The sequence below is a fragment of the Caballeronia sp. EK genome, from assembly GCF_014384845.1.
Classification (GTDB): Bacteria; Pseudomonadota; Gammaproteobacteria; order Burkholderiales; family Burkholderiaceae; genus Caballeronia; species Caballeronia jiangsuensis.
In genome coordinates this window covers 112062-222511 of sequence record NZ_JACSUE010000004.1, presented here as the reverse complement: position 1 = coordinate 222511, position 110450 = coordinate 112062, and the positions used below count along the sequence as shown (strand labels likewise).

Sequence of the window (110450 nt, the reverse complement as noted above, 5' to 3'; positions counted from 1 at the left end):
CGACGCTCAACAAGGCGGGCCGGCGCACGCTCGAACTCGCCGACGAACTCATCGCGCTGTACGCGCGTCTCGCCGAACCGGAAGGCGAGGACGGGCGCGGCGGCTCGCTTTCGGTGGGCGCGATCGCGTCGGCGCATGGGGCGCTCCTGCCTGACGCGATCGGCGCGTTCCGGCGCATGCTGCCCGCGTGGCGCATCCGGCTCGTGCCGGGCGTGTCGCTCAATCTGCTGGCGAGCGTCGATGCGGGCGAGATGGACATGGCCGTCATCATCCGCCCGCCGTTCTCGCTGCCGGCGGAACTGCGATGGCGCGCGCTCGTCGCGGAGCCGTTCGTGCTGCTCGCGCCCGCCGCGAAGAAGGGCGTTCACTGGCGTGAGCTGATCGAGTCGGAGCCGTTCATCCGATACGACCGGCGTTCCTTCGGCGGCCGGCAAGTGGACACGTTTTTGACGAAGCGCCGCATCGTGGTGCGCGACTCGATCGAAGTCGATGAACTGCCGGGCATCGCGCAACTGGTGGCGCGGGGCCTGGGCGTGGCGCTCGTGCCGGTGTCCGATGGCACCGGCGCATGGCCGCGCGGCGCGGTCGCGCTCGATCTCGGCGATGCCACGTTCCATCGCGAGATCGGTCTGGTCGAGCGCGCGCGGCGCGTGCGTGCGGACGAGCCGGATGCGGCGGCGCGGCTTGCCGGCTGCATCGTCGAGGCGGCGGAGCGGGGCGGGGCGAAGACGCCCGTCAAACGCGCACGCGGGCGCAATCCGGCGCGCGGCATCGCCTAGAATGCGTTGCAGACGCTTTTCCTTCGGTGGCCTCCCATGGATGACGAGCGAAATATCGGCGACACGAGAACCCGCCTCGCGGATACGGCGCTGACGTTCGCGCAATCGGGCGCGCGTCGCGGGCAGGCGGCGCTCGCATGGCTCGATCGCGTCGATCCGGGCACGCATCGGCGCATCAAGGGCTTGCGGCTCGTCACGGCGTACGGGCTCGCGGCGTCGCTCGGCGCGTTGCAGGACGTGACGCAGAGCGTGCCCCCGGGCGTGTCCGTCGGCGCGCTCGCGGGCGGCTTTGCGCTGTGGGCGAGCGTGTCGGAGGCGCGCACGACGCGCTTCGAGTCGAGCCGCGATCTGGCCGTTCTGTGCATCGCCGCTGCGTTCGGCGCGCTGACCTTTGCCCTGTTCGGTTCGACGTTTCGCGAGTTCGGGCGCGGCGGCGCCGAGCTGATTCTCGTGACGGGCGCATTCTTCGCGGGCTATCTGAAGCGTTTCGGGCTCGCGGGCGCGGGCATCGGCTCGCAGCTTTATATCGGGCAGCTTCTCGCCTACGGGATGGATCTCAGACCCGGCGATTCATCGGCGATCCTGATCGCGCTGCTGATCGGGATGCTCGCTGCCATCGTGCCGCGCGTATTGAGCGGGCCGGCGGAGCATCCGGCCTTGCTGCCGGCGCTCGCGTCCGAACCGGCTTACGGGCGTCAGGTGATATCGCCCGCGACCGCGATGGGCTTGCAGGCGGCGTGCGGCGCGCTCGTCGTCGTGGTGCTGAATCGCGCGTTCGGGCTGGCGGAATCGGCGTGGGCGATCACGGCTTGCGTGTACGTCGTCGCGACATCGGCGGTCGGGACGGCGGAGCGCGTGCGGCGGCGCATCTACGGGACGCTCGTCGGGGTACCGATCGGGATCGTGTGTCTGCCGCTCGCGGAGCATTGGCCGCTCGTGGTGTGGGAGCTGTCCGCGTTCGCGATGATCGTCTATGCGATGGCGTTGCCGGAGCGGTATGACATCGCGTGCGGGGCGTTCGCTTTCGTGCTCATCGTGACGATGGCCGCGAGTGGCGTGCATTCGGTGGAGCTGCTGACGGCGCGGGCGTGGGAGACGCTTCTTGGCGGGGCGCTGGGGCTGGTTGCGTCGAGGGTTATCTTTCCGTTGCGGGTGGTGAGGGAGTGAGGGGTAGGCGTTGTCCCTATACGGGGCAGCAGTCACTTTCTATCAGCTGATTGCCGAGATGCCCACCTTGGAACTTGACCTCGGCTATCTGATCGCCTTGATAACCGGCTTGACGCGAGGATCGTTGCAGAGTCGATCGCAACCGCCTTCGCATATCGGATACAGAGTTACTCCAAGCTGATGAATGTCCAGATTCCCGCTCGAATCGTGAGCTTCCTCTTCACTTAGAACGTGCGGCTCGATCCAGAAATTCTCTTCTCGTATGCCAAGCTGAGACAGATAGGTTTTGAGACTCTCTCTTCGTTTTTTCACAAGTTCTTCCGGATTTCTCTCGTGAACGTATGCCGCAGGTTGCACGACGCCTCGAATTTGTGTGTCCGGCCATTTACGGGCCTCGATTACCATCTCGGCGATTTTCACACGGTCCGAATTTGGGATTTCTACCGAATTGAGGGGAATCCTGCTTTCCATGAATTCCAGAACCTGGCAACTTATCGCGCTGCCCGAAAACAGCAAAAGAGCAAGAAAGAGACTGGCTGATTTAGCGGTTAGTATTCTCATGAGACTTGGCTCATGCCCAGCGCCCAACGTGAACATCATCCCCTTGTAATCGCAAATTTCCCCGTCGTTGCTGAGCTTGTCACCGACAACCGCAATTCGACGCATCATGATCTGCCTCTGCGACATGCTTCCTTATGCTTTGTTATTAGCATGTATCTCAACTTCGCCATATTGATATGGATAACGAACTTAGCGGATTTGAAAGCAGGGCGGAACAGGTAGACGTTACTTTTTGTCGGCGAAATTGCGCAAAGTTGACGCTTCCTGGATTCAAGCGGCGTGCGAGCAGGTGCCGCCCCTCAACGTTCCGCCACCTTCTCCAGCAACCGATCCAGCACCTCGAAATCCACCGGCTTCACCAGATGCGCATCGAACCCCGCCTGCGCGGAGCGCTCCTTGTCGCCCTCCTGCCCGAACCCCGTCATCGCGACCACCGTCGCACGCCCGACGAGCCGTTGCGAGCGCAGCGTCCGCAGCACCGCATACCCATCCATATCCGGCAACGCCAGATCGAGCAAAACCAGCTCCGGCGGAAAATGCCGGACGACATCGATCCCTTCCTTGCCGTGATACGCGATGCGCACGTCATGCCCCTTCATCTGCAGCAGCATCGCGAGGCTGTCGGCTGAATCGCGGTTGTCGTCGATGACCACGATGCGCAGACCATCGCCCACGGCCTGCGTCGCATTCTGCGCGAGCACGCGATGCGGGCGCGGCGCATCGTCGTCGGAAGCGTAGGGCAGGCGCACCGTGAACGTGCTGCCCTGATTCGGCCCGCCGCTCGCCGCGCTGATCGAGCCGCCATGCATCTCGACGATAGACCGGCACAGCGTAAGCCCGATACCGAGCCCCGCCTCGCCGGGATTCAGATAGTGATCTTCCTGCACGAAGAGATCGAAGATGGACGTGAGCCCCTTCTGCGAAATGCCGCGCCCCTTGTCGATCACCTTCAGCAAGAGCGCGCTCGTCTCGCACTCGATTTCAACGATGATCGTGCTCGCTCGCGGCGAGAACTTCGACGCGTTGTTCAACAGGTTCTGCACCACCTGCACGAGCCGCGTGCTGTCGCCCACGACATGCACCGGCGTCTGCGGCAGCTTCGTGACGACGCGCTGCGCGCGCTCGTCGGTGAAAGGATGCACGAGCTCGATGCTGCGCGCGACGATATCGCTCACATCCACGCGCGCCATGCGCAGATCGATCTTGCCCGTAGTGATGCGGCCCATGTCGAGCAGATCGTCGACGAGCCGGCCGAGATGCGATGTCTGCCTGTCGATGATGTCGCGGCACGCGGCGACGCGCTGCGGCATGTCCGCTTCCATCTGCATCACGCCGATGGCATTGCGCACCGGCGCGAGCGGATTACGCAACTCGTGCGCGAGCGTCGCGAGAAACTCGCTGATGCGCCGCGACGACACTTCGAGCTGTTCGAGGCGCTTGCGCTCGCTCATGTCGCGCGTGACCTTCGCGAAGCCGCGCAGCACGCGATGCTCGTCGTACACCGCCGTGATGATCACGTTCGCCCAGAAGAGCGAGCCGTCCTTGCGCACGCGCCAGCCTTCGTTTTCCACGCGTCCCGTGCGAATCGCGGTCTGCAGTTCGATCTCGGGGATGTTGGCCGCGAGATCCTCGGGGCAATAGAACGTCGAGAAGTGCTTGCCGAGAATCTCCGACGGCTGATAGCCCTTGATGCGCATCGCGCCCGTGTTCCAGCTCGCGATATGGCCGCCCGGATCGAGCATGAAGATCGCATAGTCGCTCACGCTTTCCACGAGCAGGCGAAAGCGCTCCTCCGACAGACGCAGCTTATCCTCCTCGGCACGCTTCGCAGTGAGATCGCGCGTGCACTTCGCGTAACCGATGATCTCGCCCTTCGTATTGCGCGCCGCAGTAATCACGACGTTCGCCCAGAACAGCGTGCCGTCCTTGCGCACGCGCCAGCCTTCATCCTCGAAGCGGCCGGTCGCGTACGCCTGCTTCAGCTCGTAATCGGGCCAGCCGCGCGCCACCGCTTCCGCCGGATAGAAGCGCGACAGATGCTGGCCGACGATCTCGTGCGCCTCATAACCCTTGATCTTGCGCGCGCCCTTGTTCCAGCTCGTGATGCGGCCGCTCAGGTCGAGCATGAAAATCGCGCAGTCTTCGATCGCATCGACGAGCGCGTGATACTGCGAGTCGCTCAGCGCGTGCTCGATCGAAGCCGGGCCTGCGACGCCGAGCTCCGGGACGGCTGATCTCGATCTGGTCATGGTTAGGGTCGTCAGCGCAGCGGTGAAGTGATGGATCGCGGTTCGGCCTGTCTGACGCACGAGGGTGGACGTCTGCTGGACAAAGCCGTCCACACAGTTTACCCGCTGATGGCATCGCGTACCGATACCTTTGTAACAAGCGGTCGCCAGCGGCGCCGTCACGGAAACGTCCCTTGACAGTGCGCGGCGTGGTTTATAGCTTTAATCATTTCATATCCGAAAGAGAGCCTCGCTCATCCGTCGGATTGCCCGTTCGACGCATCCAGCGAACTCCCGTCTGTCGTGCACCGCATCGACGTCTGCAAACGGAGGCTCTCATGGACCGTCGCCGCTTCCTCTCGCTATCCACGTTTTATACCGTCGCGGCCGCCACCGGCACGCTCGCGGCCTGCCATTCCGGCGATCACGACGACGGCGGCAATCCCGGAAGCGGCGGTTCCACGCCGCCGCCGGCGGGCGCATTCGCGTTCCCGCAAGGCGTCGCGAGCGGCGATCCGCGTGACGTCTCGGCGGTATTCTGGACCCGTTGCGTCGCGAACGGGAGCAACGCGGCGGCATCGCCGTCGCCCGTCGCGCTGACGCTGCAGGTGTCCGCGCAGCAGAACTTCGCGCAGCTCGTCGCCAGCGTGCCCTTGAGCGCCGTCCCGGATTACGACTTCACGGTGCGAACCAAGGTCACGGGCCTCGCCGCGAAGACGACGTACTACTACCGTTTCGTCGCGGGCAGCGACGTCAGCGTAACGGGCACGACGCGCACCGCGCCCGCCGCGAACGAAGCGATTCCGCAACTGCGCTTCGCATGGTTCGTGTGCCAGAACTGGAGCGCGAATCACTGGCAGGCGATGTCGCTCCTGGCCGCGGAAACCGATCTCGACTTCGTCGTACATCTCGGCGATTACATCTACGAGGCGGGCTTTGCCGCGCAACCCGGCACCGTGGAGCCCGCGCATCCGGCGATCACGCTGCCGAGCGGCGGCACCTACGCGAATACGCTCGACGACTATCGCACGCTGTATCGCACGTATCGGGGCGACGCGCGCCTGCAGAACGTGCATGCGCGTTTTCCGGTGATCGCGATCTGGGACGATCACGAGTTCTCCGACGACTGCTGGCAGGATCATCAGACCTACACGAACGCGAACCTGCAACAGACCGCGCGCCGCCGCAACGCGAATCAGGCGTGGGCGGAATACCTGCCCGTCGACTGGGGCGACGTGTCGTTCGATCTCAACAACGCGGCCTACGACAATATCCGCATCTATCGCGATTTCCACTTCGGCTCGCTGATGCATCTCGTGATGACCGACGAGCGGCTTTATCGCGACGATCACGTCGTCAGCGAAGCGGCGATCGCGCAGGCGCTCGGGCACGATCCGGTCAACGGCAACGATCTCGTCGGCTCGCGCTATTTCGTGCCGCAGCCAGTGCTCGCGCAGTTCGAGGCAGCCGATACGCAGCGGCTCGGACGCGTGCCGTCGATCTTCGGTCCCGCGCAGACGCAATGGTGGAAGGACACGCTGAAGGCATCCACGTCCATATGGAAAGTGTGGGGCAACGAAGTGATGATGAACCGCCTGTGGCTCGATCTCACGTCGATCGCGCCGGTGCCCGACAACGTCGTGTTCGTGCTCGACTGCGATGCGTGGGACGGCTATCCGTCGCACAAGGCGGACCTGATGTCGTTCGTGAAGGCTCAGAACATCACGAACCTCGTCGCGATCACGGGCGATCTGCACGCGTTCCAGGCGGGCATCGTGCGCGATGTGCCCGATCCCGCGAAGGGCACGCCGGTGATGATCGATCTGATGTCGGCGGGCATCAGCAGCCAGCCCTTCTTCGAGGACGTGAAGACGTATTCGGCGGGCATGCCGCTCGCCTCGCTGATCAGTTCTTCCGCGCTGTTCGACAGCTTCATCCGCCAGAACAATCCGGACATGCTGTACGCGGATCACGATGGCATCGGCTATGCGTCCGCGACGGTCACGCCTACGCAATTCATCGCGATCTTCAACAAGGTGAAGTTTCTCAACGCCGACGGCACCGCGCCGCAAAGTCCGCTGCAAAAGCGCACGCGACTGACGATCAATGCGGGTGCGGTATCCGTCGCCGTCGAGGACAACATCTGAATACGCAACGCGCTCCATACATAAGGCATCGATCCATCCATTCCTATCCTTGCTTTTGAGGGGATTTCAACGCCTGTCCGCGCACGTAGACTGCGTGGACATTTCAGAAGGTCGTTTGCTGGCAGGCAGTGCAATGAGGCCGATTGAAGTGACCATGTGAAACCCTCAGGAGCACTATCATGACCGGCAATCTCAAAGGCATCATCTTCGTCGCGGCGCTCGCGGCCGCTTCCTATGCAATGGCGAGCGGCTATGGACCCGCGCCGTACTACTCGCCGATGGACGGCGCGCCCATGTCGCAGCAAGGCATGAACATGCAGACCATCGCGCAGGACGCGCAGCAGAGCAACGATGCGAGCGTCGATAAATCGAAGCAGGACACCCCCCTAATGCAAGCGCAGGACTGAGTGTGGTTGCATGACTTCGCGTCCTGCCGGTCACTCCGGCGGGACGCGCTCGTGGGTCGAGCCTGTGGCAGGCGGTGCGAATGGGCCCATGAAGTGAATCTTGGAAACCCTCAGGAGCACTACCATGACAGGAAGACTCATCGGCATCGTCCTCGTTGCGGCGCTGATCGCCGGATGCTATGCGCTCGCGCGCGGCCACGGCCCCATGACGTACTACATGGACGACAACGCGCTGTTGTCGCGCTATCTCGCCGATACGGAAACGCTGGCGAGCGACAGCCAGCCCGCCAGCGCGAGCGTCGCAACGGTGAAGCACGAAAGCCCGCTGCTTCAGTCGCAGGATTGAAGACGCTCAGCGCTCGCCGAGCAGCGTGCGCAACATGCGTTCGGGATTCGCGAGAAACGCGCGCGTCACCTTGAAGTGCTCGGTGTCTTCATAGGCGACGCGCTCGATGCCGTTCGCGGTGAACTGATAGATCCACGCGTCGGGGTAGGCCATGAGGATCGGCGAATGCGTGGCGATGATGAACTGCGAATCGTCGTTGACGAGATCGTGAATGCGCGCGAGTGCGGCGAGCTGGCGTTGCGGCGACAGCGCGGCCTCGGGTTCGTCGAGCAGATAAAGCCCTTGTCCGCCGAAGCGCTCCATCAACAGCGTGAGAAACGACTCGCCGTGCGATTGCTCGTGCAGCGACTTGCCGCCGTATGACGAGATGATAGGCGGGCCGAAGCCGGGTTCGTCGTCGAGCTGTTCGATTTCCGTCGCCACGTTGAAGAAGCTTTCCGCGCGCAGAAAGAAGCCGTCGCGCGGACGTTTGAATCCCTTAGCGATGCGCAGATATTCATGCAGCGGCGAATGCGACACGCGCGTGCCGAAGCGAAAGTTCTTCGTGCCGCCCTCGGGATTGAAGCCCATCGAGACAGCGATCGCCTCCAGCAGCGTCGATTTGCCCGAGCCGTTTTCGCCAACGAGAAACGTGACCTTCCGATGCGGCTCCAGTGTATCGAGCGCGCGCACGGCGGGCAGCGAAAACGGATAGGCGTCGAACGAAGGCGCCTTGTCGCGCAGCAGCGTGATGCGGCTGATGAACTGGGTCGAGAGCATCGCCGCGCGTCTAGTGGAAGGCCTGATTCGCGGCGTTTTTCGCGACATTCGACGCGCCGTCCGCGCCGACTTTCTCGACCGTTTCCTTCGCGCGTCCGATCTCGATCTTCGGCATGAACAGCATCGCGACGACGGTGCCGAGCGCGGTCACGAACATCGCCGTGAAGGTCAGATGCAGCGAGTGATGCAGCACGAGACGGATCTCGTTGTTGGCCGCGAAGTCGCCGGGCACCGACGAAAGCAGTTGCTTCAACTGATCCGCGTGCACGGGCGGCAGGCCGTCCGTGTGGATGAGGCCGTAGTTCTGCACCGCGCCGAACACGGCCGCGCCAAGCGTGTTGCCGAGATTGCGCGAGAACAGGTTCGATGCGGTCGCGCTGCCGCGTTCGTGCGGCTGCACGATTTCCTGAATCAGGATGAGACACGACACGCTCGTGATGCCCATGCCGAAGCCCAGCACCGCCGAGCCGACGCCCGCCCAGACCGGGCTCGATTGCGGACCGAGCAGCACGAACGGCAGCGCGCCGAGCGGAATGAACACCGGGCCGATCATCAGGAGACGCCGCAACCCGATGCGGCTGAACGAGCGCGACGTGAAGGTCGCGCCGCTCGGCCAGCCGATCATCATCATCGTGAGCGCGAGGCCCGCTTCCACCGGCGTGCGATGCATCACGCCCTGCACGTACATCGGCAGGAACGTGGTGAGGCCCATCATCGCCATGCCGGCGAGCAGGGTCGCGACGTTGCTCGCCGCGATCGGCCGGTGCGACCACAGGCCGAACGAGATCATCGGATCGGCGGCGCGGCGCTCCTGAACCACGAAGCACACGCTGGCGAGCACCAGCACGGCGATCTCGGTGGCCACGCGTGCATTGCCCGCGTGGCCGGCGTCGGTGAGCGTCATCATCAGCGCGGCGACGGCCGTGGTGAAGAAGAACGCGCCCGCGAAGTCGATCGCCGGGCGGCCGTGGCGCTTTTCCTCGTGAAGGAACAGGATGAAGAGCAGGGCGGCCAGAATGCCGATCGGCACGTTGATCCAGAAAATCCACGCCCACGAGAACTGGCGGATCAGAAGGCCGCCGACCATCGGGCCGAGCACGGCGGACACGGCCCAGACGCTCGCGAGATAGCCCTGCACCTTGCCGCGCTCGCGCGCCGGATAGAGATCGCCGACCACCGTCAGCGCGACCGGCAGGATTGCCCCCGCGCCGACGCCCTGGATCAGCCGGAACACGATCATCGCGGGCATCGACCAGGCGAAACCCGCGAGCACCGAACCGATCAGAAAGATCGCGATGCCCGCGAGGATCGCCGGCTTGCGGCCGTACAGGTCCGCGAGCTTGCCGAACACCACCGTGAGCGCCGTCTGCGTGAGCAGGAACGACGAGAACACCCAGCTGTAGAGATTGAGGCCGCCGAGCTGCGTCGCGATTTGCGGCATCGCGGTCGAGACGATGGTGGCTTCGATTGCGACCATGGCCATCGAGGCCATGACCGCTGCAATGACGAGGGGACGAACGGTTTTTCTGGTCTGTGACATGCGGTGATGGAATGGCATATCGCGCGCCGCGCCGCTCGAAGAACGATGCGCGCAAGCGGGCCATGCTCGAAAGATGGAGATGCGGCGGCGACGCTCAGGCTTGCGGAATCCTTGCAGCCGAAGCAATGTCGCCGATGAATAAGCGCCGGATGCAATGTTATCCCGCTACGGGAATCGCTGCTCGACGAAGCGCGCGGCGCGCTCATTCAACGCTAATTCTTCGCGCCTACGCTTCTTTACGTGGACGGGCGGCGCGCTTCCCCGGCACTTCGCGGCCCGCTCCACGTTTCTCGACTCTCCTCAGCCCCTGGCGTCGGCCGTCATCGGACCGACGCCTTTTTTCTTCCGCGCGCTCAAGACGCAACGGTCACGCACATGTCGTCTTTCAGACCGAAATCTCCGGCAATGTCGCCTAAAATCGAACGGACTGTTGAATCGCCCCGTTCCTTTCCGAAGCGGCGGACCCGAATGATCAAATCACTGAAGAATCAACTCGTCGTCGCGCTCGGGCTGCTCGTGAGCGTGATCGGCGTCGTGCAGGGCGTGAGTTCGTATCAGTTGAGCCAGACTGGCATGAGCGCGCTGCTCGACATGCGGCTCGAACAGGTGGCGGCCCGTCTGCGCGAGGGACTCGCCGAAAGCCTGCCGAAGAATCCCTCACGCGGCACGCAGGACGAGCGCGACGTGGTCGCCGTCGTGTGGAAGCCCGGCGAGGATGTGCCGTTCCGCACCACCGACCCGTCGCTGCATTTTCCGCGTGACGCGCAGCCGGGCTTTTCCGGCGTCGACGTCAACGACGAGCACTGGCGCATCTTCACGCGCCAGGAGCCGACCATGACGATTCAGGTCGCGCAACGGTCGTCCGTGCGCCGCGAGATCACGCAGGAAGCCGCGACGCAAACGCTCTGGCCGATCGCCGTCCTGCTGCCGCTCGTATGGATCGCGGTTGCGCTCGTCGTGCGGCGCTCGCTGCGTCAGCTGAACGAGCTCGGCGCGGAGGTGCAGGCCATCGACATGGGTCATCTGCAGCCGCTGCCGACGGTCGGCGTGCCCACGGAGATCGAGCCCTTCATCCATTCGATCAACACGATGATCGAGCGCCTCGCGACATCGATCGAAAAGGAGCGCAAGTTCATCGCCGATGCGGCGCACGAACTGCGCACGCCGCTCACCGCGCTACAGCTTCAGGCCGACAATCTCGCGCCGCATATCGTCGCCGGCAATCAGGAGCGCTTTCAGGAACTGCGCAAGGGCATCGCGCGCAGCGGCAAGCTCATCGCGCAACTGTTGCGGCTCGCGCGCGCCGATGCGCCGGTGAACGGCGCGCCGCTTGCGCGCGTGGAGCTGTCGGAAGTGGTGACGGACGCCGTCGCCGACGTGCTGCCGATCGCCATCGCGCGCGGTATGGACATCGGCGCGGAGGAAATGGTGAATGCGCACGTGCGCGCGGTGGAGACGGACGTCGGCATGGCGGTGAAGAATCTCGTGTCGAACGCGGTGCGCTATACGCCGGACGGCGGCACCATCGACCTGCGCATGCGGCGTGACGGCGACATGGTGTGGATCGATGTGGTCGATGACGGCCCGGGCATCGACGAAGCACTGCTGCCGCGCGTGTTCGACCGCTTCTTCCGTGCGAATCCGGACGTGGAGGGCAGCGGCCTCGGCTTGTCCATCGTGAAGGCGATCGCCGCGCGCTACGGCGGCGACGTCACGCTCAGAAATCGCGCCGACGGGCACTCGGGCATCGTCGCTTCGATCGGCTTTCCCGTCGAGGAAGTCAGCGAGAACGCCGCCGTGCCGGCATTAAACACATAAGGATTTGCGCGCGCTTTTGCGCCGATTACAATGCATTCGCTGCGTGGCGCGAAGTGATCCTCGTCGATCGGAAAAGAATCGAAAAGACCGGTCGTGCGTTTCATATCCTTCGGCCGCATTCCGGGCGCGTGGCGCGCGCCATTCTCGCGACGCGCGAGGTGGAACATGCGAATTCTCCTGATCGAAGACGACGTGCAGATCGGCACGAGCCTCATGCGTGCGCTCAAGGACGCGGACTACGCCGTCGACTGGGTCCGCGATGGCAACGCGGGCCGCGAGGCGCTCGACGCCGCCGAATACACCGTGGTGCTGCTCGATCTCGGCCTGCCGGGCATGACGGGCATCGAGTTGTTGCGGCAGGCGCGCACGGCCGGCAATGCGACGCCGGTACTGATCCTCACCGCGCGCGACGATGTCGACACACGCGTTCAGGGCCTCGATCTCGGCGCCGACGACTATCTGCTCAAGCCCTTCAACATGCCCGAACTGCTCGCGCGCATCCGCGCGGTGCTGCGGCGCAAGGCGGGCTACGCGGTCTCGCGCCTCGGCGACGATTCCATCTGCCTCAATCTCGATCAGCGCACGCTCACCTGCGGCGAGACTTCGGGCGTGCTCTCCGCGCGTGAATTCGCGCTGATGCACGCGCTGCTCGAACGCCCGGGCACGATCTTCTCGCGCGATCAATTGGAGGACCGCCTTTACGGCTGGGGCAAGGAAGTGGAGAGCAACGCGGTCGACGTGCTGATCCATTCGGTGCGCAAGAAGTTCGGCGCGGGCGTGATCCGCAACGTGCGCGGCCTCGGCTGGACCGTGATGCTCGGGCAGGCGGGCCGTGAGGAAGCCAAGTAGCGCACGTTGCATGAGCGGCGCGGCTCATGGCTGATCGTGATGTCGCCCGAGCGCGCCGCAGAAGTACATGCTGTAGTCGTGATCCTGCGTTTCGACCTGGCGCATGCGGCGTTCGAGATCGGCGAGATCGTTCGACGACGCGAGATAGGCGTCGCGGAGATCGTCCGTCGTGCGGATGGAGAAGAGGTTGTCGATGGACTGCGAAAGACGTTCAAACATGATGTGCTCCCGTCGTTGAAAGAAGGCCGGTAAGAGTGGGGCCGACGGAAAGCAGGTTATGCCCCGCGAATTAGAAAGGAATGAGAGCTCGGTCGAGCGTCTTCTCATGCGCGAATCCGCTCTTCGCATGACGAAGCGTTCGCCAACGCACCGTGAATCGGATCGCACTGCGGGCAGGCACTGCCGCGCCGCACCATCCCGTGCTATCGTGCTTTTATAGGGGTGACGTGCGGGTTTCCATGCGAAACGCCGTGCGTGATTCGCGTTCGTCGATCGTCTCTCGTGAAGGCCGCCATGAACGATGTGTCTCGTATCCTCAGTGCCCGCGACCGCGTCGAGTTGCTCTGCTGGCTCACGTGCGGCAGTCTCGGCGCGTATTACCTGAACGGCGACTGGCCGGCCGCCTCGTTTCACGTGCAGGCCGCGCACAAATGGCTCGACCGGCATCAGCGGCTCGCCGACTGGCTCACGGTCGCGAAGCTCGCCGCCATCGCACGCGAGATCGCCACGCAGCATTGCGCGATGCTCGAAGCGGACTGGGCGCGCGAAGCCGTCGAGGAAATCCTCGACAGTGAAGACCTCAACTATCAATCGGATGTCGTGCGGCAGGTGTTCGACGATTGCCGCCGCGCCCTGGCAGAAAAGCGCACCCCGGAATGAACCGGCAATCGCACGCACCGGCAGGCTCTAGCGCGAATTACTGTATGGATGTACAGTAAGCCATTTTTATTGCCTGGCGGCACTGCCTCAGCATGTTCGGTGCGTTCGTTCCTGTCGATTTCGCTTTGAGCGCGTCTCGTCGCGCGGCGACACTCTGATCGCCGCAATGGACACGCCGTCTCCCGCAAACGCACCCGCACCGCGCCGCATCGCGCATCTCGACATGGATGCGTTCTTCGCATCGGTCGAGCTCCTGCGCTATCCGGAACTGCGCGGCATGCCGGTCGTGGTCGGCGGCGGGCGCAGCGCCACGCCCGAAACGCTGGCCGACGGCTCGCGCCGATTCAGGCGTCTGCGCGACTACGCGGGGCGCGGCGTCGTGACCACGTCCACCTACGAGGCGCGCAAGTTCGGCGTCTTTTCCGCGATGGGCATGATGAAGGCCGCCCAGCTCGCGCCCGACGCGATCCTTCTGCCGACCGATTTCGAGTCGTATCGCCATTACTCGCGGCTGTTCAAGGCGGCCGTCGCGACGTTCACGACGCAGATCGAGAATCGCGGCATCGACGAGATTTATATCGACGTCAGCGATCTTCCCGGTGAGCCGGCCGATATCGGCCAGCGGATGAAGGACGCCGTGCACGACGCGACCGGGCTTACGTGCTCGATCTGCATCGCGCCGAACAAGCTGCTCGCGAAGATCGGCTCCGAGCTCGACAAGCCGGACGGCCTCACCATCCTCACCATGGACGACCTGCCCACGCGCATCTGGCCGCTCGCCGCGCGCAAGGTGAACGGCATCGGCCCAAAGGCGAGCGAGAAACTCGCGGCGCTCGGCATCGTGACGGTGGGCGATATCGCCGCCGCCGATCCCGGATTCCTGCAAACGCACTTCGGCGCCACGTATGCCGCGTGGCTCGCGCGCATCGCGCAGGGCCAGGACGAGCGGCCCGTCGTCGTGAGCTCGACGCCCAAGTCGATGAGCCGCGAGACCACGTTCGAGCGCGACTTCCATCCGAAGCAGGATCGCGCGACGCTCTCGGCGGAGTTCACGGGTCTGTGCACGCGTGTCGCCGAAGACTTGCAGCGCAAAGGCTATGTCGGGCGCACGGTGGGCATCAAGCTGCGCTTCGACGATTTCCGCACCGTGACGCGCGATCTGACCGTGCCTGTCGCGACCGCGGATCCCGTCGAGATTCGCCGCGCCGCGACCGAGTGCCTGAAGCGCATCGTGCTCGATCGCCGGATCAGGCTGCTCGGCGTGCGCGTCAGTGCGCTCGCCGGGCGCGATGAAAGCGGTTTCGTCGAGCCGGTGCAGGTCGAGTTGCCGTTCGACGCCGGCAGCGACTGAGCAGATCGGCGTGTCGTATCGCTTCCGACAAGGCTTTATCGCACCGGCGCATAACGAAAGCTCGCATCCTTCGTTGCCGGCTGAATCGCCGCGCGTTAGATTGATAGCTTCCCCGAAGTTATCGATTCGACCGTGACGATTCAGACTGCTCCCGCTTCACTTGCCACATCCGGCGAAGCCGCCGATCAATCCATCGAGATTCGCAAATTCGACGCGCCCCTCGGCGCCGAAGTGATCGGGCTCGATCTGTCGAAGCCCTTATCGAATGCCGATTTCGCGCGCATTCACCGCGCGCATCTGGATCATCACGTACTCGTGTTTCGCGATCAGCGCATCACGCCCGACGAGCAGGTCGCGTTCAGCAAGCGCTTCGGCCCCTTGCAGATTCACGTGCTGCATCAGTTCGGGCTCGCGGGGCATCCGGAAGTGCTGATCGTGTCGAACATCGTCGAGAACGGCAAGCCGATCGGCCTCGGCGATGCGGGCCATTTCTGGCATTCGGATCTCTCGTACAAAGAGAAGCCCAGTCTCGGCTCGCTGCTGCATGCGCAGGAATTGCCCGCGCTCGGCGGCGACACGCTCTTTGCGAATCAGCATCTCGCGTGGGACGCGCTGCCTGCGCATCTGCGCGATGCGATCGAAGGCCGTTCGGCCGAGCACACGTATCTCGCCAAATACGCCGAGCTGCAACAGCGCAGCCCGTGGCGGCCCAATCTTTCGGCGGAGCAGATCGCGCAGGTCAAGCCGGTCACGCATCCGATTGTGCGCACACATCCGGAAACCGGACGCCGCGCGCTCTTCGTCAGCGAGCATTTCACGACGCGCGTGATCGGCCTGCCCGAAGACGAAAGCCGCGCTTTGCTCGCGGAACTGTTCGCGCACAGCACGCAGCCCGGGTTCATCTATCGCCATCAATGGCGCGAGCGTGACATGGTGTTCTGGGATAACCGCTCGGTCATGCATCTCGCGGCGGGCACGCCGGACGATCAGCGCCGCAAGCTGTATCGCACGACCATCGAAGGCGACGCGCCTTTCTAAACACAATATCGCTTGATTTACGGGGTTTTCGATGCATTCTCGATCAGGGAAGGGCGCGCTGCGCGCCTTCGTTGCCGCACTCGCGGTGTCGCTCGGCATCACGTCGGCGAACGTTCATGCCGAAGGCACCTTGCGCATCGCCGAGCAATTCGGCGTCGTGTATCTGCTGCTCAATGTCGCGCGCGATCAGAAGTTCATCGAGCAGGAAGGCAAGAAGGAAGGTCTCGATATCAAGGTCGACTGGGCGAAGCTGTCGGGCGGATCGAGCGTGAACGACGCGCTCTTGTCCGGCTCGGTCGATATCGCGGCGGCGGGCGTCGGTCCCTTGCTGACGATCTGGGATCGCACGCACGGAAGGCAGAACGTGAAGGGCGTCGCGTCGCTCGGCAATTTTCCGTACTACCTCGTATCGAACGATCCGCGCGTGAAGACCATGGCCGATTTCACCGACAAGGACCGCATCGCGGTGCCGGCGGTTGGCGTGTCGGTGCAGTCGCGCATCCTGCAATACGCGGCGGCGAAGCAATGGGGCGACAAGCAATTCGATCGCCTCGACAAGCTCACGCAGGCCGTGCCGCATCCCGATGCGACCGCGGCGGTCATCGCGGGCGGCACGGAGATCAACGCGCACTTCGGCAATCCGCCGTTTCAGCAGCAGGAACTCGCGGGCAATCCGAAAGCGCATATCGTGCTCAATTCATACGATGTGCTCGGCGGCCCGAGTTCCGCGACCGTGCTCTACGCGACCGAAAAATTCCGCAACGAGAATCCGAAGACGTATCGCGCGTTCGTCGCCGGTCTCGCCGATGCCGCGCGCTACATCACGCAGCATCCCGACGAGGCCGCCGATATCTATCTGCGCGTGAACAACGCGAAGATCGACCGCGATCTGCTCATCAAGGTGATCAAGGACCCGTCGGTGCAATTCAAGGTCGCGCCGCAAAACACGTTTGCGCTCGCGCAGTTCATGCATCGCGTCGGCGCGATCAGGAACGAACCGAAGTCGTGGCAGGACTACTTCTTCAGCGATCCGGCGACGAAGGACGGAAGCTGAACGAACGCGCTTATCGGCGAGCGCGAATTCGATATGCGCATTGATTGGTTCGCGTGAGAGGCGCGCGCCGGTATCGTGGTCGTTTGCAATCCAGCAGACAGATCATGGCCGCCAATCCCCAGGCGCTTTACTCACACGAAGCCGATCCTCAGGCTTCCACGAGCGGCAAACTTCTCAGCGCGAAGAACGTGACGCTCGAATACCGCACGCCCGAACGGCTCGTGCGCGCGACGCACGATGTCAGCTTCGACGTGTACGGCGCCGATCGCTTCGTGCTGCTCGGGCCGTCGGGCTGCGGTAAATCGACCTTGCTCAAGGCCGTCGCCGGTTTCATCGAGCCGGTCGCGGGCAGCATCGAAATCGGCGGCGAGCGCGTGCGCGGACCGGGCGCGGATCGTATCGTCGTGTTCCAGGAATTCGATCAGTTGCCGCCGTGGAAGACGGTCCTGCAAAACGTGGCCTTTCCGTTGCGTGTCGCGCGCAAGCTCGGACGCGCCGAAGCACGTGAGCGCGCGCTCCATTATCTCGACAAGGTCGGCCTCGCCAAATTCGCCGATGCCTATCCGCACACGCTTTCGGGCGGCATGAAGCAGCGCGTCGCGATTGCGCGCGCGCTCGCGATGCAGCCGCGCGTGCTCCTGATGGACGAACCCTTCGCCGCGCTCGACGCACTCACGCGCCGACGCATGCAGGAAGAACTTTTGCGCCTGTGGAGCGACGAGCGCTTCACCTTGTTGTTCGTCACGCATTCGATCGAGGAAGCGCTCATCGTCGGCAATCGCATTCTGCTGTTGACGCCGCATCCTGGCCGCGTGCGCGCCGAACTGAACAGTCATCAATACACGCAGGAAAGCATGGGCCGCGGAGAGTTTCAACAGAGCGTCGCGCGCATTCATCGTCTGCTGTTCGAAGAGGAGGCAGCGCTTTGAGTACGCCGCATCTGATCGCGCCGCCCGTTCGGCCCGAATACGAAGTCACGCCAGCCGCGCCCGCCGGTATCGAACATGAAACGCCGCTGCCGCTTTCGAAGCGGCTCGCGGATCGCACGTGGCTGCGCAAGTCGATCATCGCGCTCGTGTTGATCGCGCTATGGGAAATCGCCGCGCGCGCCGTCGATAACGATCTCCTGCTGCCGACCTTCAGCGCGACCTTCGTCGCGTTCGTGCAAGGCATCGCATCGGGCGAGCTGATCGAGAAGGTCGGCATTTCGATGTCGGTCTTGCTGCGCGGCTATGCGCTCGGCGCGGCGCTCGCGTTTCTGCTGACGTCGCTTGCGGTATCGACGCGCATCGGCCGCGACAGCCTTTCGATGCTCACCGCGATGTTCAATCCGCTGCCGTCCATCGCGCTGTTGCCGCTCGCGTTGCTGTGGTTTGGCCTCGGGACGGGAAGCCTGCTCTTCGTGCTCGTGCATTCGGTGTTGTGGCCGCTCGCGCTCAACACCTATGCCGGCTTCCAGGCGGTGCCTTCGACCTTGCGCATGACGGGCCGCAACTATGGCCTCACCGGCATGCGTCATGTAATGCTGATTCTCGTGCCCGCCGCGATGCCGTCGATTCTCGCGGGACTGCGCGTGGGTTGGGCATTCGCGTGGCGCACGCTGATCGCGGCGGAACTCGTGTTCGGCGCGAGCTCGGGCAAGGGCGGCCTCGGCTGGTACATCTTCCAGAATCGCAACGAGCTTTATACGGATCGCGTGTTCGCCGGGCTCGCCGCGGTCATCGTGATCGGGCTCGCGGTCGAGCATCTCGTGTTCGATACCGTCGAGCGCGTGACGGTGCGTCGCTGGGGCGTGCAGCAATAAGCTTCGATCAATCTTCGTCGCGAATGAAGTCGATGAACGCGCGCAGCGGCCCCGGCATGTGCGCGCGGCTCGGATAGTAAAGGCGCGGGCCGGTGAAGCTCTGCCACCACGGCTTGAGCACCGGCACGAGTGCGCCGCTGTCGATGGCCTCGCGCACGAACTCGTCGAACGTATAGACGAGACCCAGCCCGGCGATGGCCGCGCTTCTACTGATCTCGATCGACGACGTGACGAGCGGACCCTCCGGCGCGATGCGTATCACTTCCTTGCCGCGCACGAATTCCCATACCGCAAGCACGCCGCTGTCGAAGCGATGCCCGATGCACGCGTGATTCACCAGATCGCGCGGATGCTTCGGCTCGCCATGCGCCGCGAGATAGGACGGCGCGGCAACCGCGACGAAGCGCTGCGTGCGCGGCCCGATAGGCACCGCGATCATGTCGCGCTCGATACGCTCGTCATAGCGAATGCCCGCATCGAAACCGGCGGCGAGCACGTCGATGAACATATCGATTGCGCTGATTTCCAGCTTGATGCCCGGATGCGCCGTCAGAAAGCGCGCGACGATCGGCGGCAGGATTTCGCGCGAGACGATCCTCGGCACGTTCAGGCGCAGCGTGCCGGTCGGGCTGTCGCGAAAGCCGTTGACGGCATCGAGCGCGCCCGCGATTTCCGCGAAGGCGGGCGCGAGGCGCTCGATCAGCCGCTCGCCCGCTTCGGTCGGCGTGACGCTGCGCGTGGTGCGATTCAAAAGGCGCACGCCCAGCCGCGTTTCGAGCCTGCGGATCGCCTCACTCAGCGACGACGCCGACACGCCGCGCAATAGCGCCGCCTGTCTGAAGCCGCGCGAGCGGGCGACAGCCAGAAACGCGTGAAGGTCCGACAGATCGGGTTCGCTCATGATTCGCTCATTGTTCGCCAGGGCGCACAGCCCATTCGCATTGAGACGGATTATCGCACGGGTGATTTGCTCCCATAATCCTCTCCATCGCCCGCATTCGCGGCGCACGTCCTTCAGGAGAGAACGAACATGGAACAACGCAGACTCGGCAAGACCGGACCGCAATCGTCGGCCATCGGGCTCGGATGCATGGGCATGTCGGGCATGTACGGGCCATCGGATCGCGCGGAGAGCATCGCGACGATTCACGCGGCGCTCGAAGCGGGCGTGACGCTGCTCGATACCGGCGATTTCTACGGCATGGGCCACAACGAGATGCTGATCGGAGAGGCGCTGAAGAGCGCGCCGCCTTCGCGCCGCGATTCGGCGATTCTCAGCGTCAAGTTCGGCGGCATGCGCGACCCGGCGGGCAATTTCATCGCGTTCGACGGACGTCCCGTCGCCGTGAAGAATTCACTTGCCTACACGTTGCAGCGGCTCAACGTCGACCATATCGACATCTACCGACCCGCGCGGCTCGATGCGAACGTGCCGGTCGAAGATACAGTGGGCGCCATCGCCGACATGATCGGGGCGGGCTATGTGCGTCACGTCGGGCTCTCGGAAGTGGGCGCGGAGACGATCCGCAAGGCGGCGGCCGTGCATCCGGTGTGCGATCTGCAGATCGAATATTCGCTGATCTCGCGAAGCGTCGAAGACGCGATTCTTCCGGCGTGCAGGGAACTCGGCATCGCCGTCACGGCATATGGCGTGCTGTCGCGCGGACTCATCAGCGGGCACTGGAACAAGGACGCCGCGCAATCGGGCGACTGGCGCGCGAACAGTCCGCGCTTTCAGCAAGGCAATGTCGAACGCAATCTCGCGCTCGTCGATGCATTGCGCACGATCGCCGATGCGAAGGGCGTGAGCGTCGCGCAGATCGCGATTGCGTGGGTGCTGGCGCAGGGCGATGACATCGTGCCCGTGATCGGCGCGCGCCGCCGCGATCGTCTGACGGAATCGCTCGGTGCGCTCGACGTGACGCTCACGAAGGACGAATTCGCCGCGATCGAGGCGGCGGTGCCGAAGGGCGCGGCGGCAGGCGATCGTTACGAGGCCGTGCAGATGGCGCATCTCGACAGCGAGAAGAAATAGGCGTCATCGCGCGCTGCGTGCGACACGATGGTCGATTCGTCTTTGGCTGGTGCGCGACGAAAGCGGAGTGCGGTCGCTGGTGAAGTTTTCTAGTCGCACCGACCGCTTCAACAATCCCGATCGTTTCCATTTTCGCATTCGAAACGCACCTTTAGTTCGAGAGTCGCAATGTCATTTTTCAACGAAGAGAATTATTTTAAATCTCCATTGACTACTTCATGAACCGATGATATTTTCCTTCATCGTTAAAGAAGAACGAAAGATCGATACGCAGGAGATAATAAAAGAGAGGACTGCGACCATCGTCGCCTGGTGTTTTCGCATATTCGAAGAACGCAAGGCTCCATATGTTCGCGTGACTGGCCCTTGGTCTCGCAGAAGCGTTCGTAGAAAAATTCATTGTGCCTGTACCGAGTGCCTCGCGGTTAATCTATTAGTAAGCTCATCGATCCGGTTGACAGCATCATCTTCAATCACATGGAATCGGTTTCCTACCCTATGCGGGCAATAGCGCAGCAAATAAGTTGTGATGTCAGGCACGCCCGGGCCGCGAGCCATGCAATGCGATGCAATGAAGGCGTTGAGATGAAACAGCCGTGCGCGACCGATATAGCTCTTCCTCGAAGACTGGAATTAAGACTTATCGGATTGCCAAGACTTAGGCTGATAGTGCTCGGATTGCTGATGCTTTTCGTTGCGACACTGCCGGCGGCCGTGGCGCTTTCATTTACGCCTGATTATGAGGTGGGAGGTGCTGGTTTTAGTAAACAAAATATTTTCAGAATGATTATCTGGGGATGCTTATTGGCGCCATTGCTCGAGACAGCGATACATCAGTGGGCTTGTCTACGCCTTTTGGAGAGATTTCGTGTCGCCGCTCCGAATGCAATTCTCGTTTCATCGCTCGTTTTCGGAGCTGCGCATTACTATAGTTACTTGTACGTGATGACTGCTTTCTTCTGTGGCGTTGTTCTCGCTACTGTTTTCATGGTCGAGCGCAAGAAGAACGGTGCCCCTTTTTGACCACACTGGCCGTACACGCGTTGAAAAACTCTATTGCTTCGGCGTACCTGTTGCTGAGCTGACTGCCCTCCAGGTTGTTCGCGAGATAAGCTAAAGCGGTGAGAGTTCGCGTTCGCTTCCATAGAACGAGTCGGCCCATCGCGTGAATCTCGCGCGGTGCGCGACATATCGAATGGCAACACACACATTACAATAGGAGACGTTCATGGAGACGAACTGGAAATTGATTCGCGATGCAATCAACACAGCCATCGATAGCTGCGAGCATCTTGAGCGGACGGGATACGAAGAAAAGCATCGCGGCAACACTGTGATGGTCGGCAATCAAGCGGTGAGTGTGTACGAATTCCTCGAGAGCGCTCGGACAATCGCCGAGAACACGCGGTATGAGGTCATCCGGGCTCGCTACGATAAAGGTGACGACCTCCCGTACATTCCGGAGACGTCACGGATTCTCGTTGCGGTTGCTCAAATGTGCGCCGAGTTGGTCGCCGGAGGTCAAACTCCGCAGGAGCACGAAACGTACAGAGCGTGACCGAATGGTTCCGGGATCACTTCGACAAGAATATTAAAGAGGCTGTCGGCACACCCGGGACCGCCGCTTGACATTCCGTGGGTATGTGCGTCGGAAGCCCTATCTAAACCCAGACTAGACAAAAGCAAGAAGAGCAAGACGCTCTATCACGTCAAGGACGTGGCGGCGATTCATTCGCAAAAGATCGGCAATGCGTCGCGAACGATCGATACGTGGTATGAAGGCGCGGAGGAGTTCGGTCCGATCGCGGTCGAGCCTTACGGCTCCGTCACCACGCAGGAAAAGGCATATCGTCCGCCCAGGAAGCGGGACTTCTATACGCTGCTGGATGACTGGATGCTCAGGAACAAACCGTCGACGGAGCAGCAACATTTTTTGATAGCCGTGCTGATCCGCGGCGGCGTATGCGGCGCTGCGAGTTGACGCCCCGACGACTCACTGTATCGATATCACGTTGCTGCCCGACCCGGAGTTCAGTCATGCGCATCTGCTCGGTGCGCTCGTGGCCAAACTTCATCGCGCATTGGTGGGGCTGGAGGCCGAGGACATCGGAATCAGCTTTCCGCAATATAGTTCGCGTCCGCGTTCGCTGGGCGGTGTGCTGCGGCTTCACAGCGATGAAGCGGGTCTTGGGTCGTTGATGGCGTGGGCGTGGCTGCAGGGGATACGGGACCACGTGAAGGTCACCGAGGTTATGCCGGTCCCGACGGAGACGACGCACCGCCTCGTGCAACGGCGGCCGAAGCGGCAGCGGCGATTCCGGACAGCGTGAAGTGTCGCCCCGATCTGCCTTATGTGCACGTGCGTAGCGCGAGTACGGGGGAACCGTTTTGCTTGTTCGTCGAGCAAGTGGAAACGTCAAGCAAGGTGCGGGGGACGTTCAATCGCTATGGATTGAGTCAGGGCGTAACTATGCCGTGGTTTTAAACCCTGTTTGGGACCGGCTCTTGGAGGCTTTGTAGATCAAGGGCTTAGGAGCGGGTCGAGAATTTAGGTAGTTGAACGCAGACGGAGTTGTCTTAGCTAAGAATCAAGGTGATGCGGCTTGTCGGGCCTAGTTCGCTGTTGCTTAGGCAGCTGACAAGCCGGTGCTTCTACGCACGACGGGCGAAGAAGCGTTTGCTGCCGCGTAGGCAGCTGAAAAAACCATTCATTTCTTCGCGAGCTGAAACGGTTAGTGGTCTTTGCCTCCATGACGAGTGCCTTTCAGAGACGCTCTTGGGTCACAGCACCCACTCGGTTTCGCGAATGTCCGCCTTGCTCAGCCAGCGGTTGCGCGGCATCACTACCCATTAATCTTCCAGTTCGTGCGACGCTTTTTGCTCGGACACTTCGTTATCCGAAAATCAAAGCGAACTCACAACAAAGCCGCGGTGTCATGCATCGGCATCGGTCGCAAACAGCGCGAGATAGTCATCGGGGTTGACTGCTTGGCCGCCCACGCGCACTTCGAAATGCAAATGCGGACCTGTCGAGCGGCCCGTCGAGCCGACCTCGGCGATCAGCTCACGCGGCTGCACCCGCTGCCCCACCCGCACCTCTATCTTCGAGGCGTGTGCGTAACGCGTGATAAAGCCGTTGCCGTGATCGATCTCCACCGTGTTGCCATAGCCGGGCATGCGTCCGGCATGGATCACGCGACCGCCGGCCGCCGCGAGGATCGAGGTGCCTGTCGGCGCGACCAGATCCATGCCTGGGTGGAAACTCAGGTGGCGCGTGAACGGATCGAGGCGGTTGCCAAAGGGTGAGCCGGTCCGCCCGAGCGCGAGCGGACGGCGGCCCGGGAAGGCCTCCAATGCCGCTTCGTGCTGCGCGGCGCCCTGTTCGACGGCGGCAAGCGTCGCTGCCAGGCAGTCAAGATTGTCACAGGTGATTTGCGGATCTGGATGCGCGTCGGTTGCTTGACAAGGCCGGGGCGGCAGTTCGGGACCACCCGCCGCGTTGCTGTAGCGAGTGCGCGCCGATGCCACCGCGTTGGTGGGAATTGCCCGCAGTGACTGCGCGCGCAGGCGTTGGTCAAATGCGCTGAGAGTGTCGAGCTGCGCGGCGAGTCGCTCCACGCGCGCGTCCAGCGAGGCGTTCGCGGCCTGCAAACGAGCGACCTCGCCGCTCGTGTAAGGGGAGGCGGCGGACGTCCTCGCGGACTCGTAATGGACACGCGGCGTCTGAACGCCGTAACGCGCCAGTGCAAGGCCGACAGCCAGCGCGAGCACGGCCACCGAGCACGCGGTGCCGACAATGGCGCGCAGCGCGCTACGCCGCATCACGACGTACAGATCGTTTTTCGAGCGCGAGACGACTGAAGCCACCCTTACCTCCCAGCAACCAGTGAGAATTTTGAGATGGTAAGAGCGCGTCGGATATCCCTCTATCGGACAAATCAGATAATTTTGGGATGGGCGCGTATAGAACCGCAATTGCGCGGCGACAAAGAGACCAGTCCAAGCCGAGCTTCGATTACCGCACCAGGGCCCCCTCGTGAGGAGCTTGTTTCCCGATGACGCGCTCGGTCGGCTCGGGGGCTCGTCAGCGCATTCTCTAGCCGCGCCATATCGAGATCGTTCTGGCTACCGTCGATCCACTTCGCGTCTCAATGAGCCGCCGCCAAAATTGCCAGCATCCACTGAAGCGGCGATGGTTCAGCCCAGCAGACGCAGATCGCGCTGCAAAGGGGCGATCCGCGCGTGCGCCTCGTCATAGTCGATCAAGTCGTGGCGATTGGCATGAAGTAGCGCGTGGGCCGAGTCAGGACCACGCGCAGCGGCAACTCGATGCGAATTTCCGACGCACCCCTCGCGGCGATCCAGACTGCGGAGCCGTTTCCCTATCGCGGTGCAGGGACTTTCAGTTTGATAGCAGCGAGATACGGAATATCGCTGCCCGGTTCGTGAAAGAACACCCGCTGTTCGAGCGACGCGACGGTATGAAAAGCGGCGGGATTGTCGATGCGCAATTGTGCGACGACGGCATCGATAGCGGCGATTCGCTCACGGTCGTCTTGCTCTCGCGCGATGGCTTTCATCAGAGCGCTGCGCTGGCTGGATGTCAGATACACGTTATCTCCTTCTCATTGTTTGAGCCGCGAGGCGCAGCGACGGCGATCAAACCATCGGCAGTGGTCGCTAGAAACCGGAAGCGCATCGCAGTGGAGCAAAAATTCTGCTGATGGGAGCATTGGCGTCCCATCGGATAACACTGAAACATTCGTCACGATGTTTCTTGCTCAGCAGCTTGAGCCATGTCGTGGCTTCACGTTCGGCGGCGTCATAAGGTGCTCGCTGCCGAAACTCATCGATCTGATTTGGAAGACGCAGACAAGCCGAGCGCCGCCCGCCATATCCGCAACGGGGCGTTCGATGTTCAGGGTGCTAATCGCGTGCGATTCCGCGAGCGAGGGGAATTGCCACTTGGCTTGAAGGGAACGGGCGACGATGACAAGAACGAGCAGATCGCGGCGATCAGGACGAGCCGCGCATCGTCGGATCGAAGCGCAGCAGGAGGCCCTGTTCACCGCGCCGCTGTCGCGCCTGTCGAACGTGATTCAGTTGTCGCTGATCGGCGCGATCGGTCCGGATATCGGCTTCAGCTACATGCCGCTCGCCTTTTGATCCAATGAGATCATGACCGAAGGAGCGCGAACACGACCCATTAAGGGCCGACCTGTGGGGCAGGACGCTTGAGCGGATCGTGTCCCGGTATCGCGCCGACACGGACCTATCGCGCAGCCGCAGCCGAAGCGCCTCCCGTATCGACACCATTCGACGCCGCATCAATCCCGCCGCCGAGCGCCAGATACAGATTCGCGAGTTGCATGCGCTCTTCGCTCTGCACGCGCACCAGCCCGGACCGTGATGACGCGTAGGCGAGCTCCTGTTGAGTCACCGCGACGAGATCCCCCGAGCCGATCCTGTAACGCACCTGCTGCAAATCGAAGAGCTTTGCGTTGTCCGAAACCGCGCGCGCGAGGATGGTCTCCCGCTCGCGCAGCGCACTCTCGGCGGCAAGCGCATTTTCCACTTCGCCGAAGGCCTGCAACGCAACCTGTCCATAGCCGGCGAGCGCCTGATCCTGTTCCGCGGTTCGATATTCCGCCTGAGCCTTCAAAGCGCCGCCACGGAAAAGCGGCAACAGGATGCCTGCGCCGACACTCCAGCTCGGGTTGTCACGATCGGCGAGCAGAAACAGCTCGCTCGACACACTCAGAAGACCCGCGCTCAGTGTGACGCGTGGCAGCCGCGCGGCATCGGCCTGGCGCGCGAGATCGAATGCGGCCGATATCCTCCGCTGCGCAGCCACTATGTCCGGTCGACGCTCGAGCAAATCGGCGGGAACCCCCGTGGGCAGCACCGGCGGCAGCGGACCGAGGCTGGCAGGGACCGCAACTTCGGCCGCCGGATAACGTCCGAGCAGCAACTCAAGCGCGCGCAGCGACTGCTCGCGTGCGAGCTTCAACTGCCGCGCGGTATCGCGATACGACTGCACCGCCGCTTGCGCGCTCGTCACCTCGATCTGCGAGCCTTTGCCGATGCGCAGGCGATGTCCCGCCAGGTCCCGCAATGCATCGGCGTGGCGGACCATGTCATTGGCGATGGCGTATTGCATCTGCGCTTCGATTGCACCGAACCATGCCTTCACGACCAACGCGGCGATCGACTGGCGAGCGTAATCGGCATCGGCTTGTGCAGAGGCATATTGATCCTCGGCTGCGCGCGCGCCGTAGCGTACGCGTCCCCATAGATCGATTTCCCACGAAGCCGATACGAGCCAGCCCTTGAGTCCCGAGCCGTCACCGCCGAGCTTGCCGCCCGGCCGGGCGAGAAAGCTGGCGGCCGGATAGAGCTCACCGCCTGCCACCTTGACGAGGGCCGCCGCCTGCGCAACGCGCGCGGCCGCAACCCGCAGGTTCGCGTTATACGCGATCGCCTCGTCCACGAGCGAGTTCAAGGCAGGATCGCCGAAAGTGTCGATCCAGTCGGCGCGCACGAGACCAGACGTGGCGCCCTGCGCGGTCCACGCCGCGGGGACGTGCGCGTTGCTCAGGCTGTCGCGCCGGATGTCCGCGGCATCCGGCGGGTTCTTCAGCGAGCAGCCGCCGCCAGCACCGAGCAGCAACGCGATCAGGAGAAAGCAGCGCGTGCGCACCGTCACACCTTCAGCACGAGGTAGTTGATATACGCGCCGACCCGGATGATCACCTTGCGCAGAATCTGGATCTCCTCGATATGGTCAATGTAGATTGCCGCATGTCCACGCGCACCGGCGGCGAGGAAGACCTCACGCTCCCTGTCGTCGAGTTTCAGCCGCACCGCGAAACGCGCGGCCGGCGTCGGTTCAGTGCCGGTAATCGGAAGCGTGCCGCTCGGTGTGAGCTGACCCTGGCCCTGCGCCCACACGACCGATACCACGTGCGCTTTCAGCACCTTCCCCGGTATCGTCTGAAGCGCGATCTCGGCTTCGTCGCCAGGGACAACCATCCGCAATTCGTTCTGTGCGAACAGAGCGATCACCTGATAATCGTCCTCGACAAAGCTCAACGCCGGGTTTTGAAGAAGCGGCGTCACGATCGAGCCCGGCCGCAACTGCAGATTGATCGCGACGCCGTTGGCCGGTGCGACGACCGTCGTCTGCGAGAGATCCCATCGCGCGGATTCGAGCTGCGCGCGAATCTGCGCGACTTCGGCCTGATCGTTGTCGACGGTCGCGTTCAGTAGCGCGCGCACCTGCGCTTCCTGTGCGCGTGCGGCGGCGAGGTCGGCTTGCAGCGACTTCAGATTTGCCTCCGCTTGCTCGAGAGCGAAACGATCGCCGGCGCCATGATCGACAAGCTGACGGTTCTCCGATACGCGCCGCTTCGCGAGATCGATTTGCGCGCGCACGGCATCGCTCTTCGCGGTGGCGGCCGAGAGGTCTTCGTTGAGCTTCTTCGCCGAGCCTTGTGCGTTCACGAGCTGCGCTTCGAGCGCCTTCACTTGCAGGTTAAAGGGCGTCGGATCGATCTTGAAGAGCACATCGCCTTTTTTAATCGGCGTGTTGCCCGTGATCGGCACCTCGACGACACGGCCGCGCACCTGCGGAACGATTTGCACTACGTAGCGGATGACGCGCACGTCTTCCGATGCAGGTGCGACAACGTTGAGCGTCAGAATCAGGATGGTGAGCGCGATGATCGGCAGAACGATCGTGATCGAACCGGTAACGATATTCCAGGGCAGCCACCTGAACTTTCCGAAAATGAGCCACGCGATCGTCGCGTAGATGGCAAGAAGTAGGATTTCCATCAGGCTTCTCCTGCTCCCTTGGCGTTGTGTGCAGGCGGTGGAGCATTAGACTGAAGCGCCTCTAGTTCGTCGCGGGCGCGCCGCAGTTCCGGCGGCAGAATGCGTCGAGCTGCGATGCTGTCGAGTTCGCCGAGGATATAGCCCAGCTCATCGCTGGGTAGTGTGCCGAGCCTTGCCCGGTGGACGGCTTCGAAGAAGAAGTCATCATGCTTATCGGTGCCGTAAGCCATGCGATAGCCAAGCGGTTTGAAATACGTCCAGAGCCATGCAATCGGCCAAAGGAGACCGCCGAATACCAGTGAGAGAAAGCACAACATCTGGATTGCTTCTTTCTGCGGATGATGACGCCTCTCCGCAATCTTTTCGGGCAGCACGTGAATGAGTAAAAGGATCACTACACACGCCACTGGCACAACGCTAATAACGAAGATGGCTAGCCAGTCTGCGATTTTGTCCACCGTTTCGCTGGACGCATGGGCAAAGCCAGAAGAAGGAATGCATGACAGAAGAACGCCAAGAAGCGTGAGATTGGCCTTCATCGCGGTCGAAACCCCCAAGGATCGCTCGTTGACTACCGTCAGTAATCGGTGTCTCTGAGCGTTTATGTTCATTCTTGCTACACGCCACAAACGAATACGCTGGTGGTGACCTGAAGCTTTGTTCATCAATATCACAGTCAATGCACGACGAAAAGGAGCCGGGCGGGGGCGGCCACAAAAAGGCTTGGCTGCGATGAAACGGACAAAGGGAAAGTTCCATTCGACGTATGCCAACCAAAGCGTCGATCTGAGAAACCACCTCGATCATTTACTAGGACATTCAAAAAAACGTCGATGAAACGAAAACAGTAAAAATCGACGTAACCTCGTCGTGGCGTTTATTGCGAGTCGCGAATAGCCTTTGGTGCAAAAGTGAAATGAAGTACTATCGTTGTCACTATGCGCCAAGCTAATACCAAGTCGTTGGACCTGAATCTGCTTGCAGTCTTCATGATGCTTTGGGACACCCGAAGCGTGACGCGAGCAAGCGATCGGCTGGCATTGACACAGCCTGCGGTCAGCCATGCGTTGCGTCGCTTGCGTGACGCAACCGGCGACGAACTGTTCGTGAACGCGAAAGGTGGTCTGGTGCCCACGTCACGAAGCGAGGCACTGGTAGGCCCCGTCAGAGAAGCACTCGAAAAGATCTATGGCGCCCTTCGAGATGAGGAAACATTTGTTCCCTCGCTGGCCCGAAGAGAATTCAATATCGCGGCGGGCGATCTGGTGGAGTTTTCGTTCATTCCCGAGTTGGTCGAACATATCCGGCAGCAGGCGCCCGGCATCGTCGTTCGGCTGGGACCTGTCCCGGAAGAAGGGCTCGCGTACCAGCGTCTGGAGTCAGGCGATCTCGATGCGGTCATCAGTGGTCAGCCCGTCAAGGAGATGGGAATTCATGACGAGACCCTCGCGCAGATCGACCTGCTCACCCTCGTCTGGAAGCGCGAAAACCTGAGCAAGCCGCGGTTTCCTCTTGCCTTGTATCTGAAGCGGCCCCACGTGGTGATCCGGTTACCGGATCGACAGGGATCGATCGTCGATCAGACGCTTGCGCAACGCGGTTTGCAGCGGCAAATCGGTGCGGTGGTGCAGAACTTCATGGCAATGCCGATGGTCGCCGCCAGAACGGGATTCATCTGCAATGTCCCTAGTCGCATGGCCGGCACATTCGCAGAACTGTTCGAACTGAGTGTGCACGAGCCTCCCATCGCCTTCGACACATCTCCGCTGTTCATGTCGTGGCATAGACGATTCGACGCGGATCCCGCGCACGCGTGGTTCCTGGATCAGATCCGGTTCGTCGTTTCCGTAGCGTGAGGCGGACGACACTCACGCAGGGCGAACGTGCTCGACTTCGACAGCTCGAGCCGTTTCCCCTTCGCGCGTCACTCACCACTTCAGCTAAGGGATAACGCGACCTCGACGGGCCTTGCGCCTGCGCTCGAGCTCATTCCCGACATCAGTGATTTCCCTTGCTCCCACGCGGCTCATCGTGCGCATTTCCATGCGGGCAATCGGGTATTAATCGTGTGCATGTGACAAATTAGAACACTTCATTTTACTTATGTTTGTGTCGCTGATGTTATGTAGGCATTGAGCAAACACAACAAGGAGACACACATGAGTCACACAGTCCCTCTCTCGATGGGCTGGTTCTGCCCCACGCTCGGCGACACGAGCGCATTCGGCGATCCGTCCAAGGCCTTCCCTCAGTCGATGGAGCACTTCGAGCGCGTCACGCGTGCCGCCGAAAATGCGGGTTTCGACTACATGCTGGTGCCGGTCACCCCGTACTGCTGGGATGCGTGGGTAGCGGCGTCGTTCGTCGTCAGCCGCACTTCGAAGATCAAGGCTCTCATCGCGGTCAAGCCCGGCTTCATTCATCCGGTCGCTCAGGCGAAGATGATCTCGTCCTTCGATCAGATGTCGAACGGGCGCATCTACATCAACCTGATTGCCGGCTTGAGCGAAAAAGACGCCATTGCCGAAGGGCAACTCGGTTCTAAAGAGGCGCGTTACGAGCAGCTCGAAGAAGAGGTCGTCATCATCAAGAAGCTGCTGTCGGAAGAGCAGGTCGAGTATTCCGGCAAGTACTACAAGGTCGACAAGCCGCTGATCATTCCGAAGCCCGTGCAGCACCCGCATCCGCCGATCTTCCTCGGCGGCGGCTCGGAACAGGCAGCCGAGATCTCTGCCCGCCATTCGGCCGTGCATCTTTTCTGGGGCGACTATCCGGAGCGCATCGCCGAGCAGGTCAAGGAGATGCGCGCCCGTGCCGCGAAGTACGGCCGTGAAGACGAGTTGCGTTTCGCCATGCGCTTGCAGGTCGTTTGCCGCGAAACCGAAGACGAAGCATGGGAAGCGGCGAATCGGTTGATCGAAGGCGCGCAGGGCTGGAAGGACCAGGCCACGAATCTGAGCGCGAACATGAATTCGGTCGCCAACCAGCGTCAACGTGAACTGGCGCAGACGGTCGGCAGCAAGATGACGCCTCATCTGTGGACCGGCATCACCGAAGTGCGTCCCGGTGCGGGCGTCGCTGTAGTTGGCAATCCGCAGCAGGTGGCCGCGCAGCTCCTGGAGTTCGTCGACGCGGGTTGCAGCGGATTCTGCCTCTCGGGTTATCCGCACCACGAAGAAGCCGAGCGCTTCGGACGTTTGGTCATGCCGCTGCTGACGCGGTAACGAAAGCACATCGAAGCAAGACATTACAGTCCCGGTCGGCACGATCAAAACAACTAATCGGCCGGGACATAGAGACGGAGACAGATATGACTACGGCAGTCGATGCCAAGCAATTTCGTAAAGCCCTCGGTTCATTTACCACGGGCGTTACGATCGTCACCACGAAAGGTGAGGACGGAAAAGACTACGGATTGACGGCGAACAGCTTCAACTCCGTTTCGATGGACCCGCCCATGGTTCTCTGGAGCCTCGGAAAGAAATCTTCCAGCTTGCCGGTCTTTGCGGCCACCGCGCATTTCGCGGTGCATATCCTGGCGGCTGATCAGGAACGCTTGTCGAATCAGTTCGCGAAGAGCGGAACCGACAAATTCGCGGGCTGCAAGCTCGCACGCGGCGATGGCGACGTCCCGTTGCTCGAAGGCTGCTCGGCACGGTTCGAATGCCGCGTGGTTCACCAATACGAAGGAGGCGACCACGTCATCTTCGTCGGAGAAGTCACGAACTTCGACAGCTTCGAGCAGCCGCCACTGGTTTTTCACGGAGGGAACTACGGTTTGGTGATGAAGAAGGCTGAGGACGCCGCCGACGCGAATTCGAGCTTCGGTAACGGCTGGCTCGGCTTTTTGCTGGCTCGCGCCTATTATCAATTACTGATGCCGGTCAGGCAGAACCTGCGCGGCAATGGCCTGCGCGATATCGACTACGACATCCTGACCGTGCTGAGCATGGGCGATGGAAGAACGATTGCGGAACTCGATCGACTCGTGTCGATTTCCGGCTCGCGTGTGTCGGACGGCGATATTCACAAGCTCGTGGAGCGCGGTCTCCTTACGCTCGGAGTGAACGGGGACGGCGAGAGCGTGGTGTGCTTCACCGAAACGGGCCGCACCTACGTTTTCGAGTTGCTGGCTATCGCCAAGGCGGCGCAGAGCGATGCGGAACGTGACCTCGACTACCGCGAGGCGCAAGTCATGACGCTGTTGCTGAAGCGCGTGATCCGTTCGACGGCAGCGACACTGCCTGATCATTGGCAGAAAGATCATTTCTGGCGGGCGAACAATCTTTGGAACGATCCCGTAGCGTCCGACACGGCATGACTTGCTGGCGTCCCAGCAAGGATTCAAATCCACCGAAAGTCGCGTTCATCCACGCGTCGTGATAATCGCCAGACTGATACTTAATTAACGCCCGACTGATCGCCAATAACAAAATCAGGCGATCCAGTGAAGGGGAGACAAGCATGAGAGCAGAGACAATTGAACCGGGCCAGGACAAGTATGCTGGTTGCCGGGAAGTTTCAAGTACTAGTGCGGGCCGTTCCTGGTATGCGGTCAGCGTCTTGCTGGTCGCCTACATTTTTTCCATCATGGATCGGCAGATCCTCACGCTGCTGGTAGGCCCGATTCAGCAGACATTGCATGTCAATGACACGCTGATAGGCACGCTGCACGGCTTCACGTTCGCAGTGTTTTATGCACTGATGGGACTGCCGATTGCCCGCATCATCGATCGCGGCGACCGGCGTTTGATCATTGCGATCGGCATCGCCCTGTGGAGTCTCGCGACCGCCGCCGGCGGCATCGCGACCGAGTACTGGCATCTGCTGCTCGCCCGCGTCGGTGTAGCGGTCGGCGAAGCTGTCCTGATTCCGGGCGCCATATCCCTCATCGCCGATCTGTTCCCGGCCGGCCGGCGTGGTCGTCCCATGAGCCTGTTCGGTGCGAGCGGATCGTTCGGCTCCGGCGCCGGGCTGATCGTCGGCGGGTTGATTCTCGGCGTGTTCACCGCTGCGCCTCCTGTGCTGCCCTGGCTAGGTGCGCTCCATCCGTGGCAGGCTACCCTCATGGTCCTGGGTCTGCCCGGTCTGATCGTTGCCCTGATGATGCTGGCTGTGCCCGAACCCAGAAATGCACGCCGCGATTCCGGAATTCGCTCTTCCGCCGATGACACGAATGCGCAACTGCGCGAGGCCGTACCAGTCGCCCTGGTCAAGCGCTACATTGCCGGGAACTTGAGGACGCTGGTGTCGCTCATGATCGGCGCAGGCTTTTTTTATGCCTGTGTGTACGGTTGGGCCGCCTGGGTGCCGACGTACTTCGTGCGTGAATTTGGCTGGAAGTACCCGCAAATCGGCGCGGTGCTGGGCGTGCTCCTGGCTGTGATCGGTCCGCTAAGCGCCATGTTCGGTGGCTGGCTCGGCGGCTTCTGGACGCGTCGCGGCGTGCCTCACGGCTACCTTCGCGTTGCCCTGACGGGCAGTCTCGGCATTGCTGTGTCGGCTGCCGGCATGGTGAGCATGCCAAGCGCAAATCTGGCGCTCGTCTTCATGGCATTGACGACATGCTTCACGGGCTTCATGTTTGCCGCCGGGCCGCTGGCAGTTCAGGAAGTTGCCCCAAGCCCCATGCGCGGCCAGTTCGCAGCGCTTTATACGGGCTTCGTGAACTTGCTGGGCGCGGGCTGCGGCCCGGTCGCCATAGGTATGCTGACTGATCACTTGTTCCGCGATCCGGGCGCGGTCGGGCGTTCGATCGGAATCCTCTGCTTCTCATGCGGCATGATCGCTGCGCTCATCTTCCGATTCGGCTTCGCGTCGTATCGCAACACGCTGAAGAACGCGGCCGACTGGCAGCCCGAGTCCGTTGCCTCCATCGGGCAAGCGGCCTCGAAAGCCGGCGCGCCGGGCCGTTGAAGCTACGCGGTCGGTAGCGAAACAAACAACACTGTCTATGTCACGAAGCATGCGCACGGCGAAAGCCGGGCGGGGCTTCGTGCGCTCTAAAAAATCGATATCTCGATAACCAGGTTAATTGAGGAGTAGGAACCGTGAAAATTTTCGATCGGGTTTATATCAACGGCAAATGGATCGACCCGCACGGTAGCGAATATGCCGATGTGACCAATGCCTCCACGGAAGACGTCATCGGACGCGTGCGCCTCGGCGACGAAACCGATGCCCACCACGCCGTGTGCGCCGCGCGCGCCGCGTTCGACCATTGGTCGCAAACCACGCCGGGGCAGCGTGCCGAATGGATCGCCAAAATCGCGCAGGGCCTCGAAGCCCGCGCCGCGGAAGTGGCGCAACTCGTCAGCGACGAAGTCGGCACGCCGATCGGCTGGTCGCAGTTTGCGCAGACCGGCGCGGCGATCGGACATTTCGCGGTGGCCGCGCAATTGCTCGGCGGCTTCGAGTTTGCCGAAACCGTGGGCAACTCCGAAGTGCTGCGCGAGCCCATCGGTGTGGTGGCCTGCATCACGCCGTGGAATTACCCGCTCACCCTGATCGCGGCCAAGGTCGCGCCGGCGCTGGCCGCGGGCTGCACCGTCGTGCTCAAGCCGTCGGAAGTGGCGCCGCTCACGGCCTATCTTCTCGCCGAGGTGATCCACGAGGCAGGCTTGCCGGCGGGCGTATTCAACATGGTGCCGGGTTTCGGTCCGGTCGTCGGTGAGGCGTTGGTATCGCATCCCGAGGTCGACATGGTGTCGTTCACGGGTTCGACGGGCGCGGGCCGTCGGGTCACCGAACTCGCGGCGCAGACCGTCAAACGGGTTGCGCTCGAACTGGGAGGCAAGTCCGCCGCGATCATCCTCGACGATGCCGATTTCGCCACTGCGGTTCCCGGCGCGATCAACGCGTGCTTTCTCAACAACGGCCAGACCTGCTTCGCTCATACACGCATGCTGGTGCCGAAAGCGCGCATGGAAGAGGTTAAGAAGATCGCCGCTCAAGTGGTCGGCGGCATGAAAGTAGGCAGTCCTCTGAACGAACAGACCCAGATCGGCCCGGTCATCTCGGCGCTGCAGCGGCAGCGCGTGCGGGACTATATCCGCAAGGGCCTGGAAGAGGGCGCCGAGCTCGTGAGCGGCGGCCCGGACGCACCCGCAGGGCTGGAGCGAGGCTTCTTCGTCAAGCCGACGGTGTTCGCGAATGTCACGTCGAAGATGACGATTGCCCGTGAAGAAATCTTCGGCCCGGTGCTGAGCATCCTTGCGTATGAAGACGAGGACGATGCCGTGCGCATCGCCAACGATTCGGTCTACGGGTTGAGCGGCGCGGTGTGGTCGGCCGGTGTCGAGCGCGCGAAGCGCGTGGCGCGACGCCTTCGCACGGGTCAGGTGGATATCAACGGTGCGCCGTTCAACCTGCTTGCGCCGTTCGGCGGTTACAAGCAGTCGGGCAATGGCCGCGAGTTCGGCAAGTACGGCCTCGAGGAATACCTCGAATACAAAGCCGTGCAGTTACCGGTTCAGTGAAATGGATGAGCTCATGTTTGGATCGATGATGGACCGACCGCTGCTGGTTTCGTCCCTGCTCGAGCACGCCGAGCGCCAGTTCGGGGATAGCGAAATCGTATCGCGCGAAACGAGCGGCGCGTTGCACAGGTACACGTTTCGCGATGCCGCCAAACGCGCGCGACAACTGGCTCGCGCGCTCGCGCAGCTAGGGGTGAAGAATGGAAGCCGTGTCGCATCGCTGGCATGGAACGACCATCGGCACCTGGAAGCGTACTTCGGCGTGTCGGGCAGCGGTGCGGTGCTGCACACCTGCAATCCGCGCCTGCATCCGGAGCAGCTCGTCTATATCGTCAATCACGCGGAAGATGAAGTGCTGCTCTTCGACAGCGCCTTCCTGCCGCTGGTGGAGGCGATTGCGGCGCATTGCCCGACGATCCGCCATTACGTGTTGTTGGCGGGTCCGCAGGAGATGCCGAAAGACGATCGTTTTCCGAATCTCGTTTGCTACGAGGACCTGCTGGCGTCATGTGAAGATGACTTCGTCTGGCCCGAACTCGACGAGCGCATGGCGAGTTCGCTTTGCTATACGTCGGGCACGACGGGCAATCCGAAGGGCGTGCTCTACTCGCACCGCTCGACGATACTCCACACGTTCGCGGTCAGCTTGCCCGACACGCTTTCGCTCTCCGCGCATGACTGTCTCCTGCCCGTGGTGCCGATGTTTCACGTCAACGCATGGGGCATTCCCTACGCGGCCGCGATGAACGGTTGCAAGCTGGTGCTGCCGGGTCCGAAGCTCGACGGCGCGAGCCTGTATGAGCTGATCGAGGGCGAAGGGGTGACGTGTAGCGCCGGCGTGCCGACCATCTGGCTCGGCCTTACGCAACACATGGAGCAGCACGATCTCTCGCTCTCGACGATGAAGCGCACCGTGGTCGGCGGCTCGGCGATGCCGGAAGCACTGATTCGCACATGGACACAAAAGTTCGGTGTCGAGGTGCGGCACGCGTGGGGCATGACGGAAACGAGCCCCCTCGGCACGCAGGGAAGCCTGCTGCCCAAGCATGCGAACCTGACTATCGAGCAGCAATGCGCGCAGCGCGCGAAGCAGGGGCGTGCGGTGTTCGGCGTCGAAATGCGGATCGTCGATGCAAGCGGCAACGAGCAACCGCGCGACGGCAAGGCCGCCGGCGAACTGGAGGTTCGCGGACCGTGGATTGCCGCGGCGTATTTCAAGGGCGAGAAGCCTGCGTTGCGTGACGGCTGGTTTCCGACCGGCGACATCGCCACCATCGATGCCGACGGCTACATGCAGATCACCGATCGTGTGAAAGACGTCATCAAATCCGGCGGCGAGTGGATCAGTTCGATCGACCTGGAGAACGCGGCCGTCGGACATCCGGCGGTGTTGATGGCGGCGGTGATCGGCGTCAAGCATCCGAAGTGGGATGAGCGGCCAGTGATGTTGGTCGTGACGAAGCCTGGGCAGACCGTGAACAAGGCGGAGATTCTCGCCTATCTCGAGGACAAGGTCGCGAAGTGGTGGCTACCGGACGAAGTGATTTTCCTCGACGCACTGCCGCTTGGCGCGACGGGCAAGGTGCAAAAAATGACCTTGCGTGAGCAATACGCGAACGTACTGGCGTGATCGGCTTAATTGGGTTGCCTGCACGTTTTCGTGCGATCAGGCGGCTTCTACAACGGGCTGACGGACCATTGGCCGTCAGCTTCCATCAGGAAAAAACATGAACGGGATCAAGGGCGGCTGCCTGTGCGGCAGCGTTCGCTATGAAACGGCGCGGGCGCCTCTGATGAGCGCGGTATGCCATTGCATCCATTGCCAGAAGCAGTCCGGGAGTGCGTTCTCGACCAATGTGGTCGTGCCTTCTGCGGGCTTCGAGATTGCGTCATCGACCCTCGGCACGTTCAATGATGTCGGCGAAAGCGGCGCAGGCGTCAAACGCCACTTCTGCCGGAAATGCGGTTCGCCGGTGTACACCGAGCTGGACGCCAATCCGGATGTCGTCGCGATCAAGGCGGGCACGCTCGATGACCCTTCGTGGGTGCAGCCGCAAGTGCATATGTGGCGTTGTTCGGCGAAATCCTGGGGACAGGTTTCGGAAGGCGCCGTTTGCTTCGATCGCAATCCCCCGGCCTGAATCCACAGCGCCGCGTAGACGCCAATCAAATTAATCAGGGATGCAAGAGATGGAAATTGAAGAACTAATATCGATCGATCGAATCGAGGATGCGCTGTCCGCCATCCGGCGTGGCTCGCTCGTCGTGGTGGTCGACGATGAAGATCGCGAAAACGAGGGCGATCTCATCATGGCCGCGGAGCTCGCGACGCCGGAGGCGATCGCCTTCATGGTGCGCTGGACCAGCGGCGTGCTGTGCGTGGCGCTGCCAGGCGAGCGGCTCGATGCGCTGCAAATTCCGATGATGGTCGCGCGCGGCAACGATTCGATGCAAACCGCGTTCACGGTGACGGTCGATTACCGGCACGGCACGACGACCGGCATTTCGGCGGCCGACCGTGCAACGACCATTCGCGCGCTGGTCGACCCGCAGGCCCGCGCCAGCGATTTTAACCGGCCCGGCCACCTGTTCCCGTTGCGTTCGGTGCCGGGCGGCGTGCTGCGTCGCCCGGGGCACACCGAGGCGACGGTGGACTTGTGCCGTCTGGCAGGTCTGCGCGAAGGCGGCGTGCTCGCGGAAATCGTCAACGATGACGGCAGCATGGCACGTTTGCCGCAACTGATTCGATTCGCACGCCTGCATGGTTTGCCGATCGTTTCGATTCGCGACCTGATCGATTACCGCGAGCGTTCGTATGCGGTGGCGATGAGCGAATGCGAAGCCGTGGCCTCCTGATAGCGCGGCATGCCGTTAATGAAGTTTGATTCAAATACAAAGAGATAGGGAGACGAGATGAAATTGAAATGGGTGGCAGCCGTCGCAGGCGCTGCAATCGGCAGCGCGGCACAGGCACAATCATCGGTGACGCTGTATGGCGTGCTCGATGCGGGGCTGATGTATCAAAGCACATCGGCGGCATCGTTCAATCCGGCATCGAAGAATCTGGGCAAGCTGTATCGCTTCAAGGACGCCGGCATTTACTCGAGCAATTTCGGCCTGACCGGCACCGAAGATCTCGGTGGCGGCTATCGCGCGAATTTCAAGCTGCAGGGGACCTTCGATACGGGCACCGGCAAGGCCGGCATTACCGATACCCCGGGCGTCACGGGACTATTCAACCAGATCGCGAGCGTCGGCATATCGGGGCCGTTTGGTTCGTTCAATGCCGGACGCCAGATCGCGCCGCTCGCCTTCGCGATGAGCGAGACCGACGTCCGCGGCGGCCGGTGGTTCGGAAGCATCCTCACGTCGTGGCTCGGCATGAATCAGGCGGCGGGCTGGACCGGCACGAGCACCAACGGACCGATCGGCGCACTCTACGACAGCAACGCACTCATCTACGAGACGCCGAGCTTCGGCGGCGTGAAGGCTTCGTTCGAATACGCTCCTGGCGGCGTCGCGGGGAGCTTTCAGGGCAACACGCGCGAGTCTGCCGTGCTGAAGTACTCGAACTATGGCGTGCGACTCGCGGCTGCCTATTACAACGGCCACGACACCAACCCTGGCCCGAACGCGGTGCCGACCGGTCTAGCCAACAATCGGCTCTTCTATCTCGGTGCGTTCTACACGCTGCATGACTTTTCGGTATCGGCGTCGTACACCAACGGCAAGAACCCGGCACGCTCGAATCAGGTGAGCATCGACATGTACACCTTCGGCCTCGGCTACCTGTTCACGCCCGCGTTCAGGGTGACGAGCGGCGTCTACTACCTCAGGGACCGCAACAACTCGGCGAACAAATCCATCGAAGTCGCGGCGGGCGGCGAGTACAGCCTGTCGAAAGCCACGATGGTGTATGGAGAAGTCGGGCACGTGAACAACCGGGGAACGATGACCCAGACGATCGCTTACGGTCAGCCGGTCGCGCCTGGCATGGCGACAACGGCTGTCATGGTTGGTTTGCGTCAGAAGTTCTAGGCACGCAGTACGGTCTCGGGAATGATGATGTGGGTCGACGTGACCCACGAGCCCCGCTTCAAAAATGCCCGCTCACCGCACCACATCATCGATCCTCACCTCGACAACCTTCGCCCCCTCCAACGACACAACCCCGCTCGACCCCGTCATGTCGCCCGACGCCGGCCGCGCCTGTCCCGACGCCGACACCCGTGCATCGATACTGATGCGCGAGAAATCGGACAGCCGACGCCCTGGCGTCATCGACATTGAATCGTCGAGACGCACGGTCGCGGGCAACTGACTCACGCTCAGGCGCTGCACCGCGAGCGGCATGCGCGAGCCATCGTCGGCGAGCGCATAGACGAAAACAGTGTCGGTCGGCCTGACGCGCTTTTCGAGTTCTTCGCTCAGACTCACACGCACATTCACCGACGCTCCCTTCGCGGCAAGCGCGCGCGTTTCGTCGATATTCTTTCGTGCCTGCTCCGCAATCTCCGGCGTGAGATCCGGCACATTCATCAATCTCTCCCAGTACCGGATCGCACCCGCGAAATCGCGCCGGTCGAACGCAGCCGACGCCGCCAGCGCCAGCGCTTTCGGCTGATTCGCATCGATGGCGAGCGCGGATTCTATGACCTTCGATGTCGCGCCGTCGAGATTGCCGTCGTTCGCGCTCGCGATGGCGTCGGCGTAATCGGCGCGCAGTTCCGCGTCGCGCGGATTCAGAGCGACCGCGCGGCGGTACGCCTCGGTCGCGTCGCCCGGACGGTCGAGCACCATGTACGAGCGCGCAAGCATCGACCAGCCTTGCGCGTCGTTCGGATCGCGCTGCAATCGCGCGGCCAGAAGACTGACCGCCGCTTCCATCGATGCCGGCGTGTCCGCATGTTCGCGCGTCGGTGCGCTCGCCGCCTCCTGGATCGCGAGCGCCGCAGGATCGCCGATACGCATGTACAGCGTCAACGCCGACGCCGGCACGAGCGCGATCAGCAAGCCCGCGAGCGCCGCGTGCGAAGTCCCGCGCCCCGAAGCCTGCCCGTGCAGCAGCGGCGGCACCACGCACGCGAGCGCGCCCGTCAACATCGCGGCGACGATCAGCCAGAACGCCATCATGGAGACAGACTCCTCTCGCGCCGGGCATCTCGCGCGCGTCGAATATGTCGCGCCATCGCGACCGCGCCCGCCGCAAGCAACGCGAACGGTCCGAACCACAACGCCCATGTGACCGGCTTCACCGGCGGCCGGTAGAGAACGAAATCGCCATAGCGGCGCACCATGTAGGACTCGATCTGTTCGTCGCTCGCGCCGTGCTCCACCTGCTCGCGAATGCGCGCGCGAAGATCGGCGGCGAGGCTTGCGTTCGAATCGGCGAGACTCTGGTTCTGACACACGACGCAGCGAAAATGCTCGGCGAGACGGCGCGCGCGCTCGTCGACCGGCGACTCTTGCGCTTGAGCGCACGCCACGAGCGTGAGGAGCAGCAACGCGATCCGCCTAATCACGAGCGTTCTCCTTCTGCAACGCGCCGACGAGCGGCAGAATCACGCGCTCCAGCGACGCGCGGGTAATCGGCCCGGCCTGCCGGTATCGCACGACGCCCGCCCGGTCGATCACGAACGTTTCCGGCACGCCATACACGCCATAGTCGATGCCCGTGCTGCCGTCGCGATCGACCAGCGTAGCGACATACGGATTGCCGGCCGTGTCCAGCCACTGCAACGCGGGCGCGCGCTCGTCCTTGTAGTTCAGGCCATACACCGGCACGGCGCCGTTCGCCGCGACGTTCATGAGAACGGGATGCTCGTCGCGGCACGCGTCGCACCACGACGCCCACACGTTCAGAATCCACACTTGTCCGCGCAGCGCTTCCGACGACATCTTCTGCCCGGACGCATCGAGGCGCGGCAGATCGAACGCTGGCGCGGGCTTGCCGATCAGCGCCGAAGGCAGCCGGCGCGGATCGTGTCTCAGGCCCGCCGCCAGCACCGCGACCAGGAGACCCAGCACGGCGAGCGGGATCAGGAAGCGTTTCATCGTCCGGTCTCGCCGAGGGCTTGCGGCGTTTCGGCAGGCGTCGCCGGGGCGCGCCGGGACTGCGTCGCACGCTGCCGCATATAGCGCCGGTCAGCGGCCGCGAGCAGGCCGCCGAGCGCCATCAGAATGCAGCCGCCCCAGATCCAGCGCACGAACGGCTTGATCTGGATGCGCACGGTCCACGCGTTGCCGCCCGCCGGCTGATCGAGCGCGACATAGAGATCGCGCAGCACGCCCTGATCGATGGCCGCTTCGGTCGTCGGCGTGTTCGAGACGATGAACTCGCGCTTCTCCGGATGCAGCGTGGCGATGGCGCGGCCATCGCGCGTCACGCCGATGGTCGCGCGCGTCGCGCGGTAGTTCGGGCCGTCGCTCGCGCGGACATCGTCGAGACGGAAGCGATAGCCGCCGACATCGACATGTTCGCCGGGCGCGAGCCGCGCATCGTGTTCGATGGAAAAGCCCTTGACCGTCGTCACGCCGACGATGAACACGCCGACGCCCGCATGCGCAAGCCACATGCCGATGGTCGCGAGCCGCACGCGCCGCGCGCCGCCGGCGAATCGCTGGTACATGCCTGTTGCGATGGTCGCGAAAGTCCACGCGGCCAGCAGGAAGCCGAGGCTCACGAGCGGGCGCGACACGCCCGGCAGAAACGCCGACAAGACGCTCACGAGCGCCGCCCAGCGCAGGCGCACCGCGATCTCCGGCAGGCGCGCCGCCTTCCAGCGCGCGAGCGGCGCGACGCCCATCAGGAACACGGCGGGCGCCATCAGCGGGACGAACACGCTGTCGAAGTACGGCGCGCCGACGGAAATCTTGTCGAGGCCGAGCGCGTCGAGGATCATCGGATAGAGCGTGCCGAGCATCACCGAAGCGGCGGCCGCGAGCATCAGCAGATTGTTCGACAACAACAGCGCTTCGCGCGACACCGGCTCGAATCCCGCTGGCGACGATGCAGCGCGCGGCGCGCGCCAGGCGAAGAGGGCGAGGCCGCCGCCCGAAAAAAGCGCGAGCAGCACGAGGATGAAGACACCGCGCGCGGGATCGGACGCGAACCCGTGCACCGATGTCACGACGCCCGAGCGCACGAGAAATGTGCCGAGCAGCGAAAGCGAGAACGCGCAGATCGCGAGCAGCGCGCTCCACGCGCGGAATGCGCCGCGCTTCGCGGTGGCGGCGAGCGAATGAACCAGCGCGGTGCCGACGAGCCACGGCATGAACGACGCGTTCTCGACCGGGTCCCAGAACCACCATCCGCCCCAGCCGAGTTCGTAGTACGCCCAGCCGCTGCCGAGCATGATGCCGAGCGTGAGAAACATCCATGCGGCGAGCGTCCAGGCACGCGATGCGCGCGCCCACGCGGCATCGAGCCTGCCGTCGAGGAGCGCCGCGATCGCGAACGCGAAAGCCACCGAGAAGCCGACATAGCCCATGTACAGCAACGGCGGATGGAACACCATGCCCGGGTCCTGCAGCAGCGGATTGAGATCGCGGCCGTTCATCGCGGGCGGCATGAGGCGCGTGAACGGATTCGACGTCAGCAGCATGAACAGCAGGAAGCCCGCATCGATCCAGCTCATCACGCCGAGCACGCGCGCGGCGAACGGCCGCGGCAGCCGGCGGCCGAACGCGGCGACGGCGATCATCCAGAGCGTAAGCAGCAGCACCCAGAGCAGCAGCGAGCCTTCGTGGCCGCCCCAAACGGCGGTGAAGCGGTAGATCGCCGGAAGCGCCGAATTGGAATTCTCGACGACGTAGATCACCGAGAAATCGTCGTGCAGAAACGACGCTGCGAGACAGGCGAACGCGATCGCGACGAAGCCGAACTGCCCGCACGCGGCGGGCGCGGCGACGCGCATCCATCGTTCGATACCGAAGCGCACGCCGAGCATCGGCACGATGCCCGCGACGAGCGCGAGCAGCATCGCCAGAATCAGCGCGAAGTGGCCGAGCTCGGGAATCATCGGCGCGCGCCCGGGCTCGTGTCCGCCGCCGCGCGCACTTCGCGCAGCGCGCGTTCCAGTTGCGGCGGCGTGTACTTCTCGTCGTGCTTCGCGAGGACTTCATCGGCGTGAAAGCGGCCATCGGCGCCGAGCGTGCCTTGCGCGACGACGCCGCTGCCTTCGCGGAAGAGATCGGGCAGCGCGCCCGTGTACGTGACCTCCACCGATGCGCGCGCATCCGTGACGATGAAGCGCACAGCACGTCCATCGCGATCGCGCACGAGCGAGCCGCGTTCGACGAGTCCGCCGAGCCGGAAGCGCTGTGTGCGCGCCGCTTCGTGCGAGGCGATCTGGCTCGGGCTCACGAAGAACATGACGTTGGCGCGAAACGCATCGAGCACGAACGCGCACGCGAGCGCGACGCTCGCGACGCCGAGCGCGATGAACGCGAAGCGGCGATGCCGCGCTCTCATCGGCGCAACTCCGGTTCGCGTAGCGCGTGGAAGACGAGCCAGGCTTCCGCGCCCATCAGCAGAAAAGTGATCGCGAGCGCGGCGCAGAGAATCGGATTCGCGGCGAGCATCGCGATGACGGATTCGAACGTGCTCATGCGGCATGCTCCTCGATTCGCGACGGACGTTCATCGCCCGCAGACACGCGATCCGCCGCGCGCATGACGACGCGCACGCGCGCGAGCGATATCGCGATCGCGTACGACCAGAATCCGGCGCTCATTACGGCGATGCCCCATGCCATCGACGCGGTCATCGACACGCCGCTGCCGAAGCCGAGCGACGGCCCCTGATGCAGCGTGTACCACCACTGCACGGAAAAATAGATGATCGGGATATTCACGACGCCGATCAGCGCGAGCACCGAGCACGCGCGATCCGCGCGACGCGCGCCGTCGATCGCGGCATGCAGCGCGAGAAAGCCCACGTACAGGAAGAACAGGATCAGCTCCGACGTGAGACGCGCGTCCCAGACCCACCACGTGCCCCACGTCGGCTTGCCCCACAGCGCGCCGGAAATCAGCGCGATCGCGGTGAAGAGCGCGCCGGTGGGCGCGAGCGCGCGCGCCATCATCGCGGAGAGGCGCGTGTTCATCGCGAGATGCAGCGCACTGTACGCGGCCATCACGAGATAGATGAACATCGACATCCACGCGGCGGGAACGTGCACGAACATGATGCGGTAGATGTCGCGTTGCAGCGCATCGGCGGGCGCGATGGCGAGGCCGATGACGAGCCCCGTCGCGATCAACACAATGGACGCGATGCCGAACCACGGCGTCGCGCGCGCGGCGAAGCGTTCGAAGTTGCGCGGAGACGCATAGCGGAACCAGTTCATGGCGCTATTCCATCGATATGCGCAGCGCCGCGGCGCTCGCCCACGGACATAGCCACAGCGCAAGACAGAGGGCCGCCGCGAGCAGCGAGAAATTCGCGTTGGACCATTCGATGCTCGCCGCCGGATCGGCCACGCCGACGCCGAACACGAGCACCGGCACGTAAAGCGGCAGGATCAACAGAGCGAGCACGACGCTGCCGCCGCGCACGCCGAGCGTGAGCGCCGCGCCCATCGAACCGATCAGCGACAGCAGCGGCGTGCCGATCAGGAGCGAGGCCATCAGCATGAGAATCGTGCGCGCATCGAGCCCGTATTCGAGCGCGACGACCGGCGCGAGCACGACGAGCGCGAGACCCGTCGTGAGCCAGTGCGCGGCGATCTTGCCGAACACGATGCCCGCGAGCGGCTGCGGCGAAAGCAGCATCTGCTCGAGCGCACCGCTCGCGAAATCGTTGCTGAAGAGCTGGCCCGCCGAAAGCAACGCCGCGAACAATGCCGTGACCCACAGCACGCCCGGCGCGATCGCGTGCAGGAGCTTCGGCTCGGGACCGATGCCGAGCGGAAACAGGCTCGACGCCAATACGAAGAACAGCAGTACCGACAGCGTCAGCGTGCGGGAGCGCCAGTTCAGAAGGAGTTCGCGGCGAATCACCTGAAGCGTCAGCCCGATCATGCCGCGCCTCGCGCGAGATGCAGATGCCGTGTGCGCGCGGCATCGACGGGCAACGGGCGATGCGTCGTCGCGACGAGCGTGCCGCCTGCTCGCAGATGATCGTCGATGCATGCGGCGAACCAGAGCGCGCCGCTGTCGTCGATGGCGTCGGTGGGTTCGTCGAGCAGCCAGAGCGGTTTGCCTGACAGCACGAGACGCGCGAGCGCGACGCGCCTTCGCTGCCCTTGCGAGAGACGGTTGAGACGCGTGTGCATGAGCGGCAGCACGGCGGCGCGGTCGAGCACATCGCGCTCGTTCCGGTGCGCCGCGCTCGCGCCGAGCAACGCGGCGAAACGCAGATTCTCCGCGACGGTCAGTTCTCCGTTGAAGCCGTCGGCATGGCCGAGCCAGGCTAGGTCGCGGCGAAAGCGAAGAGGATCGTCGCGCACGTCCATGCCGCGCCACGACACGCTTCCTGCCGCGAGCGGCAGCAGGCCCGCGAGCGCGGCGATCAGCGAGCTCTTGCCGCTCCCGTTCGCGCCGTGGATGACGAGCGCCGCGCCGCTATCGACACGCAAATCCGCGCCGGCCACGATGGTGCGGCTGCCGCGCATCACGTCGAGTTGCCGGGCGCTGAGCATCGATGTTTCCTCTCTCCTCGAAGGCGTGGCCGAGCGTCGCTTACTTCTTCTTTCTGTCCTCGATCTCCTGAGCCTTCACCATGTTCGGCAATTCATGCGCGATGCCCTTGTGGCAATCGATGCACGTCTTTTCGCCCGTCTCCAGGAAGCGCTGATGCGCCTCCTGCGCGCGCGGGCTCTGACGCGTGAAGTCCATGTACTGGAACGAATGGCAATTGCGGCATTCGAGCGAATCGTTGGCCTTGAAGCGCTCCCATTCGTGCTCGGCGAGTTCGAGCCGCTTGTCGAGAAACTTCTCGCGCGTGTTCACCGTGCCGAATACCTTGGCCCACACTTCCTTCGACGCCTGCATCTTGCGCGCGATCTTGTCGGTCCAGTTGTGCGGCACGTGGCAGTCCGAGCACTTGGCGTGCACGCCGGTGCGATTGCTGAAGTGGATCGTGTTCTTGAGTTCCGCATAGGTGTTGTCGCGCATTTCGTGACAGCCGGTGCAGAAGACTTCGGTGTTGGTGAGTTCCATCGCGGTATTGAAGGCGCCCCAGAAGATCACGCCCGCGACGAAGCCGCCCAAAGTCAGAAAACCGAGGCTGTAATACAGGCTCGGCCTTCGGATGGTGATCCAGTAGCGCTTGATCAGTGCCCACATGGCGATCGCTCATCGTTTCTGGTTCTTGGATGCCGGCTGCCGCTTGATGTCTTCGACAGCGACGAACGTATTGCCGACGAGCGGCTTCGTATCCGCCTGCGGAACGTGGCACTGCGTGCAGAAATAGCGGCGTGGCGACAGATGCCCGGACACCATGCCTTCGCGGTCCATGTAATGCGATACGGCAACGGGCACGGCGCCGCTCTCTTCGACACGGCTGCGCGCATGACACGCGAGGCAGCGGTTCGCGTTCTTGTCGAGCTGATAGTTATCGATCTTGTGCGGGATCGTCGGCGGTTGCTGCGCGTAGTTGAGGCCGCGTATCACGTCCTTGTTTTCGGTGGGCGCGAGGAGCGGCGCGCGGGTCTCTTCGCCGATCGGCGTCGTGCCGCGCAGCGAGTCGTGGAACGGCAGATTGGGGACGGTGGGCTGCGCGATCGCGATGGCGGCAAGCGCGAGCAGCGATGCGATGACGAGAGCGATCAGCGTGCGCATGACATGTGCTCCTAGACCCGCACGATCCTGACCGCGCACTTCTTGTAGTCGGTCTGGAACGAGATCGGATCGGTGGCGTCGAGCGTCACCTTGTTGATGAGCTGGCTCGCATCGAACCACGGCACGAACACGAGTCCGCGCGGCGGCTTGTCGCGGCCGCGCGTCTCCACGCGCGTGCGCATCTCGCCGCGCCGTGATATCACGCGCACTTCCACGCCGCGCCGGATGCCGAGCGCCTTCGCGTCATCGGGATGCATGAAGCATACGGCGTTCGGAAACGCGCGATAGAGCTCGGGCACGCGGCGCGTCATCGACCCGGAATGCCAGTGTTCGAGCACGCGGCCGGTCGCGAGCCAGAACGGATATTCCTTGTCCGGCGATTCGGGCGGCGGCTCGTAGGGCAGCGCATAGATCACGGCGCGGCCATCCGGATTGCCATAGAACTGCCAGTCGGCGCCGGCCTTCACGTAGGGATCGGAACCTTCCTTGTAGCGCCAGAGCGTCTCCTTGCCGTTGACGACCGGCCAGCGGATGCCGCGCGCCTGGTGATACATGTCGAACGGCGCGAGATCGTGACCGTGGCCGCGCCCGAAACTCGCATACTCCTCGAACAGACCCTTCTGCACGTAGAAGCCGAACGCCGCGGCTTCGTTGTTGCGATACTTCGCGTCTATTTGCGATGCGGGAAACTTGTCGACCTGGCCGTTCCGATAAAGGATGTCGTAGAGCGTCTTGCCCTTGTATTCCGGCTTCTTCGCGATCAGTTCGGCGGGCCAGACCTCCTCGACCTTGAAGCGCTTCGAGAACTCGACGAGCTGCCAGAGATCCGAACGCGCGCCGGCGGGCGCCTGCACCAGTTGATGCCAGAACTGCGTGCGCCGCTCCGCGTTGCCGTACGCGCCTTCTTTCTCGACCCACATCGCGGACGGCAGGATCAGGTCGGCGGCGACGGCCGTGACCGTCGGATAGACATCCGACACGACGACGAAATTCGATTCCTTGCGATACCCCGGCAATGCCTCGTTGTTGATGTTCGCGGCGGCCTGCATGTTGTTGTTGACCATCACCCAATAGGCGTTGAGCTTGCCGTCGCGCAGCATGCGGTTTTGCAGGACGGCATGAAAGCCCGGCTTGTCGGGAATCGTTCCCTCGGGCAGCTTCCAGATGTGCTCCGCTTCCTCGCGATGCTTCGGGTTGGTCACGACCATGTCGGCGGGTAGCCGATGCGAGAACGTGCCGACTTCGCGCGCCGTGCCGCATGCCGAAGGCTGTCCCGTGAGCGAGAACGGGCTGTTGCCCGGCGTGGAGATCTTGCCCGTCAGCAAGTGCAGGTTGTAGACCATGTTGTTGGCCCACGTGCCGCGCGTGTGCTGATTGAAGCCCATCGTCCAGAAGGACACGACCTTGGTCTTCGGATCGGCGTACAGCTTCGCGAGCTGATCGAGCTTGTTCTTCGGCACGCCCGAGAGCTTCGTCACATAGGCCGCGTCGTAGCGCGAGACGAACTGCGCGAATTCGTCGAAGCTGATCGGCTGTGAGCCGTTCGGATCGCCGGCGTTCTTCGCCGCCTTTTGCAGCGGATTGTCGGGACGCAGCCCATAGCCGATATCCGCGTTTCCCTTCCTGAAATTCGTGTGCTTGTCGACGAACGCCCGGTTCACCTTGCCGTTCTTGATGATGTAGTTCGCGATGTAATTCATGATCGCGAGATCGGACTGCGGCGTGAAGACGATGGTCTCGTCGGCGAGATCGAATGAACGATGCTCGAACGTCGAGAGAACGACGACGCGCACGTTCTGGTTCGACAGCCGCCGCGCCGTCACGCGCGTCCACAGCACCGGATGCATCTCCGCCATGTTAGAGCCCCACAGCACGAAGGCATCGGTTGCCTCGATGTCGTCGTAGCAGCCCATCGGCTCGTCCATGCCGAAGGTGCGCATGAAGCCCGTCACGGCCGAGGCCATGCAGTGCCGCGCGTTCGGGTCGAGATTGTTGCTGCGAAAGCCCGCTTTCATCAGCTTGACGGCCGCGTAGCCTTCCCACACGGTCCATTGCCCCGAGCCGAACATGCCGACGGCGGTCGGGCCTTTTTCCTTCAGCGCCCGCTTGAACTGGTCGGCCATCGTATCGAACGCGACGTCCCACGAGACGGGCTGGAACTCGCCGCTCTTGTCGAACTTGCCGTTCTTCATGCGCATGAGCGGCGTGGTCAGGCGATCCTGGCCGTACATGATCTTCGAGAGGAAGTAGCCCTTCACGCAGTTGAGCCCGCGATTGACTTCGGCTTGCGGGTCCGCCTGCGTCGCGACCACCTGATTGCCCTTCACGCCGACGAGCACGCCGCATCCCGTGCCGCAGAAGCGGCAGGGCGCCTTGGACCACGCGATGTCGTCGCTCTGGGCGACGGCCTCCATGCCGGGCAGCGTGATGCCCGCGGACGCGGCGGCCGTGGTGGCGGCGGTCTGCTTAATGAACGCGCGACGAGTCAGTTTCATCGGGGATTTCCTCGTTCAGCGAATCGGCGTGTTCGTGATGCTGATAAACGAGCGCGATGCTCACGACATCGGGTATCGACTGCGCCGCGTGCAATTGATCGGCAACATGAGATGAGCGGTCCGCTTCGAGCGTGAGCACGATCCTGCCTTCGGCGCTCGATCCGTGAACCTGTGCGCCAGGCAATTCGGCGAGCGCCTGCTTGACGCGTGCCAGGGCTTCTATCCGCGCGTATACAACGACGCCGGCGATGTGATACTCGCAAGACTGGTCAGTCTTATCGTCGAAACGACTACTGCTATCGACGAGCTTGAGCTTCATTTAATTGAAATAATCGCGACGCTCGTTAATGATGTGGCGGGCCGCCAACCAGCATCTGATAGAACCAGACCACGAATCCGTAAGCGGCAATGATCATGACCGTGAGCACGGGAACCATGACGACGGTCAGAAACAGAAAGCTGCGCAACTCTTCGGACTGGCGTATTTCGTTTTTCTCATCCATGGGGCACGTCTGATCTCGTTTGGCATTGTGGGAAAGGCCAGCACGAAAGATGACTTCAATGTTGGTATAGGGAATACATCTTTTCAAGGCGAAAATGCGTTATTCGCGTTGCGGCTCGTGTAACGGTTAATTAAGTCTGATCGGGCGAGACGTATCCGATTGCGGTGCGACAGGCCTTTATCGTTTCGGCTCATTGAACATTCGCTTCGTTGGATGACTGCGTATCGCAACGCTGCATTGCATGTCTTTGCCATAACTTTCGCCGTAGTCCGAAAGCCGCTTGGCGGTCGAGTTCATAGAATTCGGGCACCTCAAACCACGCAATTTGGATCATGCCGACCAAGCTCGAATTCCAGACCCCCGAAGGACGTCTCTCGCTTTCCATCTTCGACGCTCAATTCATGGCCTATGATGCGGGCGAGCTCGCTTATCGATCGACGCGGGATTTCGTCGCGCGAATGCAATCGATGGGCCTCGGCGAGCTGGCAGAAGCTTATGCGCGTCTTCTCGCACAGAACAAGGTTTCGGTGATGGAACTGCACGAAGCCCGCGAGGATGCGCAAGCGTGTATTGGTAGAGATGCTGAGTGCGCGGTGATTGCGGAGGGCATCATGCCGCGTGTTGAGAGAATTCGCGAGACGATCGCGCAAACGCAAGTCGACATGCGCGCGAATGTGGAGCGGCTAGCCGCGCTATCGGCGGCTTGCGATCATGCGTTGCGGCAGATTCCGGGGTATCGGCCGCCGGTGTGTGGGTCGTGAGGAATGTGGCTCCTGATTCGCAAGATCGAATTATATAAGGATCCCTACACAACTCGCCGCGTATAGGCTTCCTTGGAACGTAGACTACGTTAAGCCTTTTTGACGAATTCCGTCTTGAGACTCATGGCTCCAAAGCCATCGATCTTGCAGTCGATGTCATGATCGGCATCGACGAGCCGAATATTTTTGACTTTCGTGCCCATCTTGACCACTCCGCCGCCGCCTTTGAGCTTCAGATCCTTGATGACAGTAACTGTGTCGCCATCGTGAAGAACGTTCCCAGCAGAATCACGATAGACCCTGGCGGCGGGTTCCGATGCGCTGTCCGTCTGCGCGGACCACTCGTGCGCGCATTCGGGGCAGATATACATGCCCGCATCTTCGTAAGTGAATGCCGATTGGCACTGAGGGCAGGGAGGTAGTGGGTTCATACGTATCGCTCGATGACTTGCGGAAAATTGAAGGCCCGCAGTATAACGCCGTCCGATGGTCAAGGTCATGACGCCGCACCAGACCCAACCTCACCCCTCGCCGCTATATCCGTTCATACATTCCGTCCTATATAAACGATAAGAATGTTTTGCTTTCGTGAATGGTGGTTCTGCGCCAACATGAGGTGATTCTGAAAATCACATGGAGCGAGACATGGACAACAACACGGACCTCAAGCGCTACGAATTGCTGATCAACGGCGAATTCGTTCCTCCGAGCGGAGGTGAATATTCGACGAACCTCGATCCCGCCACAGAGAACCCCATATCCCGCGTGGCACAAGGTACGTCCGCCGATGTCGACCGCGCAGTGCAGGCCGCGCGCGCCGCGCTCAAACCGTGGAACGCGATCCGTGCAGCCGAGCGCGGCCGCATCCTGATGAAGCTCGCCGAGTTGCTCCGCGAAAATCAGGAAGAACTCGCGGCGCTCGAAAGTCTCGACGCAGGCAAGCCGATCGCGGGCGTGCAACGCCAGGACGTGCCCGCCGCCATCGACACACTCGCGTACTACGCCGGCTGGTGCGACAAGATCAACGGCCAGGTCGTGCCCGCGCGCCCCGACGCGCTGACCTACACCGTGCGCGAACCCGTCGGCGTCGTCGCGGCGATCGTGCCGTGGAATTTCCCGCTGATGATCGGCATGTGGAAGATCGCGCCCGCGCTCGCATGCGGCTGCACGCTGATCGTGAAACCCGCCGAAATCACGCCGCTCTCCGCGCTGATGGTCGGACGCCTCGCGCTCGAAGCCGGCGTGCCGCCGGGCGTGCTCAATATCGTGACCGGCAAGGGCTCGGTCGTCGGCGACGCGCTCGTCGCGCATCCTGGTGTCGACAAGGTCACGTTCACCGGGTCGCCGTCGGTCGGACGCGGCATCCTGCAGGGCGCGGCGGGCAACTTCAAGCGCGTCACGCTCGAACTCGGCGGCAAGTCCGCCAACGTGATTTTCGCGGACGCAAATCTCGATGGCGCCGTGCGCGCGGCGGCCTCCGGCATCTTCTTCAACGCGGGCCAGGTCTGCTCGGCGGGCTCGCGGATTCTCGCGCAACGCGCCGTCTACGATGAAGTCGTCGAACGCCTTGCCCAACGCGCGCGGACGATCAAGCTCGGCGATCCGTCGAGCCGTGAAACCAATATGGGCCCGCTCATCTCCGCCAAGCAGATGAAGAGCGTGCTGGACTATGTGGATGTCGGCAAGGAAGAGGGCGCGTCGCTCGTGACGGGCGGCAGGCGCTCAGGCGAGCGCGGCTTTTTCGTCGAGCCGACGGTGTTCGCGAACGTCGAACACGAGATGCGCATCTCGCAGGAGGAGATCTTCGGGCCGGTCGCGAGCGTCATTCCCTTCGACGATGAAGCCGACGCATTGCGCATCGCCAACGGCACCGCCTACAGTCTCGCCGCGGCTGTGTGGAGCGCGGATATCGGCCGCGTGCATCGCATGGCTGCCGAACTCAAGGCGGGCACGGTCTGGGTGAATACCTACGGCTTCACCGATGTGCGTCTGCCGTGGGGTGGCTCAGGCGATTCCGGCTTCGGCCGCGAACATGGCGATGTCGCCATCGAGAACTTCACCGAGCCGAAGGCAGTCTGGGTCGCACTGACACCTTAAGGTGAAGACACCTTAAGGGAAACGCCGCCGCGGGCAACCGCGGCGAATCATGCAAACACGAGAAGACGCAAAAGGGCGGTCCGGAATTTCCCGGACCGCCCTTATCGAGAGTGAAGAGCCTTAAGCGCGCGCCGTTTCCTGGTTGCGCGCTCGCCAAAGCCGCGCCCGCTGCGTGCTGTCTTCATATTGAACCGTGTTTTGCCGGCATGCTTCGACAGTCGAATTCTTGCGCTCGACGATCGCCTGGCAGAGAAACTCCGCGCTGTACGCCTTCAGGAGATGCGGAGAGTGCGTCTCGATGTACTGCGCGATCTTCCCGTAGTCGCTGTCCGCCGACGCAAGCGCGAGGTAGGTCTGCACATCCCAGCGGAACATCAGATCGAGTTCTTCAAAAGCGGTATTGAATGCGCAGACTTGCGCCTGAACTTCGCGGTCATCGCTGTACATTGCATGGATCATGATCGTCTCCTGTATGGCCGGGGGGCATGAATGCAGGATAGGTAACACGATCCATATACGATAGTTAAAGTTTTTTCGCTTATATATTCAGTAAGCGTTATGAATTGGGCTTACCGGTCTTCGCGACGATTTGCGTGATCGCTTCGATCTGTGCGGCGCCTTCTTCGACGAGAAACTGCTTGAACGCGAGCGCCACCGGCGGCAGACGCTTGTTGTTCCGATGCACGACGAACCAGTTGAGCATCACGGGAAAACCCTCGATATCGAGCACCGCCAGTTTGCCGACCTGCAACTCCATGCTGATCGTGTGCGCGGACAGAAAGCTCACGCCCATGCCGGCGATCACCGCCTGCTTGATCGTCTCCGTGCTGGTGATTTCCATCGCGACGTTCAGGTTTGAGAGCCGGCCCGCGAAACCTTCTTCCATCGAATTCCAGGTATCCGAACCGCGCTCGCGGACGATGAACGGCTCGTCGGCCAGTGCTTCCAGCGGCACGTTTTTGCGTCCGACGAGCGGATGATCCGGCGGCGCGACGATCACATACGGATGCGGTGCAAAGGAAACGTTGACCGTATCCATGTCGCGCGGCGGACGCACCATCACGGCGAGGTCGGTGAGATTGTCGGAAAGCTGATGCAGCAGTTCTTCGCGGTTATGTACCGCAAGGTTGAGCCTGACATCGGTATTACGCTGCGTGAACGCCGCAAGCAGTCGCGGAAAAAAATAATCGCCCGCGCTGATCACCGCGACACTCAGCGTGCCGCCCGAAATGCCCTTGAGCCGTGCCATCGCGTCGTCGGCTTCGCGGAATTGCTCCAGGATCGCACGGCTGTAATGGAGCATTTCATTGCCGGCCGGCGTGAGGTAGATTTTCTTGCCCAACTGCTCGAAGAGCGGCAAGCCAGCGTGCTCCTCCAGTTGCTTGACCTGCGTCGAGACGGCGGGCTGAGTGAGATAGAGTTCCTCGGCGGCGCGAGAAAAACTCAGTCGACGGGCAACGGTCTCGAAGATCTTCAACTGACGCAGGGTAGCGTTGCGGAGCACGGCGATCCTTCATCCATTAACGATAGCTAATTTATACAATAATTTTTTCTAACTTTCCTTAATCGTTTTTCTCCCCCACGATGCTTTCACGTCCCCAAAAGTTGTAAGGAGGACGGTCGCGGCTAGCACGAACGGTTATGCTTAACCCCGAGCATCGGCCACGCGCTTTTCGCCATGTATCACGGCACGACTCAGCAAAAACCCGAAGCCTGCAAAGGCGCATCAACCATCCGGACTTTATTGGGAATCGCTTGAAATGATTCGTCGATCGCCTGACGCGGATGTTTGCCTGACGTGCGAATCGATCGCCCACTTCAGTATGTGCAGCACGCGCGACATGCGCGACAGGCGGCCTCACGCCCACGCCGCCTGGACCGAGCACTTCCCCTGACCGACCGCTCGCCGCCGGCGCACCGCGCCGGTTTCTCGCAGCACATCAAGCGCCGTACGAGCGCTAGAAAACATAACGGAGACAGACATGGCAAGCGCAGACACGGTTGTGTCCGGGCAATCGCACGGGCGTCATCACAACAGATGGTTCCAGCTAGTGATCGGCATCATATGCATGGGGCTGGTCGCCAACCTGCAGTACGCATGGACCCTGTTCGTCGTCCCAATGGATGCGAAGCATCACTGGGGTCAGGCGGCGATTCAGACCGCCTTCACCATCTTCATCGTTACCGAAACCTGGCTCGTGCCCGTCGAGGGCTGGCTCGTCGATAAATTCGGCCCGCGGCCGGTCGTCATCGGCGGTTCGATCTGCGCGGCGCTCGGCTGGATCATCGACGCGAACGCGACGAGTCTCATCCATCTCTACATCGGGGCGGTGGTCGCGGGCATCGGCGCGGGCTGCGTGTACGGCACGTGCGTCGGCACGGCGCTCAAGTGGTTTCCGGACAAGCGCGGTCTCGCTGCGGGCATGACGGCGGCGGGCTTCGGCGCGGGCGCGGCCGTCACCGTGATTCCGATCTCCAACATGATCCAGAGCTCGGGCTACGAGCACGCGTTCATGTTCTTCGGCATCCTGCAGGGCGCATGCATTTTCGTGCTCGCGCTGATGCTCGTGCGACCCAATCCGCCGAAGGGCATCGTGCCGGCCAAGCGCATCGTGTCGACGAAAATCGACTACACGACAGGACAGATGGTGCGCTCGCCGCTCTTCTGGGTGCTGTACCTGATGTTCGTGTTCGTCGCGGCGGGCGGCGTGATCGCGACCGCGCAGTTCGGGCCGATTGCGAAGGAATACGGCTTCGCGAAGATGCCGGTGAACCTGCTGGGCGTGACGCTGCCATTGCTCGCGATGACGCTGTCCATCGATAACCTGTGCAACGGTTTCACGCGTCCGCTGTGCGGTTTCATCTCGGACAAGATCGGCCGCGAGAACACGATGTTCATCATCTTCCTGGGCGAAGGCGTCGCGCTGCTCGGGCTGATGGAGTTCGGACACGATCCGTATCTCTTCATGCTGTTCGCGGCGATGACGTTCCTGTGCTGGGGCGAAATCTTCTCGATCTTCCCCGCGACCTGCGCCGATACCTTCGGCAGCAAGTACGCCGCCGCTAACGCGGGCACGTTGTACACGGCGAAGGGCACGGCATCGATGCTGGTGCCGCTTGCATCGGTGCTCGCGTCGGTCGGTTCGTGGAACGCGGTGTTCATCGCGGCGGCCGTCACGTCGATCGCGGCGGGACTGTGCGCAAAGTTCGTCCTCGCACCGATGCGCAAGCGCTGGATCGAGAACACGCTGACGGAAACGTCGGCGGAATCATCGGTCAACGCGTCGTTCCAGACGGGCTGGGACGCATCGCGCAACACGGTTCAGTAAGGCAGTCGAGAGATGCCGCGCGAACCGTCTCCATCGCTCAGCGTATCGCTGCATCAGTTGAGATTGTTCGTCACGCTCGCGCGGCATCGCAGCTTCACGCGCGCGGGCGATGAATTCGGCATCACGCAATCGGCAGTCAGCCGCAGCATCAGAGAACTCGAAGACGAAGTCGCGCTGCGGCTCTTCGATCGCACCACGCGCCAGGTCGCACTCACCGACACTGGACGCCGCCTGCTCGCGCGCATCGCGCCGCTTGTCGAGGAACTGGAAGCGACGCTGCGGCCGCGCGCGCACGAGGGTGGCGAGCCGGGCGTCGTGAATCTCGCGAGCAGTTCTGGTCTCACCGCGAGCGTCTTGCCCGGCATGCTCGCGTCCTGCCGCGAGCACTTGCCGGATATCACGATCGTGATGATGGATCGGCCGCAGAACGCCGTGCTGCAACTCGTTCGTTCCGGCGAGGCGGAACTGGGCGTCGTGATCGCGCCGGAGAATCTCGACGAACTCGCCGCCGAACCGCTTTTCGCCGATGGACTCGCGGCGGTCGTGAGCGCGTCGCATCGGCTCAGCGAGGCGGCGCGCATCGACTGGCAGCAGTTGCGCGGCACGCCGCTTCTCCTTCTCGATGATGACACCGGCAGTCTCGGCGCCATCGAAGCCGCGCTCGCGCTGCACGGCGTAACCGGCGCGGTTCGCCAGAAACTCACGCAGTCGGCGGCGGTCGCGCGCATGGCCGAAGCGGGACTCGGCGTCGGAATTCTGCCGATGCACGCGCGCACCGCGTGCGACAGCGCGCAGGCGCGCTTCATCCCGCTCGTGCCGGACACGTCGCGCACGATCATGCTCGTGCGGCGCAAGAGCCGCGCATTGCGCGCGAGCGCGGCAAGTGTGTGGTCGCACATCGTGGCGGCCTCGTCGCATACTGTGATCTCGGGTCAGCCTGTCGACGCCTGACCGGCGCTTTTCCCTGTATTCATTCCAACCCGCGGCGCGCCTCGCGCATGCGGGTTTCCGCTCGTCCGCGAGAACACGATTCGCCTTGTTCTCGGTCGATACGGAATGTAGTATCTTGTATATCAGAGAGCTAGAAGGCTACAACCCTCAGGAGACGAACCATGAAAATCTGCGTGTACGGCGCCGGCGCGATCGGCGGATATATGGGTGCGCAACTGGCGCGCGCCGGGGCGGAGGTTAGTTTCGTCGCGCGCGGCCCGCATCTCGCGGCCATGCAGGCGAACGGCGTGAAGCTGCGCATCGATGGTCAGGAGCACGTCGTCAAGGTGCGCTGCACGAACAATCCCGCCGAACTCGGTCCGCAGGATTACGTGATCATCGCGCTCAAGGCGCATTCGATTCCCGGTGTCGTCGATCTGATTCCGCCGCTGCTTGGGCCGGAGACGGCGATCGTCACGGCCGTCAACGGTTTGCCGTACTGGTACTTCTACAAGCACGGCGGCGAGCTCGAAGGCACGAAGTTGCAGAGCGTCGATCCTGGCGGCCGGCAGTGGGACGTGTTCGGGCCGGAACGCGCGATCGGCTGCGTGCTGCTGCCGGCGGCGGAGATCGCGGAGCCGGGCGTCATCGAGCATCACTACGGCAAGAAGTTTCCGATCGGCGAGCCGAGCGGCGAAATCACGCCGCGACTGCAGGCGCTGCACGACATGATGGCCAAGGCGGACATGGAAGCGCCGATGCGCGACAACATCCGCGACGAAATCTGGCTGAAGCTCTGGGGCAACCTGTGCTTCAACCCGATCAGCGCGCTGACCGGCGCGACGCTCGACGTCCTGACCAGCGATCCCGGCACGCGCGCGCTCTCGAAGGCGATGATGCTGGAAGCGAAAGCCATCGGCGACAAGATCGGCGTGAACTTCCGCGTCGACGTGGAGCGGCGCATCAACGGCGCGGGCGCGGTCGGCGCGCACAAGACGTCGATGCTAATGGACTGCGAGGCCAATCGCCCGATGGAAATCGATCCGCTGATGACCGTCGTGCAGGAAATCGGCCGTCTCGTTCACGTGGACACGCCGATGCTCGATGCGGTGCTCGCATTGATCAAGCTGCGCGAGGGCGTGAATCAGGGCACGGCGAAGCCGCTGCCGCTCCCGCAATCGCAAAAAGCCGCCTAAACTGCAGACGAAGGCACCAGCGTTGTTTCTGATATACAAGATGCAAAATATGTTGATCTCTGTTGCGATGCAGCATATACTGAGGGCTCTTGAGTGATTTGACTGGAGCCTGAAATGAGCATCGCCCTGTTGGTGGTTGTCGGATTCGCGCTGGTTGCCGTGGGTACGGGTGTTACGTTTATGATTGCGTCGGCGGTGCCGCAGAGCATGCTGCAGCGCGCACAGAATCACGGTCGCTTCGCCGGTCTTGCGGCGGATGACCAGAACGGCGGTTCGGGCAAGCGTGTCGACGCTCGCCGTCCGCACATGGGAAATCAAGCCATCAATGCCATCTGATACTCAATCCGTAGACAGGCCGGAAGTTCGCCCCGACGTTCGTCCGTCCGGGCTCACGCTTTCGCTGGAGCCGATCAATGCCACGGTTTCGCTGCGCGATCAGGCGTACGCGAAGCTGCGGCAGGCGATCGCCGAGGCGGACATCTACCGCTCGCGGGAAGAAATCCGTCTGGACGAGAAAGAGCTGACCGAAGCGCTCGGCGTCTCGCGCACACCCATCCGCGAGGCCATGACACTGCTCGAGCAGGAAGGCTTCCTGCGCACGGTGCCGCGCCGGGGTGTCTATATCTTGCGCAAGACCAAGCGCGAGATCGTCGAGATGATCCACATGTGGGCGGCGCTGGAAAGCATGGCGGCGCGGCTCGCGACGCAGCGCGCGACGGACGAGGAAATCGCCCACTTGCGCCACATGTTCGACAACTTCCGCGACTCGACGCCCGCCGAGCACATCGACGAATATTCGGATGCGAATATCGCGTTCCATTCGGCGATCGTGCGTCTGTCGAAGTCGGAAATCATCTTCGAGACGATCAAGAACATCTTCGTGCACGTGCGCGCGATCCGTAAGATGACGATCTCGCAGAGCGACCGGGCGTCGCGCTCGATCGTCGATCACATGCGCATCATCGAGGCGCTGGAGAAGCGGGACACCGAACTGGTCGAGCGGCTCGTGAAGCAGCATTCGCTGGATCTGGCGGCGTTCGTCGAGGCGAATTGCGACTTTCTGGACTGATGCCGGATTGAAGTTCGAGTCATGAAAAAGGCTGCGTGGCGTTTGCCGCGCAGCCTTTTTTGCGTTCAGGATCGTTGAACCGATACGACTAGCGTATCGCGTGGACCATCGTTTCGCCGAGCGCGGCAGGCGAATCCGCGACATGGATGCCCGCCGACTTCATCGCGTCGATTTTCGCGCTCGCCGTGCCCGATCCGCCCGAGATGATCGCGCCGGCGTGGCCCATGCGGCGTCCCGGCGGCGCGGTCGTCCCGGCGATGAAGCCGACCACCGGCTTCCTGGTCTTTGATTCCTTGAGAAATTGCGCGGCTTCCTCTTCGGCCGATCCACCGATCTCCCCGATCATAATGATGCCTTCGGTGGCGTCGTCTTCGAGAAAGAGCGCGAGGCAGTCGATGAAATTCGTGCCGTTCACCGGATCGCCGCCGATGCCGATGCAGGTCGTTTGCCCGAGCCCGGCGGCCGTCGTCTGCGCGACGGCCTCATACGTGAGCGTGCCCGAACGCGACACGATGCCGATTTTCCCCGGCTGGTGAATATGCCCCGGCATGATGCCGATCTTGCATTGCCCCGGCGTGATGACGCCCGGACAGTTCGGCCCGACGAGCCGGCTGTTCGAGCCGGCGAGCGCGCGCTTGACGCGCAGCATGTCGAGCACCGGAATGCCTTCCGTGATGCAGACGATGAACGGCACCTGCGCGTCGATGGCTTCGAGGATCGCATCGGCGGCGAAGGGCGGCGGCACGTAGATGACGGACGCGTCGGCGCCGGTTTTCGCGACCGCATCGGTGACGGTGTCGAACACGGGCAACTCCAGATGCGTCGTGCCGCCTTTGCCGGGCGTCACGCCGCCGACCATGCGCGTGCCGTACGCGATCGCCTGTTCCGAGTGAAACGTGCCCTGCGCGCCGGTGAAGCCCTGGCAAATCACTTTCGTATCTTTATTGATCAAGACGCTCATGCTGGTGTCCTCTCAGTGAGCGACGGCGCCGACGATCTTGTCGGCGGCATCGGCGAGGTTTTCGGCGGGGATGATCGTGAGGCCGGAGGTGCGCAGGATTTCGCGGCCCGCATCGACGTTCGTTCCGGCGAGGCGCACGACGAGCGGCACGCGCAGATCGACTTCGCGCGCGGCCGCGACGACGCCTTGCGCGATGACGTCGCAACGCATGATGCCGCCGAAGATGTTGACCAGAATGCCGCGCACTTTCGGGTCGCGCAGAATCAGCTTGAATGCGGTGGCGACGCGTTCCTGCGTCGCGCCGCCGCCGACATCGAGAAAGTTGGCCGGCTCGCCGCCGTATAGCTTGATGATGTCCATCGTGGCCATCGCGAGGCCGGCGCCGTTCACCATGCAGCCGATGTTGCCGTCGAGCGTCACGTAGTTCAGGCCGTGTTTCGCCGCTTCGATTTCGGCGGGATCTTCCTCGTCCTCGTCGCGCAGCTTTTCGATGTCGGGATGGCGATAGAGCGCGTTGTCGTCGAAATTGAGCTTGGCATCGAGCGCCATCACGTCGCCGGAACCGGTCACGACGAGCGGATTCACTTCGACGATGGACGCGTCGAGATCGACGAACGCCTGATACAACGCCGTGATGAATTTCGACGCCGCGCCGACCTGCTTGCCGCTCAGACCGAGGCCGAACGCGATCTGACGCGTGTGAAACGGTTGCAGCCCGGTCGCCGGATCGATCGCGACCTTGAGGATCTTTTCCGGCGTGCGGTGCGCCACTTCCTCGATTTCCATGCCGCCTTCGGTCGATGCCATGATCGTGATGCGCGACGTGGCCCGATCGACCAGCATGCCGAGATACAACTCGCGCGCGATATCGCAGCCTTCCTCGACATAGAGACGCTTCACTTCCTTGCCCGCCGGCCCGGTCTGCTTCGTCACGAGCACCGATGCCAGCATCTGCTGCGCGTTCTCGCGCACCGCGTCCACGGACTTCACGACGCGCACGCCGCCTTTGCCGTCCGGATCATTGGAAAAGCGTCCCGCGCCGCGGCCGCCGGCGTGAATCTGCGACTTCACGACCCAGACCGGTCCGCCGATCGCGCGCGCCGCGTCGGCGGCTTCCTGCGCGGAAAAGGCGACGCGGCCTTCCGGAACCGCGACGCCGTACTTTCGCAGCAGCGTCTTCGCCTGATATTCGTGGATGTTCATTGCGTCTCCTGATGTCCTCTAATGAGAGTGGCGCGGCAAAAAACGTATCCTTCGTCGCGCTGAAATACTGTATATCAGATTTCACGGCGAGCAAAAGGTTTTAGCGGGTATGGTGGAGTGACGCGGGTAATGGACGAAACTTCGGAGGAATACAGTGATTGCTGCGATGCAATATCGATGATGGCGAAAGCACCATCGGTAAAGCCTTTTAGACAATCGTGCAGTGCATCACAGGGTTTGTTCCGACCGATCTACAGTTGACTAATATTGTGTCTGGAATATTGTATATCACGGGAGCCGAGATGCTCGGCAGCTGCCGCGAGGATGCGCGCAAGGCTGGCACGATGGCGCAAAGGATGTACAAATGAATCTGAATCCATAAACGTCGAACTAAAGAATTGGGAGACAAGCCATGACGGTGAACAACTCTGGCAAGGCGCTGGACGGCGTGCGCATCCTGGATTTCACGCACGTTCAGTCGGGACCGACCTGCACGCAGCTGCTCGCGTGGTTCGGCGCGGACGTCATCAAGGTGGAACGCGCGGGCGCAGGCGACATCACGCGGGAACAACTCCGCGACATTCCCGACGCCGACAGCCTCTACTTCACGATGCTCAACCACAACAAGCGCTCGATCACCATCGACACCAAGAATCCTGAAGGGAAGAAGGTGCTAGAGACGCTCGTGAAGAAATGCGACGTGCTCGTCGAGAACTTCGCGCCGGGCGCGCTCGATCGCATGGGCTTTACGTGGGAGCGCATCCAGGAGTTGAATCCGCGGATGATCGTCGCTTCGGTCAAAGGCTTCGGCCCCGGACCCTATGAGGACTGCAAGGTCTACGAAAACGTCGCGCAATGCGCGGGCGGCGCGGCTTCGACGACCGGTTTCGACGACGGCCCGCCCGTGGTCAGCGGCGCGCAGATCGGCGATTCCGGCACGGGCCTGCATCTCGCGCTCGGCATCGTCACGGCGCTGTACCAGCGCAACACGAGCGGACGCGGCCAGAAAGTGCTCGCCGCGATGCAGGACGGCGTGCTCAACCTCTGTCGCGTGAAGCTGCGCGATCAGCAACGGCTGGAACGCACCGGCGTGATGAAGGAATATCCGCAATACCCGAACGGCTCGTTCGGCGAAGCGGTGCCGCGCGCGGGCAATGCATCGGGCGGCGGTCAGCCTGGCTGGATTCTCAAGTGCAAGGGCTGGGAAACCGATCCGAACGCGTATATCTACTTCATCACGCAGGCGCCGGTGTGGGGTGAAATCTGCAAGGTGATCGGCAAAGAGGAATGGATCGACCATCCGGACTACAAGACGCCGAACGCGCGCCTGCCGCATCTGAAGGACATCTTCGCAGAGATCGAGCGCTGGACGATGTCGAAGACCAAATTCCAGGCGATGGAAATCCTCAACAAGCACGACATTCCTTGCGGTCCGATTCTCTCGATGAAGGAAATCGCCGAAGAGCCGTCGCTGCGCAAGACGGGCACGGTGGTCGAAGTGGATCATCCGGTGCGCGGCAAATATCTCACGGTCGGCAATCCGATCAAACTGTCCGACAGCCCGACCGAAGTCGTGCGCTCGCCATTGCTCGGCGAGCATACGGACGAAGTCATGGCCGAACTCGGCTACACGCCCGATCAGGTCGCCACGCTGAAGAGTCTCGGCGCGATCTAGACGCCTCTCACGCACTTGCTTTGCCACCCGCCGCCTTCGAAAGAAGGCGGCGCGGACCCGGCACGTCCATAGAAACCGGAGACACACACGGGATGAACAACACGGTTGTCCTGTAACGAAGCGAAGCAGCCAAGCTCATCCACGGAACTGCCCGTCATGATGCTCGGCGCGAAGTAAAAGTGGGCTCGCGACGCGGGCCTGATCCGATGTAAGGAGGAGGGGACGAGAGCGCGGGCCATGTACGCCCGCGCTCCTATTCTCAAGGAGACAGATTTGAAACACTGGATTCGTTTTCGCGATGCCGGCGGCAGCATCGGCTTCGGTACGCTCGATCAGCACTCGGGCCGCGTCGTGCAGCACGAAGGCGCGATGTTCGACCGCCCGCGCCCGACCGACATTTCCTTCGCCGCCGACGATCTCACGCTGCTCGCGCCGTGCCAGCCGAGCAAGGTCATCGCGCTGTGGAACAACTACTACGCGCTGTCGCAGAAGCTCGACAAGGCGCCGCCGCAGCATCCGCTCTTTCTGATCAAGCCGCCGATGTCGGTGATCGGGCCGAACGAGTCGATCCGCCGGCCGAAGAGTTATCAAGGCAAGATTGCGTACGAGGGCGAACTGGGCATCGTGATCGGCAAGACGGTGAGCGGGGCGTCGGTTGAGGAAGCCGAGGAGGCGATCTTCGGCTATACGTGCGTGAACGATGTCACCGCGATCGAACTGCTTCAGCAAGATCCCAATTTCGCGCAGTGGTGCCGCTCGAAGGGCTTCGACACGTTCACGTGCCTCGGGCCCGCGATCGTCACGCCGGGCAACGGCTTCGACTGGCGTACTGCGAACGTCGTCACGACGCTCGAAGGCGTCGAGCGTCAGAACTATCCGCTCGACGACATGATCTTTTCGCCCGCCGAACAGGTGAGCATGCTGTCGCAGGACATGACGCTCGTGCCCGGCGATGTGATCGCGTGCGGCACGTCGATCGGCGTCGGCTCGATCAAGGACGGCGCGCGCGTGGATGTGTCGATCGCGGGTATCGGCACGCTGTCGAACGTGCTGGCCGTCTGAAGGAGCGACGCATGTCCGATGCTCTGGCCGGCGCGCTGTGCGTGCTCGCGGCGTTGTCGGCGGGTTCGTCGATGCGGGCAGGCGCGGCGCGTGCCCATGCGCGTGCGTTGGTGGCAGCCGGCGCGGTGATCGTCGTCGCGGCCTGCGCGAGCGGCGGCCCTGCCGCCGTGGCGACGCTGGCCGCCGCGCTCCTGCTCGCCGGTGTCGCGGGATTCGCCGGGTATCGATTCGGCGGGAGCGCTTCGATTGCTTCGGGCGCATCGACGCACGCGTCGCTCACCACGATCGCTTTCGTCGCATGGCTGCTGCCGGGCGCGAACGGCGCGTATGCGGTCTTCGCAGGAGGCGCGATGGCGGCGCTGGCTTGTCTCGTCTGCGCGCGGGCGAATCGCGAAAGCATGTCGTTGCAGCCGCTGCATCTCGTCTGCGCCGGCGCGTGCGCGGCGCTCGCCTATGTGCTCGGCGCGCAACCCGGCGCGCACGCCGTGGTCTTGGTCGTTGCGATGGTCGCGCTGATCAGTGCGCATCTGTCGCTCGCGATGGGCGGTGCTGCCGGCGCGCCGGCCGCGAGCGCCTTGAGCGCGGCAGCGTCGTGCGGACTCGCCGTCGCGGCGGCGCTCGGCGGCGCGCATGGCGCGCTCCTCGTGGCGGCCGTGGCGATCGCCATCGGCTGCGCGCGGTCGGCGGCGCTCGCCGGCGTCGCGCACGAGGCGAAATAAACGACGAAGCCAGCGTGGTTGCCCACGCCGGCCTCGTTTCCATGCGTCATGCGCTCTGCCAGTCGCGCATCAACGATCGCGGTTCCACAACGCGCCGAGCACGAAGCCGACCGCCGCGGCGATCAGCACGCCCTGAAGCGGCTGATTCGCGACCGCCAGGCGCACGTTGTCGACGGTCTGACCGTAGCTCTGCTGCAAGTTGCCATAGGCCTGCCGCACTTTGCCTTCGGCTTGCGTCGCTTCATCCCCGGTCAATGCGCCGACCGCGTCCTGTACCTTGCCGACGACTTTTTGTGCCGCGCCTTCCACTTGATCCTGCACCATGGTGCCTCCTTTCGGGTTGAGCGGTTTCTCGTAACTCCGGAATCGCCGGAACGCACCTCTACAGCACGCCGCGTGCCTAAGTCCGCTTAGGCCGGACCGATAAGGCTTTTGACGCTGTCGACGAGATCATCGATGGAAAGCGGCTTGCGGCGAAACTGCGCGTGCGGATGTTCGAGCGCCGGCGCATTGGCCGCCGCGCTCATGAGAATCACCGGCACGCCGGCGAGCCCGTCGCTCGCGGCCAGTTGCCGGATCAGCTCGACGCCGTCCATGTGCGGCATCATCCAGTCGGTAATGACGAGCGCGGGCGGATTCGCGCGCGCCGCGTCGAGCGCGGTGCGTCCGTTGGAGGCGGTGGAAACCTCGTAGCCCTCCATTTCGAGCACGAGCCGCCACGTTGTCAGAATGTCGAATTCATCGTCGACGACGAGGATTTTTTTCATGCGCGCGCGCCGGGATCCGACACAGAGAGCGCGGGCGCGAGCGACGGGTGTCCGGACAGCATGCCCGTCGGGCCGATGAAGCCTTCGCTGATATGCAGGCCGCGCGAGTCGATCGTTAGACGGCGAATCGCCGAATCGTGCGGGCCTTCGCGCTGCTTGACGATCGACACCATGCGATACAGCGCGGAATTCGCCTCCACGTACCGCATGAGCACGATGTTCTCCGTCATCGCGGACGCGCGCAGCGTCGTGGGCAGACCCGCATCGCCGTAGAGCGGCAGCTCCTCGGTAAGGATGGTGGTCACGCCCGCATCGCGCAGGCGGTGCGTGAGCGCGTTGAGAAAGAGCCCGAAGCGCTCGGTGCGGTTCGCGGATTGAAAGAATCCGTCGATACCGTCGACCACGAGCCGCGACGCGTTCGCGTTCCTCACCGCGTTCATCAGCTCGACGGCGAGCTCGTCGATCGCCAGTTCGACAGCAGGATGCCAGTGAATCACGAGGCGGCCGTCCTGCGCGGCCGGCACGAGATCGATACCGACCGACTGCGCTTTCGCCAGCAGCCGCTCGGGCGATTCGTACAGGCCGAAATACACGCAGCGCTCGCCGCGCTCCACGCCCGCCTGCAGGAACTTGAGCGACATGAGCGTCTTGCCGATGCCCGACGGCCCGACGAGCGTGGTCGTCGAGCCGCGCACGACGCCGCCGCCGAGCATCTGGTCGAAATCGGGAAATGCGAAGCCGAGCTTGCTCTTGAAGTCCGGCGTCCCTCGATCGTCCGCGGGCGACGCCTCGATGCGCGGAAAGGTCACGAGGCCGTTTTCGGTGATCTTGAAGAAGTGCTTGCCCAGCAGATGATCGCGGGCGCGCAGCTTGTGAACTTCGATCTCGCGGGCGCGACGCATGCCGGTGTTGTAGCGGTTCAGTTCGATGAGCCCATCGACGAGCGTGTGCTCCGGATGCGGCTCGTTGCCGGAAAGCGGCGCGAGGATCAGCGTCGTGCAGCGCGCGGCGCTCACGAACGCCGACAGCTCGTGGATGAATTGAGAGAGTTCGAGCTCCGTCGAGCTGAATTCGCGCGCGCTGCGAAATCCGTCGATGACCATGAAGCGCGGGCGGCTCGTCTTGATCGTCGCTGCGATCAGCGCAAGAAAACCGGACAGGCCGTCGCGCATCAGCTCGTGATAGCCGGAGACGAAGAGCATCCGGTCGGAGATGGCGTCGGCGTTGTAGAACGAGAGCGCCCGCAGGTGGGACAGCAGCTTGGTATGAGATTCGGCGATCAGGGTGATGTACAGCACCATGTCGCCCTGCGCGACGCGGTGAAAGCCGATCTGCGACGAGAGAATCGTCTTGCCCGCGCCCGCCATCCCTTCGATCAAATACAGGCCGCCTTCGACGAGACCGCCGCCCAGGATTTCGTCCAGGCCCGCGACGCCGGTCGTCACGTTGCCGTCGTTGGCGGCGGGCTGCCTGGGTTGATCGGTCGAGTGCTTGTCGTCTTGAGTCATGGCATTTTCGTTTTTACTTGGCGATTCAGCATTTTTGCGAAGGCGCATTATGGCGGACTCTTGGCAAGCTGTGGCCGCTTGCCGCACCAATGAGTCCCACTGCCTTGCCGTTTGCGGGCCGTTCTCTGCTTCGTCGCTGCGCTCCACGAGGCGTGCGCTGGCCATGCTTGCTCTGGCAAGCGAACGCCTATCGGACGCATTTTTCACGCCTGATCGCTATGTCGGATGGGATAGGCAGCCCGCGAGCAAGAATTGTTTGAGAACTCTCTCATGGGCAGGGGGCGCGACAGCTGTTGAAATGGCGAACGATGCAGTACACGAACGCCGTGTGTTTTTCGCGGCGGCTCCATTCCGGCGCTCGTGCGCCCTCATTGCTTTCTCCTTGCCATGCACCGTTCGCACTCGATCCCGGGCGCTTTTGCGCTCATTGCCAGCCTTTTCGCGTTTTTCGCCATGTCCGCCGCGCCGGTTCACGCCGTAGAGCCCTTGCCCGATGCGCGCATTTTGTCGGACACGCCGTTCGACTTTCGGGCAGACCGAGACATTTTCTCGCGCATGCCCGCAGAACACGGGGATTCGCGCATTTTCAAGCCGAGCGAAATCGTGCGCCGTGCAACTGAAGCGCGATTGATGAATGAACGCTCCGGACAACAGCCCACGATTTGAGTTGGCGTGCTTTAATCGCGATCGGATATAAGCCATTTCGATCGTCTGGAATTAATGGCATTACAGCGCCATAATCCATTACGGACGATCTGCTTTGCCTTTATGGAAGAATCGCAATGAAGCGTTTGGTGATTGCGGAAATCGCGCTAATCGCGGCGAGTTTTCTCATGCCGCTCCCGTGGGCTTGCGCCGCCGGCGATATGCGCGCTGGTCCATCGTCGAACAGTCCGGAAAAGGCCGTTACGACAAATGGCGATGTCGCGGAACGTGAAACGCTCATTACCGCCGGCAAAATAATAGAGTTGCGCAGGGCTTACAATGGCAGTTATGGCGCAAGTCTTTCGTATTATGCAGAGCAGATGACTTATTACGTTGCACTGTTTCAGCAAAGCAATATCTGGCGCGTCTTTAAAACGCAAAACGAGGCGCGTGCCGAAGCCGTCTATTCCGATTTCGCGAAAACATCCACTACGCTCGCCGATGCCGAAATCAAGCGCATCAAGCTCGAAGCAGAAAAGGCGTATGCCGACCGGCAAATTTCCGTCCAGCAGGAACGGGCCAATCGGCTGCAGGCGGATCTCGATATTGCTCGCGCGCAGCAAAGCCAAGTGACGACCCATCAACTGGAGCAACAGAACGCGATCCGCGAATTGCGTACCGAACAGGCGGCCGCGCAGGCGCAGCTTCGCGCGCTGCAGACGCGTGTGCAGGAACTGCAAAAGCAGTCGGACGGCGATCTCCCCGCGCCGGTCAAATAGGCGTTTTTCTGTACGCGCGTCAGAGCTCTTCAATTTGGGAGTTGTCCGCTTAAAGCGCACGAAACACCGGGCTACAATCCCGCAGCTTTTGGATTGCTCATCGATAGTTGAACGCATCCGAAATCGAATCATGAATCTGCCTGCCGCCTTTGGGAATGCCCCAAGGCCCGGAAATGAGGCGCGCTTTCAGCGGCTTCGCGCTTTCAAATTGACTCGCATGTACACCAAATTGCTCACGAAAACCCTTGCCGTTAGTCTTATCGCCGCTGCTGCACTCGCGGGCTGCTCGTCCACCTCGGGACCGGCTTTCAATATCAGCCAAATTCAGACGTCGGATGGCCAAAAGGCTTACCGCGCCGAATGCTACGGCGTTTTTGAGAAGGGCAGCGCCTGTATGACTGCTGCTCAGAAGATGTGCGGCAATCAGCCGGTCAATGTGCTCCAGGCGCTCGTCGGCACGCAAGCGCCTAACGATCCCCGCAGCGTGATCTTCAACTGTGCGACGCCGGTACAGCAGGCTCAGCCGGCTTCCGTTACACCGGCTCCCGCTGCGCCCGCAAACGAGCCACAGCCGGCTCCCGCCAAGGCAATGGCCCCCGCGCCGCGCAAGGTCTTGCTGGACGAGAAAACGAACTTCGCGTTCGACAGCGCTGTGTTGACGCCTAAGGCCAAGGGCATTTTGAATCAGCTCGTCGCCGAATCGCAGGGAGCGAACTTCGCGTCGGTGACCGTCGAGGGTTATACGGATTCGACGGGCCCCGATGCCTACAACGTCGGTCTGTCGAAGCGTCGCGCTCAAGCTGTGCTCACGTATCTCAAGGAGCGCGGCCTGCATGCCGACAAATACTCGCTGAAGGGGTTTGGCAAGACGAACCCGATCGCGTCTAACGCAACGGACGTTGGTCGTGCGGAGAATCGCCGCGTGGAAGTCACGCTCATGCCGTAATTTCACGAAGGACAGCGCCCCACGAAAAAAGCCCGCGAACCTGAAGGTTCGCGGGCTTTTTCGTTCACGCGCCGAAGACGTCGGTTCAGAAGAGCGTGAGCTGCTCGCGCCCCGGCCCGCCCTCCAGCGTAAGCAAATGACGCTTGCGCTCCACGCCGCCTGCGTAGCCGGTCAATTCCCCGTCGCCGCCGATCACGCGATGACACGGCACAATAATCGCAACCGGATTGCGGCCGTTCGCGCCGCCTACGGCCCGCGACGCGCCCATCGGCAAGCCGAGCCGACGCGCGAGATCGCCGTAGGTCCATGCTTCGCCGAAGGGAATTTGCCGCAGTGCATCCCAGACTTGCCGCTGAAACGCCGTTCCGTCGAGGTTCAGCGCGATCGAAAATTCCTTGCGCACGCCGGAGAAGTATTCGCCGATCTGCTCGCGCGCCTCAATAATCACGCGCGATCTTGGCAGCGCGTCGGACAGCGTCGGCTGCGGCAGGCCGTCGGGAAAATGCTTCTGTCCGACGAAGAAGAGCCCCGTCAAGCAGTCGTTTTCGGCGCGATACAGGATGTGCCCGAGCGGGCTCGGGCCGACATGGCATTCGATCACTTCGATTCTCCGCGCGGCTGTTTCCGACGATCGCCGCTTCAGATGAACGGATTGTCGGCGGTGCCCGACGGCGCGCCCGGTTCGTCGGGCAGCTTCGCGGGCAGCGACGCATCGCTCTGCAAGACTTCGATGATCGCACCGATCGCCTTCTGAAGCGCGAGCGCGTTTGCGAGCCCCGCCTTGTCGCGCGCGATCGTCAGATCGACGCTGATCGTCAGACGCTTCACGCCGTTTTCGATGTTGACCGCGTCGCCCGCGATGTTCAACACGTCCGTATCGTTCGCAAATGGCTTAAACACCTTGCAACCCTCCAATTCGTTTGTCCTTCAGTCCGTCCGGTATGCCGGGAAACGCGAGGCCGCTCATCGCTTCCAGCTCGCGCACGGTTTTCATCGTGTAGGTGTTGGTCGGCGTGTTCTCGACCACCACCGCGAACGCGATCTGACGCTGCGGCAGATAAACCACCTTATACAGTTGCGTCGGCACGAACACGCGCGATTCGCCGATCGTCTGCAACTGACGCCCCGAAAAAAGCGGCCGCGTGACGACGAACGCCTCGCCCGATTCCTCAGTCAGCCTGCGCACCGCTTGCTCGATGCGCGACCAGATGCGCCGGTTGTTCGATGGATCCTGCGGCACGATGTTCGCAAGCGAGAACGATTCGGCCATGCCTTTCTTGCTCGCGCGATCGCCCGCGGGGCTCATGTGGCCGCGGTCGTAGCCGCTCTTCTTGTAATCGGAAAGCTGCGCGCTCTCACCGGGCGGCAGGCGCTTGTCGACGAAAAAGCGATTGGTGCGGGTGTTGTTCTTCGCTTCATCGACACTGTTCGCGGTCAGATGCTCCGCCGACCAGAGCGGGCCTTTCGTGATGCCCGAGTGAAGCAGCGCGAAGTCGGTGTAGCAGACTTCCTGCGTCGCCGCGCGCATCTTCGAATTGACGACGACGGGCGCGCGGCCGTTCGGACTGAACTGCGGGCAATCGTTCGCGGATGCGCTGACACAGACGAATGCGAGGAACGCGGCGGCGAATGCCTTGATGCGGAATGGCATGCTTGAGAAGGTCCAGACGACGTTCGGGGCCGCAAGTATAAGCGCTCGAGACAGCGCGCGGGGCGGGCGAACGCGCGGGCGCGTGTGAAATTCAGGCGCGCTAGAATGCGTCGGCCGACGTCATCCCGAAACCAAAAATGAATTCGTCCGTCCTTCGTTCTCTGGTGTTGTCTCTCGCCTTGTCCTGCGCTTTTCACGCGCATGCCGAGGACGCCGCGCAATCGACCAGCAATGACGGTCCCGCTTACGGTCCCGAGTTGCAAGGCTTCGATTATCCGTATCCGGTTGCGCAGTTTGCGCTCACGTCGCAGCGCCAGGTCGTGCGCATGGCCTATATGGACGTGCATCCGCTGCATCCGAACGGCCGCACCGCGGTGCTTCTGCACGGCAAGAATTTCTGTTCGGCGACCTGGAAGCAGACCATCGAAACCTTGACCGATGCGGGCTATCGCGTGATCGCACCGGATCAGATCGGCTTTTGCAAGTCGACCAAGCCCGCGCGCTATCAATACAGCTTCCAGCAACTCGCGCGCAACACGCATGCGCTGCTCGGGGCGCTCGGCGTATCGAAGGCGACGCTCATCGCGCATTCGACGGGCGGCATGCTCGCGGTTCGCTATGCACTGATGTATCCGCGTGAGACGGAGCAGCTCGTGCTTGTCAATCCGATCGGACTCGAAGACTGGAAGGCGAAAGGCGTGCCGTCGATATCGATCGACGACTGGTACGCGCGCGAGCTGAAAACGAGCGCCGATGGCATCCGCCGTTACGAGACGAGCACGTACTACTCCGGCCAATGGCGCGCCGATTACGAACCGTGGGTGCAGATGCTCGCGGGCATGTATCGCGGGCCGGGCAAGGACGTCGTCGCGTGGAACTCGGCGCTGATTTACGACATGATTTACACGCAGCCGGTCGTCTACGAATTCGATCAGTTGAAAACGCCGACGCTGCTGCTGATCGGCGACAAGGACACGACCGCCATCGGCAAGGATTTCGCCCCGCCCGAGATTCGCCCGACGCTCGGCCGCTATCCGGATCTCGCGAAGCTGGCGAAGGAACGCATCGAGGGCGCGAGGCTCGTCGAGTTTCCCGAACTGGGCCACGCACCGCAGATGCAGGACCCGGCGGCGTTCCACAAGGCGCTGATCGACGGCCTCGCCACCGTGAAGCCGATTTCGCAGTGACTCAGCGCCGATCGGGCGCGCACGACGCGCGTTCGATCGCGGGCACCTGAACCGCGAGCGTGATGCCGCGCGCCACCATGAAAAGCGTGAGCGCGAGCCACAGTCCGTGATTGCCGAGCGATCCCGCCAGCGCCCATGCGGCGAGCAGGAACACCGCGAGCGAGACGGCCATCGCTTTCATGAGTTCGTGCGTGCGGGTCGCGCCGATGAACACGCCGTCGAGCTGAAAGCCCGCCACCGATGCGAGCGGCAGAATCGACGCCCACGGCAGATAGCGCACCGCCGCCGCGTGCACGATGGCCTGATCGGTCAGCTTGCCGATGATCCATTCGCCGCTCATCCAGTAGACGACCGAAAAGCCCGCCGCGCCGATCGCCGACCAGAACATCGTGATCTTGACGGCTTGCCGGAACGCGTGACGGTCGCGCGCGCCGGCCGCCGCGCCGACGAGCGCTTCGGCCGCGTGCGCGAAGCCGTCGAGTCCGAAAGACATGAACGTCTGAAAGTTCAGCAGAACGGCGTTGGCGGCGAGGATCGCATCGCCCTCGCGCGCGCCGAGATGCGCGAACCAGCCATACGAGCCGAGCAGACAGATCGTGCGGATGAAGATGTCGCGGTTGATCGCGACGAGCCGCCTGAGCGCGTGTGCATCGAAGATCGCACGCGGCGCGAGCGGTGCGAGCCCGCGTGGACGCGAATGCCAGAGGATCGCGACGCCGAGCGCGAAGCCGCAAAAATCCGCGAAGGCCGTCGCCGCGCCGATGCCCGCGATGCCCCAGTCGAAGCGATACACGAACAGCAGCACCGCGACGATATTCACGAGATTGATGAAGATCTGCGTGACGAGCGCGAGCCGCACGCGCTGGCAGCCGAGCAAATACCCGAGCACGACGTAATTGCCGAGCGCGAACGGCGCGGCCCAGATGCGCGCATGACAATACGCGCTCGCGGTGTCCTGCACGGCGGCGCTGCCGCCCAGCGCGACGAGCCCATAGCGGATGATCGGCACCTGCAGCGCCAGCACCGCCGCGCCGATCGCGAGCGCGAGCAGCAGGGCGCGCAGCACGCTCGCGCGCAACGCCTCGTCGTCGTGCGCGCCGAACGCCTGCGCGACGAGTCCTGTCGTGCCCATGCGCAGAAAGCCGAAACCCCAGAACACGAAGCTGAACACGAGCCCGCCGAGCGCGACGCCGCCGAGATACTGCGGCCCGTCGAGATGCCCGGCGACGGCCGTATCGACCGCGCCGAGAATCGGCTGCGTGAGGTTGGCGAGGACGATCGGAAACGCAAGCGTCAACACGCGCTTGTGCCAGTGCACGGGCAGCGCGGCGGTTTCGGTCGAATCGTTTTGTGGGGGCGTCTGCAAGATGTTCGGGCGGGCGGTTCGTGACAAGCGCGTCATTGTCCGGGCGCGGCGATGGCGGCGCAACTTCGGGCGGACGTCGATAATGCGCGTCATGAACACATTCGCGCTCTATGTCGTCACGGCCATCGCCGAGATCGCCGGCTGCTATTTCCCGTATCGATGGCTCAGGGAGGGCGGTTCGCCGTGGCTCGTCGTGCCCGGCGCGCTGTCGCTCGCGCTGTTCGCTTGGCTGCTCACGCTGCACGACGCCGCCGCCGGGCGCATCTATGCCGCGTACGGCGGCGTGTATATCGGCGTGGCGATCGCGTGGCTCTGGGCCGTCGATCGCATCCGGCCGACGGCGTGGGACATCGCGGGCGCGGCGATCGCGCTCATCGGCATGGGCGTGATCGCGTTTCAGCCGCGCGTCTGAGGCGGATCAGGCTTCGAGCGCCAGCAGCGCGAATGTCGCGAGCCAGTGCTCGCCCATGTAATCGCCCGCGACGTGCGCGATGCCCGACGCAAGGTGTTCGTTCGCGGCCGTTTCGAGCACCGCGATGCGCGCGTCGCCCGCAGGCAATGCCCGCGCGATCGTGCGCTGGCACCACGCGCGCGAGAGGTTCAGGCCGTCGAGGTGCGCGAGCTTGCCGTCGCGGCGATCGGTGACCGTGGCGGGCGTGAAGAGCGTCGCCGGCTCGCGCGCGGCAATGCGCGGCAGAAACAGGTCAAACCAGCCGACGAACTGCTCGCCCGGCAGCACATGGCGCATCAGCACAGCTTCCATCAGCGACGGCGACAGGAACTCGTCGCCCGCCGGCTCCCACGCCTGACAGCCTTCGTCCTTCTCGAACCAGCGCAAGGCCGTTTCACTGAGCAGGCGCTCGAAGCCCGCGTTCCGTGTGGCGCGCGCGTAGCCGATCGCGAGCGTCAGTGCGAACGCCATGTTGAAGTGCGTGCCCACCCGAAGCGGATACGTCGATTTCGGCAGAAACTCCTCGAAGCGCGCGACGAACGCATCGGCGAGCGGGGCAAGCGCACGGGCCCAGCGCTTGCCGTCGTCGGAAGGCATCGAGTGGAGCTGTGCGGCGAGCGCGAGCAGCCACGCCCAGCCGTAGGGCCGCTCGAAACCGCGCGCAGCGGGGCGTTGCAGATACGCGACTTCGGCCGCGACGTTGGCATCGGTGAAATGTTCGTCGATCACCGCACGGATGCGCGGCGCCTCCGGCAATCCGGGAAAGCGGTCGTAGAGCCGCGCGATCAGCCAGTAGCCGTGCACGCACGAATGCCAGTCGAAGCTGCCGTAGAAGATCGGATGGAGCGCGCGCGGGCTCTGGACATCGGCCTCGCTCGCCATCACGTGATCGAGCTTGTTCGGATATTCGCGCGTCAGATGGCCGAGCGCGACCTGAGCGAACTTTGACGCCAGCGCGGCGTCGAGGGTGATCGGTTGATGCGGGTTCATGCAGTCCTCGTCGATGCGAATCGTGATTCCGAGACTTTATCGATAAATAGTCAGCAAAATCTTTGATCAGGGTAATTACCTAACGTGAACGACCGAGGCATCGGCGGAACGCGTCGAAAGCGTCGCATAAAGCGGTCGCAAGGGCGGCGAATGCTTTTGCGGCAAGCCTCGGCGGACACCTGACGCCATCGTCGGAGACGGCGCAACCGCGCGGCTGCGCGAATTCGCCTATGACTTCCGGCCGTGTTCGGCGCGCCACGTGAGCGCGCTTTCGCCCGAACCGTCGTATAAACTTGCGCCCGAACGCCGCAAGAGCGCCCGGACCGGGGTCGCGAGCCCCGGCAAACGCCATCCAGACAGTGACCAAGAGATCAGAAACAACATGACCGACCTTCCCGCTTATACCGCAGAGGACACCCGGCGCCGCGTTTTCGCAATCGTCGGGGCCTCGTCGGGCAACCTCGTCGAGTGGTTCGACTTTTATATCTACTCGTTCCTCGCGCTGTATTTTTCGTCGGCGTTCTTTCCGGGCGGCAATCCGACGGTTCAGTTGTTGAACACCGCGGGCGTGTTCGCGGCGGGGTTCCTGATGCGCCCGATCGGCGGATGGCTCTTCGGCCGTATCGCCGACAAGCACGGCCGCCGCAACGCGATGATGATCTCCGTGCTGATGATGTGCGGCGGGTCGCTCGTCATCACCTTTCTGCCGACCTACGCATCGATCGGCGCGTGGGCGCCGTTTCTGCTTCTGATCGCGCGCCTGTTCCAGGGTTTGTCCGTGGGCGGCGAGTACGGCACGAGCGCGACCTACATGAGTGAAGTGGCGCTGCGCGGCCGGCGCGGTTTCTTCGCGTCGTTCCAGTACGTGACGCTGATCGGCGGCCAGCTTGCCGCGCTGCTCGTGCTGGTGGTTCTGCAACAGTTTCTGTCGACGGAAGAACTGAAGGCGTGGGGCTGGCGCGTGCCGTTCTTCATCGGCGCATGCGCGGCGCTGGTTTCGCTCTACCTGCGACGCTCGCTCGATGAAACCTCGACCGCCGAAACGCGCGATCGCAAGGAAGCGGGCACGCTCGCCGGGCTGATGAAGCACAAGGCCGCGTTCATGACCGTCGTGGGCTTCACGGCGGGCGGCTCGCTGATTTTCTACACGTTCACGACCTACATGCAGAAGTATCTGGTCAACACGGCGGGCATGCATGCCAAAACCGCCAGCAACGTGATGACCGCCGCGCTCTTCGTCTACATGCTGCTGCAGCCGCTGTTCGGCGCGCTGTCGGATCGTATCGGCCGCCGCGCGTCGATGCTGTGGTTCGGCGCGCTCGCGACCATCGGCACGGTGCCGCTGCTGCACGCGCTGTCCACGGTGGCGAGCCCGGTCATGGCGTTCGTGCTGGTCGTGATCGCGCTCGCGATCGTGAGCTTCTATACGTCGATCAGCGGTCTCATCAAGGCGGAAATGTTCCCGCCGGAAGTGCGCGCGCTGGGCGTCGGCCTGTCGTATGCGGTCGCCAACGCGGTGTTCGGCGGCTCGGCGGAATACGTCGCGCTGTGGCTCAAATCAGTGGGCAGCGAATCGACGTTCTTCTGGTACGTCACGGTGATGTGCGCGATTTCGCTCATCGTTTCCTGGCGCATGCTCGATCCGAGCAAGGAAGGTTATCTGCGCAACGAGCCGTAAGCTGGCCGGCGGAATGCGTGTGGCGGCGATGCAACTGTCGCGTCGCGCGCGTGCCATGTCCGCCACGCTTGCCGATGACGTTAGTATGGTGTTTTATGCGGTATGTGGACGGCGCACCGGTCGAGGTGCGCAGCGATATTCGGGAACCGGATATGCATGCGCGCGGATCTCGCGCGCGCAACGCTGATGCGCACAATCGGGCGCGTCGGTCTGCCTGGAGCCTGTTCATGGAAGATTTCGACGAAACGCTGTTCCTTGTCTGGCGGTCCAATCTGAACGTGCTGGTTGGGACGCCGGGCGGCGCTGCGCGTCTCGCGCGCATGATGAGCTTCTCGCCGACGTTCATGAAGCTGATCGTCGCCGGTCAGCGCGATTTCAACGAGGAATTCGTGCGCGGCATCGAGCTCGTGACCGGCCTGCCGCCGCACTGGATGGACGAGCGCCGCACGCTGGAGGAAGTCCCGGCGGACGTCCTGCGCGCGATCGACGAGGAAACGCCGATGGCCGTGTTTCGCGGCACGGCTCATCCCGCGCCGAAGCGCTCCGTGCTGCGCGGCCCCGAACCGCTGCTTTCCCAGACCGAGGCGACGCGCCGCGTCGCCGATCTCGCCCAGCAACAGGCCGAGACGAACCGCCGCGATCTGCTCTTTCGCAAGAATCGCGAACTGCTGTCGCAGGATTTGCGCCGCCTGGAGCGCCAGCTCGGGCTGCTTCAGGTTGAAGGCATGCAGCCGAAGGTCGACGAACTCATCGCGTCGGATCGCATGAGCGAATCGGCGAAAGCCGACCTGACCGGGCGTCTCGAACAGATCGACAAGCACGTGAAGCTCCTGCACCAGCATGTGGAAAAGCTCGTGGTGCTGCTGTCGAGCCCGGATGAGCCCGAAGCGGGCGAATAACTATTTCTTTTTGCCGTCCTTCGGGGTGTCCGGCTCGGGGTGCACGGCGATCGGATCGCTGGCGGGGAAAGTTTCTTCCAGCGCTTCGTCGAGCAAATCCTCTTCGTTGGCCGGGTCCGGCCGATCCTGCTTCGAACGTTCATCTCGGCTGGCTTTCTTCATGGCGCGCTCCGTGATGCGAGGTCATCGTCGATTCAATATAGCAGCCCGGAAGCACGCCCGCAGTCAGCCCTCCCGGCGATAATCCGCGGGGCGCACGCCCGTCCACTTTCTGAACGCGCGCCGGAATGCGCTCGGTTCCGCGAAGCCGAGCGCGTCGGAGATCTGCGGGATCGTCTGCTGCGTGTGCGCGAGGCGCGCGATCGCGAGATCGCGTCTCAACGCGTCCTTGATCGTCTGATAGGTGAGTCCTTCCTGTTTCAGGCGGCGTCGCAGCGTCGCTTCGGCCATATGGAGCGCCGAAGCGATGCTCTCGGCTTCGGGCCAGTCCGTCGGCGCGGTTTGCCTGAGGCGCGTTCTGATGCGGGCCGCGAGCGAATCCGGATTGCGATATTTCACGATGAAGTTCGCCGGCGCGTCGCGCAGGAAGCGCTTGAGCGTCGCGGGCGTCTGCACGACCGGCAGCGCCGCGCATTCCGCTGACAGGTCGACGAACGAGCGCGTTTCGTCGAATCGAAGATCGTTGCAGAACATCAGCCGGTATTCGTCGCTGTCGGCGGGCTCGGGACAGCGCATATGCGCCGCCAGCACCGGAATGCGCCGCCCGACCAGCCAGCACAGCAGCCCGTACACGAGGATGAACCCCGTCGCGTAGGCGAACATCGTCTTGGGCGGGCCTTTGTCATCGAGCCAGATGCGCACGCGCGTTTTGTCGATATCGAGTTCGAAAGTCAGCTCGTCGAGCACGAGGCGCATGAAGTTCGCGATGCGCGCGAGCGCCTGCGCGCCGTCGCGCGAGGACAGCGCGGCGTGGCACAGGAGCACGAAGCTCCCGCGCCGCATCGGATGCGCGTCCTGGCCGAAGAACTCGTCGTCGAGCACGTCGGCGGTGGCGTTCCACAGCTTGCCGTACTGCACCGGCGACACGCGCGCGCGCGGCGAATCGAGCGTCGCCGGCGCAATGCCCGCGGCGGCCAGCAAATGCTCGCGCGTGACGCCGCGCGCCTCGGCGCATCGCAATGCCGCCTCGACGAGACTCACGGAAATCGAATCGCGCTCGATCTTCTTTTTGGGACTTGGGGTTGTCACTAGGTGGCCAAAGCGCTCAGTTAGCGTGATCGTTTTGGGCATCGGCTAACGTCCGGCGATTGCCTAGACTCGTGCTCAGACGGCCCATCCGCCCTTCATCGACGACCCGGCGGCGGCCAGAAAGTGTATACGATCGATACGGTCCGCCGCCCCGGCCTCATTCACCGAAGACGACACATGATCGACGCATTCCTCACCGAAGAGCAGCGCATGATCCGCGACGCGGCTCGCCAGTTCGCCACCGAAGTGCTCGCGCCGAACGCGGGCCAATGGGACAAGGACGGCGCCATTCCCGACGCCGTCGTGCGCCAGTTGGGCGAGCTCGGCCTGCTCGGCATGGTCGTGCCCGCCGAGCTCGGCGGCACCTTCAGCGACTACACCGCCTACGCGCTCGCGATGGAAGAGATCGCCGCCGGCTGCGCGTCCTGCGCGACGATGATGAGCGTGCACAACTCCGTCGGCTGCGGTCCGATCCTCGCCTACGGCACCGACGCGCAAAAGGCCGAATGGCTGCCGAAGCTGGCGAGCGGCGAGATCATCGGCGCGTTTTGTCTGACGGAGCCGCAGGCCGGCTCGGAAGCGAACAACCTGCGCGTGCGCGCCGTCGAAAAGGACGGCAAGTGGGTTCTCTCCGGCAGCAAGCAGTTCGTCACGAACGGCAAGCGCGCGGGCGTGGCGATCGTCTTCGCCGTCACCGATCCCGATCAGGGCAAGCGCGGCATCTCGGCCTTCATCGTGCCGACGGACACGCCCGGCTTCAACGTCGGCGCGCCGGAGCACAAGCTCGGCATCCGCGCGTCCGATACCTGCCCGATCACCTTCGACGATTGCGCGATTCCCGCCGCCAATCTGCTCGGCAAACGCGGCGAGGGCCTCAAGATCGCGTTGTCGAATCTGGAGGGCGGGCGCATCGGCATCGCGGCGCAGGCGCTCGGCATCGCGCGCGCGGCCTTCGATGCGGCGCGCGCCTACGCGAAGGAACGCGTGCAGTTCGGCAAGCCGATCCACGAGCATCAGTCGGTCGCGAACATGCTCGCCGACATGCAAACGCAGATCAACGCCGCGCGCCTTCTGATCCATCACGCGGCGCGCATGCGCACGGAAGGCATTGCCTGTCTGTCGGAGGCATCGCAGGCGAAGCTGTATGCGTCGGAGATGGCCGAGCGCGTGTGTTCCGATGCGATTCAGATTCACGGCGGATACGGCTATCTGCAGGACTACCCGGTGGAGCGTCATTATCGCGATGCGCGCATCACGCAGATCTACGAAGGCACGAGCGAAGTGCAGCGGATGGTGATCGCACGCAACGTTTGACTCGCGCTTAAAAAAAGACAGGAGACGCAATGAACGACGCCCACGCTTTCATCGAAGCACGAGACTTTCTGTTTGCTCATCGTACCGATTACGACACCGCGTATCGCGACTTCAAATGGCCGTCGCTGGATCGCTTCAACTGGGCGCTCGATTATTTCGACCCGATGGCGCGCGGCAACGATGCGCCCGCGCTGCATATCGTCGATGAAGGCGGCGGCGAGACGCGTCTTTCGTTCGCGCAGATGAGCGAGCGCTCCGCGCGCGTCGCGAATCATTTGCGCGAGCTGGATGTGAAGCGCGGCGAGCGCATCCTGCTGATGCTGCCGAACCGCGTCGAGCTATGGGAAACGATGCTCGCCGCGATGAAGCTCGGCGCGATCGTGCTGCCCGCGACCACGCAACTCGCGCCCGCCGATCTGCGCGACCGCATCGCGCTTGGCGGCGTGCAGCACGTGATCGTCGATGCGGCGGAGACGCAGAAGTTTCACGACATCGAGGTGCCTGGCCTGCGCATCGCCGTGGGCGGCGCGAAGGAAGGCTGGCTCGCGTATGAAGCCGCTTACGATGCCTCGCCTGAATTCGTTTCGGATGCCGTAACGAACGCGAACGATCCCTATCTGCTGTATTTCACGTCGGGCACGACGTCGAAGCCGAAGCTCGTCGCGCATACGCATCAGAGCTATCCGGTCGGCCATCTGTCGACGATGTACTGGATCGGCCTGCAACCCGGCGACGTGCACTGGAACATCAGTTCGCCCGGCTGGGCGAAGCACGCGTGGAGCTGCTTCTTCGCGCCGTGGAATGCGCAGGCGTGCGTGTTCATCTACAACTTCAGCCGTTTCGACGCGACTCGCGCGCTCGACGTGCTCGTCCGGCACGAAGTCACGACGCTCTGCGCGCCGCCGACCGTGTGGCGCATGCTCGTGCAGGAGCCGCTCGCATCGTACGAGGTGAAGCTGCGCGAGATCGTCGGCGCAGGCGAACCGCTCAATCCTGAAGTCGTCGAGCGCGTGCAGGCGGCCTGGGGCGTGCCGATCCGCGACGGCTACGGCCAGACCGAAACCACCGCGCAGATCGCGAACACACCGGGTCAGCGGCTCGTGCCCGGCTCGATGGGCCGCCCGCTGCCGGGTTATCGCGTGGCGCTGCTCGATCCCGACGGCAATCCGGCGGAGGAAGGCGAGATCGCGCTCGTGCTCGATCCGCCGCCGCTCGGCCTGATGACCGGTTACGCCGACAATCCCAAGGCCACCGAGAACGCCATGCGCGACGGCTTCTATCGCACGTCCGATGTCGCGGCGCGCGGCGCGGACGGCTATTTCGTCTATGTCGGCCGCGCGGACGACGTGTTCAAGTCGTCGGATTATCGATTGAGTCCGTTCGAGCTGGAGAGCGTGCTGATCGAACATGAGGCGATCGCGGAAGCGGCCGTCGTGCCGAGCCCCGATCCGCTGCGCCTGTCGGTGCCGAAGGCGTTTGTCACGCTGCGCCACGGCTATTCCATCGGACCGGAATTAGCGAAAAGCGTGTTCGCGTTCTCACGCGAGCGGCTTGCGCCCTACAAGCGCATCCGCCGTCTGGAATTCGCGGAATTGCCGAAGACGATCTCCGGCAAGATCCGCCGCGTCGATCTGCGCAGACAGGAAATCGCGCGCACGCAGGATGGCGCGCGCGGCGAGTTCGAGTTTTGGGAAGAGGATTTCCCGGAGCTGCGTCAGACCAGCAAAGCCGACTAAAAAGGAATCCCCACGATGATCGAAGTCACCCGCGACGGTGCAACCGTCACGATTCGTCTCGCCCGTCCGCCGGCCAACGCGTTCACGGCCGATGGCCTCGCGACGCTGCAGGAGACCATCGAAGGCCTGAACCGCGATGCGCAGGTGCGCGCGATCGTCGTCACGGGCGCCGGCCCGAAATTCTTCAGCGCGGGCGCGGACCTCAATCAGTTCGCCGATGGCGACAAGGCGCACGCGCGCGTCGCCGCGCAACGCTTCGGCGCGGCATTCGAGGCGTTGCAAAACGCGCGCGCGGTGACCATCGCCGCGATCAACGGCTATGCGATGGGCGGCGGACTCGAATGCGCGCTCGCCTGCGATATCCGCATCGCCGAGGAACATGCGCAAATGGCGCTGCCGGAGGCGTCGGTCGGGCTCTTGCCGAGCGGATGCGGCACGCAGACGCTGCCGTGGCTCGTTGGCGAAGGCTGGGCGAAGCGCATCATCCTGACGGGCGAGCGCGTGGATGCGCAGACCGCATTGCGCATCGGTCTCGTCGAGGAAGTGGTCGCGAGCGGCGGCGCTTATGAAGCCGCGTTGACGATCGCGGCCCGCGTCGCGTCGATGAGCCCGGATGCCGTCGCGTATTCGAAGCCGCTGATTCACGCCGCGCGCGAAGGCGTGCCGCGCCGCGCGGCACTGGCGCTCGAACGCGAGCGCTTCGTCGATCTGTTCGATGGCGCGAATCAGCGCGAAGGCGTCGCCGCGTTCCTCGAAAAGCGCAAGCCGAAGTGGAGCGTGTCATGAGCACGCAAGGATTGTTGCGCGACGCGCCGGAGGTCGGCTTCGAGATCGTCAACCGCGTGGCGATCGTCACGCTCGACCGGCCGCACGCACTGAACGCGCTGTCGCACGACATGATCGCGCTTCTCACCGAACGCTTTGCGCAATGCGCCGCGGACGACGCCATCGCGGCGGTCGTGCTGCGCGGCGCGGGCGACAAGGCGTTCTGCGCGGGCGGCGACGTGCGCAAGCTCTATCACGCGGCGCGCAACGATCCGCATCACGAGACGCCGTGGCTGAAATTTTTCATCGACGAATATCGGCTCGACTTCACGGTGCATCGTTTTGCGAAGCCCGTGATCGCGCTGATGGACGGCATCGTGATGGGCGGCGGCATGGGGCTCGCGCAGGGCGCGGCGCTGCGCATCGCGACCGAGCGCACGCGCATGGCGATGCCCGAGACGCGCATCGGCCTGTTGCCCGATGTCGGCGCGACGCACTTTCTGCGCGTGCTGCCGCGCGATCTCGCGCTGTACGTCGGTCTGACGGGCGCGCGTCTTTCGGGCGCGGATGCGAAGCGCGTCGGGCTCGCGGACGAATGCGTGCCGTCGACATGGCTGCGCGGCTTCATCGAGCGCCTCGACACGCTGCGCTGGGACGATGCACAGGATGCGATGACGCAACTGAAGCGCGTGTTCGTGCCGGCCGCGAACATTGAACGACACGCACCGCTCGACGATATCCGCGCGCAGATCAAGCGTCATTTCAGCGTGTGCGCGACGGGCGGCGTGGAGCGCATCACAGCGTCGCTGGCGATGGACGAATCGGACTGGGCGCGCGCGACGCTCGCCACGCTCGAAAGCCATTCGCCGACGATGCTCGAAGTGACCTGTCACGCGCTCCTGCGCGGCCGTCAGATGACGCTCGCGGATTGCTTTCGGATGGAACTCGGTGTCGTGTACCGCGCAATCGACGACGGCGATTTCGTCGAAGGCGTGCGCGCGCTCATCATCGACAAGGACGAGCGGCCGCGTTTCGCGCCGACCACGCTCGCGCAGGTGCGTGCCGAGCGCGTGCAGCACTTTCTCTCGTCGCCGTGGCGCCGGGAGATGCATCCGCTCGCGGACCTAGGCGCGTAATCTCCTGACGGAAATCGCAAGCAAATGTTTCTGCGGCGAACCGGCGAAATGGCCGATGGTCGAACGGGGCTTATCGATCATCGGACAATTCAAGAGGGGAACCGACCATGCCGAACCGTACGTCACGGCTCGCAGTTCTGTCGGCCGGCATCGCATTCGCGTTGATCGCGCCGGCCGCATCGTATGCACAACTCAATCTCCAGCAGTTCGGCTTCGGCAGCGGCAGTTCCGAAGTGGCCGGCGGCGCGAACGGCGCGGCGCAGCCTTCCGCGCTGAACTCGCTCGTGCAGGGCTATCTCGGCGCGAACCAGCAAGTGCTCTCGGGACAATCGAATCTTGCATCGGCGATGGGCATGTCGAGCGTCGCGAGCCAGGCGCAATCGGCGGCGGGCGTGTTGTCGGGCGCATCGGGCGGGAGCGGCGTGCCGAGCACGAGCGTGCTGTCGCAACTCGGCGGCACGCAGCAGAGCGTGTCGCAATCGTTGATGCAGGCGTTCACGAGCGGCTCCACGCCGCCGCCGACGGCCGCGAGCAAGCAAAGCTTCAGCGACGGCCTCGCCTCGCTCGGGCAGGGCGTGAAGCAGTACGCCGGATTGCAGTCGAATCTCGGCTCGGTGACCAATTCGATGAACATGTCGTCGCTCCTGCAGGCCGGCTCGAATCCGGCGACCGCGCAGGCTGCGAGCTATATCGCGCAATCGGCGCCGGGACAGTTGCAGTCCCTGGTGCAGACGCTCACGCAGGCGGTGCAGTACGCGAAGACCAATGGCATCTCGGTGCCGTCCGTCGCTTCATCGGCATTGAACGGCGTGAGGTAATCGGCGCGCGCAACAAGAAAAGCGGCGGGCTCAGGGTTGAGCCACGCCGCTTTTTGTTCGATTGCACGGGATCGTTCGCTTCAGTGACTGGCGGCCTGTCGCATCACGAGCCGCCTGAGCACGGGCAGCGCTTGCTGCCGGCGCGTTTTGGGCGTCGGGGACGGGAGATAAGAAATATCGGCGACATCCGCGAGTTGCTTGGTGAGCGGGTCCGCGTCGAGCACTTCGAGCGCGGGCGGCTCGACGGGTTCCGCATTGACGTGCTCCGGCTTGTCGACCGTGATGCCGAGCGAATGACGCACATCCACGCCGCGGATGTGCGCCTTGTATCCGGCGTCGGCGAGCACGCGTTCACGCGATTTCCAGAACTCGACCCCGGACGACGTCATGGGATGCATCGACACATATTCGACCACGATCTCATAGCCGCGAACTTTCGGGTAGCTCAGCAGCAACTGTCCCGAACGAATGTAACGGATGTAGCGGTCGATCTTCTTCGTGAGCAAATCCTGATGCTCCTTTTCATCGCGCCAGTCGAGATCATCGAAGAGTCCGACATAAACGCGCTTGAAAAGAATATTCACTCCGATGTAATCGATGACTTCCACGTCACGCAAAGACATGGTCAATCCCCTGCGCCCTCAAACGGGCAAATAACAATGGAAGGCATTGTAACGGATTCACACCGTTGAATAATCGCAAAACGGCGCATTAACTCGGATAGAGTCTCATTTTAGTAAGACTCCGAACTTTCGATTTAAGCGCAATCTGATTGGCGAGAATAAAAACAACAAAATGTGAATCTATTTATCAATCAGGTCTGCCTTCTCGATGCATCCGCCAGATCCCGTGTGGACGTGGCTTTGGCGATTTCTTCGTTACTCGTCGCCTCGACTTGCGGCAGCGGCGGCTGCTCGTTGATCCATGCATTAAGAATCGTCGACGTCACCGCGAGAATCACGGGACCGATGAATAATCCGACTATTCCGAATGCAAACATGCCGCCGAGCACGCCGGAAAGAATCAGCAGCATCGAGAGATTCACGCCGCGCTTGATGAGAATGGGCCGCAGGAAATTGTCGAGCATGGCGATCATGATCGACCATACGAGCAGCAGCGACGCGGCGACATTCGAGCCGTGCCAGTAAAGAAATGCGACGCCGCCCAGAAGCGGCAGCAGCGGGCCGATTTGCGCGAGACACAGCATCAGCATGATGGCCGTGATGATGCCCGCGGCCGGCACGCCCGCGAGCGCGAGCCCGATGCCGCCGAGCGCCGACTGCGTGACCGCCGTCACGACGATGCCGAGCGCCACCGCGCGGATCGCGAGGCCGGCGAGCTTGACGGCTTCCGCGCCACGGCGCGCGGCGATGCGCGTCGCGAAGCGGGTGACGAAGCGTCCGGCCGCCTCGCCGTTCATGTACAGAATGCCGGAGATGATGACGGTGATGACCATATGCATCACGAACACGCCGACGACCGCGGCATGCGACAGCATCCAGCGCGCGGCGATCGTCACGTAGGGTTCGAGCTTCGCGAGCAGGCCGCCGGGGCCGGCGTCGGAGAGCGACTGCCATTCGGTCGCGACGCGCGCGCCCGCGAGCGGAATGTCGTGCACCCAGCCCGGCGGCGGCGGCAGCGCATAGGAAGGCAGGCTCTTGATGGCCGCCATGATCTCGCCGCCATGCAGCGCGAGCGTGGAGATCGCTTCATAGAGCGGCAGGACGATGACGATCAGCAGGATCAGCAGCATCACGGTCGTCGCGAGCCAGCGGCGGTTGCCGACGCGACGCTGCACGCCGACCATGAGCGGCCAGGTCGCGACGACGATCGTCGTGGCCCAGATGAGGCCCGGCAGAAACGGGCGCAGGACGTAGAGGCTGCCGACCGTGAGCGCGGTCAGGATCGTGATGACGAGCAGGATGCGCGCGATGTCCACCGGCTGGCGTGGATTCGGATTCGGCTGCCCGTTGTAAGGGATTGGCATGGTGCGTCCGGATGAAGGTGATGGTCGATGCGGCGCTCGGGTACGGGCGTAGCGCGCAGCGAGAGATGAACAAGCGATAAGCGAAAGCCGGCGATCCGGCAAGCTGTTCCCGGCGTAAGGGGCGCAACACAACGGCACGCCAATCCATACTACTAAAAATCACGGCGCGCCTGCCCCTGAAATACCCTTCGTCCGATGCGTGACGCGTCGAACGCAGTCTTTGCACGAAATCTGGAAATGCCTTTTTAAATTGCCTATTCTTTTTTGCGGGCGCAGAAGAGGGCAAGTGATGCTCCGCCGCGCACCACGAGGACGACACAAAAACTATTTGGGAGACTGACATGGCCGGTTTTTCCCGTACCTCGCTCGTTCCGCTCATTGTTGCCTTCGGTGCTTTCGGAATCGTGACATCGCACGAAGCCTCGGGCGCCGACGAAATCCAGAACACCAACACGACGCAAGCCGCACCGGTTCCGAGTTCGCTGCGACCCATCTCGCAGCAACAGCTCGACGGCGCCGCGGGCGACAGCGCGTCCTGGCTGCATTCGAACGGATCGTATGCCGAAACGCGCTATGCGCCCGCGACGCAGATCAATACGTCGAATGTGGCGAAGCTCAAGCCCGCGTTCATCTTCCAGACGGCGGTGATGGAGTCGATGGAAACCGCGCCGATCGTTTCGAACGGCGTGATGTTCCTCACCACGTCGTACAACCACGTCTATGCGATCGACGCGGTGACAGGCAAGGAGTTCTGGCATTACAAGCACAAGATGGGTCCGGTCACGACCTTCTGCTGCGGCCCGAACAATCGGGGCGTGGCGATCTCGGGCGACCGGCTCTTCATGGGCACGCTCGATGCGAAGCTCGTCGCGCTCGACGCGAAGACCGGCAACGTGCTGTGGTCGACGCAGATCGCCGATCCGGAAGAGGGCTATTCGGAGACGATGGCGCCGGTGGTCGTCGACGACAAGGTGCTGATCGGCACGAACGGCGGGGAGTACGGCATACGCGGCTTCGTGAAGGCGTTCGATGCGAACTCGGGCCAGTTGCTGTGGACCTTCTACACGATCCCCGACACGGGCAGCGAAGGCGTGTGGGCGGAGAACGACGCGGTCGGCCGCAACATGAAGCGCGATATCGCGGCCGAGAAGAAGACGCTCGCGGAGAAGGGCGGCGACTTCAACAAGACGCTCGGCGGCGGCGTGTGGATGGCGCCCGCGATCGATCGCAAGACGCGCACGGTGTACTTCGTGGTCGGCAATCCGTCGCCGGATCTGTATGGCGCGATTCGCCCCGGCGACAATCTCTATACGGATTCGCTCGTTGCCGTCGATCTCGATACCGGCAAGTACAAGTGGCATTTCCAGTACATCGCGCATGACGTGTGGGATCTCGACGCGGTGAGCCCGCCGATCCTCGTCGACGTGAAGGACAAGAACGGACAGATGGTTCCCGGGATACTCCACGGCGGCAAGACCGGCTTCGTCTACGTGCACGATCGCCGCGACGGCAAGCTCATCCGCATTTCGGAGGCGATGATTCCGCAGGAGGGCGTGTGGACCCTGCCGACACCGACCGGCGCGCGCATGCTGCCCGGCGCGAACGGCGGCGTCGAATGGTCGCCGATGGCGTTCAGCCCGAAGACGCGCATGGCTTATGCGGCGAACCTGCATCAGCCGATGACGTATCAGGTCGAGGAAGCGGCGTATCCCGGCGGCAAACTGTGGCTCGGCGGCGCGTTCAAGACGATTCCGTCCGAGCAGCAATGGGGCAGGCTCGTCGCGGTGAATGTCGATACCGGCAAGATCGCGTGGGGTTACAAGACCGATCAGCCGTTGATCGGCGGCGTGCTCGCGACCGCGGGCGGCCTCGTGTTCAACGGCGAAGGCAACGGGCTCTTCCGCGCCTTCGATGCCGCCAACGGCCGCAAGCTCTGGGAGTTCCAGTGCGGCGCGGGCGTCAACGCGCCGGCGGTGTCGTATATGGTGAACGGCAAGCAATACATCGCGGTCGCGGCGGGCGGCAACACGCAGCTCGACTTCAAGCGCGGCAACAGTCTGCTCGTGTTCGCGCTGCCTTGATGATGACGCGCGCGAAACGTGTGCGGGTCTGGCTCGTCTACGTGCTGTGGATCGTCGCGTGCGTGCTGCTGTCGCTGCCTTCCCTGTCCCGCGCGAATGCGCAGACGGCGGCCGCCAAGGCTGCCGTCTGCACCTCGTGTCACGGGCTCGGCGGCAACTCGACGACGGGCGATTATCCGTCGCTCGCGGGGCAGACATCGCGCTATCTCTATCTGCAACTGCGCGACTTCAAGGCGGGCCGCCGCAGCGATCCGCGCATGTCGCCGATGGCCGCGAACCTCACAACCGACGACATGCACGATCTCGCCGACTATTTCGCCGCGCAAAAGCCGATCGCCACCGACTTCAAGGCGGACCCGGTGAAGGTCGAGGCGGGCAGGAAGAAGTCCGAAGAGATTCTCTGCACGATGTGTCACCTCGGCGGCTTTTCGGGGCAAAACGAAATTCCGCGCGTCGCGGGGCAGCAGTATCCGTATATCGTGAAACAGTTGCAGGACTTCCGCGACAGGAAGCGCACCAACGACGCGGGCAACATGACGAGCGTGTCGAAGAATCTCACGGACGCGGATATCGAGAACCTGGCGAACTACATCGCGAATCTGCAATGACGCTTTACGAAGGCCCTTATAACGATGACAAAACCCCTTCGCTTGCTGACACTCGTTCTGTCGATGACATGCGCGTTGGCTTACGCGCAGCAGGACGCCTACACGCTCAACGAGCGCCTGCTTTCCGCGACCCGCGACGGTGATCAGGCGGCAGTCGCGCGTCTCATCGATGAAGGCGCGGCGATCGATTCACGCAACCGCATCGGCGACACGCCGCTCATCAGCGCGTGCAAGAAAGGCCTGACGCCGATGGCGCGCATGCTGATCGAGCGAGGCGCGAACGTGAGCCAGGCGGACGTGCAGGGCATCACGCCGTTGATGGCCGCGGCCTTCGACGGCAACGACGAAATCGCCGCGCTGCTTATCGCGCATCATGCGGATGCGGCCGCGACCGATCGCGTCGGCAAGACCGCGATTGAATATGCGGCTGGGCGCGGGCACACCGCTATCGTGCAGCGCCTGCTCGATGCGGGCGTCGATGTGAACGCGGCTTATCGCAATCACCTCACGGCGTTGATGTGGGCGGCGGGCTACGATCAGGAAGAGACGGCGTCGATGCTGCTCGCCCGCGGGGCGAAACGCGATCTGCAGGACGATCGTGGCATGACCGCGAAGGATATCGCCGAGCAGACTCATTCGACGCATGTCGCGGCTTTGTTGTCGAAGGGTTGAAGGCGCGTTCGGGTTTGTTGCCGGATCCCGTATTCGTGTTGGTTTATTAGCACTGCCCCTGTGCGGGGCGGCAGTCACTTTCTTTGCTGCTGTGTATAGACCGGGGACATGGTTGACACTTTCGTCGGGGACATAGTTGACACTTTGATCATCGTGTATCGGGCTGGTTCGGGTCAAACGTCATGAGTCGGTGATGCGCGAAATAGAGGTCGTAGGCATCGGCAATCGTGCTGCTCGGTCGCGCCGCGATGTGCAGTCCGTGCAGTGCGCTGGATACGCGCAAGCGGTGCTTTCCAAACGTCACCTTGCCGTTCCAGCCCACCAGCAGGACCTGATCATCCGGTCCGTATTCGAGCGGTGGCAGGCGGCTGGGCATCGCCCGCGCACTGGGCCGATAGCGCGAGATCGGCGTCGCCATGCCGATGCCCGCATGCGGGCGCTCAAAGTTATAGCTTTGCCGCCAGCGGTCGAATTCAGCCTGCACCTGATCGGGCCCGGTGAAGCTGCGGTGATTCAGCACCTCGGCCTTGAGCGAGCGATGAAAGCGCTCGTCCTTGCCGTTGGTCTGCGGGTGATAGGGACGGCTATGGCTCATACGAATACCCAGCCGAATGCATCGGATGGCCAACTCGGTCAATTCGCCAGGCTTGCTCGGCGTGCCCCACGGCGCGCCGTTATCGGCGTTGATCTGTTGCGGCAGCCCGTAACAGGCGAAAGCGTTTCGCAGGTGCGTGTACACCGTCTCGGTGTCCTGGCTGCAGCACGCCTGCAGCACGAGGTTGAAGCGCGAATGATCGTCGATCACGGTGAGCGGGTGGCAGCGCCTTTGATCGAGCATGCCGAAGTGGCCCTTGAAATCGATTTGCCATAGCTCGTTCGGCTCGGCGCGCTCGAAACGGGTCCAGGCGGTGGCCGCCTCCGACGCCTTCTCGCCGATGCATCCATGGCGCTGCAAAATGACATTGACCGTGCTGTGCGAAGGCACGCCTTGCAGGCCTTGATCCTTCAGGCGCCGGCTGATCTTGTGCGCGCTCCAGGCCGGATGCTGGCTTCGCACCTCGAGCACCCGCGCTTCGAGTTCGTCGCAGGTCCGATTCGGGCTGCTGTGCGGACGTCGGGAGAGATCGCCCAGCGCCTCGCGGCCCCCGGCCTGATAGCGGTTGACCCACTTGTATCCGGTCTGCCGGCTGATGCCAAAGCGTTGGCACAGCTCGCTGAAAGCAATCTTTTGTTGCAGGGCCAGGGTCACGAATTCAAGGCGAAGTTGCATGGTGTCCTGCGGGTTCCAAGGCATGGTCGGGTCCAGGCATCGAGATGCCTGAAAGTGTCAACCATGTCCCCGCGGATCTGTCAGCTATGTCCCCGGTCTATACACTGCTGCAAAGAAAGTAACCAAAGAAACAGCTATCCCCAGCCTAAGCACTTCACACCGGCCGCGGCACAGGCGATTGGCCTAATGGCCCGGCAGTAGCGAGTGCCCTCGAAGGTCTCGCGGGTCTTGGACCGCGCACGGTCCGACACATCGCACCACACAAGAAACTGGTTCAGCACCAAATAGCTCCGGCCCGCTTCGCGGCCGATGGGTCAATCGGGTGCGCGCGGGCTTCTTCGATGGTTTCCCTTGCATACCCAACGGCAGCGCGTAGCGCTGTGCCGAAGCTATTTCGTGCTGAACCAGCGCGCTAAAACGTCTAGCTCGTCAGACCGTGCGCGATCCAAGCCCGTTGGGGCCTATGAGAGCCACACTTAGGCGAGTGCCACGGGCGGCTGGCAAGTATGGCCAACGTGCGTGTGACCGCGGGCGATGAGAAGCTGCTTTCTTTGGTTACTTTCTTTGCAGCAGCAAAGAAAGTGACCCCCGCCCCGGGGAGGGGCAGTGCTAATAGACCGACACGAAACCGGGATCCGGCGAAAACCCCCGCCTCAACCGATCAAAATCCGTCGCCCGAATGCCTGACCGCCAGAATCCGGAAACAGCGTCGCGCCGACGCGCTGCGGATCGATGCCGAAACTCTCCCCCGCCGCGCTCGCGATGACCGCATCGAGCCCGACCGTCGGCTTCAGGTCGCGCGCCTGATACAGCGACGCATTCGCGAGCCCCGGCCAGTCCGCGAGCACGCGCCCGCCTGCCACCGCGCCGCCGACGATCATCGCCGCCGACGCCGTTCCGTGATCCGTGCCGCCCGTGCCGTTCGCCGCCGCCGTGCGGCCGAATTCGGTCGCGACGAGCACCGTCGTGTTCGCCCAGTGTTCGCCGAGCCCATCGCGCAGGGCGGCGAGCATCGTGTCGAGCGCTTTCAGTTGCGCGGCGAGGCGCGGGTTCTGCGCGCTGTGCGTGTCCCAGCCGCCGGTCTCGATCATCGCGATGCGCGGGCCGTCGGGCTTGCCGAGAAAGCTCGCCGCGAGCTTGCCGAGGCTCGCCGGATCCTGACGCGCGCCCGCGTCGGCGGCGAGGCCGCGCGCCTGCATCGCGGCGTCCCAGAGCGGATGAAGCTGCGCATCGCCCGCATAGAGTTGCGAGACGCGTGTGAGGAGATCATCGGGCGCCTGCGGCAACGACGACGGCGCATAGGACGTCACCTCGGCGCGTCCGCGCAGCGCGAGCGGCACGGTCGGCGCAAACGCGACGGCATCGGCGCGCGGCGCGGGCAGCATCGACAGCAGGCGGTTCATCCAGCCGTCTTTCATTTGATAAGGCGCGTTGCCGCCCGTTTCGAGCACGTTCTGGCCGTCGAAGTGCGAGCGCTCGCGATACGGCGATGCCACCGCGTGCACGAAGAGCGCCTGCCTGTCGCGATACATCTGCGCGATCTGCTTCATCGACGGATGCAGCGCGAAAGTGCCGTCGAGTTTCGTCGCGGTCGATGCGTCGATCGCGAGCGGCCCGCGCAGCTTCGCGTAAGCGGGATCGCCATAAGGCACGACGATGTTCAGTCCGTCCGCCGCGCCGCGCTGGATCACGAAGACGAAGCGCCGGTCGGTCTCGGCGGAGGCGAACACGAGTTGCGGCGCGACGAGCATCGCACCGGCGCTCGCGCTTGCGCACCACAGGAATTGGCGACGCGTCAGCATGGCTTCATCTCCTCAGAAAATCGGGCGACACGAGCAGGAGCGCGAGCGCGGTCGGCGCGCTTTCGGCGCGTGACACGGCGCTCGCGGTTGCATCGGACAGCGCACCGGGAAGCAGTTGCGGACCGAGCGTGCGGGCGTCGAGCCGGTCGCCCGCGCGCGCCGCGAAACGCTGCGCGAGCTCGACGCGGCGCACCAGCGCATCGGGCGCGGCCCAGCTCGCGGCGATATCGTCGTAACCGGCGGGCGAGCCGGGACGCCAGACCTGCTGGCCGAGCTGCGTCAGAAGCGGCGCGGCGCGCACGCCTTGCAGGTCGATACGGCCGAGCCCGCGCAGCGACGACACCGTCCAGTCCCACGGCGTCTTGAACTTGGCGGGCGCACTTGGCCATGCTTCGGGCGCGTCGGCCAGCACGCGATACACCGACGGCAGATCGCCGCCCGTATCGCTGAAGACGCGCGCGAGCCTGTCGACGAGCGCGGGCGGCGGCGTATCCGCGACGAAGTGGCGCGCGAGCTTCTCCGCGACGTGATGCGCGGTCGCGGGCGAATTCGCGAGATCGTGCAGCACGGCGAGCGGCTGCGCTTCGTCCGTCTGCGCGTACTGCTTGCCCATCACGGTGCGCACGCCCGGCTCGTGCAGACGCGGGCGAAACACGAACGCGCCGGGCGGCGTCGGATCGTTGGGATTTTTCGCGGCGTTCGCCGTCATCGCGCCGAGGCTCCAGCCGGTCAGCGCGCGCGCGAACTCGGTCACGTCGGCCTGCGTGTAGCCGCTGCGCACGCCGAGCGTATGAAGCTCCATGATCTCGCGCGCCAAGTTTTCGTTGAGGCCGCGCTTGTTGTCGGGATTGCGCATCGCGGCGCGCGCGGCGGCGGGACTGTCGGGGCCGACCGAGCGCGCCTGATCCAGAAAAATCTGCATCGCCGGATGCCGCTCGGCCGCGACCAGCATGTCCTCGAAGCGCCCGAGCACGTGCGGGCGGATCGCCTCGTTCTCGAACGATCCGGCGAGCATCGCGACGGTCGGCTTTTCGATCGACACGGCGAAGTGGTTCGCCCAGAAGTGCACGAGACGTTCGATGAACGGCGCGTTCGTCGTGAGCGCGCTCGTCACGCGCGCATCGACGGCGTTGCGGTAAATGTCGCGGATCTGCTCGCGGTATTGCTTGCGTACGGCGGGCTTGTCGGCGTCGCTCGCATCACGCAGCGCGCGCTGGCGATCGGCGAACTGGGCGGCGAGCGCGGCGCTCGACGGCTCGCCGTTCAGCGCGGGCGGCATCGCCTGATACGCACTTGCGCGCGGATCGGCCTGTTCGATGAGCCAGCCGCGCGGATCGGCGGGCAGCGGCTCGCCCGGACGCGCGCCGAGCCCGAAGCGATTCACCGCGATGGCGGCAGGCGAGAGTTGCGGCGCGATGGCCATGACGTGCTCCGAAGTGCTCGATGCCGGTTAAACGTGTGTGCGCGGAAAACCCGTCGCTTTTCGTCATTGCTGCGGACGCTCGTCGGGCGGAACGGCGCGCAGCGGACCGTAGCGCTCCATCGCGCCGACGAGCTTCAGCCGCTCGTCGGGCGTGAGTGTCGATGCGAAATCCGCGACCGTGCCTTCGATGCGCGCGCGCAACGCGACGTCGGCTTCGCGCGTGCGCGAGAGGGCATCGTCGAGCGCATGGCGATCGAAGTCGCGCGCCGCGAGGACATGCGCGAGATCGATGCGTCCGTCGCGGGCATCGCGAATCAGCGGCAGGCTTTCGCGGCGCGTCTTGCGCAGGGCGTCGCGCAGTTCCTTCTGGCGCTCGGGCGACAGATCGGCGGCGGCGAAACGGATGCCGCGTTGCTGCGCGGCTTCCGTGCGCTTCTGCGCGAGCGGCCCGGACAGCCAGTAAGCGCCGCCCGCGATCGATCCGAGCAGAAACACGTTCAGCACGAGCGATACCGCCGCGAGCGTCTTCAGCGTGCGCAGGCTCATTGATCGCTCCAGTCGGAAGGGGCGCCGCCGAAGGCCGTGCCCGAATAGGATTGCTCGAACCATCCGCCGTGCGCGGGTTCGCCCGGCGCGGGCGCCAGCAGCGAAACCAGCAGCGCGCCCGCCACGACGCCCGCAGCGCCAGCGCCGACGAAGCCCACGCCCGAAAACCAGATGCGCGGGCGACGCCAGAAGGCGCGCGCGGGTCGCGTGGGCGCCGAATCGACGATGCGCCGCACGAACTCCGGACTGGCCGCCGCGACGGCGTGAGCGTCGAGCATGCCGTCGAGCGCGCGGGCTTCGGCGAGCGCGGCGAGCGCTTCTGCGTCTCCGGCGTTCACGAGCGCGAGCGCCGCGTCGCGTTCGCCGGCGGGCCAGCGTTCCGGCGACGCGCCGTAAGCCTCGGTGATGTGGCGGAATCGTTCGGGTGTCATCGATGTTCCTTCGGGGCGTCGCCGCCTGACTGTGCGAGATCCGCGAGCGCGGCCCTGAGATTGCGGCGCGCGCGGGCGAGCAGACTTTCCAGCGCATGGACGCTCACGCCCATCAGCGCCGCCGCGTCCGCGTTCGGCAATTCCTGGTAGTACTGCAGCACGAGCGCCTCGCGCTGGCGCGCGGGCAGCTTCGCGAGCGCCGCCGCGATGCGCTCGTTCGCGTGCGCGGCCTCGATCCGCTCGTCGGGCAGCGGCGCGACATCGGCCTGTTCGGGCAGATCGTCCGATACGGTTGTCTCGCGATGACGGCGCAGGCGGTCGTAACACAGATTGAGCGTCACGCGATGCAGCCACGTATCGAAGCGCGCCTCGCCGCGCCGCCACTTCGGCGCGATATTCCAGATGCGCAGGAACGCTTCCTGAGCCACGTCGTCGGCCTCGTCACGGTCGCCGAGCATGCGGGCCGCGAGCGCGACGATGCGCGGGAGCTTCCTCGCGACGATCTCGCGGATGGCTCCCGGTTCCCGATTGCCGACGCGGGCAATGAGCGCGGTGTCCGGATCTTCTTCTTTCAATGTGTTGTCGGGTGTCGGATTGCCCGGACGCTGGGCGGGTTATCGCGTTGGTGCGCATGCTCAGTAAACGACGACCGGCCCGCGATAGTAGACAGGGTGCGCCGGATACACGACGCATCCGGCGAGCATCACGGCGACGAGCCCCGCTGCGATCAATGTTTTCATCATGATGGGCTACCTCGATGCGAACGTGCTGCGGCTCATGCCCAATGCCCTTCGACCCAGCGCCAGTTCGGACCGTGCTGCACCCAATGTCCCGGAATCCAGCGATAACCCGCGCGCACCGGCCGCCAATGTCCCGGCGCCCAGACGTAGCCGCCATGCGCCCAGCGCCAGTGGCCCGGATCCCATGCATAACCCGCGCGCGGCGGCGGCGGCGGTTCGACGCGCGGCGCGGGCGGCGCGGCGGGCGCGACGATGATGGCCTGCGCGTCGGCAGGCGTGCTGTGCATGGCTGCAAACGAAACCGCGATGACCGGCGCGAGCACGGCGGCCGAAAGCGCCGCGCGCAGCGGCGAAGGTGTTTTTTTCATGACGTGTCCCGTCGTTTCAGGTTGCGACGAGAACTTGAACGGCGCGACGGAGCGATTTCCGTCGCGCGTTTGAAGGCGAATTTGTAACCGGGTCTTACGCGAACGCGTCGATGCCGGCGACCAGACGTTCGGCAAGGCGCGGCTGCCGTAATTGATCGGTCCACCATTGCAGCGCGCGGCCTTCGTGATCGCCGCGCCACGCGACGTAAAGCACGTTCGGCTCGCGCGGATCGGCCGTTTCCTTCTCGACGAGTTCGCCGCGCGCAAGCAGCGATTGCACGCGATGCCGCGGCACCCAGCCCGTGCCGAGCCCTTGACGCTGCGCGAGGATTTTCGCGCGCATCGTCGGCACGGCGAACGCGGCCTGTCCGCCTAGCACGCCGTACGCGCGTCCCGCCGAGCGCGACGAATCCGCGACGACGACCGCCCGATGCGCCGCGATCTGATCGCGCTTGAGCGCACCGTTGATCGTCGCGAGCGGATGACGCGGCGACACCGCGAACACCCACTGCATCACGCCGAGCTCGAACCAGCGCAGGCCGGGAATCGCCGGCGGCTCGTTGGTCGCGCCGACGATCAGATCCGCGCGGCCGTCGCGCAACGCTTCCCAGGTGCCGCTCAGCACTTCGTGGGTGATGCGCAGCGCGACGCCGGAATCGAGCGCATCGAACGCCTGCACGACCGGCAGGAGCGTCTCGAATTCGAGGATCTCGTCGCAGACGATCCACAGCCGGTCTTCCCAGCCGCTCGCGATCTGCTTCACGCGTTGCGCGAGACGCGACACGTCGAGCATCAGGCGCGATGCCTCATCGGCGAGAAGATGGCCGGCGGGCGTCAGTTGCAGGCGATAGCGGCGCCGGTCGAAGAGCAGCGCGTCGAAGCGCGTTTCCAGTTGGCGCGCGGCATGCGATACCGTCGACGGCGCCTTGCCGAGGCGCGCCGCCGCGCGCGAGAGGCTGCCGGTTTCGCGGATCGCATCGAGCAGCGAGAGTTCTTCCTCTGACAACATGTTCGACTCCATCGAACGAGTTCATCGTCCGGATCGTACGGCAAAAGCGGCGTGGCGGATCAACATGAGCGTCATCGGGATAAACCCAACCTTCGATGGAGCTGAACGATGAACGCCTTCCTTCACACGATGCGCCGCGCCGCCAGCGTGCTTCTGGCCGCCGCCGCCCTGCAACCGGCCGCGCATGCCGCGAACACGCCGCGCGCTCCCCAGCCCGCCGCCGCCGCGAGCGCGATCCAGTCCCGCACGATCGATGCGAACGGCGTCGACATTCACTATCTGCAAGCCGGACAGGGCGACGCGACGCCCGTCGTGCTGCTGCACGGCTATACGGAAACCAGCCGCATGTGGCAGCCGCTGATGACGCGTCTCGCGGGCGAGCGCGTCGTGATCGCGCCCGATCTGCCGGGCGCGGGCGGCTCGGCGATGCCGTCGTCCGGCTATGACAAGAAAACGCTCGCGCAAGACATCCACGCGATGGTCCAAAAGCTCGGCTATCGCAAGGTGAAGCTCGTCGGGCACGACATCGGCCTGATGGTCGCTTATGCGTACGCGGCGCAATATCCCGACGAAGTGGAGAGCATCGTGCTGATGGACGCGTTCCTGCCCGGCGTCGGCGACTGGCAGAAAGTCTGGCTCCTGCGCGACAAATGGCACTTCAATTTCTACGGCGACACGCCGGAGAAACTCGTGCACGGCCGCGAGCGCGTCTTCTTCGAGCACTTCTGGAACGACTTCGCCGCCGATGCCGCGCATTCGGTGAGCGAGGCCGATCGCCGTTACTATTCGGCCCAATACGCGCGCAACGGCCGCATGCGCGCGGGCTTCGAGTATTTCCATGCGTTCCCGCAGGACGCGAACGATTTCGCCGACTTCGCCAAGACGCCGCTCGCGATGCCGATGCTCGTGCTCACCGGCGAACGCGCGTCGGGCACGTTCCTGATCGATCAGGCGAAGCTCGTCGCGACGAACGTGCAGGGCGTGGTCGTGCCGGGCGCGGGCCACTGGCTGATGGAAGAAGCGCCGGACGCGACGATGGCGCAACTCGTGCGTTTCATCGACGCGCCTTCATCCAACTGAGATGCATCGAGGCCGTGGCGCGTGTCTTGCGCCGCGGCATTCAAGGAGAATGGAAATGGGACTTCTCGTCGACGGAAAATGGCAGGACAAATGGTACGAAACGGCGTCCACGGGCGGGCGCTTCGTGCGCAAGGACGCTGCGTTTCGCAACTGGGTGAAGGCCGATGGCGCGCCGGGGCCGAGCGGCGAGGGCGGCTTCAAGGCCGAAGCCGGGCGCTATCACCTGTATGTGAGCCTCGCGTGCCCGTGGGCGCATCGCACGCTCATCGTGCGCGCGCTGAAGGGGCTGGAAGGGATGATCGACGTATCGGTCGTGAACTGGCTGATGCTGGAAAACGGCTGGACTTTCGACGACGCTCCGGGCGTCGTGCCCGACAGAATCAACGGCGCGCGCTATCTGCATCAGGTCTACACGGCAGCCGATCCGCGTTACAGCGGCCGCGTGACCGTGCCGATCCTGTGGGACAAGGTGCGCGGGACGATCGTCAACAACGAGTCGTCGGAGATCATCCGGATGCTGAATGCCGCGTTCGATGGCATCGGCGCGAAACCGGGCGATTACTATCCGCGCGAGCTGCGGGAAGAGATCGACGCGCTCAACGCGCGCATCTACGACACGGTCAATAACGGCGTCTACAAGGCGGGCTTCGCGACGACGCAAGCCGCCTACGAGGAAGCGGTGACGCCGCTCTTCGACACGCTCGATTTTCTCGAAGAGCGCCTGAGCACGCGCCGCTATCTGACGGGCGAGCGTTTCACCGAAGCGGACATTCGCCTATTCACGACGCTCGTGCGCTTCGACGCGGTGTATGTCGGCCACTTCAAGTGCAATCTGCGGCGCATCGTGGATTATCCGCATCTCTCGAAGTACGCGCGCGAGATTTACCGGATGCCGGGCGTCGCGGCGACGGTGAACTTCGAGCACATCAAGCGGCATTACTACGAGAGCCATCGGACGATCAATCCAACGGGCATCGTGCCCGCCGGACCGGTGCTCGATTTCGACGCGGCCTAGTCGTATCGATAGACGCCGCGCTTCGTCTTGCGCCCGAGACGCCCCGCCGACACGAGCTCGCGCAACAGCGGACACGCGCGGTATTTCGAATCGCCGAAGTCCTTGAGGAACACGTCCATCACCGAGAGGCAGACGTCCAGGCCGATCAGGTCCGCGAGCGCGAGCGGGCCGATCGGATGATTCGCGCCGAGCTTCATGCCCGCGTCGATTTCCTCCGCGCTCGCAACGCCTTCATAGAGCACGAAGAACGCTTCGTTGATCATCGGCACGAGAATGCGGTTGACGACGAAGCCCGGCGAGTTGCGCACGCCGATCGGCGATTTGTCGAGCTTCTCGGTGAGTTCGCGCACGGCGGCGGCGGTTTCATCGCTCGTCTGCACGCCGCGAATCACTTCGACGAGCTGCAGCAGCGGCACCGGATTGAAGAAGTGCATGCCGATGAAGCGCTCGGGCGTGGCGAGCGTCGCGGCGAGCGAGGTGATCGAGATCGACGACGTGTTCGACGCGATGATCGCATCCGCGCGGGCCGCCCCTTCGATCTGCTTCAGGATGCGGTTCTTGAGCTCGACGTTCTCCGTTGCTGCTTCGATCACGATATCGGCTTCGGAGAGGCGCGCGTAATCGGTGGAGGTCTCGATGCGCTGCAACGCCGCGTCGCGCGCGGAGGCTTCCAGCTTGTCCTTCGACACGAGCCGCTCGAGGCTGCCCGTGAGCGCGGCGACGCCCTTCGCGAGTGCCGCGTCGGTGACGTCGATCAGCACGACCTTGAAGCCCGCGACGGCCGCGACCTGCGCGATGCCGTTGCCCATGGTTCCCGCACCGACGATGCCGACGGTCTGAATCTTCATGCTTTTGCTTCTCCTCGATCTGCGCCGGCCGAGAGCGGCCGGCAAACTGGAAAGGGTCGAAAGCGCGCGAGGCGCGTCCAGACATCGATTCTAACCAGTGGCGGAGACCCCGACGTTACCCGAAAGCCGTCAAATCTTTCGGGGCGATGCCGTTTGCATGACAGAAGGCAGCGTAACGGTCCCAGCCGCTCTTCCAGTTCTCAGCGGCGAGGACCTGTCCGTCGTCGTTCACGAAGAGCAGTTCGCCCTGAATGATGTTGAGCGTGACGATGTCCGCGCCGCCCGAATCCGCGGCAAGCGCTTCCGGCGTGTGGCTCGACCCCGCCGTCTCGTACACGATGCTTCCCGGCCCCGCGATCCAGTCGTGCTCGCGATACTTCCAGCGCCCCTCGACCGTATAGACGATGACGGTTCCCGTATGCCGATGCCGTGGCATCTGGCCTTTCGCCGGCGCCTTCATGAGCGCGATGACCTCGCCGCGAATCGGATCCAGCTTGAAATACTTGATGAGCACGCGCGCGCTGTACGGCGTGAATGGCACCCACGGCAGGTCCGCGTCGTTGAGACATGTGGTCTGAATCTGTTCGAACAGCATGATGTCGGCTCCCGTTAGTCGGCTCCTGTTACTCAGCAGTGCATTGTAGGCAGCGCAGGGCCGGGCGAACATCGGCCGAACGGACGACCCCTTTCGTCCAAGCCGGATCGCGCCGTATCTGCTATCGTCCACGCCATGCCAACCATCATCACCGTTTCCAATCTGTCCAAGACCTACGGGTCGGGCTTCCGCGCGCTCCGGGACGTGAATCTGGAGATCCGTCGCGGCGAAATTTTTGCGCTGCTCGGCCCGAACGGGGCGGGCAAGACGACGCTCATCAGCACCATCTGCGGCATCGTCAATCCGAGCGAGGGCAAGGTCACCGTCGCGGGTCACGATATCGACACGGACTATCGCGCCGCCCGCGCGATGATCGGCCTCGTTCCGCAGGAACTCACCACCGACGCGTTCGAGACCGTCTGGGCGACCGTGTCGTTCAGCCGGGGCCTCTTCGGCCGGCCGAAGAATCCGGCGCATGTCGAGAAGGTGTTGAAATCGCTCTCGCTATGGGCGAAGAAGGACAACAAGATCATGACGCTCTCGGGCGGCATGAAGCGGCGCGTGCTGATCGCGAAGGCGCTCGCGCACGAGCCCGAGATTCTCTTTCTCGACGAGCCCACGGCCGGCGTCGATGTGGAACTGCGGCGCGACATGTGGGACCTCGTGCGCGGACTGCAGAACAACGGCGTGACCATCATCCTCACGACGCATTACATCGAGGAAGCGGAGGAGATGGCGGACCGCATCGGCGTGATCAATCGCGGCGAGATCGTGCTGGTCGAGGAGAAGCGCGAGCTCATGCGCAAGCTCGGGCAGAAGAAGCTCACGCTGCAGCTCGAACAGCCGCTCGCGCAAATACCCGCGCCGCTCGAGCCTTACGGCCTCGCGCGCTCCGCGGACGGCGGCGAGCTCACGTACACGTATGACGCGCACGACGAGCCGGGGCGCATCATCGCGCTGTTGCGCCACGTCGACGAAGCCGGCGTGCGTTTCAAGGATCTGCAAACGACGCAAAGCTCGCTCGAAGACATCTTCGTGAGTCTCGTCAGGGAAACCAAATGAATCTATACGCCGTTCGCGCGATCTACCGTTTCGAGATGGCGCGCGCCGGGCGTACGCTGATGCAGAGCATCGTGTCGCCCGTGATTTCGACATCGCTTTATTTCGTCGTGTTCGGGGCGGCCATCGGCTCGCGCATTCCGGAAGTCGATGGCATCAGCTACGGCGCGTTCATCGTGCCGGGGCTCGTGATGCTGTCGCTGCTTACGCAAAGCATCGCCAACGCGTCCTTCGGCATCTATTTTCCGAAGTTCACGGGCACGATCTACGAACTGCTGTCCGCGCCGGTGTCGCACTTCGAGCTCGTCCTGAGCTACGTGGGCGCGGCCGCGACCAAATCCGTCATCCTCGGACTGATCATTCTTCTTACCGCACGATTATTCGTGCCGCTCAGAATCGATCATCCTGTCTGGATGATCGTATTTTTGCTGCTCACGTCCGTGACGTTCAGCCTGCTCGGGTTCATCATCGGCATCTGGGCGGACGGCTTCGAGAAGTTGCAGATCATTCCGCTGCTGATCGTGACGCCGCTCACGTTTCTCGGCGGCAGCTTTTATTCGATCAATATCCTGCCGCCGTTCTGGAAGGCCGTTGCGCTCTTCAATCCGGTCGTCTATCTGATCAGCGGTTTTCGCTGGAGCTTTTACGGTCTCGCCGATGTCCAAGTCGGCGTGAGCTTCGGCATGACGCTGGTGTTCCTTGCGGTATTCATCGCGATCGTCGCGTGGATCTTCAGGACGGGATACCGGCTCAAATCGTAGCGCGACGCCGGCTGGGCGGATGAAAGCATGAGAGCGGTCATCGGATGAAAATCATGAGACGCACGAAGCGCAATTTTCTCGGTGTGATGGCCGCCGCCTTCGCTGGCGGCGCGGGCTCTTCGGCGCCCGCCCGGTCGTACGAGATCGATCACAGCAGCGCGGACTGGCGCCGCCGTCTCTCGTCCGAGCAATTCCGAGTGCTGAGGCGCGGCGGCACCGAGCCGCCGTTCGCGAGCCCGCTGCTCAAGGAGCGTCGCGAGGGCACGTATGCGTGCGCGGGATGCGGGCTCGCACTGTTCTCGTCGGCGACGAAGTTCGACAGCGGCACCGGCTGGCCGAGTTTCTGGAAGCCCGTCGATGGCGCCGTCGCGACGCACGCGGATGCGACGGGACACATGCGCAACGAGGTGCATTGCCGGCGTTGCGGCGGACATCTCGGCCACGTCTTCGACGACGGACCGAAGCCCACGGGCCTGCGCTACTGCATGAACGGCGCGGCGCTCGAATTCCGGCAACAAGAAGCCTGAGATCGCGCACTCATCCACCTTACTCGCGACTTTCCAAATGAACGCTTCCGAACTCAAGCTCGATCCCGCGACAACCGCGCTCGTGCTGATCGATCTGCAGGCGGGCATCGCCGCCTTGCCCGTGCAACCTCACGACGCCGCGAGCGTGCTCGCCAACGCGCGTGCGCTCGCCGATCGCTTTCGCGTGCTCGGCGCGCCGGTCGTGCTGGTCAAGGTGGCGTTTCCGAACGGGCCGGGCGGTCTGCGTCCACTCACCGACGCGGGACAGGCGCAGGAAGCGCCGGAGCCGGCGGGCTGGAGCGAGCTCAGCGCGGAACTGGACGTGCAGCCGTCCGATATCGTCGTCACCAAGCGGCAGTGGGGCGCGTTCTACAACACCGATCTCGACTCGCATCTGCGCCGGCGCGGCATCGATACGATCGTGCTGGGCGGCATCGCGACGGCCATCGGCGTGGATTCGACCGCGCGCGGCGCGCACGAGCGGGGTTATCAGCAGATATTCGTCGAGGACGCGATGAGCGATTTGCACGCCGACACGCACGAATCGACCTGCCGCTATATCTTTCCGCGCATCGGCCGCATTCGTTCGACGCAGCAGGTGCTGGCGGCGCTGGCATAGCGGCGCGCGTCGCCTATCCTGTAGCGTACGTCCGATGTCGACGGACGCGAGCGAGGTGCGGTGATGGCGGCCATTCCGAAAGTAGCGATCGCGTGTCAGGGCGGCGGCAGCCATGCGGCGTTCGCCGCGGGTGTGCTCGACCGGTTGCTGAGCGGCGAGTTTCTCAACAGGTTCGAGCTCGTCGCGCTGTCCGGCACGTCGGGCGGCGCGATGTGCAGCGCGCTCGTGTGGGCAGGCCTCTTGCTCGGCGGACCTCCCGACGCGAGGCGGCGCCTCGCCGGTTTCTGGAAGGATCTGGAGGCGCGCGAGGGGCCGGATATCGTCGCGAATGCGGTCGGGACCTGGTACGCGCGGCTGCCCGTCAACGCGGAAATCAGCCCGTATCTCTATCCGCCGGTTGCGGAAGAGCGCCTGCGCGAACTGCTCGACAAGCATCTGCCGTTCGCTTCGCTGCCGGCGGACCCGAAGCGACGCGCGCAGCCCACGCTTCTCGTCGGCGCGACCGACGTGCGCACGGGCGATCGCGTGATCTTTCCCGGCGACAAGCTCGATCAGGATCAACTCGTTGCATCCGCCGCGGTGCCGCCGTTGTATCGCGCGGTCGAGGCCGACGGACGCATGTGCTGGGACGGCCTTTTCAGCAGCAATCCGCCGGTGCGCGAGTTCACCGATTTCGCGCTCGACATGCGCCCCGACGAGATCTGGGTCGTGCAGATCAACCCGCAATATCGTCGCGAGTTGCCTGAATCGACTAACGAGATCATCGACCGACGCAACGAGCTGTCCGGCAATCTCGCGCTGGGGCAGGAGCTTTACTTCACGACGCGCGTGAACGAACTGCTGAAAGCCGACAAATCGCTGGAGAAGCGCTATAAGCCGATCACGGTTCGCGTCGTGCAGATGCATCTCGACGCCAGGGATTATCCGGGGCCGCTCGACTATGCATCGAAGCTCGATCGCAATCCGGCGCTGATTCATGCGCTGATCCGCAAGGGACGCGAGCGCGCGGAATGGTTTTTCGATGAACGCTCCGACTGGCCGAGGGAAGGCACGGCCCCGCACAAGAGCGTCTATGCGACGACGCCAGCGGCGATGTCGGCGAAGGCGAGCTGAACGTTCGCAGTCCGTGATATTGCGGTGATTAAGAGAAGTCTTGTGGTTATTGCGTCGGTGTTCTCTTATTTTGTAGACACTCGCTGGCGGGGCCCGCCTGCCGGTTCGAGAGCGTCCGGTCATCCCCGTGTTCGGGCGCGACGCTCTTCCCTGAGCGGTGGACGCGCGGTGCGATTGTGCCGCGCGTCTTTTTTTGGATGTTTCGCAGATGCTCGAGGGGAGCGATTGTGGATAGGTTTCAGTTGGCCGACGGGAGATCGTTGCCGCTAAGCAGTGTTGGATGTTCGCGGGTCGGAATAGTCAGAACGGGATACTAAAGACGCGAGGAAAGATGATAGCTTTTCGGTCTTAGCGGACGTTCGCCGAGATTCACTTTAAGGTCAGTAGCGTCGCGGGGTTGCGGACGTTGGCGGGGCCGAGGGATGAGAGGCGCGACTTGCATCGACGAACTACACTTGCGTCCCGTTGCGGCCACTCCGACGGGTATTCGCGAGTGACCGCTTTTTTGGGGCTTAGCCAGAATAATCATTCACGTGACGACGCCACAGCAGCTTCAAGGACTTGTATGGTCATTTGCGGCGACGCGATTCCCGGCTTGTCGCCCATACCGCCTGAACCTTGTGGAAGGGTCTCCGTGCAGTGAAGGTGACAAAGATCCCCTGGCGGACGAATAGAATCTTCTGGCAAACTTTGAATTTAATCAAAACGTGGGTATCGCGTGATCCGGAACGATCATAAAAGAACGGATACACATTAAGTCTTCGGGGATGTCGCTGTGACAACTTTAATCGTCGCGATCGTGCTGATCGCCCTCGCCGCTGTCTTTCTTGCTTACAAGGCTGGACAGACGCGAGGTACTCAACGTAGTGAGTCTTCCACCATTGCCGCTGCTCCTGTCAAGCTTGCGCCAGTTGACGCTGATCCGATCTCTGTACAGCCGATGCACGAGGTTTTTCACAACGTCGAACTCGTTGATTCAGAGGGCGCCGTCGTGATGGACGTCGAGCAAATGCCGGGCATACCATTTACCGCACGACGTCTCGATTCGTCGAGCGACGAAGTCAACAGACTGGGCCAGCTTGCGTCCGATTTTCTGGAAGCGGGAGTCAGCATCCCAGGCAAGACCATACGACTGGTCTTCAAGCCTGAAATTGCGCAAGGCCTGAAAGACGGAACCTATACGCTCATGCGGACAACGTCCGGAGAGGTTCTAGCTGACGCCGTCAATAAGACCGGGCAGGTGGCGGGGAAAGGACGGGTTGTGCAGGCGGGCTCGGCCCGTCAACTGGCCGTAGGGGCATTCCAGCTCGTCAGTATCGCGGTAGCCCAGGCCCATCTTGCGGATATCGAGCGCAGCCTTGGAAAAATCAAGAGCGGCATATCGGAGCTTATCGACAGGCTTGAAACCACGGATCGAACCAGCATTTCTGGCACCATTGCCTATTTAAGCGAAATCGCACAACACATGAAGGGTCTGCGGCGACCCATCGAAATATCGAGCGAAAAGTCTCATCAGATTGAAAGCATCAATCACATGGGCTTTGAGTGGCGAGACAAAGTTCAGGGCGACCTCGCTGATTTGACGCGGCGGATCAGAGGGCTTACGGACAAGGATACGTTCGGCACAGGGAACACGCACAAGGAACTTCTGGATCTGGTGCAGAAAATTCAGCCGCTGCTTGTGCGTTATGGCCTTCTATTGCAACTGGTCGCAGTGACGAACATGATTGTTACTTACCTTGATCCTGCAGGACGCAAATATACGCGTATGCGCCCTCAAGTCGAGGAGTGGATCAAACTGGTCGATATATTTCGCAGCGAAGCCGTTGAGAAGGCCGATGCGCTACTTCGGAAGTCTCGCTTTACGAGCGACGAGCTACTGGACTATCGCAGGACGGAAATTCATCGTCTCGTAAATGAATGGGTGGTGGAGGCAAAACTTCAGACATCGAACTTTGTCGGGCTCATGCAGGAACTGGATCAAAGCACACGGCAGCTCACGCACGGCGACGGTGAAGTGAGCCTAGCATTGATGTATGACAACGATGGTGTGGTTCGGGATGCTGCATTCGTCCAGTGAAGAGGTCGAAGCCGCACATCGGCGGCGGATTCAACCGATCGATGCAATTGCAGTGGACTCGACTAAATCTGACAGTGGTTGGTTTCTCATGCTGGCGCGCAGTGCCGCGGAGGGCGTAGCTCATAGCGGCAATGCGAGCCGCGAACAGCAAGGAGGCTGCCACGACTCAGGAACAAAAGGTCATCCGTGGCAAGGTTAGTCCGAATGTCCAGGCTACTGAGGAATGCAGGGAATTCTACGTTGAATCGCTCAAGGGGGACCGCATCTATCAGCAGACCTTTGTTGACACCTACTCGAAGGTGGCATTCGCGAAGCTCTACGATCGCAAGACGCCTCTGGAGCCTGTCATAGATTCTGTGTTCAAGGCATAACATGCACGGAAAGGAGCATGTATGCCACGCAAACCGAAAGCAGTGGCTGAGTTGAGGGATCTGCCGACGATTCCCGAAGAGCTGATCGAACGGTCAACAAGCGCCATTCCTCAAGAATCCGTGAAGAAGCTTTTTTATCCCGCCGATGTCATGCAGTCGTCGACGCCACCAGCCGCACCAGCGTAATCTCCGACGGCGCCCCCAGCCTCTTCGGCGGCCCCCAATACCCCGTACCCCGGCTCGTATAAACCCACAGCCCGTTGAACTTCACAAGTCCGGAAACAAACGGCTGCTGCAATCGCACAAAGAAATTCCACGGCAGGAACTGCCCGCCATGCGTGTGTCCCGAAAGCTGTAGCGTAAAACCCGCTTCGGCCGCCGCCGTGGCACTGCGCGGCTGGTGTGCGAGCAGCACGCGCACGGTGGCATCGTCGGGTGCGCCGCTGATCGCCTTTGCGGGATCGCTGCGATGCGCGGGATCGAAACTGCCCGCGCCGTAATCCGTGACGCCCGCGACCACGGCCTGCGCGCCGTCGTGATTCAGTACGACATGCTGATTGAGCAGCACCGTCAGACCCAGGCGCCGGAATTCCGCAATCCACTTGTCCGCGCCCGAGTAGTACTCGTGATTCCCGGTCACGAGAAACGTCCCGTGCCGCGCGCTCAGGCCCGCGAGCGGGCGTGTGTGATCGGCGAGATTCGGCACCGTGCCGTCGACGACATCGCCCGTCACGGCGATCAGATCCGGTTCGAGTCCGTTCACAGCCGCGACGATGCGTTCCACATAGTGACGCTTGATCGTCGGTCCGACGTGGATGTCGCTGATCTGCGCGATCGTGAAACCGTCGAGCGCGGCCGGCAGATTATCGATGGGCACATCCACGCTCACGACCGGCGCGCGCCGCCGCGCATTGTAAAAGCCGATCGCCGAGAAGAGCACGGCCAGGAGCGGCACGACGAGCGCGCTATAGGCCACGAACACCGGCGATCCGACGGGCACGCCGCGCAACCAGTCGACGAGATGCACGAAGAACAGAATCACGTCGCGAGCGAATGTCAATAAAAGCAGCGACGAGAAGAGGCCCAGCGCGGTCAACCCGAGCCATGCGAGGCGATCCGCGAGCGACTGCGGTTCGATCTGCCGTGCCGCCATGCCGAGCGGAATGACGATGACCGAAACCGCGAGCAGAATCGCCGCCAGCACCTTGAGCGGCAGACCGACGGGCGCGTCCGGGATGAGCCGCACGCCGACATAGATATGAAACAGAACGCCGATGCCGATGAAGCGGAGAAAGAATGCCGAGCGTCGCATAGCGCTCCTGGAGGGATCGAAGAAGCGGCGGGAAGACGGGCGCTGCACGCCCGTGCGGGATATGGAGCCGATTCTAACGGTTCGACGCCGCGCATGCCTTTGACGATTCGGTCTTTCGGCGAACCGGAAACAAAAAAGCCCCGGCACACGAGTGCCGAGGCTTTTCGGATTTCACAGGCGCGACGCGCGATCAAACCGCCATGCAGAGGTACTTGATGACGACGTAATCGTCGATACCGTAGTGCGAGCCTTCGCGCCCGAGTCCCGACTGCTTGACGCCGCCGAACGGCGCCACTTCGTTCGAGATCAGGCCGGTGTTGATGCCCACCATGCCGTATTCGAGCGCTTCGGCCACGCGCCAGATGCGGCCGATATCGCGGCTGTAGAAG

Annotated in this window: 115 protein-coding genes and 2 pseudogenes (2 of these 117 cut by a window edge); 63 read left to right on the top strand and 54 right to left on the bottom strand. The window is 63.2% G+C overall.

The features are described 5' to 3' along the window. On the top strand, window positions 1-779 hold the 3' portion of the coding sequence (locus tag IAG25_RS13310) for a LysR family transcriptional regulator (RefSeq protein WP_187605270.1). The gene continues 160 nt to the left of window position 1, outside the view; only the last 779 of its 939 coding nucleotides appear in the window; the start codon falls outside the window, past its left edge; it ends in the stop codon at window positions 777-779. Between the two features lie 36 nt (window positions 780-815). Next, window positions 816-1946, top strand: coding sequence for an FUSC family protein (locus IAG25_RS13305; RefSeq protein ID WP_187605269.1), 1131 nt, complete (start codon window positions 816-818; stop codon window positions 1944-1946). A gap of 84 nt (window positions 1947-2030) precedes the next feature. Here the strand turns inward: IAG25_RS13305 and IAG25_RS13300 are convergent, their stop codons facing one another. Beyond that, the gene (locus IAG25_RS13300) at window positions 2031-2615 is read right to left on the bottom strand and encodes a hypothetical protein (RefSeq protein WP_222946495.1); all 585 of its coding nucleotides are present in this window, start codon (window positions 2613-2615) and stop codon (window positions 2031-2033) included. A 191-nt stretch (window positions 2616-2806) separates the two neighbouring features. After that, on the bottom strand, window positions 2807-4756 hold the full coding sequence (locus IAG25_RS13295) for a PAS domain-containing hybrid sensor histidine kinase/response regulator (protein WP_375336516.1): 1950 nt from the start codon (window positions 4754-4756) through the stop codon (window positions 2807-2809). A gap of 317 nt (window positions 4757-5073) precedes the next feature. Here IAG25_RS13295 and IAG25_RS13290 point away from each other — a divergent pair, with 317 nt between their 5' ends. The 3 genes from IAG25_RS13290 (at window position 5074) to IAG25_RS13280 (ending at window position 7635) form a co-directional block, all read left to right on the top strand. After that, a complete protein-coding gene (locus IAG25_RS13290) occupies window positions 5074-6882 on the top strand; it encodes an alkaline phosphatase D family protein (RefSeq protein ID WP_187605267.1) in 1809 nt (602 codons plus the stop codon). A gap of 179 nt (window positions 6883-7061) precedes the next feature. Beyond that, window positions 7062-7289 (top strand): hypothetical protein, encoded by a 228-nt coding sequence (locus IAG25_RS13285; protein WP_187605266.1) that lies wholly within the window; start codon window positions 7062-7064, stop codon window positions 7287-7289. A 124-nt stretch (window positions 7290-7413) separates the two neighbouring features. After that, window positions 7414-7635 (top strand): hypothetical protein, encoded by a 222-nt coding sequence (locus tag IAG25_RS13280; protein WP_035510112.1) that lies wholly within the window; start codon window positions 7414-7416, stop codon window positions 7633-7635. Window positions 7636-7641: 6 nt separating this feature from the next. On the opposite strand, the gene IAG25_RS13275 is transcribed toward IAG25_RS13280, so the two are convergent. Continuing rightward, entirely contained in the window at window positions 7642-8394 is a 753-nt protein-coding gene (locus IAG25_RS13275; RefSeq protein WP_187605265.1) for an AAA family ATPase, read from the bottom strand. A gap of 10 nt (window positions 8395-8404) precedes the next feature. Beyond that, entirely contained in the window at window positions 8405-9934 is a 1530-nt protein-coding gene (locus IAG25_RS13270) for an MDR family MFS transporter (protein WP_187605264.1), read from the bottom strand. A gap of 468 nt (window positions 9935-10402) precedes the next feature. Here IAG25_RS13270 and IAG25_RS13265 point away from each other — a divergent pair, with 468 nt between their 5' ends. Together IAG25_RS13265 and IAG25_RS13260 are read left to right on the top strand one after the other, a co-directional pair. After that, the gene (locus tag IAG25_RS13265) at window positions 10403-11752 is read left to right on the top strand and encodes an ATP-binding protein (protein WP_187605263.1); all 1350 of its coding nucleotides are present in this window, start codon (window positions 10403-10405) and stop codon (window positions 11750-11752) included. A gap of 165 nt (window positions 11753-11917) precedes the next feature. Further along, window positions 11918-12601 (top strand): response regulator transcription factor, encoded by a 684-nt coding sequence (locus IAG25_RS13260; protein ID WP_035510151.1) that lies wholly within the window; start codon window positions 11918-11920, stop codon window positions 12599-12601. 24 nt (window positions 12602-12625) lie between these two features. Here the strand turns inward: IAG25_RS13260 and IAG25_RS13255 are convergent, their stop codons facing one another. Further along, complete coding sequence (locus IAG25_RS13255; protein WP_187605262.1) at window positions 12626-12820, bottom strand: DUF3563 family protein; 195 nt, start codon at window positions 12818-12820, stop codon at window positions 12626-12628. A 294-nt stretch (window positions 12821-13114) separates the two neighbouring features. Between IAG25_RS13255 and IAG25_RS13250 the strand changes: the two genes are divergently transcribed. From IAG25_RS13250 to IAG25_RS13225, 6 genes are all read left to right on the top strand, one after another. Next, the gene (locus IAG25_RS13250) at window positions 13115-13480 is read left to right on the top strand and encodes a hypothetical protein (RefSeq protein ID WP_035510125.1); all 366 of its coding nucleotides are present in this window, start codon (window positions 13115-13117) and stop codon (window positions 13478-13480) included. A 166-nt stretch (window positions 13481-13646) separates the two neighbouring features. Next, window positions 13647-14831 carry a DNA polymerase IV gene (gene dinB / locus IAG25_RS13245; RefSeq protein ID WP_187605261.1) on the top strand — a complete coding sequence of 395 codons (1185 nt, stop codon included), beginning with the start codon at window positions 13647-13649 and terminating at the stop codon, window positions 14829-14831. Window positions 14832-14963: 132 nt separating this feature from the next. Further along, window positions 14964-15869: a TauD/TfdA dioxygenase family protein gene (locus IAG25_RS13240; protein WP_187605260.1), complete on the top strand. Its 906-nt coding sequence runs from the start codon at window positions 14964-14966 to the stop codon at window positions 15867-15869. A gap of 31 nt (window positions 15870-15900) precedes the next feature. Further along, the gene (locus tag IAG25_RS13235) at window positions 15901-16923 is read left to right on the top strand and encodes an ABC transporter substrate-binding protein (protein ID WP_187605259.1); all 1023 of its coding nucleotides are present in this window, start codon (window positions 15901-15903) and stop codon (window positions 16921-16923) included. A gap of 104 nt (window positions 16924-17027) precedes the next feature. After that, entirely contained in the window at window positions 17028-17852 is an 825-nt protein-coding gene (locus IAG25_RS13230; RefSeq protein ID WP_187605258.1) for an ABC transporter ATP-binding protein, read from the top strand. Next, window positions 17849-18727: an ABC transporter permease gene (locus IAG25_RS13225; protein WP_187605257.1), complete on the top strand. Its 879-nt coding sequence runs from the start codon at window positions 17849-17851 to the stop codon at window positions 18725-18727. The genes IAG25_RS13230 and IAG25_RS13225 overlap by 4 nt, the downstream gene beginning before the upstream one ends. 7 nt (window positions 18728-18734) lie before the next feature. Here the strand turns inward: IAG25_RS13225 and IAG25_RS13220 are convergent, their stop codons facing one another. Beyond that, window positions 18735-19628: a LysR family transcriptional regulator gene (locus tag IAG25_RS13220; protein ID WP_187605256.1), complete on the bottom strand. Its 894-nt coding sequence runs from the start codon at window positions 19626-19628 to the stop codon at window positions 18735-18737. A gap of 129 nt (window positions 19629-19757) precedes the next feature. Between IAG25_RS13220 and IAG25_RS13215 the strand changes: the two genes are divergently transcribed. From IAG25_RS13215 to cas6f, 5 genes and pseudogenes are all read left to right on the top strand, one after another. Beyond that, window positions 19758-20762, top strand: coding sequence for an aldo/keto reductase (locus tag IAG25_RS13215; protein WP_187605255.1), 1005 nt, complete (start codon window positions 19758-19760; stop codon window positions 20760-20762). Window positions 20763-21347: 585 nt separating this feature from the next. Then, window positions 21348-21785, top strand: coding sequence for a CPBP family intramembrane glutamic endopeptidase (locus IAG25_RS13210; RefSeq protein WP_187605254.1), 438 nt, complete (start codon window positions 21348-21350; stop codon window positions 21783-21785). A 205-nt stretch (window positions 21786-21990) separates the two neighbouring features. Beyond that, window positions 21991-22320, top strand: coding sequence for a hypothetical protein (locus tag IAG25_RS13205; RefSeq protein ID WP_255503671.1), 330 nt, complete (start codon window positions 21991-21993; stop codon window positions 22318-22320). 15 nt (window positions 22321-22335) lie between these two features. Next, window positions 22336-22743, top strand: a complete 408-nt coding sequence (locus tag IAG25_RS42510) for a type I-F CRISPR-associated protein Cas7f/Csy3 (RefSeq protein WP_187605612.1) — start codon at window positions 22336-22338, stop codon at window positions 22741-22743. A gap of 31 nt (window positions 22744-22774) precedes the next feature. Then, a pseudogene (gene cas6f / locus IAG25_RS13195) lies at window positions 22775-23247 on the top strand (type I-F CRISPR-associated endoribonuclease Cas6/Csy4). A gap of 449 nt (window positions 23248-23696) precedes the next feature. On the opposite strand, the gene IAG25_RS13190 reads toward cas6f, so the two are convergent. Next, on the bottom strand, window positions 23697-24629 hold the full coding sequence (locus IAG25_RS13190; protein WP_187605253.1) for a M23 family metallopeptidase: 933 nt from the start codon (window positions 24627-24629) through the stop codon (window positions 23697-23699). Between the two features lie 515 nt (window positions 24630-25144). After that, a complete protein-coding gene (locus IAG25_RS13185; protein WP_187605252.1) occupies window positions 25145-25342 on the bottom strand; it encodes a hypothetical protein in 198 nt (65 codons plus the stop codon). A gap of 409 nt (window positions 25343-25751) precedes the next feature. On the opposite strand from IAG25_RS13185, the gene IAG25_RS13180 reads away from it, so the two are divergent. Further along, window positions 25752-25928, top strand: a complete 177-nt coding sequence (locus tag IAG25_RS13180; RefSeq protein ID WP_187605251.1) for a hypothetical protein — start codon at window positions 25752-25754, stop codon at window positions 25926-25928. A 106-nt stretch (window positions 25929-26034) separates the two neighbouring features. Here IAG25_RS13180 and IAG25_RS13175 read toward each other — a convergent pair whose 3' ends face one another. Genes IAG25_RS13175 through IAG25_RS13165 form a run of 3 tightly spaced genes read right to left on the bottom strand, consistent with a single transcriptional unit; the run spans window position 26035 to window position 29371 of the window. Then, on the bottom strand, window positions 26035-27462 hold the full coding sequence (locus IAG25_RS13175; RefSeq protein ID WP_187605250.1) for an efflux transporter outer membrane subunit: 1428 nt from the start codon (window positions 27460-27462) through the stop codon (window positions 26035-26037). Window positions 27463-27464: 2 nt separating this feature from the next. Continuing rightward, a complete protein-coding gene (locus tag IAG25_RS13170; RefSeq protein ID WP_187605249.1) occupies window positions 27465-28598 on the bottom strand; it encodes an HlyD family secretion protein in 1134 nt (377 codons plus the stop codon). Then, window positions 28598-29371 carry a DUF3302 domain-containing protein gene (locus tag IAG25_RS13165; RefSeq protein WP_255503668.1) on the bottom strand — a complete coding sequence of 258 codons (774 nt, stop codon included), beginning with the start codon at window positions 29369-29371 and terminating at the stop codon, window positions 28598-28600. Before IAG25_RS13165 ends, IAG25_RS13170 begins: the two co-directional genes overlap by 1 nt. Window positions 29372-29560: 189 nt before the next feature. Here IAG25_RS13165 and IAG25_RS13160 point away from each other — a divergent pair, with 189 nt between their 5' ends. The 9 genes from IAG25_RS13160 (at window position 29561) to IAG25_RS13120 (ending at window position 40114) form a co-directional block, all read left to right on the top strand. Further along, the gene (locus tag IAG25_RS13160) at window positions 29561-30454 is read left to right on the top strand and encodes a LysR family transcriptional regulator (protein ID WP_187605248.1); all 894 of its coding nucleotides are present in this window, start codon (window positions 29561-29563) and stop codon (window positions 30452-30454) included. A 303-nt stretch (window positions 30455-30757) separates the two neighbouring features. Beyond that, window positions 30758-31822 (top strand): LLM class flavin-dependent oxidoreductase, encoded by a 1065-nt coding sequence (locus IAG25_RS13155; RefSeq protein ID WP_187605247.1) that lies wholly within the window; start codon window positions 30758-30760, stop codon window positions 31820-31822. A gap of 86 nt (window positions 31823-31908) precedes the next feature. Beyond that, window positions 31909-32919 carry a flavin reductase gene (locus tag IAG25_RS13150; RefSeq protein WP_187605246.1) on the top strand — a complete coding sequence of 337 codons (1011 nt, stop codon included), beginning with the start codon at window positions 31909-31911 and terminating at the stop codon, window positions 32917-32919. Window positions 32920-33062: 143 nt separating this feature from the next. Next, window positions 33063-34514: a spinster family MFS transporter gene (locus IAG25_RS13145; protein WP_187605245.1), complete on the top strand. Its 1452-nt coding sequence runs from the start codon at window positions 33063-33065 to the stop codon at window positions 34512-34514. Window positions 34515-34648: 134 nt separating this feature from the next. Next, the gene (locus IAG25_RS13140) at window positions 34649-36076 is read left to right on the top strand and encodes an aldehyde dehydrogenase family protein (protein WP_187605244.1); all 1428 of its coding nucleotides are present in this window, start codon (window positions 34649-34651) and stop codon (window positions 36074-36076) included. Between the two features lie 13 nt (window positions 36077-36089). Further along, a complete protein-coding gene (locus IAG25_RS13135) occupies window positions 36090-37706 on the top strand; it encodes a 3-(methylthio)propionyl-CoA ligase (RefSeq protein WP_187605243.1) in 1617 nt (538 codons plus the stop codon). 97 nt (window positions 37707-37803) lie between these two features. Next, entirely contained in the window at window positions 37804-38217 is a 414-nt protein-coding gene (locus IAG25_RS13130) for a GFA family protein (RefSeq protein WP_187605242.1), read from the top strand. 49 nt (window positions 38218-38266) lie between these two features. Then, on the top strand, window positions 38267-38932 hold the full coding sequence (gene ribB, locus IAG25_RS13125) for a 3,4-dihydroxy-2-butanone-4-phosphate synthase (RefSeq protein ID WP_222946494.1): 666 nt from the start codon (window positions 38267-38269) through the stop codon (window positions 38930-38932). Between the two features lie 57 nt (window positions 38933-38989). Next, window positions 38990-40114, top strand: a complete 1125-nt coding sequence (locus IAG25_RS13120; protein WP_187605241.1) for a porin — start codon at window positions 38990-38992, stop codon at window positions 40112-40114. A gap of 72 nt (window positions 40115-40186) precedes the next feature. On the opposite strand, the gene IAG25_RS13115 is transcribed toward IAG25_RS13120, so the two are convergent. Genes IAG25_RS13115 through napE form a run of 14 tightly spaced genes read right to left on the bottom strand, consistent with a single transcriptional unit; the run spans window position 40187 to window position 50858 of the window. Next, window positions 40187-41209 (bottom strand): tetratricopeptide repeat protein, encoded by a 1023-nt coding sequence (locus IAG25_RS13115; protein WP_187605240.1) that lies wholly within the window; start codon window positions 41207-41209, stop codon window positions 40187-40189. Next, window positions 41206-41598: a cytochrome c-type biogenesis protein gene (locus IAG25_RS13110; protein WP_187605239.1), complete on the bottom strand. Its 393-nt coding sequence runs from the start codon at window positions 41596-41598 to the stop codon at window positions 41206-41208. Before IAG25_RS13110 ends, IAG25_RS13115 begins: the two co-directional genes overlap by 4 nt. Continuing rightward, window positions 41591-42130 (bottom strand): DsbE family thiol:disulfide interchange protein, encoded by a 540-nt coding sequence (locus IAG25_RS13105; RefSeq protein WP_187605238.1) that lies wholly within the window; start codon window positions 42128-42130, stop codon window positions 41591-41593. Before IAG25_RS13105 ends, IAG25_RS13110 begins: the two co-directional genes overlap by 8 nt. Continuing rightward, window positions 42127-44097 carry a heme lyase CcmF/NrfE family subunit gene (locus IAG25_RS13100; RefSeq protein WP_187605237.1) on the bottom strand — a complete coding sequence of 657 codons (1971 nt, stop codon included), beginning with the start codon at window positions 44095-44097 and terminating at the stop codon, window positions 42127-42129. Before IAG25_RS13100 ends, IAG25_RS13105 begins: the two co-directional genes overlap by 4 nt. Then, entirely contained in the window at window positions 44094-44549 is a 456-nt protein-coding gene (ccmE, locus tag IAG25_RS13095; protein WP_187605236.1) for a cytochrome c maturation protein CcmE, read from the bottom strand. The genes IAG25_RS13100 and ccmE overlap by 4 nt, the downstream gene beginning before the upstream one ends. After that, a complete protein-coding gene (locus IAG25_RS13090) occupies window positions 44546-44686 on the bottom strand; it encodes a hypothetical protein (protein WP_187605235.1) in 141 nt (46 codons plus the stop codon). The genes ccmE and IAG25_RS13090 overlap by 4 nt, the downstream gene beginning before the upstream one ends. After that, window positions 44683-45426, bottom strand: a complete 744-nt coding sequence (gene ccmC / locus IAG25_RS13085) for a heme ABC transporter permease CcmC (RefSeq protein ID WP_187605234.1) — start codon at window positions 45424-45426, stop codon at window positions 44683-44685. The genes IAG25_RS13090 and ccmC overlap by 4 nt, the downstream gene beginning before the upstream one ends. A gap of 4 nt (window positions 45427-45430) precedes the next feature. Beyond that, on the bottom strand, window positions 45431-46099 hold the full coding sequence (ccmB, locus tag IAG25_RS13080) for a heme exporter protein CcmB (protein WP_187605233.1): 669 nt from the start codon (window positions 46097-46099) through the stop codon (window positions 45431-45433). After that, window positions 46096-46719: a heme ABC exporter ATP-binding protein CcmA gene (gene ccmA / locus IAG25_RS13075; RefSeq protein WP_187605232.1), complete on the bottom strand. Its 624-nt coding sequence runs from the start codon at window positions 46717-46719 to the stop codon at window positions 46096-46098. The genes ccmB and ccmA overlap by 4 nt, the downstream gene beginning before the upstream one ends. A gap of 40 nt (window positions 46720-46759) precedes the next feature. Then, the gene (locus IAG25_RS13070; RefSeq protein ID WP_187605231.1) at window positions 46760-47365 is read right to left on the bottom strand and encodes a NapC/NirT family cytochrome c; all 606 of its coding nucleotides are present in this window, start codon (window positions 47363-47365) and stop codon (window positions 46760-46762) included. Between the two features lie 9 nt (window positions 47366-47374). Beyond that, window positions 47375-47860 carry a nitrate reductase cytochrome c-type subunit gene (locus IAG25_RS13065; protein ID WP_187605230.1) on the bottom strand — a complete coding sequence of 162 codons (486 nt, stop codon included), beginning with the start codon at window positions 47858-47860 and terminating at the stop codon, window positions 47375-47377. Window positions 47861-47871: 11 nt separating this feature from the next. Further along, window positions 47872-50355 carry a periplasmic nitrate reductase subunit alpha gene (gene napA / locus IAG25_RS13060; protein WP_187605229.1) on the bottom strand — a complete coding sequence of 828 codons (2484 nt, stop codon included), beginning with the start codon at window positions 50353-50355 and terminating at the stop codon, window positions 47872-47874. Continuing rightward, the gene (locus tag IAG25_RS13055) at window positions 50327-50674 is read right to left on the bottom strand and encodes a chaperone NapD (RefSeq protein ID WP_187605228.1); all 348 of its coding nucleotides are present in this window, start codon (window positions 50672-50674) and stop codon (window positions 50327-50329) included. The genes napA and IAG25_RS13055 overlap by 29 nt, the downstream gene beginning before the upstream one ends. 25 nt (window positions 50675-50699) lie before the next feature. Beyond that, entirely contained in the window at window positions 50700-50858 is a 159-nt protein-coding gene (napE, locus tag IAG25_RS13050) for a periplasmic nitrate reductase, NapE protein (protein WP_187605227.1), read from the bottom strand. Between the two features lie 332 nt (window positions 50859-51190). On the opposite strand from napE, the gene IAG25_RS13045 reads away from it, so the two are divergent. Beyond that, window positions 51191-51619, top strand: coding sequence for a hypothetical protein (locus tag IAG25_RS13045; RefSeq protein WP_187605226.1), 429 nt, complete (start codon window positions 51191-51193; stop codon window positions 51617-51619). Between the two features lie 89 nt (window positions 51620-51708). Here the strand turns inward: IAG25_RS13045 and IAG25_RS13040 are convergent, their stop codons facing one another. After that, window positions 51709-52050 carry a zinc ribbon domain-containing protein YjdM gene (locus tag IAG25_RS13040; RefSeq protein ID WP_187605225.1) on the bottom strand — a complete coding sequence of 114 codons (342 nt, stop codon included), beginning with the start codon at window positions 52048-52050 and terminating at the stop codon, window positions 51709-51711. Window positions 52051-52264: 214 nt separating this feature from the next. Here IAG25_RS13040 and IAG25_RS13035 point away from each other — a divergent pair, with 214 nt between their 5' ends. Next, complete coding sequence (locus IAG25_RS13035; RefSeq protein WP_187605224.1) at window positions 52265-53716, top strand: aldehyde dehydrogenase family protein; 1452 nt, start codon at window positions 52265-52267, stop codon at window positions 53714-53716. A 120-nt stretch (window positions 53717-53836) separates the two neighbouring features. On the opposite strand, the gene IAG25_RS13030 is transcribed toward IAG25_RS13035, so the two are convergent. Together IAG25_RS13030 and IAG25_RS13025 are read right to left on the bottom strand one after the other, a co-directional pair. Then, complete coding sequence (locus tag IAG25_RS13030; RefSeq protein ID WP_187605223.1) at window positions 53837-54175, bottom strand: hypothetical protein; 339 nt, start codon at window positions 54173-54175, stop codon at window positions 53837-53839. A gap of 97 nt (window positions 54176-54272) precedes the next feature. Continuing rightward, on the bottom strand, window positions 54273-55220 hold the full coding sequence (locus IAG25_RS13025) for a LysR family transcriptional regulator (RefSeq protein ID WP_035502484.1): 948 nt from the start codon (window positions 55218-55220) through the stop codon (window positions 54273-54275). Window positions 55221-55698: 478 nt separating this feature from the next. On the opposite strand from IAG25_RS13025, the gene oxlT reads away from it, so the two are divergent. The 5 genes from oxlT (at window position 55699) to IAG25_RS13000 (ending at window position 60240) form a co-directional block, all read left to right on the top strand. Continuing rightward, window positions 55699-57045, top strand: a complete 1347-nt coding sequence (gene oxlT, locus IAG25_RS13020) for an oxalate/formate MFS antiporter (protein ID WP_187605222.1) — start codon at window positions 55699-55701, stop codon at window positions 57043-57045. A 12-nt stretch (window positions 57046-57057) separates the two neighbouring features. Continuing rightward, entirely contained in the window at window positions 57058-57996 is a 939-nt protein-coding gene (locus IAG25_RS13015) for a LysR family transcriptional regulator (RefSeq protein WP_187605221.1), read from the top strand. A gap of 161 nt (window positions 57997-58157) precedes the next feature. Continuing rightward, window positions 58158-59171 carry a 2-dehydropantoate 2-reductase gene (locus tag IAG25_RS13010; protein ID WP_035502487.1) on the top strand — a complete coding sequence of 338 codons (1014 nt, stop codon included), beginning with the start codon at window positions 58158-58160 and terminating at the stop codon, window positions 59169-59171. Window positions 59172-59285: 114 nt separating this feature from the next. Further along, complete coding sequence (locus IAG25_RS13005) at window positions 59286-59507, top strand: hypothetical protein (protein ID WP_075583861.1); 222 nt, start codon at window positions 59286-59288, stop codon at window positions 59505-59507. Beyond that, complete coding sequence (locus tag IAG25_RS13000; protein WP_035502489.1) at window positions 59497-60240, top strand: GntR family transcriptional regulator; 744 nt, start codon at window positions 59497-59499, stop codon at window positions 60238-60240. Before IAG25_RS13005 ends, IAG25_RS13000 begins: the two co-directional genes overlap by 11 nt. Window positions 60241-60328: 88 nt before the next feature. On the opposite strand, the gene sucD is transcribed toward IAG25_RS13000, so the two are convergent. Together sucD and sucC are read right to left on the bottom strand one after the other, a co-directional pair. Further along, window positions 60329-61201 carry a succinate--CoA ligase subunit alpha gene (gene sucD, locus IAG25_RS12995; RefSeq protein WP_187605220.1) on the bottom strand — a complete coding sequence of 291 codons (873 nt, stop codon included), beginning with the start codon at window positions 61199-61201 and terminating at the stop codon, window positions 60329-60331. Between the two features lie 12 nt (window positions 61202-61213). Next, window positions 61214-62404 (bottom strand): ADP-forming succinate--CoA ligase subunit beta, encoded by a 1191-nt coding sequence (gene sucC, locus IAG25_RS12990; RefSeq protein ID WP_187605219.1) that lies wholly within the window; start codon window positions 62402-62404, stop codon window positions 61214-61216. Window positions 62405-62816: 412 nt separating this feature from the next. Here sucC and frc point away from each other — a divergent pair, with 412 nt between their 5' ends. From frc to IAG25_RS12975, 3 genes are all read left to right on the top strand, one after another. Further along, window positions 62817-64079 (top strand): formyl-CoA transferase, encoded by a 1263-nt coding sequence (gene frc / locus IAG25_RS12985; RefSeq protein ID WP_187605218.1) that lies wholly within the window; start codon window positions 62817-62819, stop codon window positions 64077-64079. Between the two features lie 273 nt (window positions 64080-64352). Then, window positions 64353-65141 carry a fumarylacetoacetate hydrolase family protein gene (locus tag IAG25_RS12980; RefSeq protein WP_187605217.1) on the top strand — a complete coding sequence of 263 codons (789 nt, stop codon included), beginning with the start codon at window positions 64353-64355 and terminating at the stop codon, window positions 65139-65141. 11 nt (window positions 65142-65152) lie between these two features. Continuing rightward, on the top strand, window positions 65153-65860 hold the full coding sequence (locus tag IAG25_RS12975) for a hypothetical protein (protein WP_187605216.1): 708 nt from the start codon (window positions 65153-65155) through the stop codon (window positions 65858-65860). 69 nt (window positions 65861-65929) lie between these two features. On the opposite strand, the gene IAG25_RS12970 is transcribed toward IAG25_RS12975, so the two are convergent. From IAG25_RS12970 to IAG25_RS12960, 3 genes are all read right to left on the bottom strand, one after another. After that, entirely contained in the window at window positions 65930-66184 is a 255-nt protein-coding gene (locus IAG25_RS12970; protein ID WP_187605215.1) for a CsbD family protein, read from the bottom strand. Window positions 66185-66270: 86 nt separating this feature from the next. Beyond that, window positions 66271-66627, bottom strand: a complete 357-nt coding sequence (locus tag IAG25_RS12965; RefSeq protein WP_187605214.1) for a response regulator — start codon at window positions 66625-66627, stop codon at window positions 66271-66273. After that, window positions 66624-68135, bottom strand: a complete 1512-nt coding sequence (locus IAG25_RS12960; protein ID WP_187605213.1) for an ATPase domain-containing protein — start codon at window positions 68133-68135, stop codon at window positions 66624-66626. Before IAG25_RS12960 ends, IAG25_RS12965 begins: the two co-directional genes overlap by 4 nt. A gap of 387 nt (window positions 68136-68522) precedes the next feature. Between IAG25_RS12960 and IAG25_RS12955 the strand changes: the two genes are divergently transcribed. The 3 genes from IAG25_RS12955 to IAG25_RS12945 all read left to right on the top strand — a co-directional run bounded on the left by IAG25_RS12955 (window position 68523) and on the right by IAG25_RS12945 (window position 70505). Beyond that, window positions 68523-68801 carry a hypothetical protein gene (locus tag IAG25_RS12955; protein ID WP_187605212.1) on the top strand — a complete coding sequence of 93 codons (279 nt, stop codon included), beginning with the start codon at window positions 68523-68525 and terminating at the stop codon, window positions 68799-68801. Window positions 68802-68917: 116 nt separating this feature from the next. After that, window positions 68918-69559, top strand: coding sequence for a DUF2968 domain-containing protein (locus tag IAG25_RS12950; RefSeq protein WP_187605211.1), 642 nt, complete (start codon window positions 68918-68920; stop codon window positions 69557-69559). Between the two features lie 130 nt (window positions 69560-69689). Further along, window positions 69690-70505: an OmpA family protein gene (locus IAG25_RS12945; RefSeq protein ID WP_187605210.1), complete on the top strand. Its 816-nt coding sequence runs from the start codon at window positions 69690-69692 to the stop codon at window positions 70503-70505. Window positions 70506-70590: 85 nt separating this feature from the next. On the opposite strand, the gene IAG25_RS12940 is transcribed toward IAG25_RS12945, so the two are convergent. Genes IAG25_RS12940 through IAG25_RS12930 form a run of 3 tightly spaced genes read right to left on the bottom strand, consistent with a single transcriptional unit; the run spans window position 70591 to window position 72156 of the window. Continuing rightward, the gene (locus tag IAG25_RS12940; protein ID WP_187605209.1) at window positions 70591-71106 is read right to left on the bottom strand and encodes a methylated-DNA--[protein]-cysteine S-methyltransferase; all 516 of its coding nucleotides are present in this window, start codon (window positions 71104-71106) and stop codon (window positions 70591-70593) included. Window positions 71107-71144: 38 nt separating this feature from the next. Beyond that, window positions 71145-71405: a hypothetical protein gene (locus IAG25_RS12935; protein ID WP_187605208.1), complete on the bottom strand. Its 261-nt coding sequence runs from the start codon at window positions 71403-71405 to the stop codon at window positions 71145-71147. After that, window positions 71398-72156, bottom strand: coding sequence for a DNA/RNA non-specific endonuclease (locus IAG25_RS12930; RefSeq protein WP_187605207.1), 759 nt, complete (start codon window positions 72154-72156; stop codon window positions 71398-71400). The genes IAG25_RS12935 and IAG25_RS12930 overlap by 8 nt, the downstream gene beginning before the upstream one ends. Before the next feature lie 137 nt (window positions 72157-72293). On the opposite strand from IAG25_RS12930, the gene IAG25_RS12925 reads away from it, so the two are divergent. Continuing rightward, window positions 72294-73343, top strand: coding sequence for an alpha/beta fold hydrolase (locus tag IAG25_RS12925; RefSeq protein WP_222946493.1), 1050 nt, complete (start codon window positions 72294-72296; stop codon window positions 73341-73343). A 1-nt stretch (window position 73344) separates the two neighbouring features. Here the strand turns inward: IAG25_RS12925 and IAG25_RS12920 are convergent, their stop codons facing one another. Further along, window positions 73345-74712 (bottom strand): MATE family efflux transporter, encoded by a 1368-nt coding sequence (locus IAG25_RS12920; RefSeq protein ID WP_375336522.1) that lies wholly within the window; start codon window positions 74710-74712, stop codon window positions 73345-73347. A gap of 88 nt (window positions 74713-74800) precedes the next feature. Here IAG25_RS12920 and IAG25_RS12915 point away from each other — a divergent pair, with 88 nt between their 5' ends. After that, the gene (locus IAG25_RS12915; RefSeq protein WP_187605205.1) at window positions 74801-75121 is read left to right on the top strand and encodes a YnfA family protein; all 321 of its coding nucleotides are present in this window, start codon (window positions 74801-74803) and stop codon (window positions 75119-75121) included. Between the two features lie 6 nt (window positions 75122-75127). Here the strand turns inward: IAG25_RS12915 and IAG25_RS12910 are convergent, their stop codons facing one another. Beyond that, window positions 75128-76150 (bottom strand): DUF2891 domain-containing protein, encoded by a 1023-nt coding sequence (locus tag IAG25_RS12910; RefSeq protein ID WP_187605204.1) that lies wholly within the window; start codon window positions 76148-76150, stop codon window positions 75128-75130. A gap of 382 nt (window positions 76151-76532) precedes the next feature. Here IAG25_RS12910 and IAG25_RS12905 point away from each other — a divergent pair, with 382 nt between their 5' ends. After that, window positions 76533-77828: an MFS family transporter gene (locus IAG25_RS12905; RefSeq protein ID WP_187605203.1), complete on the top strand. Its 1296-nt coding sequence runs from the start codon at window positions 76533-76535 to the stop codon at window positions 77826-77828. A 227-nt stretch (window positions 77829-78055) separates the two neighbouring features. Beyond that, window positions 78056-78727: a hypothetical protein gene (locus tag IAG25_RS12900; protein WP_035502568.1), complete on the top strand. Its 672-nt coding sequence runs from the start codon at window positions 78056-78058 to the stop codon at window positions 78725-78727. Here IAG25_RS12900 and IAG25_RS12895 read toward each other — a convergent pair whose 3' ends face one another. Beyond that, the gene (locus IAG25_RS12895) at window positions 78728-78889 is read right to left on the bottom strand and encodes a hypothetical protein (protein WP_187605201.1); all 162 of its coding nucleotides are present in this window, start codon (window positions 78887-78889) and stop codon (window positions 78728-78730) included. A gap of 63 nt (window positions 78890-78952) precedes the next feature. Further along, window positions 78953-79975, bottom strand: a complete 1023-nt coding sequence (locus tag IAG25_RS12890; protein ID WP_187605200.1) for an AraC family transcriptional regulator — start codon at window positions 79973-79975, stop codon at window positions 78953-78955. A gap of 180 nt (window positions 79976-80155) precedes the next feature. Here IAG25_RS12890 and IAG25_RS12885 point away from each other — a divergent pair, with 180 nt between their 5' ends. From IAG25_RS12885 to IAG25_RS12865, 5 genes are all read left to right on the top strand, one after another. Continuing rightward, window positions 80156-81289, top strand: coding sequence for an acyl-CoA dehydrogenase family protein (locus IAG25_RS12885; protein WP_187605608.1), 1134 nt, complete (start codon window positions 80156-80158; stop codon window positions 81287-81289). Window positions 81290-81318: 29 nt separating this feature from the next. After that, window positions 81319-83025 (top strand): AMP-binding protein, encoded by a 1707-nt coding sequence (locus IAG25_RS12880; RefSeq protein ID WP_187605199.1) that lies wholly within the window; start codon window positions 81319-81321, stop codon window positions 83023-83025. A 15-nt stretch (window positions 83026-83040) separates the two neighbouring features. After that, window positions 83041-83811 carry an enoyl-CoA hydratase gene (locus tag IAG25_RS12875; protein ID WP_187605198.1) on the top strand — a complete coding sequence of 257 codons (771 nt, stop codon included), beginning with the start codon at window positions 83041-83043 and terminating at the stop codon, window positions 83809-83811. Next, window positions 83808-84926: an enoyl-CoA hydratase/isomerase family protein gene (locus tag IAG25_RS12870; RefSeq protein ID WP_187605197.1), complete on the top strand. Its 1119-nt coding sequence runs from the start codon at window positions 83808-83810 to the stop codon at window positions 84924-84926. Before IAG25_RS12875 ends, IAG25_RS12870 begins: the two co-directional genes overlap by 4 nt. Window positions 84927-85033: 107 nt before the next feature. Beyond that, window positions 85034-85744 carry a hypothetical protein gene (locus IAG25_RS12865; RefSeq protein ID WP_187605196.1) on the top strand — a complete coding sequence of 237 codons (711 nt, stop codon included), beginning with the start codon at window positions 85034-85036 and terminating at the stop codon, window positions 85742-85744. A gap of 80 nt (window positions 85745-85824) precedes the next feature. On the opposite strand, the gene IAG25_RS12860 is transcribed toward IAG25_RS12865, so the two are convergent. Next, on the bottom strand, window positions 85825-86367 hold the full coding sequence (locus IAG25_RS12860) for a DUF6572 domain-containing protein (RefSeq protein WP_187605195.1): 543 nt from the start codon (window positions 86365-86367) through the stop codon (window positions 85825-85827). 191 nt (window positions 86368-86558) lie between these two features. Next, window positions 86559-87731: an AI-2E family transporter YdiK gene (gene ydiK, locus IAG25_RS12855; RefSeq protein WP_187605194.1), complete on the bottom strand. Its 1173-nt coding sequence runs from the start codon at window positions 87729-87731 to the stop codon at window positions 86559-86561. Window positions 87732-88072: 341 nt separating this feature from the next. Between ydiK and IAG25_RS12850 the strand changes: the two genes are divergently transcribed. The 3 genes from IAG25_RS12850 to IAG25_RS12840 are packed head-to-tail and all read left to right on the top strand — an operon-like array spanning window position 88073 to window position 91092. Then, window positions 88073-89812 carry a pyrroloquinoline quinone-dependent dehydrogenase gene (locus IAG25_RS12850; RefSeq protein WP_035502527.1) on the top strand — a complete coding sequence of 580 codons (1740 nt, stop codon included), beginning with the start codon at window positions 88073-88075 and terminating at the stop codon, window positions 89810-89812. Next, complete coding sequence (locus tag IAG25_RS12845) at window positions 89812-90420, top strand: c-type cytochrome (RefSeq protein WP_187605193.1); 609 nt, start codon at window positions 89812-89814, stop codon at window positions 90418-90420. Before IAG25_RS12850 ends, IAG25_RS12845 begins: the two co-directional genes overlap by 1 nt. 24 nt (window positions 90421-90444) lie before the next feature. Then, on the top strand, window positions 90445-91092 hold the full coding sequence (locus tag IAG25_RS12840; protein WP_187605192.1) for an ankyrin repeat domain-containing protein: 648 nt from the start codon (window positions 90445-90447) through the stop codon (window positions 91090-91092). 148 nt (window positions 91093-91240) lie between these two features. Here IAG25_RS12840 and IAG25_RS12835 read toward each other — a convergent pair whose 3' ends face one another. From IAG25_RS12835 to IAG25_RS12800, 8 genes are all read right to left on the bottom strand, one after another. After that, window positions 91241-92386: an IS481 family transposase gene (locus tag IAG25_RS12835; protein ID WP_187605191.1), complete on the bottom strand. Its 1146-nt coding sequence runs from the start codon at window positions 92384-92386 to the stop codon at window positions 91241-91243. Window positions 92387-93015: 629 nt separating this feature from the next. Then, window positions 93016-94164 carry a DUF1501 domain-containing protein gene (locus IAG25_RS12830; RefSeq protein ID WP_187605190.1) on the bottom strand — a complete coding sequence of 383 codons (1149 nt, stop codon included), beginning with the start codon at window positions 94162-94164 and terminating at the stop codon, window positions 93016-93018. Window positions 94165-94168: 4 nt separating this feature from the next. Then, on the bottom strand, window positions 94169-95587 hold the full coding sequence (locus IAG25_RS12825; RefSeq protein WP_187605189.1) for a DUF1800 domain-containing protein: 1419 nt from the start codon (window positions 95585-95587) through the stop codon (window positions 94169-94171). 63 nt (window positions 95588-95650) lie between these two features. Beyond that, window positions 95651-96133 (bottom strand): periplasmic heavy metal sensor, encoded by a 483-nt coding sequence (locus IAG25_RS12820; protein WP_187605188.1) that lies wholly within the window; start codon window positions 96131-96133, stop codon window positions 95651-95653. Next, on the bottom strand, window positions 96130-96564 hold the full coding sequence (locus IAG25_RS12815) for a hypothetical protein (RefSeq protein ID WP_187605187.1): 435 nt from the start codon (window positions 96562-96564) through the stop codon (window positions 96130-96132). Before IAG25_RS12815 ends, IAG25_RS12820 begins: the two co-directional genes overlap by 4 nt. Beyond that, on the bottom strand, window positions 96561-97139 hold the full coding sequence (locus tag IAG25_RS12810) for an RNA polymerase sigma factor (RefSeq protein ID WP_187605186.1): 579 nt from the start codon (window positions 97137-97139) through the stop codon (window positions 96561-96563). The genes IAG25_RS12815 and IAG25_RS12810 overlap by 4 nt, the downstream gene beginning before the upstream one ends. 200 nt (window positions 97140-97339) lie before the next feature. Beyond that, window positions 97340-97591 (bottom strand): hypothetical protein, encoded by a 252-nt coding sequence (locus IAG25_RS12805; RefSeq protein ID WP_255503723.1) that lies wholly within the window; start codon window positions 97589-97591, stop codon window positions 97340-97342. Between the two features lie 175 nt (window positions 97592-97766). After that, window positions 97767-98681 carry a LysR family transcriptional regulator gene (locus IAG25_RS12800; protein WP_187605184.1) on the bottom strand — a complete coding sequence of 305 codons (915 nt, stop codon included), beginning with the start codon at window positions 98679-98681 and terminating at the stop codon, window positions 97767-97769. Between the two features lie 108 nt (window positions 98682-98789). Between IAG25_RS12800 and IAG25_RS12795 the strand changes: the two genes are divergently transcribed. Both IAG25_RS12795 and IAG25_RS12790 read left to right on the top strand, forming a co-directional pair. Continuing rightward, complete coding sequence (locus tag IAG25_RS12795; RefSeq protein ID WP_187605183.1) at window positions 98790-99761, top strand: alpha/beta fold hydrolase; 972 nt, start codon at window positions 98790-98792, stop codon at window positions 99759-99761. A gap of 55 nt (window positions 99762-99816) precedes the next feature. Beyond that, window positions 99817-100776: a glutathione S-transferase family protein gene (locus tag IAG25_RS12790; RefSeq protein WP_187605182.1), complete on the top strand. Its 960-nt coding sequence runs from the start codon at window positions 99817-99819 to the stop codon at window positions 100774-100776. On the opposite strand, the gene IAG25_RS12785 is transcribed toward IAG25_RS12790, so the two are convergent. Together IAG25_RS12785 and IAG25_RS12780 are read right to left on the bottom strand one after the other, a co-directional pair. Next, on the bottom strand, window positions 100773-101624 hold the full coding sequence (locus IAG25_RS12785) for a 3-hydroxybutyryl-CoA dehydrogenase (protein WP_029672402.1): 852 nt from the start codon (window positions 101622-101624) through the stop codon (window positions 100773-100775). The two genes, IAG25_RS12790 and IAG25_RS12785, sit on opposite strands and share 4 nt — an antisense overlap. A gap of 115 nt (window positions 101625-101739) precedes the next feature. Further along, complete coding sequence (locus IAG25_RS12780; protein ID WP_187605181.1) at window positions 101740-102219, bottom strand: 2,4'-dihydroxyacetophenone dioxygenase family protein; 480 nt, start codon at window positions 102217-102219, stop codon at window positions 101740-101742. A 135-nt stretch (window positions 102220-102354) separates the two neighbouring features. Between IAG25_RS12780 and IAG25_RS12775 the strand changes: the two genes are divergently transcribed. The 8 genes and pseudogenes from IAG25_RS12775 (at window position 102355) to IAG25_RS12740 (ending at window position 108935) form a co-directional block, all read left to right on the top strand. Next, on the top strand, window positions 102355-103281 hold the full coding sequence (locus IAG25_RS12775) for an ABC transporter ATP-binding protein (protein ID WP_187605180.1): 927 nt from the start codon (window positions 102355-102357) through the stop codon (window positions 103279-103281). Next, the gene (locus tag IAG25_RS12770) at window positions 103278-104039 is read left to right on the top strand and encodes an ABC transporter permease (RefSeq protein WP_029672399.1); all 762 of its coding nucleotides are present in this window, start codon (window positions 103278-103280) and stop codon (window positions 104037-104039) included. Before IAG25_RS12775 ends, IAG25_RS12770 begins: the two co-directional genes overlap by 4 nt. A 44-nt stretch (window positions 104040-104083) precedes the next feature. Continuing rightward, window positions 104084-104566, top strand: coding sequence for a peptide-methionine (R)-S-oxide reductase MsrB (gene msrB / locus IAG25_RS12765; RefSeq protein ID WP_187605179.1), 483 nt, complete (start codon window positions 104084-104086; stop codon window positions 104564-104566). A 37-nt stretch (window positions 104567-104603) separates the two neighbouring features. Further along, a complete protein-coding gene (locus IAG25_RS12760) occupies window positions 104604-105185 on the top strand; it encodes a hydrolase (protein WP_187605178.1) in 582 nt (193 codons plus the stop codon). 63 nt (window positions 105186-105248) lie between these two features. Next, window positions 105249-106298: a patatin-like phospholipase family protein gene (locus tag IAG25_RS12755; RefSeq protein WP_187605177.1), complete on the top strand. Its 1050-nt coding sequence runs from the start codon at window positions 105249-105251 to the stop codon at window positions 106296-106298. A gap of 775 nt (window positions 106299-107073) precedes the next feature. After that, window positions 107074-108378, top strand: coding sequence for a hypothetical protein (locus tag IAG25_RS12750; RefSeq protein ID WP_187605176.1), 1305 nt, complete (start codon window positions 107074-107076; stop codon window positions 108376-108378). A gap of 233 nt (window positions 108379-108611) precedes the next feature. After that, window positions 108612-108716: pseudogene (locus IAG25_RS12745) on the top strand (IS481 family transposase); the annotation flags it as partial. A gap of 54 nt (window positions 108717-108770) precedes the next feature. After that, window positions 108771-108935 (top strand): hypothetical protein, encoded by a 165-nt coding sequence (locus IAG25_RS12740; protein ID WP_187605175.1) that lies wholly within the window; start codon window positions 108771-108773, stop codon window positions 108933-108935. On the opposite strand, the gene IAG25_RS12735 is transcribed toward IAG25_RS12740, so the two are convergent. Beyond that, a complete protein-coding gene (locus IAG25_RS12735) occupies window positions 108898-110061 on the bottom strand; it encodes a metallophosphoesterase (RefSeq protein WP_187605174.1) in 1164 nt (387 codons plus the stop codon). The genes IAG25_RS12740 and IAG25_RS12735 overlap by 38 nt on opposite strands. Before the next feature lie 190 nt (window positions 110062-110251). Next, window positions 110252-110450 carry the 3' portion of an NAD-dependent succinate-semialdehyde dehydrogenase gene (locus IAG25_RS12730; RefSeq protein ID WP_187605173.1) on the bottom strand. Its footprint extends 1262 nt past the window's final position, so the window shows 199 of its 1461 coding nt (coding positions 1263-1461); the start codon falls outside the window, past its right edge — the gene reads right to left on this strand; the stop codon is at window positions 110252-110254.

What these genes read in the sequence shown, in the direction of transcription:
- IAG25_RS13305 (WP_187605269.1), top strand. Translation starts at nt 816, where the DNA reads ATGGATGACGAGCGAAATATCGGCGACACGAGAACCCGCCTCGCGGAT.
- IAG25_RS13300 (WP_222946495.1), bottom strand. Translation starts at nt 2,615, where the DNA reads ATGATGCGTCGAATTGCGGTTGTCGGTGACAAGCTCAGCAACGACGGG.
- IAG25_RS13295 (WP_375336516.1), bottom strand. Translation starts at nt 4,756, where the DNA reads ATGACCAGATCGAGATCAGCCGTCCCGGAGCTCGGCGTCGCAGGCCCG.
- IAG25_RS13290 (WP_187605267.1), top strand. Translation starts at nt 5,074, where the DNA reads ATGGACCGTCGCCGCTTCCTCTCGCTATCCACGTTTTATACCGTCGCG.
- IAG25_RS13285 (WP_187605266.1), top strand. Translation starts at nt 7,062, where the DNA reads ATGACCGGCAATCTCAAAGGCATCATCTTCGTCGCGGCGCTCGCGGCC.
- IAG25_RS13280 (WP_035510112.1), top strand. Translation starts at nt 7,414, where the DNA reads ATGACAGGAAGACTCATCGGCATCGTCCTCGTTGCGGCGCTGATCGCC.
- IAG25_RS13275 (WP_187605265.1), bottom strand. Translation starts at nt 8,394, where the DNA reads ATGCTCTCGACCCAGTTCATCAGCCGCATCACGCTGCTGCGCGACAAG.
- IAG25_RS13270 (WP_187605264.1), bottom strand. Translation starts at nt 9,934, where the DNA reads ATGTCACAGACCAGAAAAACCGTTCGTCCCCTCGTCATTGCAGCGGTC.
- IAG25_RS13265 (WP_187605263.1), top strand. Translation starts at nt 10,403, where the DNA reads ATGATCAAATCACTGAAGAATCAACTCGTCGTCGCGCTCGGGCTGCTC.
- IAG25_RS13260 (WP_035510151.1), top strand. Translation starts at nt 11,918, where the DNA reads ATGCGAATTCTCCTGATCGAAGACGACGTGCAGATCGGCACGAGCCTC.
- IAG25_RS13255 (WP_187605262.1), bottom strand. Translation starts at nt 12,820, where the DNA reads ATGTTTGAACGTCTTTCGCAGTCCATCGACAACCTCTTCTCCATCCGC.
- IAG25_RS13250 (WP_035510125.1), top strand. Translation starts at nt 13,115, where the DNA reads ATGAACGATGTGTCTCGTATCCTCAGTGCCCGCGACCGCGTCGAGTTG.
- dinB (WP_187605261.1), top strand. Translation starts at nt 13,647, where the DNA reads ATGGACACGCCGTCTCCCGCAAACGCACCCGCACCGCGCCGCATCGCG.
- IAG25_RS13235 (WP_187605259.1), top strand. Translation starts at nt 15,901, where the DNA reads ATGCATTCTCGATCAGGGAAGGGCGCGCTGCGCGCCTTCGTTGCCGCA.
- IAG25_RS13230 (WP_187605258.1), top strand. Translation starts at nt 17,028, where the DNA reads ATGGCCGCCAATCCCCAGGCGCTTTACTCACACGAAGCCGATCCTCAG.
- IAG25_RS13220 (WP_187605256.1), bottom strand. Translation starts at nt 19,628, where the DNA reads ATGAGCGAACCCGATCTGTCGGACCTTCACGCGTTTCTGGCTGTCGCC.
- IAG25_RS13215 (WP_187605255.1), top strand. Translation starts at nt 19,758, where the DNA reads ATGGAACAACGCAGACTCGGCAAGACCGGACCGCAATCGTCGGCCATC.
- IAG25_RS13210 (WP_187605254.1), top strand. Translation starts at nt 21,348, where the DNA reads ATGAAACAGCCGTGCGCGACCGATATAGCTCTTCCTCGAAGACTGGAA.
- IAG25_RS13205 (WP_255503671.1), top strand. Translation starts at nt 21,991, where the DNA reads ATGGAGACGAACTGGAAATTGATTCGCGATGCAATCAACACAGCCATC.
- IAG25_RS13185 (WP_187605252.1), bottom strand. Translation starts at nt 25,342, where the DNA reads ATGAAAGCCATCGCGCGAGAGCAAGACGACCGTGAGCGAATCGCCGCT.
- IAG25_RS13180 (WP_187605251.1), top strand. Translation starts at nt 25,752, where the DNA reads ATGACAAGAACGAGCAGATCGCGGCGATCAGGACGAGCCGCGCATCGT.
- IAG25_RS13170 (WP_187605249.1), bottom strand. Translation starts at nt 28,598, where the DNA reads ATGGAAATCCTACTTCTTGCCATCTACGCGACGATCGCGTGGCTCATT.
- IAG25_RS13155 (WP_187605247.1), top strand. Translation starts at nt 30,758, where the DNA reads ATGAGTCACACAGTCCCTCTCTCGATGGGCTGGTTCTGCCCCACGCTC.
- IAG25_RS13150 (WP_187605246.1), top strand. Translation starts at nt 31,909, where the DNA reads ATGACTACGGCAGTCGATGCCAAGCAATTTCGTAAAGCCCTCGGTTCA.
- IAG25_RS13145 (WP_187605245.1), top strand. Translation starts at nt 33,063, where the DNA reads ATGAGAGCAGAGACAATTGAACCGGGCCAGGACAAGTATGCTGGTTGC.
- IAG25_RS13135 (WP_187605243.1), top strand. Translation starts at nt 36,090, where the DNA reads ATGTTTGGATCGATGATGGACCGACCGCTGCTGGTTTCGTCCCTGCTC.
- IAG25_RS13130 (WP_187605242.1), top strand. Translation starts at nt 37,804, where the DNA reads ATGAACGGGATCAAGGGCGGCTGCCTGTGCGGCAGCGTTCGCTATGAA.
- ribB (WP_222946494.1), top strand. Translation starts at nt 38,267, where the DNA reads ATGGAAATTGAAGAACTAATATCGATCGATCGAATCGAGGATGCGCTG.
- IAG25_RS13120 (WP_187605241.1), top strand. Translation starts at nt 38,990, where the DNA reads ATGAAATTGAAATGGGTGGCAGCCGTCGCAGGCGCTGCAATCGGCAGC.
- IAG25_RS13115 (WP_187605240.1), bottom strand. Translation starts at nt 41,209, where the DNA reads ATGATGGCGTTCTGGCTGATCGTCGCCGCGATGTTGACGGGCGCGCTC.
- IAG25_RS13105 (WP_187605238.1), bottom strand. Translation starts at nt 42,130, where the DNA reads ATGAAACGCTTCCTGATCCCGCTCGCCGTGCTGGGTCTCCTGGTCGCG.
- IAG25_RS13100 (WP_187605237.1), bottom strand. Translation starts at nt 44,097, where the DNA reads ATGATTCCCGAGCTCGGCCACTTCGCGCTGATTCTGGCGATGCTGCTC.
- ccmE (WP_187605236.1), bottom strand. Translation starts at nt 44,549, where the DNA reads ATGAGAGCGCGGCATCGCCGCTTCGCGTTCATCGCGCTCGGCGTCGCG.
- IAG25_RS13090 (WP_187605235.1), bottom strand. Translation starts at nt 44,686, where the DNA reads ATGAGCACGTTCGAATCCGTCATCGCGATGCTCGCCGCGAATCCGATT.
- ccmC (WP_187605234.1), bottom strand. Translation starts at nt 45,426, where the DNA reads ATGAACTGGTTCCGCTATGCGTCTCCGCGCAACTTCGAACGCTTCGCC.
- ccmB (WP_187605233.1), bottom strand. Translation starts at nt 46,099, where the DNA reads ATGATCGGGCTGACGCTTCAGGTGATTCGCCGCGAACTCCTTCTGAAC.
- ccmA (WP_187605232.1), bottom strand. Translation starts at nt 46,719, where the DNA reads ATGCTCAGCGCCCGGCAACTCGACGTGATGCGCGGCAGCCGCACCATC.
- IAG25_RS13070 (WP_187605231.1), bottom strand. Translation starts at nt 47,365, where the DNA reads ATGTGGGCACTGATCAAGCGCTACTGGATCACCATCCGAAGGCCGAGC.
- IAG25_RS13065 (WP_187605230.1), bottom strand. Translation starts at nt 47,860, where the DNA reads ATGCGCACGCTGATCGCTCTCGTCATCGCATCGCTGCTCGCGCTTGCC.
- napA (WP_187605229.1), bottom strand. Translation starts at nt 50,355, where the DNA reads ATGAAACTGACTCGTCGCGCGTTCATTAAGCAGACCGCCGCCACCACG.
- IAG25_RS13055 (WP_187605228.1), bottom strand. Translation starts at nt 50,674, where the DNA reads ATGAAGCTCAAGCTCGTCGATAGCAGTAGTCGTTTCGACGATAAGACT.
- napE (WP_187605227.1), bottom strand. Translation starts at nt 50,858, where the DNA reads ATGGATGAGAAAAACGAAATACGCCAGTCCGAAGAGTTGCGCAGCTTT.
- IAG25_RS13045 (WP_187605226.1), top strand. Translation starts at nt 51,191, where the DNA reads ATGCCGACCAAGCTCGAATTCCAGACCCCCGAAGGACGTCTCTCGCTT.
- IAG25_RS13040 (WP_187605225.1), bottom strand. Translation starts at nt 52,050, where the DNA reads ATGAACCCACTACCTCCCTGCCCTCAGTGCCAATCGGCATTCACTTAC.
- IAG25_RS13035 (WP_187605224.1), top strand. Translation starts at nt 52,265, where the DNA reads ATGGACAACAACACGGACCTCAAGCGCTACGAATTGCTGATCAACGGC.
- IAG25_RS13030 (WP_187605223.1), bottom strand. Translation starts at nt 54,175, where the DNA reads ATGATCCATGCAATGTACAGCGATGACCGCGAAGTTCAGGCGCAAGTC.
- oxlT (WP_187605222.1), top strand. Translation starts at nt 55,699, where the DNA reads ATGGCAAGCGCAGACACGGTTGTGTCCGGGCAATCGCACGGGCGTCAT.
- IAG25_RS13015 (WP_187605221.1), top strand. Translation starts at nt 57,058, where the DNA reads ATGCCGCGCGAACCGTCTCCATCGCTCAGCGTATCGCTGCATCAGTTG.
- IAG25_RS13010 (WP_035502487.1), top strand. Translation starts at nt 58,158, where the DNA reads ATGAAAATCTGCGTGTACGGCGCCGGCGCGATCGGCGGATATATGGGT.
- IAG25_RS13005 (WP_075583861.1), top strand. Translation starts at nt 59,286, where the DNA reads ATGAGCATCGCCCTGTTGGTGGTTGTCGGATTCGCGCTGGTTGCCGTG.
- IAG25_RS13000 (WP_035502489.1), top strand. Translation starts at nt 59,497, where the DNA reads ATGCCATCTGATACTCAATCCGTAGACAGGCCGGAAGTTCGCCCCGAC.
- sucD (WP_187605220.1), bottom strand. Translation starts at nt 61,201, where the DNA reads ATGAGCGTCTTGATCAATAAAGATACGAAAGTGATTTGCCAGGGCTTC.
- sucC (WP_187605219.1), bottom strand. Translation starts at nt 62,404, where the DNA reads ATGAACATCCACGAATATCAGGCGAAGACGCTGCTGCGAAAGTACGGC.
- frc (WP_187605218.1), top strand. Translation starts at nt 62,817, where the DNA reads ATGACGGTGAACAACTCTGGCAAGGCGCTGGACGGCGTGCGCATCCTG.
- IAG25_RS12975 (WP_187605216.1), top strand. Translation starts at nt 65,153, where the DNA reads ATGTCCGATGCTCTGGCCGGCGCGCTGTGCGTGCTCGCGGCGTTGTCG.
- IAG25_RS12970 (WP_187605215.1), bottom strand. Translation starts at nt 66,184, where the DNA reads ATGGTGCAGGATCAAGTGGAAGGCGCGGCACAAAAAGTCGTCGGCAAG.
- IAG25_RS12965 (WP_187605214.1), bottom strand. Translation starts at nt 66,627, where the DNA reads ATGAAAAAAATCCTCGTCGTCGACGATGAATTCGACATTCTGACAACG.
- IAG25_RS12960 (WP_187605213.1), bottom strand. Translation starts at nt 68,135, where the DNA reads ATGACTCAAGACGACAAGCACTCGACCGATCAACCCAGGCAGCCCGCC.
- IAG25_RS12955 (WP_187605212.1), top strand. Translation starts at nt 68,523, where the DNA reads ATGCACCGTTCGCACTCGATCCCGGGCGCTTTTGCGCTCATTGCCAGC.
- IAG25_RS12950 (WP_187605211.1), top strand. Translation starts at nt 68,918, where the DNA reads ATGAAGCGTTTGGTGATTGCGGAAATCGCGCTAATCGCGGCGAGTTTT.
- IAG25_RS12945 (WP_187605210.1), top strand. Translation starts at nt 69,690, where the DNA reads ATGAATCTGCCTGCCGCCTTTGGGAATGCCCCAAGGCCCGGAAATGAG.
- IAG25_RS12930 (WP_187605207.1), bottom strand. Translation starts at nt 72,156, where the DNA reads ATGCCATTCCGCATCAAGGCATTCGCCGCCGCGTTCCTCGCATTCGTC.
- IAG25_RS12925 (WP_222946493.1), top strand. Translation starts at nt 72,294, where the DNA reads ATGAATTCGTCCGTCCTTCGTTCTCTGGTGTTGTCTCTCGCCTTGTCC.
- IAG25_RS12915 (WP_187605205.1), top strand. Translation starts at nt 74,801, where the DNA reads ATGAACACATTCGCGCTCTATGTCGTCACGGCCATCGCCGAGATCGCC.
- IAG25_RS12910 (WP_187605204.1), bottom strand. Translation starts at nt 76,150, where the DNA reads ATGAACCCGCATCAACCGATCACCCTCGACGCCGCGCTGGCGTCAAAG.
- IAG25_RS12905 (WP_187605203.1), top strand. Translation starts at nt 76,533, where the DNA reads ATGACCGACCTTCCCGCTTATACCGCAGAGGACACCCGGCGCCGCGTT.
- IAG25_RS12900 (WP_035502568.1), top strand. Translation starts at nt 78,056, where the DNA reads ATGGAAGATTTCGACGAAACGCTGTTCCTTGTCTGGCGGTCCAATCTG.
- IAG25_RS12895 (WP_187605201.1), bottom strand. Translation starts at nt 78,889, where the DNA reads ATGAAGAAAGCCAGCCGAGATGAACGTTCGAAGCAGGATCGGCCGGAC.
- IAG25_RS12880 (WP_187605199.1), top strand. Translation starts at nt 81,319, where the DNA reads ATGAACGACGCCCACGCTTTCATCGAAGCACGAGACTTTCTGTTTGCT.
- IAG25_RS12875 (WP_187605198.1), top strand. Translation starts at nt 83,041, where the DNA reads ATGATCGAAGTCACCCGCGACGGTGCAACCGTCACGATTCGTCTCGCC.
- IAG25_RS12870 (WP_187605197.1), top strand. Translation starts at nt 83,808, where the DNA reads ATGAGCACGCAAGGATTGTTGCGCGACGCGCCGGAGGTCGGCTTCGAG.
- IAG25_RS12865 (WP_187605196.1), top strand. Translation starts at nt 85,034, where the DNA reads ATGCCGAACCGTACGTCACGGCTCGCAGTTCTGTCGGCCGGCATCGCA.
- IAG25_RS12860 (WP_187605195.1), bottom strand. Translation starts at nt 86,367, where the DNA reads ATGTCTTTGCGTGACGTGGAAGTCATCGATTACATCGGAGTGAATATT.
- ydiK (WP_187605194.1), bottom strand. Translation starts at nt 87,731, where the DNA reads ATGCCAATCCCTTACAACGGGCAGCCGAATCCGAATCCACGCCAGCCG.
- IAG25_RS12850 (WP_035502527.1), top strand. Translation starts at nt 88,073, where the DNA reads ATGGCCGGTTTTTCCCGTACCTCGCTCGTTCCGCTCATTGTTGCCTTC.
- IAG25_RS12845 (WP_187605193.1), top strand. Translation starts at nt 89,812, where the DNA reads ATGATGACGCGCGCGAAACGTGTGCGGGTCTGGCTCGTCTACGTGCTG.
- IAG25_RS12840 (WP_187605192.1), top strand. Translation starts at nt 90,445, where the DNA reads ATGACAAAACCCCTTCGCTTGCTGACACTCGTTCTGTCGATGACATGC.
- IAG25_RS12835 (WP_187605191.1), bottom strand. Translation starts at nt 92,386, where the DNA reads ATGCCTTGGAACCCGCAGGACACCATGCAACTTCGCCTTGAATTCGTG.
- IAG25_RS12830 (WP_187605190.1), bottom strand. Translation starts at nt 94,164, where the DNA reads ATGCTGACGCGTCGCCAATTCCTGTGGTGCGCAAGCGCGAGCGCCGGT.
- IAG25_RS12825 (WP_187605189.1), bottom strand. Translation starts at nt 95,587, where the DNA reads ATGGCCATCGCGCCGCAACTCTCGCCTGCCGCCATCGCGGTGAATCGC.
- IAG25_RS12820 (WP_187605188.1), bottom strand. Translation starts at nt 96,133, where the DNA reads ATGAGCCTGCGCACGCTGAAGACGCTCGCGGCGGTATCGCTCGTGCTG.
- IAG25_RS12815 (WP_187605187.1), bottom strand. Translation starts at nt 96,564, where the DNA reads ATGACACCCGAACGATTCCGCCACATCACCGAGGCTTACGGCGCGTCG.
- IAG25_RS12805 (WP_255503723.1), bottom strand. Translation starts at nt 97,591, where the DNA reads ATGCACAGCACGCCTGCCGACGCGCAGGCCATCATCGTCGCGCCCGCC.
- IAG25_RS12800 (WP_187605184.1), bottom strand. Translation starts at nt 98,681, where the DNA reads ATGTTGTCAGAGGAAGAACTCTCGCTGCTCGATGCGATCCGCGAAACC.
- IAG25_RS12795 (WP_187605183.1), top strand. Translation starts at nt 98,790, where the DNA reads ATGAACGCCTTCCTTCACACGATGCGCCGCGCCGCCAGCGTGCTTCTG.
- IAG25_RS12790 (WP_187605182.1), top strand. Translation starts at nt 99,817, where the DNA reads ATGGGACTTCTCGTCGACGGAAAATGGCAGGACAAATGGTACGAAACG.
- IAG25_RS12785 (WP_029672402.1), bottom strand. Translation starts at nt 101,624, where the DNA reads ATGAAGATTCAGACCGTCGGCATCGTCGGTGCGGGAACCATGGGCAAC.
- IAG25_RS12780 (WP_187605181.1), bottom strand. Translation starts at nt 102,219, where the DNA reads ATGCTGTTCGAACAGATTCAGACCACATGTCTCAACGACGCGGACCTG.
- IAG25_RS12775 (WP_187605180.1), top strand. Translation starts at nt 102,355, where the DNA reads ATGCCAACCATCATCACCGTTTCCAATCTGTCCAAGACCTACGGGTCG.
- IAG25_RS12770 (WP_029672399.1), top strand. Translation starts at nt 103,278, where the DNA reads ATGAATCTATACGCCGTTCGCGCGATCTACCGTTTCGAGATGGCGCGC.
- msrB (WP_187605179.1), top strand. Translation starts at nt 104,084, where the DNA reads ATGAAAATCATGAGACGCACGAAGCGCAATTTTCTCGGTGTGATGGCC.
- IAG25_RS12760 (WP_187605178.1), top strand. Translation starts at nt 104,604, where the DNA reads ATGAACGCTTCCGAACTCAAGCTCGATCCCGCGACAACCGCGCTCGTG.
- IAG25_RS12755 (WP_187605177.1), top strand. Translation starts at nt 105,249, where the DNA reads ATGGCGGCCATTCCGAAAGTAGCGATCGCGTGTCAGGGCGGCGGCAGC.
- IAG25_RS12740 (WP_187605175.1), top strand. Translation starts at nt 108,771, where the DNA reads ATGCCACGCAAACCGAAAGCAGTGGCTGAGTTGAGGGATCTGCCGACG.
- IAG25_RS12735 (WP_187605174.1), bottom strand. Translation starts at nt 110,061, where the DNA reads ATGCGACGCTCGGCATTCTTTCTCCGCTTCATCGGCATCGGCGTTCTG.